This is a genomic window from Oceanicaulis sp., assembly GCF_965284345.1.
Lineage (GTDB): Bacteria > Pseudomonadota > Alphaproteobacteria > Caulobacterales > Maricaulaceae > Oceanicaulis > Oceanicaulis alexandrii_A.
The window spans coordinates 333,124-441,955 of sequence record NZ_OZ260073.1 but is presented as its reverse complement, the minus strand read 5'-3'; the positions used below and the strand labels follow the sequence as shown (position 1 = coordinate 441,955).

Annotated in this window: 112 protein-coding genes and 3 tRNA genes (1 of these 115 cut by a window edge); 66 read left to right on the top strand and 49 right to left on the bottom strand. The window is 62.4% G+C overall.

Translation table 11 applies throughout. The features are described 5' to 3' along the window. The 3 genes in view from purQ to purC are tightly spaced (at most 28 nt apart) and all read right to left on the bottom strand, a layout consistent with a single transcriptional unit that may run on beyond the window. Window positions 1-7: the start of a phosphoribosylformylglycinamidine synthase subunit PurQ gene (gene purQ / locus ACQ66J_RS02290; RefSeq protein WP_430430331.1), read on the bottom strand. 659 nt of this gene lie to the left of the window's left edge; only the first 7 of its 666 coding nucleotides appear in the window; it begins with the start codon at window positions 5-7; its stop codon lies beyond the left edge, outside the window. 28 nt (window positions 8-35) lie between these two features. Beyond that, entirely contained in the window at window positions 36-278 is a 243-nt protein-coding gene (purS, locus tag ACQ66J_RS02285) for a phosphoribosylformylglycinamidine synthase subunit PurS (RefSeq protein WP_107712831.1), read from the bottom strand. Next, a complete protein-coding gene (gene purC / locus ACQ66J_RS02280; protein ID WP_375548688.1) occupies window positions 275-1,036 on the bottom strand; it encodes a phosphoribosylaminoimidazolesuccinocarboxamide synthase in 762 nt (253 codons plus the stop codon). The genes purS and purC overlap by 4 nt, the downstream gene beginning before the upstream one ends. Window positions 1,037-1,326: 290 nt before the next feature. Between purC and ACQ66J_RS02275 the strand changes: the two genes are divergently transcribed. Continuing rightward, window positions 1,327-1,647, top strand: coding sequence for a DUF1476 domain-containing protein (locus ACQ66J_RS02275; RefSeq protein WP_375548689.1), 321 nt, complete (start codon window positions 1,327-1,329; stop codon window positions 1,645-1,647). 63 nt (window positions 1,648-1,710) lie between these two features. Here ACQ66J_RS02275 and ACQ66J_RS02270 read toward each other — a convergent pair whose 3' ends face one another. The 5 genes from ACQ66J_RS02270 to ACQ66J_RS02250 all read right to left on the bottom strand — a co-directional run bounded on the left by ACQ66J_RS02270 (window position 1,711) and on the right by ACQ66J_RS02250 (window position 6,227). Next, the gene (locus tag ACQ66J_RS02270) at window positions 1,711-2,136 is read right to left on the bottom strand and encodes a thioredoxin family protein (protein ID WP_430430330.1); all 426 of its coding nucleotides are present in this window, start codon (window positions 2,134-2,136) and stop codon (window positions 1,711-1,713) included. Between the two features lie 76 nt (window positions 2,137-2,212). Then, window positions 2,213-3,517, bottom strand: a complete 1,305-nt coding sequence (purB, locus tag ACQ66J_RS02265) for an adenylosuccinate lyase (RefSeq protein ID WP_430430329.1) — start codon at window positions 3,515-3,517, stop codon at window positions 2,213-2,215. Window positions 3,518-3,586: 69 nt separating this feature from the next. Then, a complete protein-coding gene (locus tag ACQ66J_RS02260; protein WP_430430328.1) occupies window positions 3,587-3,829 on the bottom strand; it encodes a hypothetical protein in 243 nt (80 codons plus the stop codon). Further along, window positions 3,826-4,872, bottom strand: a complete 1,047-nt coding sequence (locus tag ACQ66J_RS02255) for a spinster family MFS transporter (RefSeq protein WP_430430327.1) — start codon at window positions 4,870-4,872, stop codon at window positions 3,826-3,828. Before ACQ66J_RS02255 ends, ACQ66J_RS02260 begins: the two co-directional genes overlap by 4 nt. Window positions 4,873-4,982: 110 nt before the next feature. Next, on the bottom strand, window positions 4,983-6,227 hold the full coding sequence (locus tag ACQ66J_RS02250) for a threonine synthase (RefSeq protein ID WP_430430326.1): 1,245 nt from the start codon (window positions 6,225-6,227) through the stop codon (window positions 4,983-4,985). A 36-nt stretch (window positions 6,228-6,263) separates the two neighbouring features. Between ACQ66J_RS02250 and ACQ66J_RS02245 the strand changes: the two genes are divergently transcribed. Further along, a complete protein-coding gene (locus ACQ66J_RS02245; protein WP_430430325.1) occupies window positions 6,264-6,653 on the top strand; it encodes a VOC family protein in 390 nt (129 codons plus the stop codon). 22 nt (window positions 6,654-6,675) lie between these two features. Here the strand turns inward: ACQ66J_RS02245 and radC are convergent, their stop codons facing one another. Further along, a complete protein-coding gene (gene radC / locus ACQ66J_RS02240) occupies window positions 6,676-7,380 on the bottom strand; it encodes a RadC family protein (protein WP_430432219.1) in 705 nt (234 codons plus the stop codon). Between the two features lie 98 nt (window positions 7,381-7,478). Between radC and ACQ66J_RS02235 the strand changes: the two genes are divergently transcribed. Continuing rightward, window positions 7,479-7,961, top strand: a complete 483-nt coding sequence (locus ACQ66J_RS02235; RefSeq protein ID WP_430430324.1) for a DUF2059 domain-containing protein — start codon at window positions 7,479-7,481, stop codon at window positions 7,959-7,961. A gap of 98 nt (window positions 7,962-8,059) precedes the next feature. Beyond that, window positions 8,060-9,463 carry a glutathione-disulfide reductase gene (gene gor, locus ACQ66J_RS02230; RefSeq protein ID WP_430430323.1) on the top strand — a complete coding sequence of 468 codons (1,404 nt, stop codon included), beginning with the start codon at window positions 8,060-8,062 and terminating at the stop codon, window positions 9,461-9,463. Between the two features lie 23 nt (window positions 9,464-9,486). Here gor and ACQ66J_RS02225 read toward each other — a convergent pair whose 3' ends face one another. Continuing rightward, window positions 9,487-9,672: a hypothetical protein gene (locus tag ACQ66J_RS02225; protein WP_430430322.1), complete on the bottom strand. Its 186-nt coding sequence runs from the start codon at window positions 9,670-9,672 to the stop codon at window positions 9,487-9,489. Between the two features lie 184 nt (window positions 9,673-9,856). Here ACQ66J_RS02225 and ACQ66J_RS02220 point away from each other — a divergent pair, with 184 nt between their 5' ends. After that, the gene (locus tag ACQ66J_RS02220; protein WP_430430321.1) at window positions 9,857-11,233 is read left to right on the top strand and encodes a class II 3-deoxy-7-phosphoheptulonate synthase; all 1,377 of its coding nucleotides are present in this window, start codon (window positions 9,857-9,859) and stop codon (window positions 11,231-11,233) included. 140 nt (window positions 11,234-11,373) lie between these two features. On the opposite strand, the gene ACQ66J_RS02215 is transcribed toward ACQ66J_RS02220, so the two are convergent. Then, window positions 11,374-11,640 carry an HU family DNA-binding protein gene (locus ACQ66J_RS02215; RefSeq protein ID WP_028284481.1) on the bottom strand — a complete coding sequence of 89 codons (267 nt, stop codon included), beginning with the start codon at window positions 11,638-11,640 and terminating at the stop codon, window positions 11,374-11,376. 208 nt (window positions 11,641-11,848) lie between these two features. On the opposite strand from ACQ66J_RS02215, the gene ACQ66J_RS02210 reads away from it, so the two are divergent. After that, window positions 11,849-12,040, top strand: a complete 192-nt coding sequence (locus ACQ66J_RS02210) for a hypothetical protein (RefSeq protein WP_375548700.1) — start codon at window positions 11,849-11,851, stop codon at window positions 12,038-12,040. Here the strand turns inward: ACQ66J_RS02210 and ACQ66J_RS02205 are convergent. The 4 genes from ACQ66J_RS02205 to ACQ66J_RS02190 form a co-directional block, all read right to left on the bottom strand. Next, on the bottom strand, window positions 12,025-12,165 hold the full coding sequence (locus ACQ66J_RS02205) for a hypothetical protein (protein WP_430430320.1): 141 nt from the start codon (window positions 12,163-12,165) through the stop codon (window positions 12,025-12,027). The genes ACQ66J_RS02210 and ACQ66J_RS02205 overlap by 16 nt on opposite strands. 45 nt (window positions 12,166-12,210) lie before the next feature. Further along, window positions 12,211-12,642 carry a PaaI family thioesterase gene (locus ACQ66J_RS02200; RefSeq protein ID WP_375548702.1) on the bottom strand — a complete coding sequence of 144 codons (432 nt, stop codon included), beginning with the start codon at window positions 12,640-12,642 and terminating at the stop codon, window positions 12,211-12,213. Between the two features lie 202 nt (window positions 12,643-12,844). Continuing rightward, the gene (locus tag ACQ66J_RS02195; protein ID WP_430430319.1) at window positions 12,845-13,846 is read right to left on the bottom strand and encodes an NADP-dependent oxidoreductase; all 1,002 of its coding nucleotides are present in this window, start codon (window positions 13,844-13,846) and stop codon (window positions 12,845-12,847) included. Beyond that, complete coding sequence (locus ACQ66J_RS02190) at window positions 13,843-14,634, bottom strand: hypothetical protein (protein ID WP_375548704.1); 792 nt, start codon at window positions 14,632-14,634, stop codon at window positions 13,843-13,845. The genes ACQ66J_RS02195 and ACQ66J_RS02190 overlap by 4 nt, the downstream gene beginning before the upstream one ends. A 162-nt stretch (window positions 14,635-14,796) precedes the next feature. On the opposite strand from ACQ66J_RS02190, the gene gltX reads away from it, so the two are divergent. After that, complete coding sequence (gene gltX, locus ACQ66J_RS02185) at window positions 14,797-16,149, top strand: glutamate--tRNA ligase (RefSeq protein WP_430430318.1); 1,353 nt, start codon at window positions 14,797-14,799, stop codon at window positions 16,147-16,149. A gap of 548 nt (window positions 16,150-16,697) precedes the next feature. Here gltX and ACQ66J_RS02180 read toward each other — a convergent pair. From ACQ66J_RS02180 to sfsA, 5 genes are all read right to left on the bottom strand, one after another. Beyond that, a complete protein-coding gene (locus ACQ66J_RS02180; protein WP_430430317.1) occupies window positions 16,698-17,951 on the bottom strand; it encodes a hypothetical protein in 1,254 nt (417 codons plus the stop codon). 117 nt (window positions 17,952-18,068) lie between these two features. After that, window positions 18,069-18,893, bottom strand: a complete 825-nt coding sequence (map, locus tag ACQ66J_RS02175; protein ID WP_430430316.1) for a type I methionyl aminopeptidase — start codon at window positions 18,891-18,893, stop codon at window positions 18,069-18,071. A 96-nt stretch (window positions 18,894-18,989) separates the two neighbouring features. Then, window positions 18,990-20,594 carry a M28 family metallopeptidase gene (locus tag ACQ66J_RS02170; RefSeq protein WP_430430315.1) on the bottom strand — a complete coding sequence of 535 codons (1,605 nt, stop codon included), beginning with the start codon at window positions 20,592-20,594 and terminating at the stop codon, window positions 18,990-18,992. A 93-nt stretch (window positions 20,595-20,687) separates the two neighbouring features. Next, window positions 20,688-21,197, bottom strand: coding sequence for an acyl-CoA thioesterase (locus tag ACQ66J_RS02165; protein WP_430430314.1), 510 nt, complete (start codon window positions 21,195-21,197; stop codon window positions 20,688-20,690). Beyond that, window positions 21,194-21,895, bottom strand: a complete 702-nt coding sequence (gene sfsA / locus ACQ66J_RS02160; RefSeq protein ID WP_430430313.1) for a DNA/RNA nuclease SfsA — start codon at window positions 21,893-21,895, stop codon at window positions 21,194-21,196. Before sfsA ends, ACQ66J_RS02165 begins: the two co-directional genes overlap by 4 nt. 71 nt (window positions 21,896-21,966) lie before the next feature. Between sfsA and ACQ66J_RS02155 the strand changes: the two genes are divergently transcribed. The 3 genes from ACQ66J_RS02155 (at window position 21,967) to ACQ66J_RS02145 (ending at window position 23,721) form a co-directional block, all read left to right on the top strand. Beyond that, a complete protein-coding gene (locus ACQ66J_RS02155; protein WP_430430312.1) occupies window positions 21,967-22,728 on the top strand; it encodes a competence/damage-inducible protein A in 762 nt (253 codons plus the stop codon). A gap of 129 nt (window positions 22,729-22,857) precedes the next feature. Next, window positions 22,858-23,478 carry an ATP-dependent Clp protease proteolytic subunit gene (locus ACQ66J_RS02150; protein WP_430430311.1) on the top strand — a complete coding sequence of 207 codons (621 nt, stop codon included), beginning with the start codon at window positions 22,858-22,860 and terminating at the stop codon, window positions 23,476-23,478. A gap of 154 nt (window positions 23,479-23,632) precedes the next feature. Next, window positions 23,633-23,721, top strand: a tRNA-Leu gene (locus ACQ66J_RS02145). Between the two features lie 169 nt (window positions 23,722-23,890). Here ACQ66J_RS02145 and ACQ66J_RS02140 read toward each other — a convergent pair. Continuing rightward, complete coding sequence (locus tag ACQ66J_RS02140; protein ID WP_430430310.1) at window positions 23,891-24,439, bottom strand: PepSY domain-containing protein; 549 nt, start codon at window positions 24,437-24,439, stop codon at window positions 23,891-23,893. Window positions 24,440-24,571: 132 nt separating this feature from the next. Between ACQ66J_RS02140 and ACQ66J_RS02135 the strand changes: the two genes are divergently transcribed. Further along, on the top strand, window positions 24,572-27,850 hold the full coding sequence (locus tag ACQ66J_RS02135) for a VPS10 domain-containing protein (RefSeq protein ID WP_430430309.1): 3,279 nt from the start codon (window positions 24,572-24,574) through the stop codon (window positions 27,848-27,850). 229 nt (window positions 27,851-28,079) lie between these two features. On the opposite strand, the gene ACQ66J_RS02130 is transcribed toward ACQ66J_RS02135, so the two are convergent. The 4 genes from ACQ66J_RS02130 to ACQ66J_RS02115 all read right to left on the bottom strand — a co-directional run bounded on the left by ACQ66J_RS02130 (window position 28,080) and on the right by ACQ66J_RS02115 (window position 33,952). Further along, the gene (locus tag ACQ66J_RS02130; RefSeq protein WP_430430308.1) at window positions 28,080-29,501 is read right to left on the bottom strand and encodes a hypothetical protein; all 1,422 of its coding nucleotides are present in this window, start codon (window positions 29,499-29,501) and stop codon (window positions 28,080-28,082) included. A gap of 235 nt (window positions 29,502-29,736) precedes the next feature. Continuing rightward, on the bottom strand, window positions 29,737-31,269 hold the full coding sequence (locus ACQ66J_RS02125) for a PepSY-associated TM helix domain-containing protein (protein WP_430430307.1): 1,533 nt from the start codon (window positions 31,267-31,269) through the stop codon (window positions 29,737-29,739). A gap of 11 nt (window positions 31,270-31,280) precedes the next feature. Further along, window positions 31,281-31,871 carry a hypothetical protein gene (locus ACQ66J_RS02120; protein ID WP_430430306.1) on the bottom strand — a complete coding sequence of 197 codons (591 nt, stop codon included), beginning with the start codon at window positions 31,869-31,871 and terminating at the stop codon, window positions 31,281-31,283. 17 nt (window positions 31,872-31,888) lie between these two features. Further along, entirely contained in the window at window positions 31,889-33,952 is a 2,064-nt protein-coding gene (locus ACQ66J_RS02115; protein ID WP_430430305.1) for a TonB-dependent siderophore receptor, read from the bottom strand. A gap of 127 nt (window positions 33,953-34,079) precedes the next feature. On the opposite strand from ACQ66J_RS02115, the gene ACQ66J_RS02110 reads away from it, so the two are divergent. Next, window positions 34,080-34,688: a DNA-3-methyladenine glycosylase family protein gene (locus ACQ66J_RS02110; protein ID WP_430430304.1), complete on the top strand. Its 609-nt coding sequence runs from the start codon at window positions 34,080-34,082 to the stop codon at window positions 34,686-34,688. A 20-nt stretch (window positions 34,689-34,708) separates the two neighbouring features. Here ACQ66J_RS02110 and ACQ66J_RS02105 read toward each other — a convergent pair whose 3' ends face one another. Beyond that, the gene (locus tag ACQ66J_RS02105; protein ID WP_430430303.1) at window positions 34,709-35,755 is read right to left on the bottom strand and encodes a serine hydrolase domain-containing protein; all 1,047 of its coding nucleotides are present in this window, start codon (window positions 35,753-35,755) and stop codon (window positions 34,709-34,711) included. 109 nt (window positions 35,756-35,864) lie between these two features. On the opposite strand from ACQ66J_RS02105, the gene ACQ66J_RS02100 reads away from it, so the two are divergent. Genes ACQ66J_RS02100 through ACQ66J_RS02090 form a run of 3 tightly spaced genes read left to right on the top strand, consistent with a single transcriptional unit; the run spans window position 35,865 to window position 39,579 of the window. Beyond that, complete coding sequence (locus tag ACQ66J_RS02100) at window positions 35,865-37,352, top strand: LytTR family DNA-binding domain-containing protein (protein WP_430430302.1); 1,488 nt, start codon at window positions 35,865-35,867, stop codon at window positions 37,350-37,352. A 59-nt stretch (window positions 37,353-37,411) separates the two neighbouring features. Beyond that, on the top strand, window positions 37,412-38,185 hold the full coding sequence (locus ACQ66J_RS02095; protein WP_430430301.1) for a putative hydro-lyase: 774 nt from the start codon (window positions 37,412-37,414) through the stop codon (window positions 38,183-38,185). A 50-nt stretch (window positions 38,186-38,235) separates the two neighbouring features. After that, on the top strand, window positions 38,236-39,579 hold the full coding sequence (locus ACQ66J_RS02090; protein ID WP_430430300.1) for a hypothetical protein: 1,344 nt from the start codon (window positions 38,236-38,238) through the stop codon (window positions 39,577-39,579). Window positions 39,580-39,640: 61 nt separating this feature from the next. On the opposite strand, the gene murD is transcribed toward ACQ66J_RS02090, so the two are convergent. From murD to ACQ66J_RS02070, 4 genes are all read right to left on the bottom strand, one after another. Next, window positions 39,641-40,960: a UDP-N-acetylmuramoyl-L-alanine--D-glutamate ligase gene (murD, locus tag ACQ66J_RS02085; RefSeq protein ID WP_430430299.1), complete on the bottom strand. Its 1,320-nt coding sequence runs from the start codon at window positions 40,958-40,960 to the stop codon at window positions 39,641-39,643. Between the two features lie 3 nt (window positions 40,961-40,963). Continuing rightward, entirely contained in the window at window positions 40,964-42,253 is a 1,290-nt protein-coding gene (tyrS, locus tag ACQ66J_RS02080; RefSeq protein WP_430430298.1) for a tyrosine--tRNA ligase, read from the bottom strand. An 87-nt stretch (window positions 42,254-42,340) separates the two neighbouring features. Continuing rightward, the gene (locus tag ACQ66J_RS02075) at window positions 42,341-43,213 is read right to left on the bottom strand and encodes a crotonase/enoyl-CoA hydratase family protein (RefSeq protein ID WP_430430297.1); all 873 of its coding nucleotides are present in this window, start codon (window positions 43,211-43,213) and stop codon (window positions 42,341-42,343) included. A gap of 1 nt (window position 43,214) precedes the next feature. After that, window positions 43,215-44,384 (bottom strand): CaiB/BaiF CoA transferase family protein, encoded by a 1,170-nt coding sequence (locus ACQ66J_RS02070; protein ID WP_430430296.1) that lies wholly within the window; start codon window positions 44,382-44,384, stop codon window positions 43,215-43,217. 118 nt (window positions 44,385-44,502) lie between these two features. On the opposite strand from ACQ66J_RS02070, the gene ACQ66J_RS02065 reads away from it, so the two are divergent. From ACQ66J_RS02065 to ACQ66J_RS02045, 5 genes are all read left to right on the top strand, one after another. Further along, complete coding sequence (locus ACQ66J_RS02065; protein WP_430432218.1) at window positions 44,503-45,336, top strand: sulfurtransferase; 834 nt, start codon at window positions 44,503-44,505, stop codon at window positions 45,334-45,336. Then, window positions 45,333-45,878, top strand: a complete 546-nt coding sequence (locus ACQ66J_RS02060) for an N-acetyltransferase family protein (RefSeq protein WP_430430295.1) — start codon at window positions 45,333-45,335, stop codon at window positions 45,876-45,878. The genes ACQ66J_RS02065 and ACQ66J_RS02060 overlap by 4 nt, the downstream gene beginning before the upstream one ends. Window positions 45,879-45,956: 78 nt before the next feature. Further along, entirely contained in the window at window positions 45,957-46,922 is a 966-nt protein-coding gene (locus ACQ66J_RS02055) for an NAD(P)H-dependent flavin oxidoreductase (protein ID WP_375548730.1), read from the top strand. A gap of 323 nt (window positions 46,923-47,245) precedes the next feature. Then, complete coding sequence (locus tag ACQ66J_RS02050; RefSeq protein WP_430430294.1) at window positions 47,246-48,505, top strand: hypothetical protein; 1,260 nt, start codon at window positions 47,246-47,248, stop codon at window positions 48,503-48,505. Further along, window positions 48,502-48,993 (top strand): hypothetical protein, encoded by a 492-nt coding sequence (locus tag ACQ66J_RS02045; protein WP_375548732.1) that lies wholly within the window; start codon window positions 48,502-48,504, stop codon window positions 48,991-48,993. The genes ACQ66J_RS02050 and ACQ66J_RS02045 overlap by 4 nt, the downstream gene beginning before the upstream one ends. A gap of 59 nt (window positions 48,994-49,052) precedes the next feature. Here ACQ66J_RS02045 and ald read toward each other — a convergent pair whose 3' ends face one another. After that, complete coding sequence (gene ald / locus ACQ66J_RS02040) at window positions 49,053-50,171, bottom strand: alanine dehydrogenase (RefSeq protein WP_375548733.1); 1,119 nt, start codon at window positions 50,169-50,171, stop codon at window positions 49,053-49,055. A gap of 211 nt (window positions 50,172-50,382) precedes the next feature. Here ald and ACQ66J_RS02035 point away from each other — a divergent pair, with 211 nt between their 5' ends. From ACQ66J_RS02035 to ACQ66J_RS02005, 7 genes are all read left to right on the top strand, one after another. Then, on the top strand, window positions 50,383-50,844 hold the full coding sequence (locus tag ACQ66J_RS02035; RefSeq protein ID WP_375548734.1) for an Lrp/AsnC family transcriptional regulator: 462 nt from the start codon (window positions 50,383-50,385) through the stop codon (window positions 50,842-50,844). A 45-nt stretch (window positions 50,845-50,889) separates the two neighbouring features. Next, window positions 50,890-51,354, top strand: coding sequence for a preQ(1) synthase (queF, locus tag ACQ66J_RS02030; RefSeq protein WP_430430293.1), 465 nt, complete (start codon window positions 50,890-50,892; stop codon window positions 51,352-51,354). Window positions 51,355-51,550: 196 nt separating this feature from the next. Continuing rightward, the gene (locus ACQ66J_RS02025) at window positions 51,551-52,456 is read left to right on the top strand and encodes an alpha/beta fold hydrolase (RefSeq protein ID WP_430430292.1); all 906 of its coding nucleotides are present in this window, start codon (window positions 51,551-51,553) and stop codon (window positions 52,454-52,456) included. Between the two features lie 2 nt (window positions 52,457-52,458). Further along, window positions 52,459-52,851, top strand: coding sequence for a hypothetical protein (locus tag ACQ66J_RS02020; RefSeq protein ID WP_430430291.1), 393 nt, complete (start codon window positions 52,459-52,461; stop codon window positions 52,849-52,851). Then, a complete protein-coding gene (locus ACQ66J_RS02015; RefSeq protein WP_375548738.1) occupies window positions 52,848-53,051 on the top strand; it encodes a helix-turn-helix transcriptional regulator in 204 nt (67 codons plus the stop codon). The genes ACQ66J_RS02020 and ACQ66J_RS02015 overlap by 4 nt, the downstream gene beginning before the upstream one ends. A gap of 259 nt (window positions 53,052-53,310) precedes the next feature. Then, complete coding sequence (locus tag ACQ66J_RS02010; RefSeq protein WP_430430290.1) at window positions 53,311-53,820, top strand: curlin-associated protein; 510 nt, start codon at window positions 53,311-53,313, stop codon at window positions 53,818-53,820. 74 nt (window positions 53,821-53,894) lie between these two features. Next, complete coding sequence (locus ACQ66J_RS02005) at window positions 53,895-54,341, top strand: hypothetical protein (protein WP_430430289.1); 447 nt, start codon at window positions 53,895-53,897, stop codon at window positions 54,339-54,341. A 17-nt stretch (window positions 54,342-54,358) separates the two neighbouring features. Here the strand turns inward: ACQ66J_RS02005 and ACQ66J_RS02000 are convergent, their stop codons facing one another. After that, window positions 54,359-54,910: a TIGR00730 family Rossman fold protein gene (locus ACQ66J_RS02000; protein WP_375548741.1), complete on the bottom strand. Its 552-nt coding sequence runs from the start codon at window positions 54,908-54,910 to the stop codon at window positions 54,359-54,361. A gap of 139 nt (window positions 54,911-55,049) precedes the next feature. Between ACQ66J_RS02000 and ACQ66J_RS01995 the strand changes: the two genes are divergently transcribed. The 4 genes from ACQ66J_RS01995 to ACQ66J_RS01980 all read left to right on the top strand — a co-directional run bounded on the left by ACQ66J_RS01995 (window position 55,050) and on the right by ACQ66J_RS01980 (window position 61,666). Continuing rightward, complete coding sequence (locus tag ACQ66J_RS01995; protein ID WP_430430288.1) at window positions 55,050-56,057, top strand: LysM peptidoglycan-binding domain-containing protein; 1,008 nt, start codon at window positions 55,050-55,052, stop codon at window positions 56,055-56,057. A 54-nt stretch (window positions 56,058-56,111) separates the two neighbouring features. Further along, window positions 56,112-57,944: an ABCB family ABC transporter ATP-binding protein/permease gene (locus ACQ66J_RS01990; RefSeq protein ID WP_430430287.1), complete on the top strand. Its 1,833-nt coding sequence runs from the start codon at window positions 56,112-56,114 to the stop codon at window positions 57,942-57,944. Window positions 57,945-58,037: 93 nt separating this feature from the next. Beyond that, a complete protein-coding gene (locus ACQ66J_RS01985) occupies window positions 58,038-60,242 on the top strand; it encodes a patatin-like phospholipase family protein (RefSeq protein ID WP_430430286.1) in 2,205 nt (734 codons plus the stop codon). Between the two features lie 140 nt (window positions 60,243-60,382). Next, a complete protein-coding gene (locus ACQ66J_RS01980) occupies window positions 60,383-61,666 on the top strand; it encodes an NAD(P)/FAD-dependent oxidoreductase (RefSeq protein ID WP_430430285.1) in 1,284 nt (427 codons plus the stop codon). A gap of 80 nt (window positions 61,667-61,746) precedes the next feature. Here ACQ66J_RS01980 and ACQ66J_RS01975 read toward each other — a convergent pair whose 3' ends face one another. From ACQ66J_RS01975 to ACQ66J_RS01960, 4 genes are all read right to left on the bottom strand, one after another. Beyond that, window positions 61,747-61,950: a YgaP family membrane protein gene (locus tag ACQ66J_RS01975; RefSeq protein WP_022699851.1), complete on the bottom strand. Its 204-nt coding sequence runs from the start codon at window positions 61,948-61,950 to the stop codon at window positions 61,747-61,749. A gap of 167 nt (window positions 61,951-62,117) precedes the next feature. Next, window positions 62,118-63,653, bottom strand: a complete 1,536-nt coding sequence (gene putP / locus ACQ66J_RS01970; RefSeq protein WP_430430284.1) for a sodium/proline symporter PutP — start codon at window positions 63,651-63,653, stop codon at window positions 62,118-62,120. Between the two features lie 52 nt (window positions 63,654-63,705). Further along, window positions 63,706-64,998, bottom strand: coding sequence for a glutamate-5-semialdehyde dehydrogenase (locus ACQ66J_RS01965; RefSeq protein ID WP_430430283.1), 1,293 nt, complete (start codon window positions 64,996-64,998; stop codon window positions 63,706-63,708). 54 nt (window positions 64,999-65,052) lie between these two features. Then, on the bottom strand, window positions 65,053-65,826 hold the full coding sequence (locus ACQ66J_RS01960) for a pyrroline-5-carboxylate reductase family protein (protein ID WP_430432217.1): 774 nt from the start codon (window positions 65,824-65,826) through the stop codon (window positions 65,053-65,055). 271 nt (window positions 65,827-66,097) lie between these two features. Here ACQ66J_RS01960 and proB point away from each other — a divergent pair, with 271 nt between their 5' ends. Then, window positions 66,098-67,252 (top strand): glutamate 5-kinase, encoded by a 1,155-nt coding sequence (gene proB, locus ACQ66J_RS01955; RefSeq protein WP_430430282.1) that lies wholly within the window; start codon window positions 66,098-66,100, stop codon window positions 67,250-67,252. A gap of 173 nt (window positions 67,253-67,425) precedes the next feature. Here proB and ACQ66J_RS01950 read toward each other — a convergent pair. Then, a tRNA-Asn gene (locus ACQ66J_RS01950) sits at window positions 67,426-67,501 on the bottom strand. Between the two features lie 320 nt (window positions 67,502-67,821). Here ACQ66J_RS01950 and ACQ66J_RS01945 point away from each other — a divergent pair. Then, window positions 67,822-68,178, top strand: coding sequence for a DUF962 domain-containing protein (locus ACQ66J_RS01945; RefSeq protein WP_022699846.1), 357 nt, complete (start codon window positions 67,822-67,824; stop codon window positions 68,176-68,178). 57 nt (window positions 68,179-68,235) lie between these two features. Here the strand turns inward: ACQ66J_RS01945 and ACQ66J_RS01940 are convergent. After that, a tRNA-Cys gene (locus ACQ66J_RS01940) sits at window positions 68,236-68,309 on the bottom strand. A gap of 190 nt (window positions 68,310-68,499) precedes the next feature. Between ACQ66J_RS01940 and ACQ66J_RS01935 the strand changes: the two genes are divergently transcribed. The 4 genes from ACQ66J_RS01935 (at window position 68,500) to ACQ66J_RS01920 (ending at window position 72,405) form a co-directional block, all read left to right on the top strand. Next, window positions 68,500-69,156 carry a protein-L-isoaspartate O-methyltransferase family protein gene (locus ACQ66J_RS01935; RefSeq protein WP_430430281.1) on the top strand — a complete coding sequence of 219 codons (657 nt, stop codon included), beginning with the start codon at window positions 68,500-68,502 and terminating at the stop codon, window positions 69,154-69,156. 126 nt (window positions 69,157-69,282) lie between these two features. Continuing rightward, window positions 69,283-70,632, top strand: a complete 1,350-nt coding sequence (locus ACQ66J_RS01930; protein WP_375548751.1) for a TolC family outer membrane protein — start codon at window positions 69,283-69,285, stop codon at window positions 70,630-70,632. A gap of 95 nt (window positions 70,633-70,727) precedes the next feature. After that, on the top strand, window positions 70,728-71,342 hold the full coding sequence (locus tag ACQ66J_RS01925; RefSeq protein WP_430430280.1) for a DUF2497 domain-containing protein: 615 nt from the start codon (window positions 70,728-70,730) through the stop codon (window positions 71,340-71,342). A 94-nt stretch (window positions 71,343-71,436) separates the two neighbouring features. Continuing rightward, the gene (locus tag ACQ66J_RS01920) at window positions 71,437-72,405 is read left to right on the top strand and encodes a DUF3137 domain-containing protein (RefSeq protein ID WP_430430279.1); all 969 of its coding nucleotides are present in this window, start codon (window positions 71,437-71,439) and stop codon (window positions 72,403-72,405) included. Here ACQ66J_RS01920 and ACQ66J_RS01915 read toward each other — a convergent pair. After that, on the bottom strand, window positions 72,402-72,800 hold the full coding sequence (locus tag ACQ66J_RS01915) for a VOC family protein (protein WP_430430278.1): 399 nt from the start codon (window positions 72,798-72,800) through the stop codon (window positions 72,402-72,404). The genes ACQ66J_RS01920 and ACQ66J_RS01915 overlap by 4 nt on opposite strands. Next, complete coding sequence (xth, locus tag ACQ66J_RS01910; RefSeq protein WP_430430277.1) at window positions 72,797-73,588, bottom strand: exodeoxyribonuclease III; 792 nt, start codon at window positions 73,586-73,588, stop codon at window positions 72,797-72,799. The genes ACQ66J_RS01915 and xth overlap by 4 nt, the downstream gene beginning before the upstream one ends. A gap of 30 nt (window positions 73,589-73,618) precedes the next feature. On the opposite strand from xth, the gene ACQ66J_RS01905 reads away from it, so the two are divergent. Beyond that, window positions 73,619-74,005 carry a hypothetical protein gene (locus ACQ66J_RS01905; protein WP_430430276.1) on the top strand — a complete coding sequence of 129 codons (387 nt, stop codon included), beginning with the start codon at window positions 73,619-73,621 and terminating at the stop codon, window positions 74,003-74,005. Here ACQ66J_RS01905 and ACQ66J_RS01900 read toward each other — a convergent pair whose 3' ends face one another. Together ACQ66J_RS01900 and erpA are read right to left on the bottom strand one after the other, a co-directional pair. Continuing rightward, on the bottom strand, window positions 74,006-74,683 hold the full coding sequence (locus ACQ66J_RS01900; RefSeq protein WP_430430275.1) for a nitroreductase: 678 nt from the start codon (window positions 74,681-74,683) through the stop codon (window positions 74,006-74,008). It abuts the gene before it with no gap. Window positions 74,684-74,759: 76 nt separating this feature from the next. Further along, a complete protein-coding gene (erpA, locus tag ACQ66J_RS01895) occupies window positions 74,760-75,104 on the bottom strand; it encodes an iron-sulfur cluster insertion protein ErpA (protein ID WP_430430274.1) in 345 nt (114 codons plus the stop codon). A 99-nt stretch (window positions 75,105-75,203) separates the two neighbouring features. Between erpA and ACQ66J_RS01890 the strand changes: the two genes are divergently transcribed. The 19 genes from ACQ66J_RS01890 to ACQ66J_RS01800 all read left to right on the top strand — a co-directional run bounded on the left by ACQ66J_RS01890 (window position 75,204) and on the right by ACQ66J_RS01800 (window position 89,956). Beyond that, window positions 75,204-76,379, top strand: a complete 1,176-nt coding sequence (locus ACQ66J_RS01890) for a deoxyguanosinetriphosphate triphosphohydrolase (protein ID WP_430430273.1) — start codon at window positions 75,204-75,206, stop codon at window positions 76,377-76,379. A gap of 120 nt (window positions 76,380-76,499) precedes the next feature. Beyond that, window positions 76,500-77,318 carry an SPOR domain-containing protein gene (locus tag ACQ66J_RS01885; RefSeq protein ID WP_430430272.1) on the top strand — a complete coding sequence of 273 codons (819 nt, stop codon included), beginning with the start codon at window positions 76,500-76,502 and terminating at the stop codon, window positions 77,316-77,318. After that, window positions 77,315-78,343: a beta-N-acetylhexosaminidase gene (gene nagZ, locus ACQ66J_RS01880; protein ID WP_430430271.1), complete on the top strand. Its 1,029-nt coding sequence runs from the start codon at window positions 77,315-77,317 to the stop codon at window positions 78,341-78,343. The genes ACQ66J_RS01885 and nagZ overlap by 4 nt, the downstream gene beginning before the upstream one ends. Continuing rightward, complete coding sequence (locus ACQ66J_RS01875) at window positions 78,340-79,188, top strand: segregation and condensation protein A (RefSeq protein ID WP_430430270.1); 849 nt, start codon at window positions 78,340-78,342, stop codon at window positions 79,186-79,188. The genes nagZ and ACQ66J_RS01875 overlap by 4 nt, the downstream gene beginning before the upstream one ends. Next, window positions 79,181-79,945 carry an SMC-Scp complex subunit ScpB gene (gene scpB / locus ACQ66J_RS01870; protein ID WP_430430269.1) on the top strand — a complete coding sequence of 255 codons (765 nt, stop codon included), beginning with the start codon at window positions 79,181-79,183 and terminating at the stop codon, window positions 79,943-79,945. Before ACQ66J_RS01875 ends, scpB begins: the two co-directional genes overlap by 8 nt. Before the next feature lie 145 nt (window positions 79,946-80,090). Further along, window positions 80,091-80,339 carry a Sec-independent protein translocase TatA gene (locus ACQ66J_RS01865; protein WP_375548764.1) on the top strand — a complete coding sequence of 83 codons (249 nt, stop codon included), beginning with the start codon at window positions 80,091-80,093 and terminating at the stop codon, window positions 80,337-80,339. Window positions 80,340-80,342: 3 nt separating this feature from the next. Further along, on the top strand, window positions 80,343-80,774 hold the full coding sequence (gene tatB / locus ACQ66J_RS01860; protein WP_430430268.1) for a Sec-independent protein translocase protein TatB: 432 nt from the start codon (window positions 80,343-80,345) through the stop codon (window positions 80,772-80,774). Continuing rightward, window positions 80,774-81,577, top strand: a complete 804-nt coding sequence (gene tatC, locus ACQ66J_RS01855; protein WP_375548766.1) for a twin-arginine translocase subunit TatC — start codon at window positions 80,774-80,776, stop codon at window positions 81,575-81,577. Before tatB ends, tatC begins: the two co-directional genes overlap by 1 nt. Before the next feature lie 117 nt (window positions 81,578-81,694). Further along, the gene (gene serS, locus ACQ66J_RS01850; RefSeq protein WP_430430267.1) at window positions 81,695-82,969 is read left to right on the top strand and encodes a serine--tRNA ligase; all 1,275 of its coding nucleotides are present in this window, start codon (window positions 81,695-81,697) and stop codon (window positions 82,967-82,969) included. Continuing rightward, window positions 82,966-83,751, top strand: a complete 786-nt coding sequence (surE, locus tag ACQ66J_RS01845) for a 5'/3'-nucleotidase SurE (RefSeq protein ID WP_430430266.1) — start codon at window positions 82,966-82,968, stop codon at window positions 83,749-83,751. The genes serS and surE overlap by 4 nt, the downstream gene beginning before the upstream one ends. Continuing rightward, window positions 83,748-84,395, top strand: a complete 648-nt coding sequence (locus ACQ66J_RS01840; RefSeq protein ID WP_375548769.1) for a protein-L-isoaspartate(D-aspartate) O-methyltransferase — start codon at window positions 83,748-83,750, stop codon at window positions 84,393-84,395. Before surE ends, ACQ66J_RS01840 begins: the two co-directional genes overlap by 4 nt. 102 nt (window positions 84,396-84,497) lie before the next feature. Then, the gene (locus ACQ66J_RS01835; protein WP_430430265.1) at window positions 84,498-84,908 is read left to right on the top strand and encodes a hypothetical protein; all 411 of its coding nucleotides are present in this window, start codon (window positions 84,498-84,500) and stop codon (window positions 84,906-84,908) included. Between the two features lie 66 nt (window positions 84,909-84,974). Beyond that, a complete protein-coding gene (locus ACQ66J_RS01830) occupies window positions 84,975-85,892 on the top strand; it encodes a LysM peptidoglycan-binding domain-containing protein (protein ID WP_430430264.1) in 918 nt (305 codons plus the stop codon). A gap of 109 nt (window positions 85,893-86,001) precedes the next feature. Further along, a complete protein-coding gene (gene yajC / locus ACQ66J_RS01825; protein ID WP_375548772.1) occupies window positions 86,002-86,370 on the top strand; it encodes a preprotein translocase subunit YajC in 369 nt (122 codons plus the stop codon). 62 nt (window positions 86,371-86,432) lie between these two features. Beyond that, entirely contained in the window at window positions 86,433-88,067 is a 1,635-nt protein-coding gene (gene secD / locus ACQ66J_RS01820) for a protein translocase subunit SecD (RefSeq protein ID WP_375548773.1), read from the top strand. Between the two features lie 12 nt (window positions 88,068-88,079). After that, window positions 88,080-89,063 carry a protein translocase subunit SecF gene (gene secF / locus ACQ66J_RS01815; protein WP_430430263.1) on the top strand — a complete coding sequence of 328 codons (984 nt, stop codon included), beginning with the start codon at window positions 88,080-88,082 and terminating at the stop codon, window positions 89,061-89,063. Next, the gene (locus tag ACQ66J_RS01810) at window positions 89,053-89,370 is read left to right on the top strand and encodes an MTH938/NDUFAF3 family protein (protein WP_430430262.1); all 318 of its coding nucleotides are present in this window, start codon (window positions 89,053-89,055) and stop codon (window positions 89,368-89,370) included. The genes secF and ACQ66J_RS01810 overlap by 11 nt, the downstream gene beginning before the upstream one ends. Then, the gene (locus ACQ66J_RS01805) at window positions 89,339-89,422 is read left to right on the top strand and encodes an MTH938/NDUFAF3 family protein (protein ID WP_430432216.1); all 84 of its coding nucleotides are present in this window, start codon (window positions 89,339-89,341) and stop codon (window positions 89,420-89,422) included. Before ACQ66J_RS01810 ends, ACQ66J_RS01805 begins: the two co-directional genes overlap by 32 nt. A 75-nt stretch (window positions 89,423-89,497) precedes the next feature. After that, window positions 89,498-89,956, top strand: coding sequence for a hypothetical protein (locus ACQ66J_RS01800; protein ID WP_430430261.1), 459 nt, complete (start codon window positions 89,498-89,500; stop codon window positions 89,954-89,956). Here ACQ66J_RS01800 and ACQ66J_RS01795 read toward each other — a convergent pair. Next, a complete protein-coding gene (locus ACQ66J_RS01795; RefSeq protein ID WP_430430260.1) occupies window positions 89,929-91,278 on the bottom strand; it encodes a serine hydrolase domain-containing protein in 1,350 nt (449 codons plus the stop codon). The genes ACQ66J_RS01800 and ACQ66J_RS01795 overlap by 28 nt on opposite strands. An 80-nt stretch (window positions 91,279-91,358) precedes the next feature. Next, a complete protein-coding gene (locus ACQ66J_RS01790) occupies window positions 91,359-91,955 on the bottom strand; it encodes a superoxide dismutase (RefSeq protein WP_375548778.1) in 597 nt (198 codons plus the stop codon). Window positions 91,956-92,094: 139 nt separating this feature from the next. On the opposite strand from ACQ66J_RS01790, the gene ACQ66J_RS01785 reads away from it, so the two are divergent. Continuing rightward, window positions 92,095-92,940 carry a squalene/phytoene synthase family protein gene (locus ACQ66J_RS01785; protein WP_430430259.1) on the top strand — a complete coding sequence of 282 codons (846 nt, stop codon included), beginning with the start codon at window positions 92,095-92,097 and terminating at the stop codon, window positions 92,938-92,940. On the opposite strand, the gene ACQ66J_RS01780 is transcribed toward ACQ66J_RS01785, so the two are convergent. Next, window positions 92,937-94,871 (bottom strand): alpha/beta hydrolase family protein, encoded by a 1,935-nt coding sequence (locus ACQ66J_RS01780; RefSeq protein ID WP_430430258.1) that lies wholly within the window; start codon window positions 94,869-94,871, stop codon window positions 92,937-92,939. The genes ACQ66J_RS01785 and ACQ66J_RS01780 overlap by 4 nt on opposite strands. A 77-nt stretch (window positions 94,872-94,948) precedes the next feature. Then, the gene (trmFO, locus tag ACQ66J_RS01775) at window positions 94,949-96,352 is read right to left on the bottom strand and encodes a methylenetetrahydrofolate--tRNA-(uracil(54)-C(5))-methyltransferase (FADH(2)-oxidizing) TrmFO (protein WP_430430257.1); all 1,404 of its coding nucleotides are present in this window, start codon (window positions 96,350-96,352) and stop codon (window positions 94,949-94,951) included. A gap of 108 nt (window positions 96,353-96,460) precedes the next feature. On the opposite strand from trmFO, the gene ACQ66J_RS01770 reads away from it, so the two are divergent. The 7 genes from ACQ66J_RS01770 to ACQ66J_RS01740 all read left to right on the top strand — a co-directional run bounded on the left by ACQ66J_RS01770 (window position 96,461) and on the right by ACQ66J_RS01740 (window position 103,302). Next, window positions 96,461-97,594: an energy transducer TonB gene (locus ACQ66J_RS01770; protein ID WP_430430256.1), complete on the top strand. Its 1,134-nt coding sequence runs from the start codon at window positions 96,461-96,463 to the stop codon at window positions 97,592-97,594. 8 nt (window positions 97,595-97,602) lie between these two features. Continuing rightward, complete coding sequence (locus tag ACQ66J_RS01765) at window positions 97,603-98,316, top strand: hypothetical protein (protein ID WP_430430255.1); 714 nt, start codon at window positions 97,603-97,605, stop codon at window positions 98,314-98,316. A gap of 55 nt (window positions 98,317-98,371) precedes the next feature. Beyond that, window positions 98,372-99,250, top strand: a complete 879-nt coding sequence (locus tag ACQ66J_RS01760; RefSeq protein ID WP_430430254.1) for a hypothetical protein — start codon at window positions 98,372-98,374, stop codon at window positions 99,248-99,250. Between the two features lie 70 nt (window positions 99,251-99,320). After that, window positions 99,321-100,322 (top strand): hypothetical protein, encoded by a 1,002-nt coding sequence (locus ACQ66J_RS01755; RefSeq protein WP_430430253.1) that lies wholly within the window; start codon window positions 99,321-99,323, stop codon window positions 100,320-100,322. Beyond that, window positions 100,322-101,272 (top strand): hypothetical protein, encoded by a 951-nt coding sequence (locus ACQ66J_RS01750; RefSeq protein WP_430430252.1) that lies wholly within the window; start codon window positions 100,322-100,324, stop codon window positions 101,270-101,272. The genes ACQ66J_RS01755 and ACQ66J_RS01750 overlap by 1 nt, the downstream gene beginning before the upstream one ends. Window position 101,273: 1 nt before the next feature. Next, window positions 101,274-102,257, top strand: coding sequence for a CPBP family intramembrane glutamic endopeptidase (locus ACQ66J_RS01745; RefSeq protein ID WP_430430251.1), 984 nt, complete (start codon window positions 101,274-101,276; stop codon window positions 102,255-102,257). A 61-nt stretch (window positions 102,258-102,318) separates the two neighbouring features. Continuing rightward, the gene (locus ACQ66J_RS01740) at window positions 102,319-103,302 is read left to right on the top strand and encodes a hypothetical protein (protein ID WP_430430250.1); all 984 of its coding nucleotides are present in this window, start codon (window positions 102,319-102,321) and stop codon (window positions 103,300-103,302) included. On the opposite strand, the gene uvrA is transcribed toward ACQ66J_RS01740, so the two are convergent. After that, window positions 103,250-106,132, bottom strand: a complete 2,883-nt coding sequence (gene uvrA, locus ACQ66J_RS01735) for an excinuclease ABC subunit UvrA (protein ID WP_430430249.1) — start codon at window positions 106,130-106,132, stop codon at window positions 103,250-103,252. The two genes, ACQ66J_RS01740 and uvrA, sit on opposite strands and share 53 nt — an antisense overlap. A 217-nt stretch (window positions 106,133-106,349) precedes the next feature. On the opposite strand from uvrA, the gene ssb reads away from it, so the two are divergent. Beyond that, entirely contained in the window at window positions 106,350-106,877 is a 528-nt protein-coding gene (ssb, locus tag ACQ66J_RS01730) for a single-stranded DNA-binding protein (RefSeq protein WP_375548789.1), read from the top strand. 74 nt (window positions 106,878-106,951) lie between these two features. Here the strand turns inward: ssb and ACQ66J_RS01725 are convergent, their stop codons facing one another. Further along, the gene (locus tag ACQ66J_RS01725) at window positions 106,952-107,992 is read right to left on the bottom strand and encodes a Kelch repeat-containing protein (protein ID WP_430430248.1); all 1,041 of its coding nucleotides are present in this window, start codon (window positions 107,990-107,992) and stop codon (window positions 106,952-106,954) included. Then, a complete protein-coding gene (locus ACQ66J_RS01720) occupies window positions 107,992-108,567 on the bottom strand; it encodes a superoxide dismutase family protein (RefSeq protein ID WP_430430247.1) in 576 nt (191 codons plus the stop codon). Before ACQ66J_RS01720 ends, ACQ66J_RS01725 begins: the two co-directional genes overlap by 1 nt. Window positions 108,568-108,832 lie beyond the last annotated feature (265 nt).

The following is a 108,832-nucleotide window of genomic DNA, read 5'->3' as shown; positions in this document are numbered from 1 at the left end:
TTTTCATGTCAGGTCCGCTTCTTGCACGCCAGCGCCTAAGCGCTCAGCTCGATGTCGTAATTTTCGATGACCGGATTTGCGAGCAGCTTGTCGCACATCTCAGAAACGCGTTGCTGGGCTTCCTCGGCGTCGGCGGTGTTGAGATCAATCTCGATCAGCTTGCCCTGACGCACGCCCGTAACCTCGTCAAACCCCAGATGGTTCAGCGAGTTGGAGACAGCCTGGCCTTGCGGGTCCAGAACGCCGGGTTTGAGATAGACGTGAATGCGCGCTTTCATTCCGGAGACCCCTCTTCGGTGACGGAACCGTTTTCTTTCATGATGCCCAGACGGCGGGCGACTTCGGCATAGGCTTCGGTCACATTGCCCAGATCGCGGCGGAACCGGTCCTTGTCGAGCTTCTCATTGGTGTTGGCGTCCCACAGACGGCAGCTGTCAGGGCTGATCTCGTCGGCGAGAATCACCCGCGGCATGTCGTTCTGATCGTAGACGCGGCCAAATTCGAGCTTGAAGTCCACTAGGCGGATGCCGACGGCGGCGAACATGCCCGACATGAAGTCGTTCACCCGCAGCGCCATGGCGATCATCTCGTCCATGTCCTGGGTGGTGGCCCAGTTGAACGCGGTGACGTGTTCCTCGGCGACCATCGGATCTTCCAGATCGTCGTTCTTGTAATAGAACTCGACGATGGAGCGCGGCAGCGCGTCGCCTTCGGTCAGGCCGAAGCGCTTGGCGATGGAGCCGGCGGCCACATTGCGCACCACCACTTCCAGCGGAATGATCTCGACTTCGCGCAGCAATTGCTCACGCATATTCAAGCGCTTGATGAAGTGGGTGGGGATGCCCATCCGGCCCAAATGCTCCATGATGTATTCGGAGATCCGGTTGTTGAGCACGCCCTTGCCTTCGAGCACGGCTTTTTTCTGGGCGTTGAAGGCGGTGGCGTCATCCTTGAAATAGGCCACGACGGTGCCCGGCTCGGGACCCTCGTAGAGGATTTTCGCTTTGCCTTCGTACAGCATCTTGCGGCGGGACATCGTGGCCTCGCTCCGGCTTGGGCGCGCTTTGCGGCGCGCGAGTGGGGCGTGAGCCCGCTTTGATGTCGCTGGGAACAGAGACGTCGCGCCTGGGCCATGCCATGAGAAACGCGAAACGGCCCGTCGCCGCGGGCCGCTATCGAGGCGCCTACATACGCGAGGGGCGCGCTGACATCAATATCTGTGCTGAAGCCTGTTTGCGCTCAGGCTTACACGATTGATAATCCGCCCCGCTACGGCTAACTCTTCGGTCAGTCGTTTTTGATGTCTGGGGTTGAAGGACCACCGCCATGTCAGGTTTTGATGATCGCGAAAACGCGTTCGAAAACAAATTCGCTCACGATCAGGAGCTTGAGTTCAAAGCGGTTGCGCGCCGCAACAAACTTCTGGGACTGTGGGCCGCCGAGCTGATGGGCCTGACCGGCGACGACGCCGAAGCCTATGGCAAAGAGGTCGTCAAAGCTGATTTCGAAGAAGCCGGTCATGAAGACGTCTTCCGCAAGGTGCGCGGCGATTTTGACGCCCGCGGCATTGAGCAGACCGATCACCAGATTCGTCACAAGATGGAGCAGCTGCTTGATGAAGCCCGCGAGCAGGTTCGCCAGGGCTAATCGCTTTTGCTTTGAAATGAGCAACGGCGGCGCACACCCTGCGCCGCCGTTTTCATGTCCGGCTTACAGTCCGAAGGCTTCGCGGTCGGCGATCACCTGCAGGGCATGATCGAGCGCGCCGCGTATGTCTGCGTCTGAATACGCCATGCTGATGCGCGCCAGAACGTCTCCGGTGTCGCGGTCGATCAGCAGCACAAAGCCTGTCGACCCGGCGGTCGCCTCGTACGCCTGGCTGACGCCTTCCTCTCGCGCCCGCTGAGCCAGAGCGCCGCGTCGCCCGAAAGAGCTGTCAAAGCGTACGCGTTCCAGCGGCGCCGCAGCGTAATCAGCCATCACCGCCTCATAGCGCGGCTCCAGCACCTTGCAGGGGCCGCACCAGTTGGACCGGAACAGCGCGGCGACGAGACGCGGTTCGTCTATCCGGATCCCGGCCTCAGCGGAGGCGGGCAGCAGAATGAGGAAAAGAGCGGCAAGAAGACGGCGTCCCATTCGATCTCCTAAACCAAAAGGCCGCGCCAGTTTAGGCGCGGCCTCAAGATCCGTCATTCACAACACAGCGAGCAGATCAGGACGCGCCGAACACGCGGTCGAAGATCGTGTCCACATGCTTGAAGTGATACGTTTCGTCAAAGCAGGCTTCGATCTGGTCATCAGACAAGAGCGCGGTTACGCCTTCGTCCGCTTTGAGGTGTTCGACCAGCTTGCCGCCTTCATCCCAGGTTTTCATGCCATTGCGCTGGACGAGGCGATAGGAATCCTCACGCGAGGCGCCGGCCTGGGTCAGGGCGAGCAGAACGCGCTGGGAGTTGTGAATGCCGCCATAGGTCTCAAGGTTCTCCCGGCAGCGATCCTCATGCACGATCAGGCCTTCAATCATCGAGGCGGTGCGGTGCAGGGCGAAATCCAGATGCGCGGTGGCGTCCGGGCCGATGCCGCGTTCCACGGACGAGTGTGAGATGTCGCGTTCATGCCAGAGCGCGACGTTCTCCATGGCCGGAACCACCGCCGAGCGCACCAGACGCGCGAGACCGGTGAGGTTTTCGGTCAGGATCGGATTGCGCTTGTGCGGCATGGCCGACGAGCCTTTCTGACCCTTGGAGAAGAACTCCTGCGCCTCGCGCACTTCCGAGCGCTGCAAATGGCGCACTTCCACGGCCACATTCTCAATCGCGGAGGCGATCAGGCCGAGCGTGGCGAAGAACGCTGCATGACGGTCGCGCGGGATGACCTGGGTGGAGATCGGCTCCACGTTCAGATCCATTGCGTCGGCCACATGAGCTTCCACCGCCGGGTTCACGTTGGCGTAGGTGCCGATGGCGCCGGAAATGGCGCAAGTGGCGATCTCTTCGCGCGCCTGCACCAGACGGGCGCGATTGCGGTCAAACTCGGCGTAGAAGCGCGCGAATTTCAGCCCCATCGTGGTGGGTTCGGCGTGGATGCCATGGCTGCGGCCGATACAGGCGGTCATCTTGTGCTCGAAAGCGCGCTTTTTCAGCGCCGCCAGCACCCGGTCCATGCCCGCAAGCAGCAGATCAGAGGCGCGCTTGAGCTGCACGGCGAGGCAGGTGTCCAGAACGTCCGAGCTGGTCAGCCCCTGGTGGACGAAGCGGGCGTCTTCGCCCACAAGCTCGGCCAGATGGGTGAGGAAAGCGATGACGTCGTGCTTCACTTCACGTTCGATCTCGTCGATGCGGTCGACGTCGAACGACATATCCTTGGCTTTCCAGACCGCTTGGGCGGCGTCAGCAGGCACCACGCCCAGCTCGGCCAGCTTGTCGGTGGCGTGAGCCTCGATCTCGAACCAGATGCGGTATTTTGATTGCGGGGACCAGATATCGGCCATTTCCGGCCGGGTATAGCGAGGGATCATGGGGCGCGGCTCTCACGTCTGACGAAAGGGGCGGGTTTGCGCGCAAACAGCGCCAACCGGCCCGCCACGTCAAGTGCGCCGCTTCAGATCGCGCTTGAGCGCATAGCCCGCCGCCACGAACAAAACCGCCGCCAGAGCAAAGGCCGAGCTGCCCGCCATCAGGGCCAGACGCAGCGCTTCGCCCTCGCCGTAATGCGGGCGCAGCGCGTCTGACAGGGCGCCGACGGCCAGCGGACCGAGGCCGATCCCGATCAAATTGTTGAAGAAGCCGATGATCGCCGCCACCGCCGCGCGAGAGGCGGGCGGGGTCATTGTCTGTGTGGCGGCGAGGCCTGGCCCGATCCAGGCATAGCTGAGCAGCAAGGGGATGGCGAAAACAGCAAGGTGGTCTGGCCGTCTTGCGCCATCAGCCCGCCAAGAAAAAACGGCACGGTCAGAAGCAAGGTGACGCCTGGAATGACCCCATAGGCTTCCGGGCGTCCCGGTCCGACCCGGTCCGCCATCCAGCCGCCCGCCACCGAGCCGATCAGTCCCAGAGCGAACAGAGGCGACAGGCCGGCGCCCACTTCTTCCAATGTCATGCCTTGGGAGCGGATCAGAAAAGAGGGCGCCCATTGATACAGGCTATAGCCCGCAAACGAGGTCACCGCGGCGGCGGCCGTGAACAGGCGCAGAGACGGCGTGGCGAACACGAGTTTCAAGGCGCCAAGGGCATTGGCTTTCTGGGCGCGCAAGGCATCGGTGTCGAACACGCCGCGCTTGGGTTCCTTGACCAGAACCAACAGCACCAGCGCCAGCAAGACGCCCGGCAGTCCCACCAGAATGAACGCCCAACGCCAGTTCAAGGCGTCGGCGATAAAGGCGCCCAGCGCTGAACCGGCTGTGAGCCCCAAGGGCGCGCCGATCGAGAACAAGCCGATGGCGAAGGCGCGCTTTGAGGGCGGGAAATAGTCAGAGAGGACGGAATAAGAGGGCGAGACGCCGCCCGCTTCGCCCGAGGCGACGCCGATCCGCGCCAGCAGCATTTGGACGAAATTGCTGGCGAGGCCCGAAAGGGCGGTGAACACGCTCCACACCACACAGGCCGCCGCGATCAAACGGACGCGGTTTGTGCGGTCGGCCAGGATGGCGATGGGGATGCCCAGCGTGGCGTAAAACAGCGCAAAGGCTGTCCCGCCCAGTAGAGCGAGCTGGGAGTCGCTGAGATTGAGATCGACCCGGAACTCTTCCTGGAGCACCGCAAAGATCTGACGGTCCATAAAGTTGACCAGATAGACCACGAGCAAAACACCGAGCGCGGTCCAGGCGTTCCGGGCGGCCGGCCGTTTGGCGGTGAAAGGCGCTGGGGTGCTCATGGCGGTCCCTTAGGCTCGAATCAGAGAGGCCGGGGTTATGCGACAGGCAGATGATGCAGTTAAAGGCTCGTGTGCATTACGATTCAGTGAAGCGGATTCAGTCTTTCAAGTCAGCCCTTAAGCATGTCCGGTGTGATGGGCTTTTTACGATCCAGAGAGCGTTTTGGATCAGGCAGCGTGTATTTCAGGCCCGAGCCGCAATTAAACAGCACTATGTCTGAGTCGCGCTCCACCAGGCCGCGCTCCAGCGCGGATTGGCAAGCCGCCAGTGTCGCGGCGCCTTCAGGACACAGCAACAGGCCATCCTCACCTCCACACAATTGCCGCGCCGCTTCGATCTGGTCTTCGCTGACGGACAGCGCGGCGCCTTCGCTTTCGCGCACCGCGCGCAGGATCAGGAAATCGCCAATGGCTTTCGGCACGCGAATGCCCGCCGCGAAAGTGTGCGCGTCCAGCCATTCCGGCGCATGCTCTTCGCCGGCTTCATAGGCCTTGACGATGGGGGCGCAGCCTTCGGCCTGGACGGCGAACATCTTGGGACGCTCTGAGCCGATCCAGCCCAGCTGTTCCATTTCATCAAAGGCTTTCCACATGCCGATCAGGCCGGTGCCGCCGCCGGTGGGATAGAAGATCGCGTCGGGGAGCTTCCAGCCCAATTGCCAGGCCAGCTCGATCCCCATCGTCTTCTTGCCCTCGATCCGATAGGGCTCTTTCAAGGTGGAGACGTCAAACCAGCCCATCTGCTCTTTGAGCGCGCCGACAATCGCGCCGCACTGATGGATCAAGCCGTTGACGCGAAACACCTTGCCGCCCTGCGCGGCGATCTCGCGCACATTCACGTCCGGGGTGTCTTCCGGGCAGAAGGAATAGGTCGTCATCCCGGCGCGTGCGCCATAGGCGGACAGCGCCGCGCCGGCATTGCCGTTCGTGGGCATGGCCATGGTTTGAACGCCATAGGACTTCGCCATGGACACCGCCAGCGCCAGTCCGCGCGCCTTGAAACTCCCCGTCGGCAGGCGGCCTTCATCCTTGACCCACAGGCGCCCCGACGCGCCGATCTGCGCCGCTATGCCTGTGGCGTCGATCAGGGGCGTGTCCACTTCGCCCAGCGACACGACGTCCTCATCATTGGCGACGGGCAACAGCTCGCGCCATTTCCAGAAACCGGGATGATCCATGGCGGAGCGCGCCGCGATGGCGTCGCGGTCAAGCCGGCCCTTCATCGTTGCGAGATCATAGCGCGCCAGAAGCGGCCAGCCCTCCGGGGAGAGGTTGTGCGGCTGGTCAGACTCGATCCGCGCCCCCGTCATCGAGCACTCAAGATGGGTGAAAAAATTGGACGAGGCGGAAGGCATGGGTCACCGTGAGACAAGGTTAAGAAGGAGACCGACATGCCAGTATTGGGCGTAGGCGGCGTATTCGTTCAGTCGACTGATCCTGACGCGGCTAAGCAATGGTATCAAGAGGTGTTGGGCCTTGAGCTAAATTCTTATGGGGGTTTTGACTTTTCCCATTCCGTCACAGCCGAAACATTTGCCGACGGCGCGCGCACCATCTTCGCCCGCTTTGAAGACGGATCTGACTATTTCGCCCCGTCAAAGCAGGCCTTTATGGTGAATCTGATCGTCGAGGATCTTGACGGCTTGTTGTCGCGGATCAAGGCGGCGGGTGTCGCCTTGATCGGTGAACCGCAAAAGTTCGACTATGGGCGTTTTGCCTGGCTGATGGACCCTGACGGGGTCAAGATCGAACTGTGGGAGCCCGCCAAGCCGCAGGCCTAGCTCGGCGCTAGCGCGTCATCGCTCACAGCAATCCCAAACTTTTAAAGCTCGCGGTCCGTTCGCGTCCGATCACCAGATGGTCATGGACCACGATGTTGAAGGGTTTGGCGGCGCTGATCACCAGCTTGGTCATTTCGATGTCGGCGTGAGACGGCGTCGGGTCGCCGCTGGGATGGTTGTGCACCAGGATCAGGGCGCTGGCGTCCAGCGCCAGGGCGCGCTTGACCACTTCACGCGGATAGACGGGCGCGTGATCCACCGTGCCGCGCGCCTGATGCTCATCGCCGACCAGGCGGTTCTTCTTGTCGAGATACAAAACCCGGAACTGCTCGGTGGAGGCATGCTGGAGCGCCGTGCGTAGGTAATCAAGCAAGGCGGACCAGCTGGAGAGGACCGGACGCCCCACCACCTGTTCACGCGCCATGCGCACGGCCAAGGCTTCGAGCAGTTTGAGGTCGAGCGCGGTCTTTTCCGACACGCCCTTGATATCCTTGAGCTGGTGCAGTTCCGCCGCGCAGACCCCGCCCAAGCTCCCGAAGCGGGCGATCAAAGCCTTCGCCAGCGGTTTGACGTCGCGCCGCGGGATGGAGCGAAACAGCGCCAGCTCTAAAAGTTCGTAATCGGCCAGGCCCTGACCGCCGGCTTCAGAGAACCGTGCGCGCAGCCGGTCGCGATGACCGGCATGAGGTTGAGCAGCTATTTCTGTCACAAGCTGGGGAAACCTTATTCCAAAGTGTCTGACACGAGAGTTATATTCCTTCGCGACACGATGTTAGATGCAAGCGTGTCCGGGTTCGAGTGTGCAATTCTGTCTGAGAGGGAACTATGGTTCGATTTGTTTGTCTCACCGTGTTTATGGTGGCCCTGACGACGCCGGTTTCGGCGCAAGACACTGCCGAGATTGATGAACGCAGCCTGGAGATTGCTCAACAAACGGTCAGGTTGATCAAAGCGGATATGCTGACCGATCAGATCCTGGATTCCATGGTCCAGACCCTTGAGCCTTCGTTCCGGCAGGAATACTCAGCTGCGTCAGATGAACAGATTGAGCAGGCCGTGCAACTCATGACTGATATGTTGAGGTCCAATCGTTCCGCCATCGTCGAAGCGACTGCAGACGCCTATGCGCGGAATTTTACGTATGAAGAGCTTGAGGAGCTCAATGCCTTCTTCGATTCCGAACTGGGCCAGAAATATATGTTCATGTCCGAGCGCATTTCACGGCTTGGCGTGATTGCTGGACAACAATTGGCTCAGTCTGCCTACGACGAGGCTCTGCCGCAGATTGACGCTATCATGGCGGAGTAAGCGGTTTCCCCATCTTCCGCACCCGTGTGATTTGACCTATCCGGTATGCAAGCACACATAGGCATGCAGATCTGAGTGAATCACGAAAAGGGCGCGCAATGGCCGATCACGAGTTTGACTATGACCTGTTCACCATTGGCGCGGGGTCTGGCGGGGTGCGCGCATCCCGCCTGAGCGCCATGAAGGGCAAGAAAGTCGCCGTCGCCGAGGAATATCGTCCCGGCGGCACCTGCGTGATCCGTGGCTGCGTGCCCAAGAAATTCATGGTCTACGCCTCGAGCTTCTCCAAAAGCTTCAAGCAGGCCAAGGCTTATGGCTGGGATGTGGGCGCGCCGAGCTTTAACTGGCCGAAATTCCGTGACACCATGAACGCCGAAGTGGATCGGCTGTCGGGCATTTATTCGCGCAACCTCGCGAACGCCGGCGTTGAGCTGATCGAGGACCGGGCTGTACTTGAAGGCCCCAACACGATCCGCCTGGTCAAACAGGACCGGACGGTGACGGCGAAACACATCCTGATCGCGGTCGGCGGCGCGCCGAACATGGATGACAGCCTGCCTGGCGTCGAGCACGCGATCACTTCAAACGAGCTGTTCCACCTGCCCAAATTGCCCAAGCACATTGTGATTGCCGGCGGCGGGTATATCGCGGTGGAGTTCGCCCAGGTGTTCGCGGGTCTGGGTGTCGAAACCTGCCTTGTGTATCGCGGTGAGACCGTGCTGCGCGGCTTTGACGATGATGTGCGCACCGCTGTGCATGAAGGCCTGAAAGAGGCGGGCGTGCGGGTGATCACTCATACGGTGTTTGACAAGATCGAACTGACCGATGAGAGCGCCGGCACCAAGCGCGTCTCGCTGAAAAATGGCGATGTGATCGAGGATGTGGATCAGGTCGTCTTCGCCATCGGACGCGACCCCTACACCAAAGGGTTGGGGCTTGAGACCGCCGGCGTCGAAGTCGATGATAAGGGCGCGATCAAGGTCGATGCGTATTCCAAGACCAGTGTCGACAACATCTACGCTGTGGGTGATGTGACCGACCGGGTCAATCTGACCCCGGTGGCGATCCGCGAAGGCGCCGCTTTTGTGGATACGGTCTATGGCGACAAACCCAACGCCTATGATCATTCGACCATCGCCAGCGCCGTCTTCACCCAGCCGCCCGTAGGCACGGTGGGGCTGACCGAAGCGGAAGCGCGCAAGCAATATGGCGAAGTGGATATCTACAAATCCCAGTTCCGCCCCATGAAGGGGATCATCACCGATCATCCTGACCGGATGATGATGAAGTTGATCGTGCGCGCCTCCGACCAGGTGGTCATCGGCGTGCATCTTGTGGGCGATGACAGCCCTGAAATCATTCAGGCGGTGGGCATTGCAGTGAAGGCCGGGCTGACCAAATCCCAGTTTGACGAAACCTGCGCCGTCCATCCCAGCGTGGCTGAGGAATTGGTCACCATGAAGGAAAAATGGATCCCGCCTGAATTGCGCGCCGCGCAATAGCCACGCGCAATTCAGTAAGGACTTTAGCTTTGCAAGGCTTTGGTGGCGGCGCTCAAGGCGTCAGCCTGGACGTCTGCGAAGCTTTTGCTGGCGTCCGACTGGAATTCGACTGCCAGTTCTGAATGCGTGAGGCTGCCGCCGGTCACCGTGAATTGTGCGGTGAAAATGGCGCCTGATTGATGAGAGATGCTTGTGATGGTGATGGTCATGAGATCGTCCCGTGGCCTGTTGAAGATGCAGTTCCCCAATAAAGGGCGCCCGAGAAAATAATTCAACTGAGACGATAATTGTGGTGTTTACGATACAGTATGCCCCGCTGGCTTACACTCGGGGCTTACTGCATTGCACAATCGCCGCTAATATGTCCGGCCAAATTCTAGAAAGGCGAAGGCCATGACTGTGTGGAGCCCTGAGAGCTGGAGATCCAAACCCGGTAAGCAATTACCGACTTATCCCGATATGGATAAGCTTTATTGGGTGGAATCCGAGCTCGCCAAGCGCCCGCCGCTGGTCTTTGCCGGCGAGGTGCGTCGGTTGAAAAGCCAGCTCGCCAATGTGTCCGCGGGCCAGGCCTTCTTGCTGCAGGGCGGTGATTGCGCCGAGAGCTTCAAGGAGTTCTCCGCCGAAACCGTGCGCGACACCTTCCGCGTGCTGCTGCAAATGGCGGTGGTGATGACCTTCGCCAGCGCCAAGCCGGTGGTGAAAGTGGGCCGCATCGCCGGCCAGTTCGCCAAGCCGCGTTCGTCGGATTCAGAAACCATCGACGGGGTGACCCTGCCCAGCTATCGCGGCGATTCCGTCAATGACATGGCCTTCACCGAAGAGGCGCGCGTGCCCGATCCCGAACGTCTGGTCCGCGCTTACGACCAGTCTGCGGCGACGCTGAACCTGCTGCGAGCGTTGGCGTCGGGCGGTTATGCCGACCTGCACAATGTGCACCAGTGGACGCTGGATTTCCTGGCGGGCAGCCCGGCGGGCGAGCGCTATCAGGAATATGCCGACCGTATCGGCGAGGCTTTGGCCTTCATGCGCGCTTGCGGCGTGACGCCCGACGGTGCGCCGTCGCTGGAAGGGGTGGATTTCTTTACCTCCCACGAAGCGCTGCACCTGCCGTTTGAGCAGGCGATGACCCGGATGGAGAGCAATTCGGGCCGCTGGTATGACACCAGCGCGCATCTGCTGTGGATCGGCGACCGGACGCGTCAACCTGACCATGCCCATGTGGAATTCATGCGCGGGCTGGAAAACCCGATCGGGCTCAAATGCGGCCCGACGCTTGATCCTGACGAGCTGATCCGTCTGATCGACGTGCTCAATCCGCGTGATGAGGCCGGGCGTTTGATCTTGTATGTGCGAATGGGCGCGGACAAGGTGGCCGACGGCCTGCTGCCTTTGGTGCGCAAGGTCCAGTCTGAAGGGCGCAATGTGATCTGGTCGTGTGACCCGATGCACGGCAACACCCACAAGGCGGCCAATGGCTATAAAACTCGCGATTTCGACAAGGTGCTCTCTGAGTTACGCACCTTCATCGAAGTCTTGCGCGCTGAAGACGCCGAGCCGGGCGGGGTGCATTTCGAGATGACCGGCCAGGACGTGACTGAATGCGTCGGCGGCGCCGGGCATCTGTCTGAAGCGGATCTGTCGAGCCGGTATCACACCCATTGCGATCCGCGCCTGAACGCTGACCAGGCGCTGGAAATGGCGTTCCAGATCTCCGATGCCCTGAAGCCCGCTCAAGACCTCAAGCGCAGCGTGGTCGCGGCGGAGTAGGCCAGCGCGCAATCGTGACGTCAAAAAAGCCCGGCTCGCTGAGCCGGGCTTTTTCTTGCGCTGCGCCGGGGTAAAACAAAACCGCCGCCCGTGAGGGCGGCGGTTTCGCTCAGCTTGATCCGCCCGAGGGCGGAAAACGCTTAGATGTCTTTCAGAGCCGAAGCCGGACGGAAGGCCAGCTGGGTCTTGGCTTTGGACATCATTTTCTCGCCGGTCCGCGGATTGCGCACTTCGCGCGCTTCACGGTGCTTGGCGTGGAAGGTGCCGAAGCCCGCCAGTTGCACGGAGTCATCAGACTTTGCAGCGCCGACGATGGCGTCTGCGAACGCGTCGATGGCGTCGCCGGCTTGGGCTTTGGTGATGCCAGCTTTGTCGGCGATGGCTTTGGCGAGTTCAGATTTATTCATCAGGGTTCCCCCCACTGGTTGGATAAGGCGGCCGCGTGAGAATCGTTAGCCGCCAACATTGGACTGCGCCATGAAGCGCGATTCTGAACCCCGATTGCAAGGCTATACAGGCGTATCAGCTGAATTGGTTTGCAGTCCTAACGCGAAATTGCGCGTTATGGTAAACAAAGGCCTTCAAAACCGGCCCGTTGTTTGCTTTTAGGAAACCATGACCCAAGCACCTGTTTCATGGCTGAACAGAATCAGCGCGACCGGGCTGGCCGTAGCGGCGGCCTGTCTGTCCTATGCAGGGTTCCTGCACATGTTCGGAAATGACACGCTGGCGGCTTTTGTCGCAGCCTGTGTCGGCGGCGGCGTTCTGGGGCGTCTGTATCGCGGTTCGCGTCAGGGCCAGATGTAAGCGCCCAGCATAGCCGTGATCTGCATCACCATGCCGCCAACAAAAATCAGGATGATCAGCAATACCGTCATCAACAGGCGATAGCCCCAGCGCTTGGCGCCTGTTCCGATGACGCTGCCGGGCATGCCTCTGAGCGGGACAGTCTGGCCCGTAACGCGTCGGTGATGAAGCTAGTCTTCCTTCGGTTCGCCCCGGCGCGGCGGGTAGAGCACCATCTGGGTGCAGCGGAACACGGCAAGTTCCTTGTTGTCGCTCTCACGCCAGCAATTGGCCGACCAGATCTGCGTCGTGCTGCCCCGGTGAATAGGAACGGCCTCGCCGATGACGCGGCCTTCGCGCGCGGCGCCGAAAAAGCTCGAGCTGACTTCAATCGTCGTAAAGCCGATGGCTCGGTCAGGGATATTCATGCTGGCGCCATACCCGGCCAGCGTATCGAGCATGGCGATGATGGTGGCGGTGTGCAGGAAGCCTGTGGGCGCTTGCAGTTCAGGACGCACCGTCAGGGCGCCGCGAATGCGGGTGGCGCTGGCTTCAATGACATCCAGTCCGACCAAGCCGGCGAGACGACCTTCAGCACGCGCATTCAAATGTTGTACGTTCATGGGAACCCTCGGACGCCTGACAGGCGACCGTCCTGTCTCAAATAACGGTTGGATAAACCTTTAGGGCCAAATTGTTCACAAGACGTATAACAGGCGCACCGATTGGCGAGGAAATCGACTTTGTAAATCTAGGGTTGAAGGCAGAGTTATCTGTGGTCGCACGAAGGGCCGGACCCGCATCGACGCGCCCGGCCCCAAGCGTTTAGAGTTTGACCAGCATTTTGCCGATATTGGCGCCCGTGAAGAGCCCCATGAAGGCGTCCGGCGTCTGCTCGATGCCGTCATAGACGGTGTCGCGGGTCTTCACCTTGCCCGCCATCATCCAGTCCGACAAATCCTTGATGAATTCTCCCTGCAGATCAAAATGATCAGACAGAATGAAGCCCTGGACCTTCAGCTTCTTGGCGATGATTTGGGTCAGATTGGTGGGGCCGGGCAGGGGGGTGTCGTCGTTATAGCGGGCGATCATGCCGCATACGGCCATGCGGCCATGAGGCTTGATGACGTCCAGCGCGGCCTGGAGGTGGTCGCCGCCGACATTTTCGAAATAGGCGTCCACGCCGCCGAACGGCTCCGCCGCGGCGCGCACCGCGCTCGCCAGATCGTCTGTCGCCTTGTAATCGACCACGGCGTCAGCGCCGATCTCGGTGCAGAAATCGGTTTTCTCCTGTCCGCCTGCCGTGGCGATGACGTTGGCGCCCATGGCTTTGGCGAATTGAACGCCCGCTGAACCCACCGCGCCAGCGGCGGCGCTCATCCACAAGGTCTCGCCCGCTTTCAGCTCGATGATGCGCTTGAGGCCGATATAGGCGGTCATGCCTGTCAGGCCCGCCACGCCCAGATAGGCTTCGGGCGGCAGGACGCTGGCGTCGATCTTGGTCAGGCTGTCGGCGGCGGCCACATAGCCTTCACGCCAGCCCTTCATGCTCATCACCCAGTCGCCTTCAGCGAACCCGTCGGCCTTGGACTGGACGACCTGACCCACGGCGCCGCCTTCCAGAGGCGCGCCGACTTCAAACGGGTCGATATAGGTTTTCACCCCGATCATGCGGCCGCGCATATACGGATCGACCGACAGCCAGGCGTTGCGCACCACGACTTCCCCCTCGGCAGGTTCGGGAAGGTCCGTTTCCGAGAGTTCGAAATAGTCAGACTTCACCGGCCCGGTGAAATGCTGCGTCAGCCGGATTTCGCGAGATTTCATGGCGCGGGCTCTCCTGTAAGCTCAATGATATCTGTCACATTCAGATCAAAACGATGCTCCATCACCTGATCGAATGCGACGATTTGCAGCGCAACCGTGAGCACTAGTGTGACCGGGGTCAACAGCACGAAGGAAAAGACCTTCAGTATCGTCCCGATCAGGCTGCTCGAATAATGCGCCGAGACCACGCGCGCGGTGACGTAAAAATAGATCACAGTGGAGACGAAAAGACTCAGCAGCATGGTTGTCTGGCTGTCTGAAACCAGTACCAGGCCCAGCATCAAGAGGATCAGCGCCGCCGTCATGGTGTTGATCGTGGTCAGATAGACCAGCACCGCGCCGTATAGCGTTCGCTTGGGCGCAAAGGCCTTGAACAGCAGAGCAAACGGGAAGGAGGAGATCACCATGATCGGCCAGACCAGGATATTCAGCCAGAAGCTCCAGACAGAGTTCACTGTCGCAAGATCTGTCCCTTGCTCAACAAACCAGGCCTCCAGAACCTCAGCGGGGGCGGGTGTCACGGTTTCAATGGACTGCAGCTCTCCCCCGACGATGAAGACGGTCAGGGCGGTGTAGATGCCGAACAGGAAGATCAGAAGCCGAAGCGGCGAGGCGTAGGTATCGCGCTCTTGAGTCAGAACCGCATGGGCGACCCGTTCCGGCGCGAGCAAGCCATCGCGAAGAGTTCTCAAGAAGGACTGGTTCCAGCCCATCAGCCCGTCGAGCAATTCATCAAGCTGAGGGCCTTTCGGCCCTTGCTCCATCGGCGGCTCGGATTGTGACGTCATGGCCGGTCCCCACGGTTAAGGCGCAAGCATCGCCGCGCTTGGACAGATCATCAAGTTCTTCCGCGCACTCTGATGTTTGACGCGTCGTTGGCGGCGGTCTAAAGCCGCGCTTTAGGTCGCGCACTTGTGCGGCGCCTTTTTATAGAATCAGAGCCGATATCCATGACCGTGAAAGTCCGTTTCGCCCCCAGTCCCACCGGCCGCCTGCATGTGGGCAATGTGCGCACCGCCTTGCTGAACGTGTTGTTTGCGCGGAGCCAGGGCGGCACGGTTCTGCTGCGCATCGACGATACGGATCTGGAGCGCTCCACCCAGGAGAATGAAGACGCCATCAAGGCGGATCTCACCTGGCTGGGGCTGAGCTGGGACGAAACCTTCAAACAGTCAGAGCGCTTTGATAAATATGAAGCGGCCAAACAGAGCCTGATCGATCAGGGCCTTTTGTATCCGTGCTATGAGACCGAGGATGAGCTGGACCGCAAACGCAAGATCCAGCGCGCCCAGAGCAAGCCGCCGGTCTATGACCGCGCTGCGCTCAGCCTCACCGATGAGGACAAGGCCAAGCTCGACGTCGAAGGCCGCAAGCCGCACTGGCGTTTCAAGCTGTCCGGCGGTCGCATCGAGTGGACCGATCTCGTACGCGGGCCGAGCCATATTGAAACCAGCTCGGTCTCTGACCCGATCCTGATTCGCGCTGACGGCAGCTATCTCTATACCCTGCCGAGCGTGGTGGATGATCTGGACTCAAACGTCACCCACATCATTCGCGGTGAAGACCATGTGACCAATTCGGCGGCGCAGATCGAGATTTTCGAAGCGCTGGGCGGCCAGGGCTCGGCGCCCGCCATGGGCCATACCGCGCTTCTGGTCGGGGCGGACGGCGACAAGCTCTCCAAGCGTCTGGGCTCATTGTCCATTGAAGACCTGCGCGAGATTGACGGCTATGAGCCGATGGCGGTGTGCTCGCTTTTGGCCAAGATCGGCACGTCGGACGCGGTCGATGCGCGCGATGATTTGCAGCAGCTCGCTGTCGAGTTTGAGTTCGGCAAGCTGTCGCGCACCCCGGCGCGGTTTGATCCGGAAGAGCTCAAGCGCCTGAACGCCAAGCTGGTTCACGCCATGAGCTATGCTGACGCTCAGCCGAAACTGGCGGCGCTGGATGCGGATGGCGGCGAGGCGGTCTGGCTGACCGTGCGCCCGAACCTCACCTTTGTGAAAGACGTCATCGAATGGGTGCGCCTGATCGAAGGCCCGGTCACGCCCGCCATCGCGGATGAAGACGCAGACTTCGTCTCCCAGGCTGGCGACATGCTGCCCGCGGGCGCGCTGACCGGCGAAAGCTGGAGCGTCTGGACGGGCGCTTTGAAAGAGGCGACAGGCCGCAAGGGCAAGGCGTTGTTCAAGCCGCTGCGCATGGCCCTGACGGGGCAGGAACGCGGTCCGGAAATGGCCGAAATCCTGCCGCTGATCGGCGCCGAGAAAGCCAAGGCGCGCCTGAAAGGCGTCACGGTTTAAGCCCTGTTGGGTTTGACGATTTGAAAACCCCGGAGCCTGGCTCCGGGGTTTTTTGTTTTGGGCAAGGTTTTTCTCTTTCCCGGCGAAGGCCGGGACCCAGAGCCGGATGCGTGGCGCTTGATGATCACTGGATCCCGGCTGGAGTTTACCCTCAACTTGATTGGGGGCCGGGAAAGAGGGGAGAGGGGAAACACCAATAGCCCCGCGCATAGACGCAGGGGTGAAGCATGACGGGTCGCGCGGGAGCGGGCCGTTAGAGGTGAACGATAAGTCTTGAGAGCCATACCCGGCTCCCGCGCTTGAGACGTTTTGTCGGGACCACCGCACGGAGACTTCTGCGCTGTCGCGCCGCCGGTGCAGTCAACGTCTCCTCAGACGCCGCTACCCTGGACCGCTCGGTGATGGTCCGCCTTTTCGCCTAGAGACAGCGTTCCAGCCTCTATGCTCGGGACATCCCGCCCCTCCCAGCCTGAACGCGCCGGCCGCCCGCCCTGGAAGGAACGAGGCAGAGTATGGCTCAGCTTGGGGAGGGGGCGGATAAGTTGGGTTTAATCCGCGTTCTGGCGGGACTGAATATCGCTGCGAACCCAGTCCAGCACGGGGTCTTCGTCATTGCGCCATTGATCAACGGTCACAGGGATCAAGACGTCCGGCGCCAGTGCATCCTCAACCGGTTCGGCAAAGCAGAACTGACGCTTGGAGTATGTCACGCCGAGGCCGGAATTGGGCAGGCTGAACTGGCCCATATCCTGATAGCCGCAGGGCGTGGCGCCTGTCGGTTCGCCCACCCGCCTCGCATTGAGAATGTCGGAAAACTGAGCGGCGTTGCTCATGGCTGCAGAATAGGTGAGGGGGCTGGTGAGGACATAGACGCCTTCGCGCCAGTCCAGTTCATCAAGCAGGTTCAGCTGATGGGCGAGACGCAGCCCGGTGTAGAAATCGCCGCCATAATTCTCGCGCAGATCAATCACCAGATTCCGCCCTTCCAGGCTGCGCATATGGCTGACAACCTCAGCGGCGAACTGGTCCATCTCCGGAGCTTGTGGGTAGCGGTCAAACCGGATCAGGCCGAGGGCGTGATCGGCGTCATAGACAAAGCTCAGCCCGCGCGCCTGAGCGAGAACGGCGTCTGGGTCCAGGCTTTCTCTGGCGCTGAGAGTGGCTTGCAGGGACGGGCCGTACTCTTCAGCCGGGCGAGCCGGAAGCACCAGCGTGTCCCGCTCTCCGGATGCGGTCTGTACGGTCAGGGTCAGCGTTTCAGATGTATCGCTGGCGCCGATCGCTTCCAGCAGGGGAGCAACGGGGAAGTAAGCGGAGCTGCGAACGCGCAGCGATCCCTCGTTTTCTGCAAAGGGTGCGATCGGGGCGAGCCGGCTTAGAAGCTCGCCGACCGACAGGCCATTCACCTGTTGGACGAGCCCGCCCAGAAACTCACTATCCTGTTCGCGCAGGCCCGTGATGAGAAGCTGGTCGCCGATGAACATTGCGGTGATCGGGAAGCGGTCATAGCCATATCCCCACAGCGGAATGGCCGTATGGCCGTCGCCGAGTTCATGATGCAGAGTCATCAGCTGTGCGATGAGTTGGGGCTCGGTCAGTTCTGGCAGTTCAGCGATGATCGCGTCCAGCCGCGCCTGAAATATCGCTTCTGGCAGGGTGTGGTGAAGATCGATGTGCCGGGCTTCCAGCTCGCTTGCATAGACCGCCAGGTCTTCTTGCCAGGCCTCTTGCGCCTCAGGGGGCAAGGCTTGAACGGGCGCTGTCAAAACGCTGAGCGCAAGACCTGTAAGAAACTGTTTCATGACCTGACCCCAACACCAGTAAGCAGATGCGTTCATCTGTGAGGGGAACGCTTTCTGGCTGAGCGTTGTGAAACACTCACCATAGAAACAACACTTAAACTTCGGTGAGAAAGTTGATCAACCGCAGGGCGGCTGATCCAGTCCGGCGGGGGATTTGGTGAAGAGCTCAGCCCCGTCCTGGGTCACGCCGATGGAATGCTCGAACTGGGCGGACAGGGATTTGTCGCGCGTCACCGCGGTCCAGCCGTCATTGAGGATTTTGACGCCCGGCTTGCCGATATTGAGCATGGGTTCGATGGTGAAGAACATGCCTTCTTCGATCACTGGCCCCGTGCCGTATTCGCCAAAATGCAGAACGTTGGGCGAGTCATGGAACAGTCGGCCCAGACCATGGCCGCAAAAGTCTCTTACGACCGAATAGCGTTGCGCTTCAGCGTATTCCTGGATGGCGGCGCCGATATCACCGAAATGATTGCCCGGCTTGACCTGTTCGATGCCGCGCATCATCGCTTCATAGGTCACTTCAACAAGGCGGGCGGCTTTGCGCTTGACCTCGCCCACGCCAAACATGCGCGAGGTGTCGCCATGCCAGCCATCGAGCATGCAGGTGACGTCGATATTGACGATATCGCCATCGCGCAGCGGTTTGCTGTTGGGGATGCCGTGACAGACGACGTGATTGATCGAGGTGCAGCTCGACTTGGTGTAGCCGCGATAAAAGATCGTCGCCGGGGCCGCGCCATGGTCGAAATAAAATTCGCGCACCAGATCATCGAGGGCCTGGGTGCTGACGCCGGGTTTCACATACTCCACCAGCATATCCAGCGCCCGGGCCGATAACTGGCCCGCCTTGCGCATGCCCTCAAAGTCCTCGGGCGTGTGGCGTTTGATATGCCCGTCGCGCGTCGGCGCGACGTCGAGGTCCAAGCCGGTGTCAGTCACGTCTTATCCTGTCTTTACCTGACCCCTATATAGCGGCGCCCGGACCGTGATGGAACATGTCCTCGGTCCGGGCGCGCATTCAGTCGCAGTTTAAGCTTACTGGGCGAAGAAGCTGTCTTCGTTCCAGCGCGGGGTCTCATCGCTGTTGGCGATCGCCTGGATGATGGCGAGGTTGATGTTGGCGAACTTGGCGCCTTGATCAAACATCACGCCGTTATCCACTTCATCGCCGGGCGCGTGGTAGTCTCCGCCCAGGAAGTTGAGGAAGCCCTGACCCTCGTCATCGTCCGGATTGGGGCTGGAAAAGCCTGTCATCAGGAACAGCGACGGCACGCCCTGGCGCACGAAGTTGTAGTGATCCGAGCGCACGAAGAGCGCCTGCTGCGGCAGCGGGTCTTCTGAGATGCTGGCGCCGACGGTGCGGGCGGCGGCGTCCGCGATGGGGCCAAGGCTCGAATGCTCCGCGCCAAAGCCGATCAGATCATTGAACTCATAACGGATCACCGGCATGTCCAGATTGATGTTGGCCACCATGCCGTCCATGGCCGGCGTGATGTTAGCGGCGATATGAGCTGAGCCCAGTAGGCCTTTTTCCTCGGCGGTCAGGCCGATGAAGACCACCGGGCGGCGCTGGCGTTCACCGTCAGCCAGAGCGCGGGCGGTCTCGATCATGATCGCGGACCCCGACGCGTTGTCGAGCGCGCCATTACAAATCCGGTCCACATCCTCTTCCAGACGGCAGATGCCGATATGATCGAGGTGCGCGGTGATGATCACCGGCTCGTCCGCGAGCATCGGGTCAGAGCCGGGCAGCACGCCCACGACATTGTCGGAATAGACCATGTCGCGCTCGGTCACAGCCGACAGGCTAAGCGTCTGGTTCAGCGCGAAGCCTTCGGGCCTTTCCCCGTTGGCTGCGGTCTCAATGATGGCGGCGAAATCCTGGCCGGCCAGCTCGAACAAACGCGCGGCGGTGGCGTCGGAAATCATCGCCCGCACCTGCAGTTCGGACGCAGCGGAGGCGGCTTCGGTGGTCATGCTCTCACCGGCGGCGAAGGGCGCCATGCGCGCAAAAGTCCGGCGGGTCAGGCCTTCAGGCGCGATCTGAACCATGCCGATGGCGCCATTGTCGGCGGCGAAACGCGCCTTGGTGCGGCTGGAGTTCAGGTGCGCGCTGATGTCAGAGGCCAACTCACCCGGCGTGCCGGCCAGAACCACCACGATCTTGCCGGTCACATCGAGACCTTCGTAATCATCATAGCCCAGCTGCGGGGTATCGAGGCCAAAACCGACGAACACCGCCTCAGCTTCGATGCTGGCGCTATCCAGCGTCGCGTGTGACGCAACGACGAAGTCTTGTCCCGGGGTCAGTGCTTCACCATCCAGAACAAAGCTCGCTTCGTCCTGATTGGCGGACATCACCTGCAGCGGCACTTCGGCGCGATAGCCCTCCATGCCGCCCGGCTCCAGCCCGATCAGGCGGAACTGGCTTTCCATATAGGCGGCGGCGATGTCATAGCCGCGCTCGCCCGCTTCACGGCCTTCCAGAAGGTCATCGGCCAGAAAACGGATATGCGCTTCAATTGACGCCGCATTGACGGCGGGCGCCATGGCTTGCGGTTGAGCAGTTTCGGGCGCCGGAACGCTGGCGCAGGCGGTCAGCACCAGAGCGCTGGCCGCAGCAGCGAGTGTAAATCGCATGATAGTCTCCCCTTAATCACATTGGGGCGGACTATAGGCGCGTGTGACGCCTTGAAAAACTTTCCGGTTGGTAATGCGCAGCCGGGAGGAGCGTCAGCTGCGTTTCAGCCGGGCGTCCAGCGCATCGGCGGCGGCGCTGAGATCGGCGGCCGGTTTGGCGTAATGGCGCGCGAAAGAGCCGCTCATACGGGCGGGGCGACCGGTGCTCAGCTGGAAGCAGACCAGCCGGGTCACAGCACGAAACACCGTCTCGCCGTCCGAGACGCGGCGATACTGATACCAGCGTTCGGCGCGTAATTTGCCGTCAGAGCGGGCGATCCAGACCGCGCAGGCGATCTCGTCGCCCAAGCGGCAATGGCCCAGATAATCGGCTTCTGTGCGCACGATCGCCATGCCGCGATCCTCAACGCGGCAGTCTTCAGGCTGAAACCCGTCTGACGCCCAGTGCGCCCAGGCGTTCTGATCCGCCCAGCGCAGATAGACCGAGTTGTTGGCATGATCGAAGGCGTCGATATCCTCCGCCCGGACCGTGACGGGCAGGATGAAGGGGCGGGGCAGGTCCCAGCCGGCGTCTGCCGGGTTCAACACGCTCTGTTCGCTCACAGCTTCACCTCGATCTCACGCACGATTTCGATGCCCTCGAGCGTGATGTCGCACGCCCAGGCGATGACTTCCACGCCCGCAGTCGAGGCGTCGCGCAAGGCTTGCGCATAGACCGGGTCAAGATCATCGGCCGGGGACAACACATCACAATCATTGCGCTGGACGACAAAGAGCTGCACCGCGCGATGGCCCTGACGCACCATCTCGCTCAGCTCGCCCAGATGCTTGGCGCCGCGACTGGTGACGCTGTCGGGAAATTCGGTCAGGCCCGGCGTGCGCATGAGATGGCAGTTCTTCACTTCCACATAACAGACAGGCCGGTCCGCGCTTTCCAGCAGCAGGTCGATGCGCGAATTGACGCCGTATTTCACCTCGCGCCGCAGGCTGTCATAACCCGATAGGGCAGGAATGGCGCCCGCGCGGATCGCGTCTTCCGCCAGCCGGTTCGGGCGGTTGGTGTTGATGCCCACCAGCGTGTTGTCCGCTTCCAGCACTTCCAGCGTGTATTTGAGCTTGCGCTTGGGATCGTCTGTGTGGCTGAGCCAGCAGCGGCTGCCCGGATCCTTCAGCCCCAGCATCGAGCCGGGATTGGGGCAATGCGCGGTCACCGTTTCACCGGTGTCCAGCTCCACATCGGCCAGGAAGCGCTTATAGCGTTTGATCAGGACGCCGGGATGGAGCGGGGCGGGAAATCGCATCACAAGACCTTGGAGAGCGGGAAGGGCGGGACCATAGTCTCCCCCAACACGCACGCAAGAGAGGGGCGGTCATGAGTGAAGCGAATTCAGAGGCCGTCAGCGCCGGCATTGTGGTGATCGGCGATGAAATCCTGTCGGGCCGCACCCGCGATATCAATGTGCAGCAGATCGCTGAATTCCTGGCGCCCTTGGGCATTGGTCTGAGCGAAGTGCGGATCGTGTCCGATGATCAGGACGCCATCGTGGAGGCGGTGCAGGCATTGTCGGCGCGTTGCACCTATGTGTTCACCACCGGCGGCATCGGCCCGACCCATGACGACATCACCGCCGACGCGGTCGCGGCGGCGTTCGGGCGCTCGATCGATGTGCGCGATGATGCGCGCGAGATTCTTGAGCACTGGTACGCCAAGACGAAAACCGAGATCACGCCCGCGCGCTTGCGCATGGCGCGTATCCCCGAGGGCGCGGTTCTGGTGGAGAACCCTGTGACCGGCGCGCCGGGCTTTCAGATCGAGAATGTGTTCGTGCTGGCAGGCGTGCCGAAAATCGCCCGCGGCATGCTTGAAGACATCGCCCCGCGTCTGACGCGCGGCAAGGTCACCCATTCCGTCACCGTGCGGCATGAAAACGCCCGCGAAGGCGATCTCGCCGAAGCTTTGGGCCAGATGCAGGCGGATTATCCGTCTGTGTCACTGGGCTCTTACCCGTGGTTCAAGGAAGCTGAGGACGGCTCCATCACGCGCGGGGTGGCGCTGGTGGCGCGCGGCACGGATGAAGCCGTGCTCAAGACCATTGAAACCGCGCTGCAAGCGCTTGCCGACAATGCGCGGTAAAGCAACTGCCCCTTAACATGCTGGAGGCCATGCTTGCCGTCCAGCGCGGGCCATCTTACGTTTTGGCCTGAACCCGCCTTACCGGCCCTGAGCGTTCAGGGCCTCAAGCCTTTTTGAGGACCGCCGCCGATGTCTTACGGCTATACCGACCCGATCATCCGCAATGACGACGAAGACGGCGAAGACAAGGACGCGCCGAAAACCCCTGATTATGTGGGCAAGGCGCTCTTTGAAAGCCGCACCATCCTGATCACCGGAGGAATCTCCGACAAGACCGCACGCGAGGTTTGCGCCCAGCTCTTTGCGCTGGCGGCCAAGTCGGACGACCCGATCCTGATGGTCATCTCCTCGCCCGGCGGCCATGTGGAATCCGGCGACATGATCCACGACACGATGAAATTCATCAAACCGCGTGTGATCGTGCTCGGCTCAGGCTGGGTCGCCAGCGCCGGCGCGCTGATCTTTGTCGGCGCCGCCAAAGAAGACCGGTATGCGCTGCCCAACACCCGCTTCTTGCTGCACCAACCCTCCGGCGGCGCCGGCGGCATGGCTTCTGACATCGAGATTCAGGTGCGCGAGATGCGCTCCATGCGGGAACGCCTGAACCAGATTTTCGCCGACGCCACCGGGCAATCCCTCGATCAGATCGAGAAAGACACTGATCGCGATTTCTGGCTCTCGGCCAAAGAGGCCGTCGATTACGGCCTGTGCGGCAAGATCATCACCAGCCAGGACGAGATCAAACGCTAGATCTCTGACGCGCAAGTCTCTCCGAAAACCGGTACCCACTTTTCGGATTGCGCTCTAGGCGTTTCATCCTTCTGCGAAACGACAGCGGGCCGGACTTTTCAAAGTCCGGCCCGTTTCGTATTCAGGAGACACAGTGTCTGAAGAAGGCGCGCATGCGGGCGTGGCGGAATTGGTAGACGCACCGGACTTAAAATCCGTTGGGCGGCAACGCCCGTGCCGGTTCAAGTCCGGCCGCCCGCACCAGGTTTTTTAAAGAGATATCCTCGCTTCGCTGCGGGCGGGCTTTCGCCCTTGCGAGCCCCTACGGGCTCGGTTTTCCTGTTCTCCTTCGCTTCGCTGCGGGCGGCCTTTGGCCTCGCGAGCCCGCAGGGCTCGGGGGGCGCTGCGCGTGATTGCCTGAACGAGGCCGCCTCTAGCCGCGCTGGGCGGCGGCGCGGCGCTTTTTGCGCTGATAGCGTTTGATGTGGGGATCAAAGAACATCCAGATCCCGGTCAGCCAGAGCACCAGCAGCAGCACCCCGGCGGGCAGGAAGATGAAGGTCTTCACCCAGTCGGCGAAGAACGAGCCGTCATGGATCTGCTCGATCAGGTCCGAACGGCGATACTCCAGCGACACCACCTCCAGCGTGGCGATGTCGATCTGCGCTTCCCAGCGATTGGGCGCGACGAATTTCACCACGCCGCGGTCGGCGCGCACATCGATCCGGTCAAACTGGTCCCAGGCGGTGATCTCTAGTACCTCAATGGCGGCGGCGGCTTCGTAAAGCTCGGCCAGGGTGCGGTCGGGCGCGCCCTCACTTGCGACGGCGCTGCGCTGGGTGGGCGGCTGGATCCAGTCGAAGTCCTTTTTCACCATCAAGAACAGCCCGGCGATGATCATGACGCCAAGCGGGAGCATCAGGACCGGCGAGCCCCAATGGTGAATGTCGCGGATAAGCTTGCTGATTTTCATAGAGGTCATGGTCGCGACCGCGCCGTTCAGGTCAAGAGGCGGCGCCGGGACTGCGACAGTTTTGTTTCGTATGCGGTCTTCTCTTTCCTCTCAGAGGGGGTAGGGTCTTCGCCAAACAAATACGCTCGGGGAGACTTTGTCATGAAACGCTGGATCACTGCCGCTGCTGTGTGCGGCTTGCTGTCGCCGGCCGCCTGCGCCCAACCCGCCGAACAGGCGGATGAGGGCGTGATGAACGCGGACACGTTTGCGGGGTTCGAGTTCCGCTCGATCGGTCCCGCTTTCATGGCGGGGAGAATCTCTGACATTGAAATCATGCCTGAAGATCCCGCGACCTGGATTGTCGGCGTAGGCTCGGGCGGGGTCTGGCGCACCGACAACGCTGGCACGACCTGGACGCCGGTCTTTGATGACACCGGCGTGTTTTCAATCGGCACGGTCACGGTCGATCCAAGCAATCCGCACACGATCTGGGTGGGAACCGGAGAGAACACCGGCAGCCGCCATGCCGGCTATGGCGACGGGATCTACCGGTCCCGGGATGGCGGTCAGAGTTGGGAGCATATGGGGCTTGAGGACTCCGAGCGGATTTCTGAAATCCTGGTGCACCCCGATGATCCCGAAACGCTCTGGGTCGCCGCCCAGGGCCCGCTTTGGTCCGCAGGCGGCGAACGCGGCCTTTATAAGACGACGGACGGCGGGCAGACTTGGGACCTTGTGCTGTCGGCGGGCGAATGGACCGGCGTGACCGATATCGTCATGGACCCGCGCAATCCCGACCGGCTGGTCGCGGCGACCTGGCAGCGCCACCGCACGGTAGCGGCTTATATGGGCGCGGGGCCGGAGAGCGGCATTCATGTTTCTGATGACGGCGGGGAGACCTGGCGGGAGGTGACAAGCGGCCTGCCGACCGGAAACATCGGCAAGATCGGCCTGGCCATCTCGCCGCAAAACCCCGACATCCTCTACGCCGCCGTCGAGACCGAGCGGCGTCAGGGCGGGGTGTATCGCTCCAGTGATCGCGGCGAGAGCTGGACCTTGATGTCTGACACCGTCTCGGGCGGCACCGGCCCGCACTATTATCAGGAACTCTACGCCCACCCGCACCATTTCGACCGGATCATCCTGGTGTCCAACACGACCCAGATTTCCGACGATGGCGGGGCGACGTTCACGGGGCTGAACAACGAACACAAGCATGTGGACGATCACGCCATCGGATTTCACCCGACCGATCCGGACTACATGCTGGTCGGGTCTGACGGCGGGCTCTACGAGACGATGGATAATCAGCAGAGCTGGCGGTTCATCGCCAATATGCCGATCACCCAGTTCTATGACATCGCGATCGACGACGCCGAGCCGTTCTACAACGTGTATGGCGGCACCCAGGACAACTCCACCCAGGTGGGCCCGTCCCGCACGGACAGCCGTCACGGCATCCGCAATTCAGACTGGGAGGTGACCTTGTTCGGCGACGGGCATGAACCCGACATCGAACCGGGCAATCCCGACATCGCCTATTCGAGCTGGCAGCAGGGCAATCTGGTGCGGGTGGACCGCAGCACCGGCGAGGTCGTCTATATCCAGCCCCAGGCGCAGCCGGGCGAACCCGCCGAGCGGTTCAACTGGGACGCGCCCATCGTCGTCTCCTCCCATGAGCCGACGCGGCTTTATCACGCCTCCCAGCGGGTCTGGCGGTCCAATGATCGCGGCGACGCCTGGCAGGCGATCTCCGGCGATCTGACCCGCAATGAAGATCGCATGTTGTTGCCCATTATGGGCCGGCAATGGTCCTGGGATGCGGGCTGGGACCTGTACGCCATGTCGATCTACAACACGATCTCGGCGCTGGCGGAATCGCCTGTGGACGAGGACGTGATCTATGCCGGCACCGATGACGGTCTGATCCAGATCACGCGCGATGGCGGGCAGAACTGGGCTGCGACGGAGGCGGGCCGGCTGCGCGGTGTTCCGGACCGCGCCTACATCAATGACTTCGAGCCGTCGCGGTTTGACGCCGGTACGGTGTACATGGCGCTCGATGATCACAAATCCGGTGACTTCACGCCCTATCTGATGCGCTCGGACGATTATGGCCGGACCTGGCGGATGATCACCGATGGGTTGCCGGAGCGCGCGGTAGTCTGGCGCATCGTGCAGGACCATGAGAACCCCGACCTGTTGTTTGTCGGCACCGAATTCGGCGTCTATTTCACGCTTGATGGCGGCGAGAACTGGGTGGAGATGAGCGCGGGCATGCCGCCGATCCCGGCCCGGGATCTGCTGATCCATGAGCGGGAGGACGATCTGGTGGTCGGCACATTCGGTCGCTCGATTTATGTGCTGGACGACATCTCGCCGCTGCGTGCGGTCAGCGAACCCATGCTGGAGAGCGAGACGCAGCTGTTCCCGGTGCGCCGCGCCTGGTGGTATCAGGAGCGCAACGAGCTGGGGTTTGGCCAGTTCGGCTATCAGGGCAATGGCTATTTCTACGCGCCCAATCCCGATTTCGGAGCGACGATCACCTATTATATGGCCGAAGCGCTGCAGACCTCCGAAGAGGTTCGCCAGGAGGCTGAAGAGGCGGCCAATGACGCCTATGAGGACACCCCGTTCCCCGGCTTTGACGTGATCGAGGCCGAGCGCCGCGAAGCGCCGCCGCGCGTCTGGCTGGTGATTCGCGACGAGGCCGACAATGTGGTGCGTCGCCTGTCCGGGCCGACCGGACAGGGCTTTCACCGGGTCAACTGGGATCTCACCTATCCCAGCGCCAGCGCGGTGACCGCCCCGGACACGCCGGAGTCCGAAACCTCGGGCTTCCTGGTGGCGCCGGGCACGTACACGGTGGAACTGGTGCGCCAGCAGAATGGCGAAACCACGGTTCTGGGGGAGCGCCAGACCCTTGAGGTGGAACGCCTGACCGAAGGCGCGCTGCCGGGCTCGCCCGATGATGAGGTCGTGGCCTTCTGGGAGCGGATCGCCGATTTGCAGCGGGAAGTCTCTGCGGCGAGCGCCACGATCGAGCAGACTTCGGTCCGCCTGGCTGTTCTGCAGTCCGCCTTGCATCGCTCGCGCACGGCGCCCGGGGCGCTGGATGATCAGCTCGAAGGATTGCGTCAGACGCTGTTTGACATCGAGGAAGCCCTAGGCGGCAATCAGAGCCATGGCGGCTTCTATGGCGCCCAGCCTGAAACGGTGGGGTCACGCCTGTCCTTCGCGATCCTGGGCACGGCGAACGCCACGTACGGCCCGGCGTCGGCGCATGAGGCCCAGCTTGGCATGGCCGAGACGGAGTTTGTGGCGATCCGGGAGCGTCTTTCGACCCTGACCGGTGAGACGATCCCGGCCTTTGAGGCCGCTATGTCCGAGGTCGATGCGCCCTGGACGCCCGGCGTCGCTCCGTTCGGGCCGAACTAGCGAAACGTGCAGGCGGCGGGGCTCTGAGACTTCAGGCCCGCCGCCTGTATTGTTTGACTTAGATATCCTCGCTGCGCTGCGGGCGCGCGTTCGCGCTTGCGAACCCTTCGGGCTCGGTTTTCCTGTATCCTCGCTGGCGCTGCGGGCGGGCGTTCGCCCTTGCGAGCCTCTGGCTCGGCTTTTTCTGGATTTTCGCTGGAGCTGTAGGCGTGCTCACCCTGAGGGACGCCTAGTTATGGGAGGCGCGTTCGGCCTCTATCGCCAGGATCGCTTCCATGCCGCTATCAACGCCGCGCGCATAGTCTGAGAACAGAAGCGGGGCCTCCAGCTCCACCTCGACAGGGCCGAGCGCGACCCCGAAGAGGGTGTTGATCCAGAAGCATCGCGACCAGTCAGTGCAGCCATTTTCCCAGTCGTGATAGCCGGTAGAGACGTAAATCGCGATATCGGAATTAGGCAGGCGCATGGGCGTGCCGCCGCCTTCAGCCCAAAACTGCATGTCGTCTCCCATGGGGGAACCGGCATAGACGGCCCGCTCACCGGCGCCATGCAGGGCGTAGAACGCCGTCACGATCCCGGCGGAGAAGGTGTCGCCATCGGTCAGAACATAGACATGACCGTCAGGCTGCACGAGTTCACCAATCTTGCTGGCGACCGCCATGGCGCGGGTGTAGTCCCCGCCTTCATTCGCTCTGAGATCAAGCACCAGATAGTTCGCCGGAGCGTCGCGCAGGGTCTGAGCCTGAGCGTCCAGCCAGCCCGGCAAAGGCGTTTCTGCGTTGCCGAACACATTGCGCATGCGCCAGTACACGCCGCCATGGTCCAGAGTGTCCGCCCACAAGACCTGCTCGGGATGACGGCCAAACCAGGTCGCCTCGGTCAGAGCGGGATCAAGAAAGCGCCAGTCATGACCGCTGTCGAGTTCAACCTCAAAAGGGCGAGCGAGCGCATTGCGCTGAACGCCCATAAAGCCAGTCGCCTGATCTTCAACGTCAAGCTCTTCTAAAAACGTCTCGCCATCCAGACCGACCAGCTCCAGCGTTACATGGTCGGGCTGGTCGATCAGCCCCGCCGCGTGAAACGAGGCCGGGGCGGCGAAGAAGGAGGCGGAGTTCTGACGCAGGAAGCTGTCATTGCCGCCGAAAAAGGGATCCATTTGCGGATAGAACGTTTCAGGCGTCTGGCCTTCATAGAGATTTACGCGCGCCCCGATGAGATCGGCGTGTTCGGCGCGTGCGCGGACGATATGCAGGCCGTCAGCAAACCAGGCGAAGCGAACCGGCAAGCTGTTCAGCAAATTCATGGTCCGGCGCATGCTGACGCCGGAATGGCCATTCTCGGTGACAGCGCCCGCCGCAGACACGCCCATGACAAACTCGGCATCGGTCATCGTCTCGGCGCGGCGTTCCAGATCGTCGATCACAGCATTAAAGGCGACCAACTCTTCAGGGGAGAAGCTTTTGTCCGCTTCAGGCATGCGACGCAGATAATCGAAATCCTGCAAGCGCGCTTCTGTCTGGTTTGCGGGCTCGGCATAATCAGCGTCCGGAATTTTCGGAGTAAATTTCCAGATGAAGGCGCCAAAGGCTCCGCCTAAGATCAACATAACGGCGATGATTACGCCAAGCGCGATGAAGAGAAGTCGTTTCACGGATAGGGCCCCCCGGCTGATCAGGTCTCCAAGAATGGCGCCTCACTGAGGCGTCGCCAAGAAAACACTTAGACTTGCAGTAACCGTAAATGGTCAGGGCTCCCTTGCCGCCGCTCAGGGCGCGCGAGTTCGCGGCGCGGGGCTTTCAGCGCTGGGGGCAGGTGACCGCCTGGCTCAATTGTCCGACATCGGTGATGGATCCCATCCCCCGCAGCGCAGACGACGTGGCGTTGGTCTAGGCTTGCACAGGCGTGTCGGCGGTTTCGGTCTTGGCGGCTTTGCGGTCTGTTGGGCTCAGCATGGCATTGGACCCCAGCGCCAGAGCACACGCCAGCATGCCGAGAAACACGCCCCACGCCGCCGGGCTTTGAAAGCCGGACACGCCATAGGCCAGGAAATGCCCGACCGCGCCAATGAGGATCAGCGCTGCGCCGCCTAGTTTCAGACCGCGTGACAGAGCCGCTTTGGAAGGAACGAAAACGCTCAACCCGGTTAGGATCACAAGCCCGAGCCAGAACACGGCGGGCATCAAGGCGTCCGCCAGACCCAGGACCCGGTCGAGCGCCAGCACGAGGCCGATCAGGGCAGGCGGTCCCCAGACCAAAGCGATCCAGCTGCGCTCCAAAAGCGGTTGCGGGCCTTTCTTGCGGGCGCGCTTGTACAGCCAGAGCTGGACGCCGCTGACGCAGACCACGCACAGCGCGAGGCCCAAAGCCACATAGACCAGCTTGACCGGAACCCCGCCCCAATTGCCGAAATGCAGATTATAGACGGAGGCGGTCGCCTGCTGACCAAACGCGCCGTCGTCCAGCCCGGTCTTGCCGATGAAGGCGCCGTCCGGAGAGAATTGCAGGTATTCGCCGAAAATCAGGCGCTGGTTCGCCGCAGTCAGGATTTGCAGGGTCTGGCCATCCTGTCCCGGGTTTTCGATCTGCACGATCCAGGGCGACAGGCCGGCGTCTGCGAAATCGGTCTCCACCACGCGCAGGGCCTGAGCGATATCGGGCAGGGGCCCCGCTTGGGCGGTCTCCTGTGCGCCCGGACCGAAGACCGTGTCGAACATCTCGGTGACGTCCATGCCCGGCTGGGTCTGCGCCAGGGTGAGCGCCACGAGGGTGGCCAGCCCCAAGGCCGAGCCGGTCAGCGGGATCATGATGTGAAAGGGCGCGCCCCAGACCGACAGCCGGTTATGGCGGTCCGCCAGACTCAGTTGGCCATTGCCGGGCTTGTGGCTGCGAAACGCATCCTTGAAGACGCGCGGATGCGCCATGAAGCCGGACACCACCAGCGCCAGCATCATCACGCCCAGAAGCCCCACCACGATCAGGCCCAACGTGGACGGCAGATGCAGATAGTAATGCAGGTCGATCAGGAATTCTGAGAAGCCATGGTCGATCGTCTCGCCCAGAGCCGCGCTCTCATCAATGAACCAGTAGGTGTCGCCATACCCGCCCGCCAGGCGCGGGGAATCGGGGGTGGGCATGAACACCGAGATCCGGTCCGGCGCCTCGCCAGCCGCACTCGCATGATCAAGAAGGGTTTGCGCCGCGCGTGCGGCCAGCTCCGGCGATGCGGCGCTGACTTCGGTGATATGGGGCTGTTCCCAGCGGGCGAATTCAGCGTGAAACACCACCAGAACCCCGCTCAGGGAGACGATGTAGAGCAAGGCGCCCAGAACGACGCCGATCCCGGCATGGGCGGAGAGCATGCGCGCGACCAGCTTGGCGGAGAGGTCGGGCCAGAGTGAGGGGCGAGAGGAGGCGGCCATAAGTCAGGGTCTCACGAAACAGAAGGCGGAAGCAGAAGCGCACAAATCGCGAAGAGAATGGCGAGGCCGACCAGGGCGGCCGTTCGCCAGCGCAAGGGCGCGCCCAGCGCGCAGACGACGGCGAAGCCCGCCCAGGCCAGCGGCGCGAAGACCAAGGCCGCGAAGAGGCTGTCCGCCATGCTCCAACTCAAAGTCTGGGTCAGACGAAACAGCGCAATGCTGGCGATCAGCGTCACGCCCAGAGAGACAGGTCCCGCCAGCGCGGCGACAGACAGGGTGCGCAGGCTCGCCACCCAGCGGGATCGGTCGCCGTCTGAAACGGGGGCGGCCTTGAGGGCGGGGGAAGTCACGCGGTGGCTCATCCCTTGCGCCAAAACGCCCACCGCGCCCAGCATGGGCGCGATGAAGGCTGCCGTGACGCCCAGGTCCGGTCCCAGGGCGATCACGAATGGCCAGACAGACACGAGCATCAGGGTCCACCCCGCTATCATCAGATAGAGGTGCGAACCCTGTCGCCGGATCCAGGATTGCCGAACCAGCGCCAGGCCCAGAAGGCCTAGCGCCAGTCCGGCGATCAGGGCTGCAATCGAAGAGGTCGCCACGATCTCAGCACCTGATCCTAGAAGCGTCGCGCGACGCGCAGATTGACGGTGCGTTCCTCGCCGGGGAAGCAATCGCCCCGCGCCAGGCAGGTGGCGTAGTATTCTTCGTCAAACACGTTGCGCACGTTGAGCATCGCGCTCCAGTTTTCAAAGTCATAGCCCACCATCAGGTCCGCGACCGTGTAGCCGTCGGTTGTGATCGAGCCGCTCTCATTGTCACCCAGATAGCGGACGCCTAGGCCCAGTCGCAGGTCTTGCATGGCTGTGGGCGAGAACTCGCCCCAGATGGACGCCTGTTCTTCAGGAATGGAGGAGAAGGGATCGCCGTCAGGGTCTTCCGCGTCCAGCCAGGACGCTGAAGCATTGAGCTTGAGATCACCGACCGGAAGCTCGACCACGGTGACGCCTTCAATCTCAAAGCCGGTGATGCTGGCTTCGCCCTCTTGCTGGGACGGTGCGTTGGGCAGGCCTTGCGGATTGGGCAGATTGGATTGCGTGATGTCGAAATACGCCAGGGTCACATAGCTGCGCGAGCCGGTCGGCTGGTATTTCACGCCCAGTTCGACCTGTTCGCCTTCTTCTGGCTTCAGCGCATCGCCGGTGACGTTATCGACACCCAGCTGAGGCTCGAAGGATTCAGCATAGCTGACATAAGGCGACAGACCGTTGTCGAAGGCGTACAGCAGTCCTGCAGCGATCGTGGTGGCGTCAACATCCTGGGACACGCCGTTATTGGCGTTAGAGACGTCGTCCACGCGCACGCCAAAATTGGCGATCCAGTTGTTCCAGCTGATCTGATCATGGGCGTAAAAGCCCCAGTATTCGCTTTCGCTCTCGGTCGTGCCGCGCACCGAGTCAAGCTCCGCCATGGACGGGACGCCATTGCCGTACACCGGATTGAAAGCGTTCAGGACGCCCTGACGCAAGAAGGCGCGAGACGAGCTCAGCTCCACATCTTGATAGTTCACGCCCACGAGCACTTCGTGTTCCAGAGCGCCAGTCATGAAATCACCGCGCACGCGTGCATCAAACGCAAGCTGTTCGGACGAGGCCGGATTGTCATACCAGGAGCGCACCCCATTGCCGTTTGCGTCCAGTCGCGGCACGCCCGCGCCAGCGAAGGCCAGCCAGCTCTGGGAATACTCAGATGAGGAATCGCGCCAGCGCGCCGTGCCTTCCAGCGTGAAAATCTCGTTCAGCTGGTGACTGGCGATCACGGTGATGGAGGTCGATTCGGTGTCATAGCGGTTGAAGCCCGGCTCGCCATGATAGACCGAATTGGACATGCGTTCACCGTTCGGCCCCGGGTTCAAAGTCCCGGTCAGGGGCAGGAACTGGTGCGCCGTGTCGCCATCCCGCTCGTCATAATTGACCAGCAGATTGATCTCGGTCTGAGCGTTCGGCGTCCAGGTCAGGGACGGCGCGAGGGACACCGCGTCATCATTAACGTAATCCACCTGGGTGTCAGCGTCGCGATAGACGCCCACAAAGCGCGCATAGAGCGTGTCCTCGATCAAAGTGGCGCTGAAATCTCCAGCGATTTCCAAGCGATCATGGGTTCCGTAACTCAGCACGACTTCCTGACCGAGATCCGGAGCGGCGACCTTGGAAGCGAGGTTCACAATGCCGCCCGGAGAGCCCTGGCCATAGAGCACTGAGGCCGGGCCCTTGAGCACTTCAACCTGATCCACCGTATAGAGGTGCGGGCGGGTGTTGTTGTAGTTGCCAAACAGGGCCTGCAGGTTATCGCGATACTCAGGCACATCCAGACCGCGGACCTGGAAGAAGTCGCCGCGCGTGGAGAAACCGAACGTGTCGCCGACGACGCCGGCTGTGTAGTTCAGCGAGTCATCCAGCGTCAGCGCGCCGCGCGCCAGAAAGTCATCAGCGGTGACCACAGACACAGACCGCGCGGTCTCAAGGATCGGCGCGCTGGATTTCGTCGCGCCAAACGCGCCGAGCGAACCGGTGACGACGATCACATCGTCGGCTTCGGGCTGGGCGGCGTCGGACTGGGCGAGCGCAGCGGGGGTGAGGGCGAGGCAGGCGCAAGCGCCAAGCAAATAGGTACGCATAGACATCGGGGATCCCCATTCTCAAATCTGCGCCTTCACTAATGCGAATCATTTTCACTATCAACAGCAGATGAGAATGAATTGCAGGAATAAGTTATTTGACGGGAAGCGCACGCCGGGGCTGGATGGCGCCATGACGCACCACATCCATGACCATGCTCTGTCCGCAGCGGAAGCGCTGAGCCCTGAGCTTTTTCAGGCGATTGAGCGGCGCGGCGCGCTCGATCCCTGGGCGCCGCCGCAAACACATTTCCCGGTCTCGCTGTGCCGCTCTGTGGCGGGCCAGCAGCTGAGCGTGAAGGCCGCAGCGTCGATCTGGGCGCGTGTGCAGACGCTCAGCGAGGATCCTGAAGGCTTGCTTGACGCTTTTCATACGGATCGACATGAGGATTTGCGGGGCTGCGGCCTGTCCGGGGCGAAGGTGAAAACCCTGATCGCCATCGCGGACGCCCGGCGGGAGGGTTGGCTGGACACAGAGCCCTTGCATGCGATGAGCGCTCAGGCGCGATCTGATCGCCTGGTGGAAATCTGGGGCGTGGGGCGCTGGACGGCGGACATGGCCAATATCTTTTATTTCGGTGAGCCGGATATCTGGCCCGATGGCGATGTGACCGCCCGCAAGACGCTTGAAAAGCTCACCAGCAAACGCCGCAAGACCCTTCGCACCGCCGCGCGGTTTGCGCCCTATCGGTCCTATCTGGCGCGGTATATGTGGCGCCATGCAGATGCGCCGCCTGAGTAAACCAGGCGGCGCACAAACGATTATTGGCTGTAGCCGGCGTACAAATCGGCCAGCGCCAGCGCCAGCGGGTAGTGATTGGCGCCGTCCGCATTCGCCGAGGTGGCGACCACCACTTGCGGCTCCACATACACCATCAGAAAGCTGCGGCCGCCCGGGCTGCCGCCTGAATGCGCGGCGTAGTGCAGGCCGATGCTGGGGTCAAATCCGGCTTCCATGCCGTAGACATAGCTGACGGTTTCGCCTGCGTTCGTCTGGATGGGCGTGAAGGCGGCATGGATCTCTTCAGCACTCAGCACAGAGCCGTCCGCCACGGCTGCGCCCATCTGCGCCATCTCCCGGCTGGAGGCGATCAGGCCGCCGCCGCCGAACTTGCACTCCGCCGACAGCGGCAGGGGCGCCAGTCCTTCGCCAGCGTCGTAATACGCCGTCGCCTTGTCCGCGCCATCTGAGTCTGATTGAGCGGTATAGACCTCGCCCAGCGCCGCGCTCATGGCGGCGTCAAAGCTCGTCGCATTGGTCAGCTCCACCAGAATATGGCTCAGCAGCACAAAGCCATAGGTGGTGTATGCATGCGCGGCGCCCGGTTCAGCGATCAGCGGGTCATGGATGAAATGCCCCAAGGCGTCAGAGGGCAGCGCGCAGCGGCGATCACTGAAGGCGATCCAGTCATCTTCGCCTGTATAGCCGCGCACGCCGGCTGTATGACTGAGCAGCTGGCGCAGGGTCACGTCCTCATAGGCGGCGGGCAGGGACGGATCGATGGCGCGCACCGACTGGTCCAGGTCCAGCCCCTGATGCGCCTCCAGCCGAGCATAGGCGAGCCCGGTCAGAAGCTTGGCGGTGGAGTAGACATTGTAATCGGTCGTCACGCCGTCCTGCGCGCCGCGCATCATCCCGCCTTCCGCTTCAAAGGCGATCTCGCCCTCCACCATGACAGTCACGTTGAGGGCGGGATAGTCTTGCGCGAATTGATCAAAGATCGCCTGCGCGGTTTCGTTTTGGCTTTGCGCCAGGGCAGAGGTTGAAACCAGCGCGGCGGCGCCGAGGGCGGCTATCAGGGTTTGCATTGCACGCATCCTTGTTGTCGTTTGCTTGGGGGAGAGGCGGTGACCGCCAAGGCCTTCCCTGTGCAGGCGGTTTCGCGTGCAGAAAAGCTCAAAAGGACGAACGGCTCATATGCAGGGTGAACAGCTCAAAGCCGCTCTGGCGCGGACGGGACAGCTTTTGCGCCCGTGGGAGGCGGGGCTGGCGGCGCTCCTTTGCGCGCTGGTCTTGTTGGTCCCCTGGCCGGGGTCTGACGCGCCGATCTGGCAGGCGGAGCGCGTGGAGACGCTGATCGCTGACCGGTCTTCCGAGCAAGAGCCGCTGTGGCGGGAGCAAGCGTTCTGGCGCGCCGACCCCGGCGACGGCGTTATGCAGCTGCGCTGGCGTGTGCCGGACGCCGCCCTGACGTCAGACACGCCGATGGCGCTGGCCTTGTCCGGCCCGTTTTCCGCAGACGTCTCTTTCAATGGCCAGCGGATCGGCGCGAAGGGACGCCCCTTCAGCGAGACAGCGCCAGAGCGCGCAGGGCCGATCGACAGCCTTATCGCCTTGCCGCCGGATCTGATCCGCCCCAGCGGCAACGAGGTCTCGCTGGTCATTTCCAGCACGCGCGCCGGCTATCAACCCGCCGTGATCGTGCAAACCCTGGCGGTGACGCCGTTCCGGCCCGACGCCAGACGGTCCTTGCGGGACTATGCCCCGACCTTGGGGCTGGCGGGCGTGCTGGCGGTTCTGGCGATCAGCCTGATCCGGCTGGGCCTCGACCGAGGCGACCGCACACTGTTCTGGCTGGCGGGCGGATTGGCCGCATTGGTCATCGCCGCCCTGGCGGAGATATCACGCGCCTATGTGAATTATCCCTATGACTGGCATCAGCCGCGGCAGGCGGTGATCCTGTTGGGGATGGCCGGGTTCTCGGCAGGTTGTCTGGGCTTTCTGGTCAAGCGCTGGGTGCTGGGCCGGGTCTGGAGCAGGGCGGCGATCGGCATCATCACAGTCTGCGCTCTACTCGGCGTGCTGTTGTATGACGGCTATGACGGCAAGATCATCCTGCTCACCATGTGTACGGTCTTTGGCTGTTTGGTCTGGACGCTGATCGCGGGCGTGCGCACAGACCGGAGCGCCCTGGCCATGACGGGGGTCTTTCTGGCGCTGTTGCTGGTCAATCTGACGGCGCCGGGCCGTTTCATTGATCTGGGCGTTTACGCCATCACCGCCACCGCTTTCGGTCTGTGGATGCTGCGGGCGCCGGACCTGTTGTCGCCCGCGTCTGAGCCCCTGGAGACTTCAAGCCAGACCGCCCTGACCGTGCAGTCGACGGGCAAGATGCACCGCGTGGCGCTTGATGACGTGCTCTATCTGAAGGCGGCGGGCAATTACACCGAGGTGCATCGCTGCTCGGGCGGCTGGCTGCTGGATCAGCGCGGCATGGCGGCGGTGCTGGAGGAGGCGGGCGAGGGCGTGATGCGGGTTCATCGGTCGTATGCGGTCAATATGAGCAAGGTCGACGCCTTGTTGACCCGCCCAGGAAGCCGGTACGGGCTCAGTCTCTTAGGGGGCGCCGAGGCGCCCGTGGGGCGATCGCGGGTTGACGCGGTACGCGATGCATTATCGCGTTAATCATGGCTTGCGTGACGCGCTGATCTGACGTGAACTGTCGCCAGATCAAGGACTTCGCGATGACTGACCCTGCCGACCTACGAAACGCCCATTTGCAAGCCGTGCGTTCTGGCGTGTTCGACACGCCCACGAGCGGCCTGTGCGCGGGCTACGCCCAGGCCAATCTGGTCGTTCTGCCTGCTGCGCTGGCCTATGATTTCCTGCTCTTCACACAGCTCAATCCCAAACCCTGCCCGCTTCTGGGCATGAGCGAGCCGGGCGATCCTTTGATCGCGAAGCTCGATGTGGATGTGCGCACGGACGCGCCGCGATATGAAGTGTTTCGCGATGGCGCTTTCGCTGAGGAGCGCAGCGATCTGACCGATGTCTGGCGTGAGGATCTGGTGGCGTTGCTGCTGGGCTGCTCGTTCACCTTCGAACACGCCTTGCTGGCTGAAGGCCTGCCGGTGCGCCATATTGCGGCGGGCAAGAACGTACCTATGTACCGCACCAGCATCGCCTGTACGCCTGTGGGGCCGTTTTCAGGCGGCATGGTCGTGTCCATGCGCGGCGTCCCGCCAGAGCTGGTGGAGCGGGTCAGCGAGTTGACCGGGCGCTTCCCCGGCAGCCATGGCGGCCCGGTGCATGTGGGCGATCCCGCCGAGATCGGCATCGCTGATATAACTACGCCTGATTTTGGCGATGCGCCGGTGCTGGAAACAGGCGATGTGCCGGTGTTTTGGGCCTGCGGGGTGACGCCTCAGGCCGTGGTGCTGGACGCCAAGCCGGAGCTGGCGATCTTTCACAAGCCGGGCCACATGATCATCACCGCGCAGCGCGACGCGGTGGTGTAAGCGCGCAAGGCCCGCTAGGGTCGGCCCAGCCCTGATTTTCGTGAGCCCTGATGTCTTCTTTCCGCCTCTGTTTCCCGCGACGCCTGGACGGGCAGAACGGGTTCGCCTTCGAATATGATGTTCCGGGCCTCGGCGCCTTTACTGAAACGGTGATTTTCCCCGACGCAGCACGGTTTGACCGGCTGGATCGCTCAGTCCTGGCCGGGCTTGTGCGCATGGCGGCCATTTTGATCGGGACCAGCTATTACAAGGCGGCGCCGGCCAGGGTGATCGAACCTGATTTTGCGCTCAGCGATGCCGAACGGCGCCTGGTCGAGCTGGCCTATGGGCCGGGTCTGGGCGAGTTTTATGTGCGCAATGACCTGCCCTATCCGCCTGATTTCACGGTCAAGGCCGAGCCGCGTATGGCGCAGCTGCGAACCCCTGAGATCAAGACTGAAGATGTGCGCGCCGCGGTGGCGTTTGGCGGCGGCAAGGACAGCCATGTGGCCGCCAGCCTGATCCAGGCGACGGGCGCAGAGGTCGAGCGGGTGTCGCTCATTCTGTCTGAAAGCGTGGGCGAGCGGCTTGTGGCGATGAGCGAGGCGCCTGTCACCCTGATCCGGCGCCGGATTGACCCGCACTTGATTGAGCTGGGCCGTTCGGGCCGGGCGCTGAACGGCCATATCCCGATCACCGGCGTCAATTCGTGCCTGATGGCGCTTTATGCGGCGGCCAAAGGGCTGGATTGGGTGGTGTTCGCCAATGAGCGCGCCGCCAGCGAGCCGACGATGGACAGCAATGGCCATCCGGTGAACCATCAGTTCTCCAAATCTCTTGAGTTTGAAGACGCGTTGCGCGCCGCCTTCACCGCGATCAACGCGCCGGTGACCTATTTCTCGATCCTGCGGCCGGTCAACGAACTCTGGACGGCGCATTATCTCGGGACGGCGGGCGAGGCGGCGCTGGATATTTTCGCGAGCTGTAATCGTAATTTCGTCTTCGCCGGTCCGAACGCCTTGCCCAAGGGCAAGCGCTGGTGCGGCGAATGCGCGAAATGCGTCTACACGGCGGTCCTGCTGGCGCCCTTCCTGTCGGTCGAGCGCCATGAACGGGTGTTCCAGTCCAAGCCGCTGCACAATCCAGCGAACTTTGAGTTCCTGCGCGAGATCGCCGGTCTGACCGACGCCAAGCCCTGGGAGTGCGTCGGGGAGCGACGCGAAGTGGCGGCGGCTCTGGCCCATCTTCTGACCGATGCGGACTGGGCGAAAGCGCCGTTAATCCAAGCGATTGAGCCTGAACTCTTCAGTCAATGGGCGCGCGAAGACCTGCAGCAGGCCTGGGCGGAGGCGCTGGACGCCCGATCCGAGCACCGCATGCCGGCGCCGGTCGCCGAACTTATGGACGCAAGCTGATCTGCTAGGTGAAGGTCGCAGCGCGAAAGCTCAAACCTTGAATTGAATCAGTGAGCGTATTTTATCCCAGCTTCTTCGCGGCTTGCGCGAAGGCGTCGCCGCGAGCGCCGAAATAGGTAAAGGCCGCGCCTCGAGGGGCGGCCGGGCTCATCATCACGATCCCGCCTTCGGGCAAGGCGTCATACGCACGCTTCACGGCCAACTCAAAGTCTGGCTCGTAAGCCGTTATATTTGCATGCGGACCAGATTTCAGGGCGTCGACGATGCTGGGCCCGTTCTCGGGGATGGTGATGATGGCTTTGATGCGGGTCTGATTTCTGAGCCCCTCGGCCAGCGGCGCATAATCCTGTTCGCGATCTTCGCCCCCCAGAATCAGGCTGACCGGGCGGTCGGGAAACGCCTCCAGCGCCAGAAGGCAGGACTGGGGCGTGGTGCACAGCGTGTCGTCGATGAAGTCGACGCCGTTCAGGCTATGCACGGTTTCCAGCCGGTGGGGCAGGCCCTTGAAGCTCGCAAGGCTTTCAAACGCGTCATAGGCATCCAGCCCCAACCCCTCGATCACCGCCAGCGCGGCGCAGGCGTTCGCGGCGTTATGGGCGCCGGGCAAAGCGGGGATGCGGCCCCAGCTCTCCGCCCCGTGATGGATGACGCCGCCGGGGGCGTGAAAGCCTTCGGACTGGTCATACCAGAGGGTGTTGGGGCGATGCACGAACAGCGAGGTCAGCCGCGTATCCTTCGCGCTCATGACGCCGCGCGCATTAGGGTCCAGAATGGCGAGCCGGGCCTTGTCGCGGCGGTATTGCTCCACCCCGCGATGCCAGGGCGCGTGATCATTGAGAAGGTTCAAGAACACGAACCAGTCCGGCGCATGGACCAGGTCGGCGATCTGATAGCTCGACAGCTCCACAACCACGATCTCGGCGTCGTCCGGCGTGTTGATCACCGGCTCGCCGATATTGCCCGCCAGTACGACGTTGACGCCGAGGCTTTTGAGCATGTGATGGAGCAGGCTCGCCGTGGTGGATTTGCCCTTGGTGCCCGTCACCCCGATCACGGTTTGATGGGCGGGCTTGGAGGCGAACCACAGATTGGTCTGGCTGGTCAGCTCGGCGCCCAGCTCCATCGCTTCGGCCAGGCGCGCATCATAGAGCGACACGCCCGGTGATTTCACGATCAGCGACAGCCCCGCCAGCGTGATCGCACGCCCCAGATCGTCCTGAGCCACGTACTCGACGCCCTCTGGCAGGTCTTCGGGCTCTTTGGCGTCAATGACGTAAAGCGCGGCGTCAGGCGCACGCTCGCGCACATGATTGAGCGCAGCGCGCCCCTCCTTGCCAAAGCCCCAGATGAAAATGGCGTCGAACTCTGACAGCGCGGTCATGGATTATCCGGAAAAACGAATGAGGAAGCGCTTGGCCTTGCCCACGCTCATCACCACGGCGCCCGCGCCGGTGCGATGATCGCGCAAATCCGCGGTCTCGTCCTGAACCTTCACGCCGTTCAGCGACACCGAGTTCTGCTTCAGAAGGCGCCGCGCCTCGCTCTTGGAGGCGCTGGCCCCGAGCGTTTCGGCCACAAGCGCGTCAATCAGAGGCAAGGCGTCACCGCCGCTGGCGTCCAGCGTCGGCACGGCGCGCGCGATCATGTCGACCAATTCGGCGCTGAGATTGTCGGACTTGCCCTTGAAGATCACCTGGGAGGCTTCAATCGCCAGATCAGCGGCCTTCTGGCCGTGCACGCGCGCGGTCAGAAGCTCGGCCAGGGCCTTTTGCGGCAGGCGCAGATGCGGTTCGGCCTCGGTCAGCTCTGCAAGCTGACCCAGATCAATATCGGTGAGCCAGCTGAGAAATTTCGGCGCATCGGCATCGGCGCTGTTGAGCCAGAACTGGTAGAACTCGTAAGGGCTGGTCAGCTCAGGATCGATCCAGACCGCGCCTTTTTCCGACTTGCCGTATTTCTTGCCTTCGGAATTGGTGAGAAGCGGATAGGTGACCGCGTGAGCGTGCTGACCCTCGATGCGCCGAACCAGATCCACGCCGCCCACGATATTGCCCCATTGGTCCGATCCGCCCATCTGGATCTGGACGTTATGGGCGCGGTGCAGATGCACGAAGTCATAGCCCTGCAAGAGCTGGTAGGAAAACTCGGTGAAGGAAATGCCCTGATCGCGGTTTTCGATGCGGTTGCGCACCGAATCCTTGGTCAGCATGGCGTTGACCGAGAAATGCTTGCCCACATCACGCAGGAAGCTGATCACATCCATCTGTCGCCACCAGTCGGCGTTGTTGACGTAGATCGGCTCCGGCCCGTCGGTCAGCGCGAACAGGCGTTCAAACTGTTTGCGCTGACCTTCGATATTGGCCTGCACAATGTCTTCGGTTTGCAGATTGCGCTCGGCGTCCTTGCCCGACGGATCGCCGATCAGCCCGGTGGCGCCGCCCAGCAGCACCACCACCTGACCGCCGCGCTGGCGATAGCGATCCATGCCTAAAAGCGGCATCAGATTGCCCGCATGAAGGCTCGGCGCGCTCGGGTCAAAGCCCACATACATCGCCGGTTTGTGCTCGGCGATATAGGCGTCGGTCAGCTCGGGTGTCTTCTGATTGAGAAGGCCGCGGGCTTCCATATCGGCGAGAAAGGGCGTGGCTTTGGGATCGGCGAGACGAACGCTCATGAGGCTCTCTTGGCGGTAGGAACAGTCAAGCCTTCGGCTTAGCCGTCCCCACCCCGTCTTGCAACGCCGTGATGGCGCGCAGCTGCGTCACTCCATGCGGTCATAGGGCGTCTTCTCGACCTCCGCCGCAATGGGATCGCCGCTGTCACGTTCGGCTACGGCTTGTTTGAAACCAACCTCCTGCGCGCGTTGACGGAACCACATGCCTTCTGGCGAATGGCGCGAGACGCCGTCAAACACGGTCGCCAGCATCTGGGTGTTGGACAGGCCCATGGTTTCATAGGCCTGATTGACCACCATTTTCGTCATCATCAGCTGGTTTTTCGGCACGCCCTGCAGCCGCCCGGCCAGGCGCGACACAGCTGCATCAAGATCGGCTTCCGGCACGCATTCCAGCGCCAGCCCGATGCGCTCGGCTTCTTTGCCGTCAATCAGCTCGCCGGTCATCATCATGCGCTTGGCCTGCTGCGGGCCGAGGCGATAGACCCACATGGAGGGCGTCGGCACGCCCCAGACGCGGGCAGGCGGATAACCGATGCGGGCATCCTCGGCCATGATCACGAAGTCACAGCACAGGGCGATGTCGGACCCGCCCGCCGCCGCGGCGCCATGCACGCGGGCGATGGTGGGCTTGTGACAGCGCCAAAGGCTCATGAAGTCGAGCGTGTTCTGATGCATGAAGGCGTAATCGATCATCGGGTCCCAGGGCATGTCCTGGCTTCCGGGCAATTCGCCCTCGCGTTCGGCATAGTCTTTCAGGTCATAGCCGCCGCAAAATCCCTTGCCTGCGCCCTGCACCACGATCACGTGGACGGCGGGATCGCGTTCCGCGGCCTTCACGGCCGCCGCGATATCGCCCGGCATGGCGTCATTGATGGCGTTCAGACGGTCAGGACGGTTCAGGGTGATCGTGCAGACGCGATCCTCGACCTCGTAAAGCAGCGTGGAAAATTCGCTCATCTCAGTCTCCGCAAAGTCGTGTGATCAAGGCGTTCTCGACGCCGGCTTTTTCGAGGATAATCCGCGTGTCTGCGCCCAGCTGGCCTGAACAGGTTGCGCCTTGACCGGGACGCTGCCCGTCAAAGCGCGCCGCGGCGCCGGGCAGGCGCACCGGGCCGGGACCGTCCGCCTCGCCTTCATAGATGAAGCCGCTGGCGGCCAGCTGGGGATGGGTCAGGATATCGTCTGAGCTGTTCACCTTGCCCGCAGGCACGCCCGCTTTGCGCAAGCGCTCCAGCAAGGCGTCCACGGGCTGGTCTTCGGCCAGCGGCGCGCAGACCTCGCGGATGAAATCCCAGTTCTTGAAGCGGCTCGCCATATCCGCGCAGCGCGGATCGTCCAGAAGCTGACGGGCGCCCACAGTGTCACACCAGGCGCTGAACTCTTTCTCTGACAACATCACCACCACAAACCAACCATCCGCCGCTTTCCAGGGGCGGTAGACTTTTGCGATGTTCGGGCCGGGCTGAAGCGGGTCCTTCAGCGTCAGCGGCATGTGCACATCCATCCAGCTAAAGGCGAGGGCGGCTTCCAGCATGGACACCGCCACATGACGGCCCTGGCCGTCGCGTTCGCGTCCCACAAGGGCGCTGGTGATCGCCTGACACAGATAGAGCCCCGCCACCTTGTCGCAGATGTATTGGGGGTAAAGCTCCGGCTCTGGCTTGTCGGGGCGGGCGGCGAGCCCGCTTTCCGCCTGGATCACCGGATCATAGGCGCGCACATCGCTCAAGGGATCCCAAGGGCCGAAGCCGGTGACTTCCGCCACGATCAGATCGGGATGGCTCTCCCTTAGAGTCTTGGCGTCGAGCTTGAGCTTTTGCGCCGCGGCTGGGCGGTAATTGTGCATCACCACATCCGCTTGCCCGATCAGGGTCTGTAGCGCCGCCTGCGCGTCTGCGTCGGTCAGGTCCAGGCTGATCAGGGATTTGCCGCGATTGAGCGTTTGAAACGTCGAGCTCGAGCCGTCCTTGGCGATATAGCCCAGGCGCCGGACCAGATCGCCGCCCGGCGGCTCGACCTTGATGACGTCAGCGCCTTGCTGGGCGAGGGTCAGGCTGGCGATGGGGCCGGCGACGACCGTTGTCAGGTCAAGCACCGTCAGCCCGGCCAGGGGTGTGGCTAGGGTCATGGTTTCCTCCCGTAAGCGCGCGATTTTTCGCGTCGTTTCAGCAAGACTGGCGCAGCCTGCTTCCCCGGACAAGCCAAGCTGGTACGGTGAATACGATTAGTTCTGGAGAATCGCCTTGATGCGGGAAACGGTGACACTCAGCGCGATACAGGCGCTGGCGGAATCAGATCCGGTGTTTGTGGACGCCAGCTGGTTCCTGCCCGGGGCGGGCATGACCGGTGAAGAGGTGTTTGAAGAGCGCCGGCTGCCGCGCGCGGTGTTTTTCGACCTCGATGGCGTCTGCGACGTCAGCTCACCCTTGCCGCACATGGCGCCGGGGGCGGCGGCCTTTGCGCGCTGGCTTAGCTGGCAGGGCTTGAGCGGAGGCGAGAAATTCATCGTCTATGACCAGACCTCGATGGTCGGCGCCGCGCGCGTCTGGTGGACTTTTCGCCGATTTGGTTGCGATGTGCGTATTTTGGATGGCGGGCTGAACGCCTGGCGCAAATCGGGCGGCTCGATTGAGACCGGCGAGATATTCCGCAGGCCCCCCGCCATCGAGCGCGCACCGCGGATGATCTGGGATGATACGGTCAATTGGGAGGATGTCTCCTTCGCCTCACGCTCCGGCGGGGCGCTGGTGGTGGACGCCCGCGCGCCAGGCCGGTTTGAAGGATCAGACCCGGAACCGCGCAAAGGGCTCAAACAGGGCCACATCCCCGGCTCGATCAATCTGCCTTTCCCCACGCTTCTGACCGCGGACGGCAAGCTGAAATCTGAAGACGCGCTGGAGGCGGCCCTGCCGCGGGTCAGCCGCGAGACGCGGATCATCACCACATGCGGATCAGGCGTGACGGCGGCGATCCTGAGCGCGGCCTTCCTCAGCGCCGGCTTTCGCGATGTGCGTCTTTATGACGGCAGCTGGGCGGAGTGGGGCGCCCGCGATTTGCCCGTGGAGACCGGCCCGGCATGAGCGTGACCCTGGCGGTGTATGACACGCTGGCGCAGGCGCCGGGCGATGTGCGCGATCAGATCTATGACCTGATCTGTGAAGCGGATGACGCCTTCTGGCCGCCCCTGCGCGCCCGGACGCCCGAGCAGGGCTTGTCTGTGGGAGAAGGCGCGGTGCTCGACCCCGCGCCGACGGCGTATTGGGCCTCGATCCAGCCGCACGCCCTGATCACCGCCTGCGACGCGGCGGGCCAGGTTCTGGGCATGATGAGCGTGGCGCGGGACAAGCGGCTCGACGCACTGGACATGACCGCCAGCGCCTACCTCTCGACCTTGATCGTGACGCAGTCGGCGCAGGGGCGCGGGCTGGCGCGGATACTGTATGAGCGCCTGTTTGATCTGGCGCGCAGCGGGTCGGAATCAGCCTGTGTGGCGACTCGCACCTGGAGCACGAACAGCGCGCATCTCCCCCTGATCGCCAAGCTGGGCTTTGAAGAAAGATTACGCCTTAAGGATGATCGTGGCGCGGGGATCGACACCGTGTATTTTCTTAAACCGCTCTGAGCGCTTTTCTTGTGCGAAAACCGCGCTAGCCTTGGCTCAAACACTGTTCACAAAATTCCTCCGGGGAGGGTCCTTCGCGTGTCTGAACTCAAATGCCTGAAAGGCAAGCTGCGTCTGCCGGTCATCGGCTCGCCGCTCTTCATCATCTCCAATCCCAAGATGGTCATAGCCCAGTGCAAGGCCGGCATTGTCGGCTCCTTCCCGGCGCTGAACGCGCGTCCGCAAAGCCAGCTCGATGAATGGCTGGATGAGATCAGCTCCGAGCTCGACAGCTATAACAAAGCCAATCCCGACGCCCCGGCCGCGCCGTTCGCGGTGAACCAGATCGTCCACCGCTCCAATGACCGTCTCGAGGCGGATCTGGCGAGCTGTGAGAAATACAAGGTGCCGCTGGTGATCACCTCGCTGGGCGCGCGCGAAGAGCTGAACCAGGCTGTGCACAGCTGGGGCGGCGAGACGATGCACGACATCATCAACATCAAATTCGCCCACAAGGCGCTGGAAAAAGGCGCGGACGGCCTGATCCCGGTGTGCGCGGGCGCGGGCGGCCATGCCGGCACCCTGTCGCCCTTTGGTCTCGTGAGCGAGATCCGCGAATTCTTTGACGGCCCGATCGCGCTGTCAGGTTCGATCTCCACCGGCGCCGGCGTTCTGGGCGCCCAGGCCATGGGCGCGGATTACGCCTATATCGGCTCGGCCTTCATCGCCACCGAAGAAGCCCGCGCCAGCGAGGCCTACAAGCAGTCCATCGTCGACAGCACGGCTGAAGACATCATCTATTCCAACCTCTTCACCGGCGTGCACGGCAATTATCTGCGCAAGTCGGTCGAGGATGCCGGGCTCGACCCCGACAATCTGCCCGAAAGCGATCCGTCGGCGATGAATTTCGGCTCCGGCGGCAACACCGACGCCAAAGCCTGGAAAGATATCTGGGGGTCGGGCCAGGGCGTGGGCGCGGTCAAGAAAGTGCAGACCACGGGCGCCTATGTCTCCGATCTGCAAGCCCAGTACGAAGCCGCCAAACAGCGCATTTGCGGCGGCTAAGCCCCCTCAACCCGTCTGTTGGAAAGGCCCTTCGCTGACTCGAGGGGCCTTTCTTTTGCCTGAGCGTTGGCGCTAGCCCTCCACCTCATGCACTCGTAACAAGATCGCGCGCATTATGGCGTCGCGTTCATCGGGCGTGCGCAATGAGAGCTGGAGCGGGCCTTCGGCGCGGCCTGAGCGGCTCGCCTACGCCGTGTTCGGCGTTTGACAATTCCATCCTTGATTGAAACTTCAGAGCGGCATGCTTACTCTGGCGCACGCTCTACAGGCATGGGAATGGGGCATTGACGGTTATTGCGACGCTCATTGCTGGATGGCTCTCCTTGCAAGCGACCGAGGTCTGGAGCGGGCAGGCCTGTCCCCGTTATGTCCAACTGGAAGATCTCGCCCGTAAAACTGAATTTCAGATCGCCCTGCCGCAAGATCAGGCAGAGGCCTGGATCGAGGCTTACACGGGGCGGGTTCTGGATCTCGCGCAGGCCGAGGAGCTGCTCCTCAGGGCTCCGCGAGAAGCGGCGGGGCAGGCGTGCGAGGTCTATCAGTTCCTCGCCACAGGGTACGATGACGGCTCGCCTCTGTTTGAACTGACGAATGGAGAGGCTGCAGCTGGCTCTCTGAGCGCACTGTATACCGGCACGCTCGAGATATCCGCCCCCAATCTGAACGAGCTGGGACAACAAGCCGTACTGGCCTCTGCGGTGTCCCAGATTGAAGCGGCGAGAACAAACGATGCGGGTTGGGTTTATCTGGCCAGCATTGATAATCCCGGCCCGCGTCAGGCGTCGGATTTGTCGCGTCAATTGTCTGGACGCGTCCTTGCGCCTCAGCAGGCGTCCCGGTCTGACGGCCCTGTCCGGCCGTTGCGCTTGGTGATTCCGGTGCGCGTGCATCTTGAGGTGATGAACCTTGCGGGGCGCGCCTATCCGTATGGCGGCTGGGAGCGGATCGGCCCGACCCAGACGTCGCCCATCACGCGACGCTATGTCTGGGAGCCGGTGAACCCTGTGCAGCCTTATGAGGCCTTGGGACGCAGTTTCGAGGACCCTTTGGATTGCTTTTTCAGGCTCTGGTATCCCGTGCACCCCGATGACCTGATGCAGCATCAACGGCCGCAATGGGGCGCGCACAGAGATGGGCGTTTTTCGGTTCGGGCTATGATTTCCGATTTGCGGGCCGAGTTGCGCTCGGGGCGTGACGAGGAATGGGAGCGGATCACGCTTGAACTCGACCTGTCCGAGCTCAAGGCTCAGCAAGCGACCATGAATTACACCGTGTGGATCGAACGACAATCGGGCGACCATGTGGGCGACGACGTCCCTGTCTTCGGCGCTGTCATCTCTATGCTGAACAAATTCTCTCCCTCTCCAGAACCCGCGCTCTACACCGCCTATGATGAAAGCATGTACGCCAACATCACCACTTATGCCGAAGCGCTGACCATGTGCTTGAACACTTTCCTGGCGCAGGGATTCTTTGCTTCAGGGTGTCCGATGGGGACCGAAGACAGCGCGCGATATCGCGAACGCGAAACGCTTTTGAACCAGGACTATGATCTGCAACGGTGCCGGAGGCGGTCGCCATGAAACCGTTGGCCTGGATCCGGGTCAGAAAGCATCTGGCGATCATGGTCGGACTCATGACGCTACTGGCGCACCTTGTCGTTTATGGATGCATTTGGGCGGGGCTTGAGCTGGATGGCGGCGTCGGGCGAGGGGAGCTCGCTGAAATCCTCATTCCCTTGAGTTCGGGATATGCGGTGGCTGTGATCACCTACGTCATCATGGATGGTTCGCGACCTGCGACGCCTGAGGACCGCAAGGATGTTCGCAGCGGGATGTTCGTACTGCTGGCGCTTGCCGGGCCCTTGATGCTGATCTTCGGCATTCTGGGATATACCGTGCTGATCAATTCGGGGGCGATTTATACCGGGCCTCCAAGCGATGACCGGTCGCCGGAGGGCGCGCGCAACGTGCTGGCTGGGCTGGCGGCGGCCACGGCAGCGCTCCAGGGGCTGTTTGTGCCTGCGCTCTTCGGAACACAGCCGCAACAGTCTGGCCTCAAAGACGGATAAGACCCGTAAATCCCCGGCTCAATCTGAGCCGGGGTTTGAGTGTCGCGCTGTAAGAAGCGTTACAGCACGGTCAGCCAATCGGGTTTGTTGAACGGCACGCCCAGATCCTCGGCGGCGTCCTTGTAGGTGACTTCGCCTTCCGCCACATTCAGGCCGCGCGCCAGATGGATGTCGTCATTGAGCGCCTGCTTTGCGCCCTTGTCTGCGATCGCGATCGTGAAGGGCAGGGTGGCGTTGGTCAGCGCCAGGGTTGATGTGCGCGCCACGGCGCCGGGCATGTTCGCCACGCAATAGTGCACGATGCCGTCCACGATATAGGTCGGGTCCTGGTGGGTGGTGGCTTTGGAGGTTTCAAAGCACCCGCCCTGATCGATGGCGATGTCCACGAGAACCGCGCCCTCTTTCATGGTGGAGAGCATGTCGCGGGTGACCAGCTTGGGCGCCGCGGCGCCCGGCACCAGAACCGCGCCGATCACCAGATCGGCTTCGGCGATCTCTTCCGCGATGGCGCCTTGGGTGGAATAGCGCGTCTTCACCTGACCGCGGAAGAACTGGTCGGTTTCCGCCAGCTTCGGCAAAGACCGGTCAAGCACGGTGACGTCCGCACGCAGGCCCAGCGCCATCTCGGCGGCGTGGCTGCCGGACACGCCGGCGCCCAGGATCACGACTTTCGCCGGGGTCACGCCCGGCACCCCGCCCATCAGCACGCCGCGGCCGCCGGCCGCCTTGTGCAGGGCGTTGGCGCCCACATGCACGCTCATCCGGCCCGCGACTTCCGACATCGGACGCAGCAACGGCAAGCGGCCATTGATGTCGGTCACGGTCTCATAGGCGATGGCGATGCAGCCTGATTTGCGCAGGCCTTCGGTCTGAACCGGATCGGGCGCCAGATGCAGATAGGTGAACAGGGTGTGGCGTGCGGTCAGCATCGCGGTTTCAGAGGGCTGGGGCTCCTTGACCTTCACGATGAGCTCGCCGGCCTCAAACACCGCGGGGGCGTCGGCCAGGATTTCCGCGCCCGCCTCGACATATTCCTCGTTGGAGAAACCTGCGCCATTGCCCGCGCCATCCTGCACGAACACCTCATGGCCGTGCGCGACCAGTTCGCGGGCGCCGTTCGGCGTCAGGCCCACACGGTATTCGTGGTTCTTGATCTCGGTTGGAACGCCAATGCGCATGGTTCTGCCTCCCGGCTGGCCAAGCTCAAAGGAAGAACTTGGTCGGTGTGATTTTGCGCGGAAAATAGGGATTATGTGCAGCATCGTGCAAGTAAATTTGTGAAATTAGAATAATTGTGCGCAACTGGATCAAAATACGCGATGATGCGCTGCGGCATTCGGCAAGTTTGAAGCCCGGACGCGAGAAATTTCGACGCGATGGGAGCGGGCGATGAAGCTGGATGAGATCGACGCAGCCATTTTAGGCGCGCTTCAGGATGACGGACGGCTGACCAACGCCGATCTTGCGGATCGGGTGGGCCTGTCACCGTCCGCTTGTCACCGAAGGGTGAAGGCGCTGGAGGCGGAAGGCGTGATCGCAGGATATGCCGCCGTACTGAACGCGAAACGGGTGGGACGCGGGCTGACCGTGATCGTTCTTGTGACCTTGGAGAACCAGAAGCGCGAAACCATGGAAGCGTTTGAGCGCGCCGTGGCCGAGATCGAACATGTCAGTGATTGCTCTTTGACCACGGGAGCGGAGGATTATTTTCTCCAGCTTCAGGTACGCGACGCCAGTGATTATGAGCGGGTGCACCGCGAGCGCCTGTCCGGCCTGCCGGGCGTTGCACGTCTGGTCTCCAACATCGCCATGCGCACCGTCTTTTCGCGCCGGGCGATGAGCGTGCAATAGCGCCCCCCATTGCCGAGTCCGCTTATCAGCGCTAAATGCGCGCCCATGACCGATGAACGCTATTCCAAGCTGGACATGCTGGGCGCCGACGCGAGAGCGGCGGATCGCCCCGAAGACGCGCGTCTTGAGCGGGTGGAGAACCCGTCTCAGGACGCCGACTACATGATCCGTTTCGCCTGCCCGGAATTCACCTCGATCTGTCCGGTGACCGGCCAGCCTGACTTCGCCCATCTGGTGATCGACTATGCGCCCGCGCAATGGATCGTGGAGAGCAAATCGCTCAAGCTCTATCTGCAGAGCTTCCGCAATCATGGCGCTTTCCATGAAGCGTGCACCATGATGATCGGCCAGCGCCTGTTGGACGAGATCCAGCCCAAATGGCTGCGCATAGGCGGCTATTGGTATCCGCGCGGCGGCATTCCGATCGACGTGTTCGGCCAATGGGGCGAGGCGCCAAAGGGCTTGTGGATTCCTGATCAGGGCGTGCCGTCTTATCGCGGTCGCGGCTAACAACCACTATAGTATTGAACTTAAAGCCCTTCCGGCGAGCGCTGGGAGGGCTTTTTTACGCCTGGACCCGAGCGATGGTTCAGCGTGAACCCGACATTTAGGCAGGCTAGCATGAAAAAATGTCAGGTTCTGTTGACATGCGAGCAAGGTGTCAGGTAAACACGACACAACGTCAATTTAACCTGATGGTGTGAACATGAAACCTGTCACTGCCTGCCGCTTCGCCGCCTTCGTTCTGGGCGTTTTCTCAATCTTCCTGTCCTTACAGGCCTTCGGCGTGTTTCGCGCTGACGGCGCCGAGTCCTGGAGTTCGGATCGTATTGTGGTTTCCCAAACGGGCGATCAGAGCGGTCCGACGGTCATCTATGTGCCCGGGCTGGCGTCTCCGTCCGAGGTGTTCGAGCCCTTCGCCCGGTCTGATTGGGACAATCACCTGGTGACCCTGGCGGGGTTCGGCGCGATTGAGCCGCCTGCGGAGCTCGAGCCTTTTGTGGGTCCGGCCAGTCAGGCGATTGCGGATTATCTCGTGGCGCACGCTTTGGAAGACGTGGTGCTGGTCGGCCACTCCATGGGCGCGCAGGTGGCGCTTCTGGTCGCCGGTTCTGCGCCCGACCGGATCTCTGATGTGATCGTTGTGGATTCGGCGCCCTTCTTTTCAGGCCTGATGCAGCCGGGCGTGACGCCGGAGATGATGGCGCCCCAGGCCGCCGCGATCCGCCAGCAGATGAGCGCCATGCCGCGCGACGCCTATCTGGGCATGATGGCCCAGGGGCTGCGGGTTCAGTCGATGACCGAGCAAGGCCAGGCCCAGGTCATGGCCTGGATCGAACAAGCTGATCAGCGCGCTGTCGCAGCGGCCACGGCTGAGTTGATGGGGACGGATTTCGCCCCGCGTCTGTCCGCGGTCCAGGCGCCGGTGACCTTGCTCTACGCCGAGTTTCCTGAAATGGCGCCGAGCGTCATCCGCCAGATGTTCGTCAGCCAGTATGAAGGCCGGGTGGATCTTGAGGCGCGCGGCGTCGCCGACTCGCGTCATTTTATCATGCTGGACCAGCCCGAGCGCTTCGCAGATGAGATCGCGCGTGTGGTGGAAGGAGAGTAATCATGGCCATGACCCCAGCCGCCAAGACCTATTTGCGACGCATGCTGGTGATTTTCACCCTCTATACAGTGCTGTTGTTCGGCGCTGTCTGGACGGACAACCATTTCGAACTCGCACAGCCTGTCCGCATTATTCTCAGCCTGCTGCCTGTCCTGCCGGTGATCGCCTGCATCGGAACCATCATGGCCTTCGTGCGCGCCATGGATGAAGTGCAGGCCCGCATCGTTCTGGAATCCGCTCTGATCGGAGCCATCGTGGTGGCGGTGGCGAGCTTCACCTACGGCATGCTGCGCGGGGTGACCGATTGGCCCGGCATATACGAGTTCTGGTATCTGCCCGCCTTTATCGGGGTCAGCGGCATCGCCCAGATCTTCGTGAAGAGGCGCTACCAGTGAAGAACCGGATTCGAGTGCTGCGCGCGGAACGGCGCTGGTCGCAAGCGGAGCTGGGCGATCGGGTCGGCGTGTCGCGCCAGGCGATCAACGCGGTGGAGACCTCCAAGCACGACCCGTCCCTGTCGCTGGCCTTCAAGATCGCCGAAGCCTTCGACGCGAAGATCGAGGATGTCTTCGATCCTCATGGCGAGCCCGATTGAGGCGCTCGGTCTTGCCGGTCTCCTTCGCCTCCGCTCAGTCGATCCTCGTTGACCCTGCGGGCGGCCTTTGGCCTTGCGAACCCTGTGGGGTCGACGCTTAGCGTCAGGACCTGCCATGAAACCGCCTTGGTGATGAAAAGCGTGTTCAGCTTAATCAATTGAAGCTGAACACGTTTTTCCGCATCGGTTCATGCGCGGTGCGCCAGTCTTTGTGTCGACGCGGACGATGATGTCCGTGGATGCACACTGGAGACTGTCTATGATTACTCGCACCCTTCTGGCCGCCGGTCTCAGCCTGGCCTGCCTCACCTTCGCACCGGGCGCAGAAGCGCAATCGCGCAATTCCATCGAGATCAGCCAGTCCGGCCACGCCAACGAGCTGGCGGCGCGGGTGGATGGCTATCGCAACCGGCTAAATCTCGAACAACGCGGCGTGCGCCAGTTCATCTCGACCCTGCAAGAGGGCGCCCGTAATGGCGCGCAAGTGTCCCAATATGGCGCAGGCAACCAGGCAGGCCTTAACCAGCAAGGGCGCCGGAACCGCATCGTGATGGGCCAGGAAGGCCGGTTCAACGAAGCTTTCAGCTCTCAATCCGGCCTCGGCAATGTGGTGGGCGTCGCCCAGATCGGGTCGGACCATCAGGCGGTCACTCATCAAGAAGGCTCCAACAACGCGCTGGGCGTGATCCAGATCGGTCACGGCCAGTTCACCGACATCCATCAAACCGGTTCGGGCAATGTGACTTTGGTTATCCAGGGCGGCTTTTAGACCGGCATGCAGAGGGCTTACAGGGCGGTCGGCGTCTGGCGCCGGCCGCTTATCCCGAACACAGGAGATAAGTTATGCGTATTCTGGCGGTCATGATGGCCACAACAGCCTGCATCGGATCAGCGGCGGCGTGCGCGCATGCGCAGTCGCAGACCTCAAGCGTCAGGACGGAGCCTCGCTCCCCGGCTCTGTGCGCTCTGACAAGCATGGAGAGCTTGGCGGGGCGCGAACTGGTGGCGGAAGCCGCCTCTGAACGGGCCGGACGCTGGCAGCTGCAACTGGGCGGTCCGGCGCTCTCGCTTCAGCAATCAGGCGTTCTGGACGCAGGGTCGGGCGGGTCTGAAACCCTGGCGCGCATCCAGCTGAGCAGCCCCGCGTCTGAGCCCGTTTCCCTTGCTGATCTTCAGCCGGGTCAGACCGTCACGAGCGCTGACTCCGCGCCGCTCTTCGGCGCTCTGACGATCGTTGATTCTGAAGGACGGATTGTGTGTTCAGCGCAGTGGGAAGAGTCGCAGCGCTAGAGCGCTTGAGGAGCGGTCTAGGCGTGCTCACGCGCGCACAGCTCGCGCAGACGCTCGATCCCGGCTTCGGGCGTGGGGTGAAAGCTGATCGTCTTGATCACATCATCTTGAGCGAAGCCAGCGTCGACGACGCGCAACAGCAAGGTTTCCAGCGGTTGCCAGAACTCCGCATCCACAAATGCGGCGGGTTTGTCGTGCCGGCCCAGCTGGCGCAGCATGATCATGTCGAAGATCTCCTCAAGCGTGCCCGCGCCGCCGGGCAGCACCAGAAAGGCGTCCGCCTCTTCAACCATGATGGCTTTGCGGGCGGCGAGGGTGGCCGTAATACGAGGCTCCACGCCCTCTTGCAGGCCTTCCGTCGGGATCAGGAATTCAGGAATGACGCCGAGGACTTCACCCCCTTCCGCCATGGCGGCGCGGGCCATGCGTCCCATCAGCCCCGCTTCGGCGCCGCCATAAACCAGTCGCAGTCCGGCGCGCGCAATGGCGCGTCCTGTGGCTTCGGCCATGTCCGAAAAGCGCGGATCCGCACCGTCATTGGATCCGCAAAATACGCATATGCTCCGCATTTTCGCCTCACATCGAATACACATTGTCTGCAAACGCGGATTGAAACGTTCAGACGAGACGTCCAGCATTACCAAGACGGCGCATCCGGCGCGAGGCTTGCATAGCAGTGACGGATGTCAGTACGCGAGGAGTACGCTCATGGCCGCAACGCGGTCCTTTCTGATTGCAACAGCTCTGCTGATCGTTGCGGTTGCGGCGGCGGCGATCTTCATCGTGATGCGTCCCGGTCCCGGCGCCATAAGCGCCCCGGAAACGGCGGCCGTGTCCGGAGAGGAAGAAAGGCTTGCGCAATCCAGTCAGGAATCGGCTGCGCTCATTCCGCCGACCTTTGACATCGTGCGCGTGGATCCGCGCGGCACCGCCGTGGTCGCGGGGCGCGGCGCCCCCGGCGCCAGCGTCGTGTTGATGGTGGGTGAGGAAGAAATCTCCCGCGTTGAAATCGATAGCGCCGGTGAATGGGTGATGATCGTGGATCGCCCTCTGCCCGCGGGCTCGGTCGAGCTCTCGCTGGTGATGGAAACCCCTGCGGGTCAGGAAATCCGCTCGGACCAGGTGGTGGTCGTCTCCGTACCTGAGGGCCGCGACGAAACCCCGCTGGTGGTGCTGGGCCGGCCGGGCGAAGCCAGCCGCGTCTTGCAGGGGCCGTTTGACGGCGTCTCCGTGGGACCGCTCTCGCTCTCCACTGTGGATTATGATGATAGCGGCGCCGTGATCTTCTCCGGTCGCGCCATACCGGGCACGGATGTGCGGGTGCTGGCGGACGGCGAGGAAGTGGGCCGCGTCACCACTGATGACGCCGGGCGCTGGGTGATCCGCGCCGGAACCGCCTTTGAGCCGGGCGTTTATGATCTGCAGGTGGATCAGCTGGATGAAGACGGTCGGGTCACCGCCGTGATCGTGCTGCCGTTTGAGCGCGCGGCGCCTGAAGCGGCGCGCGCCGCCCAACAGGCGGGCCGGGTGATCGTCCAACCGGGCAATTCGCTCTGGCGGATCGCCCGTCGTCTGTATGGCGAAGGGCTGCAATACACGGTCATCTATGAAGCCAATCGCGACCAGATCCGCGATCCCAATCTGATCTATCCGGGCCAGGTGTTCTCAGCGCCTGATGAGGATGGTGAGACCGGGTCCGGCGACGGGCCAGAGTAATTCAGCGCCGCGCCGCCATGGCGCCCGGCGGGGCTTCGCCCTAAATAGGGCGTCATGCATCATCATGACCCTGCCAATCCCACCGAAGGCCCCGCACCCGAAGGCCGTCTGGGCGAGGCGATCTCGCGACTTCTCACCATTCTGGCGTCCGACGACATGCGGCGCTGGCGCCCGCGCATGGCGTTCGCTTTTCTGATCACGCTGATCGCCAAGGGATTCGCGGTCGCGTCTCCCATTGCGTTCGGTGAAGGCGTGAACGTGCTGACCCGCGGCGCCGCGGACGGCGCGCTGGCGACAGGATTGTTCGGCGCGGCGGCGTTGATGTTTGTCGCCTATGGCCTGTTGCGTTTCGCCGCCAGCGGAACCCCGCAATTGCGTGATGCGATCTTCGCCCCGGTCAGCCAGGACGCCCAGCGTCTGACTGCGGTGCAGGGCTTTGCGCATGTGCAGACCTTGTCTCTGAGCTTTCACCAGACCAAGCGCACCGGCGCCATGAACCGCATCATTGATCGCGGGGCCAACGCCGTGGATTTCCTGCTGCGCTTTCTGGTCTTCAATATCCTGCCGGCGCTGGCCGAGCTCATGCTCGCCGCCATCGTGGCGGCGGTGCTCTATGGCTGGATCTTCTCGGTGATCATCGTCATCGCGGTCATCGCCTATGCGGTGACCACCGGGCTGATGACGGAATGGCGCGTCAAACTGCGCCGCCAGATGAATGAGGCGGACACCGAGGTGAACGCCCGCGCCGTGGATACGCTGACAAACTTTGAAACCGTGAAAGCCTTCGCCGCTGAGCAGCGCGAGGCGGATCGCTATGACGACGCCAAGAAGCGCTATGCCGACGCGGCGTCGAAATCCCAGCAAAGCCTGGCCGGGTTGAACGCAGCGCAGGCTGCCATCATGAATGGCGGTTTGCTCGCGGTGGCGCTGACCGGCGGCTGGATGGCGCTCAACGGAGAGCTCGAGCCGGGTGATGTGGCGGCTTTGACCTTGATGCTGATGAATGTCTATCAGCCGCTGAACATTCTGGGCTGGGCGTATCGGGAGATCAAACAGGCGAGCGTGGATCTCGAACGCCTGTTCCAGACGCTGCGGCTCAAGCCCGAAGTGGCGGACAAGCCCGGCGCCGCGACGCTGGGGCTGAAGGGCGGCGGCGTGCGCTTTGACCATGTCAGCTTCGCCCATGAGGGGCGCGATCGCTCGGTCTCGGATATGAGTTTTGAGATCGCGCCGGGCAGCTTTGTCGGGCTCGCCGGGCCGTCAGGCGCGGGCAAATCCACGCTGCTGCGCCTTCTGTTCCGGTTTTATGACCCTGATGAAGGCCGGGTGCTGATTGATGGCCAGGATATCGCCGGTCTGAGCCAGTCCAGCCTGCGCAATGCGCTGGGGCTGGTGCCGCAGGATGTGGTCCTGTTCAACGACACTCTGCGTGAGAACATTTTGTATGGCGACCCGCAGGCGGATGAAGACGCTTTGTGGGATTCCGTCGAACGGGCGCGATTGAAAGACTTCGTGCTGTCCTTGCCCAAAGGCCTGGAGACGCGGGTGGGCGAGCGGGGCCTGAAGCTCTCTGGCGGTGAGAAACAGCGTGTGGGCGTCGCCCGCGCGATCTTGAAAAACCCGCCCATCTTGATCTTGGACGAGGCCACCTCGGCGCTGGATTCTGAAACCGAGAGCGAGGTTCAGGCCGCTTTGGCCGAGGCGGCGCGCGGTCGCACGACCATTGCTGTGGCCCACCGTCTGTCCACAATCGCCAAGGCCGACCAGATCATTGTCCTGGAAGACGGGCATGTGACCGAACAGGGCGATCACGCCGCTCTGCTGGCGGCGGAGGGGCGCTACGCCGCCATGTGGCGTCGTCAGGCGGAGGCCGGCGAGCTGGCGTGATGTGCGTTCTTTTCGGCAGGCCGTGTTTTCGCCGAATTCATGCATAAGAACCCCTCTGGCCTGTCGGGACGCAGGCTGACAGGGGACGCACAGATGAACACCACCGCATTGTTGAGCGCAGCGATCAGCGCGCTGTCGCTCGTGTTTTCAGCGGCTCCTGTCGCTCATGCTTGCGATCATGAGGATGCGGACGGCCCGGATGTGGCGCTTGTGCTGAGCGGCGGCGGAGCGCTGGCCAGCACGCATATCGGGGCCCTGAAAGTCATCGAGGAGATGGGCGTTCCCATCCATTGCGTCGTCGGCACATCCATGGGCGCGGTCGTGGGCGGCTTGTACGCCGCCGGGTATTCCGCCCAGGAACTCGAAGACATCTTTGTCTATACCGACTGGCCAGAGGTGTTCAGCGGCCGCCCTCCGCGCGAAGACCAGTCCTATCTTCAGTCTGAACGCGCCTCCGAGTATCTGACCGGCGCCTTGATCGGCTTGGGAGAAAACGGGGCGAGGTTGCCCGGCGGCATGCGCTCCATGCGCGGCCTGCGCCAGCATTTTCGCAGCCTGACCTTTCATGTGCCCCTGGATGCGGAGTTTGACGCGCTCAGCACGCCGTATCGCGCCGTGGTGACAGATTTTTCGACCGGTGCGGCGGTCGCTTTATCGTCCGGCGATCTGGTGCAATCCATGCTGGCCAGCATGGCGGTGCCGGGTGCGTTTCGCCCTCGCGAGATTGACGGCGTCCTGTATGTGGACGGCGGCATGGCGGCGCAATTGCCGGTGCGGCAGGCGCGCGAGATGGGCGCGGACATCATCATCGCCATCGACACCAGCGTGGAGCCGCCTGCGCCCGGCGAGGCGCCGTCCATGTCCGAGACCTTGCAGCAATTGATCCGGGTGACGGTCTGGCGCAATCGGCAAGCGGACGTGGCCCGACTGAAAGCGCGCGATATTCTGATCGCCCCGTCGCTGGAAGGCTTGTCGACCACGGCGTTCGATCAGGCCGCTCATGGCGTCGCCAATGGCGCACGCGCGGCTCAAGACCATCTTGAGGCGCTGCGCCAGATCGCGCAGATCGCCGCGCCGTCGCGGCGACAGATCACGCCGCGCCCGGATCTGTCCCGCTATGCGGACGCTGACATTCGGGTGGTCAATAACACCACCATTGACGACGAGGTGCTCAGCGCGCGGGCCAATCTGGAACGCGCGCTGCAAGGCGATGAAGACCTGTTGCCGCGACGCCTGAACGCGCTGACGGCGTTCGGCGCTTTGGGAGAGGCGGATCTGGCGCGGGATGAGAGCGGTCTGGTTTTGATGGTGGATGAGCGCGATATCGGGCGCAGCCAGCTTCAGGGCGGGGTGCGCATGTCCAACACGTTCGCAGGGGATTCCACCTTCTCGGTGCTGGCGCGGTATTCGCGTCGACCGTTTTCTCATCGCGGCGGGGATTTCAGCCTGTCAGTAGAGCTGGGCACCACGAACGGGCTGGAAGCGGTGCTCCAGCAGCCCTTCGGTGAGGCGGGCCGATATTTTTACGAGCCAAGCCTGTTTTATGAGGGCGAGGAGACGCCTCTGAGGATTGGGGATGTGCGCCTGGGCGAGTTCTGGGACCAGAAAGCCGGGGGCCGATTGCGGCTGGGACGCGAGCTCGGCGATTGGGGCGTGGCCTTTGTGGGCGGTGAAGTGCGCCGCGGGCGAAGCGAAGCCAAGGTGACCTTGCTGTCTGATCTTCAGCCCGTGGTCTATACGCTGGCGGGGTTTGGCGGTGGGGTCCGGGTGGATACGCTTGACCAACTCAGCTGGCCCAGCCGCGGCATGGCGCTCAGCGCTGAAGTCTATCAGCTCTTCAACGTCGGCGACGACGCCTCTAACACAGTTCAGCTCTCCGTCTCCGGGCTTCAGGCATTTGAGTTCGGAGGGGCGACTTTGCTCACTTCCTTCCACTCCGGCATGGTTCAAAATGAAAATGATGATCCGATCGATCTGATCTCCCTGGGCGGGTTTCGCTCCATCTCCGCCTACGCGCAAAACGCCATTCCGACCAATGCCTATGTCTATGGGTCTTTGGAAGCGTATCAACGACTGGACCGCACCGGCGCCGTCTTCAACGTGCCGGTCTATGCGGGCGTGCTGCTGGAAGCGGCCCATGTGGAGCTGGATTTCCTGGCCGCCGGTGAGGCGGGCGCCACCTATTCCGGCGCGCTCTATCTGGGCGTGGACACCGTGCTGGGGCCGGTCATTCTGGGCGGGGCGATCGGGGAGGAAGGCGCGGGCGGCGTGTTCTTGCATGTGGGCAGTTCGTTTTAACGCTCGTTAACGCCTAACACTTTCGATAATTGATATGCGACGATCTGCCTAATAGTCCGCCTGACGCTGGGGCGCGACACTCTTGCGATAAAACAAAGCCTGCAACCCCAACGGCAGCGGGCTCTAGCGGGAGGTTTTGTATGGCTGACATCGTCATTCTCGGCGCGGGTCTGGGCGGGTTGCCCATGGCGTTCGAAGCGCGCGAACAGATGCGCAAGACTGACACCATCACGGTGATCAGCGATTCCCCGACATTTCATTTCACCCCGTCCAACCCTTGGGTGGCGGTGGGCTGGCGCGAGGCCGAGCAGATCAAGATCGAGCTGGCGCCGCTGTTGAAAAAGCGCGGCATCGAGTTCATCCATGCCGCCGCCACCAAGGTTCATCCCGATCGCGACCAGGTGGAGCTGAGCAATGGCGAGACCCTCAGCTATGATTATCTGGTCATCGCCACGGGACCCAAGCTCGACTTTGACGCCATCGAAGGGCTGGGACCGCATGGCGGCCATACCCAGTCGGTCTGTCATGTGAACCATGCAGAACTCGCCGGGGAGGACTGGGAGAAACTGGTCGCGGATCCGGGGCCGGTGATTGTCGGCGCGGTGCAGGGCGCGTCCTGTTTCGGTCCGGCCTATGAGCACGTTTTCACGCTGGAAACCGATCTGCGGCGCAAGAAGATCCGCGATCAGGTGCCCATGACCTTCGTGACCTCAGAGCCTTATATCGGCCATCTGGGCCTGGACGGCGTTGGGGACACCAAGGGCCTGCTCGAGCATGAGCTGCGCCAGCGCTCGATCAAATTCATCACCTCCGCCCGCATCACGAAAGTCGAAGCGGGCCTGATGCATGTGGAGGAAGTGGGGCGCCAGGGCGAAGTGGTGGAAACCCATGAACTGCCCTTCAAGCACTCCATGGTGCTGCCGGCCTTCAAGGGCGTGGACGCGGTGTTTGGCGTGGATGGTCTCGTCAATGAAAAGGGCTTCGTGCTGGTGGACCGCCATCAGCAAAATCCCAACTGGCCGAAAATCTTTTCCGTCGGCGTCTGTGTCGCCATTCCGCCCGTCGCATCCTATCCGGTGCCAGTAGGGGTGCCGAAAACCGGGTTCATGATCGAATCCATGGTGCGCGCCGCCGCCAAGAACATCCGCGCCCTGATCGACGGGCAGGAGATGAAGCATGAATCCACCTGGAACGCGGTCTGCATCGCGGACTTCGGCGATGGCGGGGTGGCGTTCGTGGCCATGCCGCAAATCCCGCCTCGCAATGTGAACTGGGCCGTGGAGGGGGGCTGGGTCCATATGGCGAAGGCGGCGTTTGAGGGCTATTTCCTGGGCAAGATGCGCCGCGGGGTGAGCGAGCCCTTTTATGAGCGCATGATGCTGGACCTGCTGGGCATCACCAAGGTGCGTGACAGCAAAGCGTGATCTAGGCCTGAGATCAGGACGCAAAAAACCCCGGCGTGGGGGACGCCGGGGTTTCTCGCCTGACGACTGGGGCGAACCTTCTAGGAAAAGGCGCCGCCAGGCTTCACCCCCAGGACCTTGAAGATCATGGCGGCGGGACAAAACCCGGTGAAACTGGACTGAACCAGGTTCAATCCCACAAAAGCGGTCAGCCACAGCCAGTAGGGACTGTGAAGCTGTGACAGGAGTAGGGAAACCAGAACCATGGTTCCTGCCAGCAAGGTGACTGCGCGTCCGATTGTCATGGTGCCCTCATTTGTTATCAGTTTTGATAATTGATAAAAGATATGCCGTCTAGCGGGCGGGCTCACCATGTGGCGGACTGACGCGGCGGCGGTCGTGACAGAAGCCAAACAGCAAAACGCCGGCCTCAATGAGGCCGGCGTTGTACCGATCAGGCTGAGCGCTGGGCTTAGCCGTGTTCTTCGATATGCGCTTCCATCGCATCGTATTGGTCTTTCACCTTGCCGCGCGGGGCTTTGGTGATGGCGTCCGTGATCACGATGGCGAGCGTTGACGCCAGGAAGCCCGGGATCATCTCGTAGATGAAGGCGGACAGTGACCCGCCATTGATCGAGAGGGGCGCATACAGCCAGAACAGCACCACGACCGCGCCGGTCACCATGCCGGCGATGGCGGCGGACCGGCTCATATCTCTGCGATACAGGCTGAACAGGATCAGCGGGCCGAAGGCGGCGCCGAAACCGGCCCAGGCGTTGGACACCAGATCCAGGATCGAGCTTGAGCGGTCAAAGGCGAGGAAGATCGCCACCAGCGACACCACCAGCACCGACAAACGTCCGATCAGCACCAGTTCTTTCTGGCTGGCGCCGCGGCGCAGGAAGGTCTTGTAGAAGTCCTCGGTCAAAGAGCTGGAGGACACCAGAAGCTGGCTGGAGATGGTGGACATGATCGCCGCCAGGATCGCGGCCAGCAAGAAGCCGCCCACCAGCGGGTGGAACAGGATCTGGCTCATCAGGATGAAGATGGTTTCAGAATCCGTGAACTCGAGGCCGCTTTGTTCGATCATCGCGCCGTTCTGGGTGACGAAGGCGAGACCGAAAATGCCGGTGAGCACGGCGCCGATGACCGTGACGATCATCCAGGTCATGCCGATCAGACGCGCGGTGGCCACCTCCCTGAGCGTACGGATCGCCATGAAGCGCACGATGATGTGCGGCTGTCCGAAATAGCCCAGACCCCAGCTCATCGCCGAAATGATGCCGATAATGCTCATGGAGGTGAGCGGGTCGGGGATCATGGACAGATAGTTCGGCGTGTCGGCTACGGCGCGGGTGGTCTGCGCGATTTCGCCCAGACCGCCCAGCTGCGTGAAGGCCACGATAGGCACCATGATCAGGGCCACGAACATGATCACGCCCTGCACGAAGTCTGTCAGGCTGACCGCCAGGAAGCCGCCGAAAAGCGTGTAGGCGATCACCACGCCGGCCGTCAGAAACAGGCCCAGCCGGTAATCAAGGCCGAAGCTGGCTTCAAACAGCTTGCCGCCCGCTACAACGCCGGAGGAGGTGTAAAGCGTGAAGAAGATCACGATCACCACCGATGACAGGATCCGCAGGATGCGGGTGTCATCACTGAAGCGCTTCTCGAAATAGTCGGGGATGGTGATCGCGTCGTCTGCGATCTCGGTGTAGACGCGCAAGCGCGGCGCCACCAGCAGATAGTTGAAATACGCCCCGATCACGAGGCCCACCGCGATCCAGGCGGCGCCCAGACCCGACACATAAACCGCGCCGGGCAAGCCCATCAGCATCCAGCCCGACATGTCGGACGCGCCCGCAGAGAGCGCGCCGACGGCGGGGTGAAGTTTGCGACCGCCCAGCATGTAGCCGGAGACGTCGTCAGTGGATTTCTTGTAGGCGTATAGCCCGATGCCGAGCATCAGGACGAAGTACGCCCCAAGCGACACAAGCGCTTCAACTTGCATGATGGCCCCCGAATGAACGCGTAAAGAGTTCGATTAAGTTATGGTTTTGAGCTTACGGCCGGGTCTGGCCATTGCCGCGGACACGGTATTTGAAGCTGGTCAGCTGCTCCAGCCCCACCGGACCACGCGCGTGCATTTTGCCCGTCGCGATGCCGATTTCCGCGCCCATGCCGAACTCGCCGCCATCAGAGAACTGAGTGGAGGCGTTATGCATGACCACGGCGGAGTCGATCTCATTGAGGAAACGCTCGGCGATCGCCGCGTCCTCGGTGACGATGGCGTCTGTATGCGCGGACGAATGCTCGGAGATGAAAGGAATAGCCGCGTCGGGGCCGTCCACCAGCTTCACTGACACGATAGCGTCGAGATACTCGGTATAGAAATCCTCGTCGGTCGCCGGTTTGATCCGCGCCTCGATCTCGCGGGCGTCCGCTTCGCCGCGCACTTCGCAATCTCCCAACGCGTCGAGGGCCATGGGCAGGAAGTCTTTGGCGATCGAGCGATCCACCACAAGGCTTTCGGTCGCGCCGCAAACGCCGGTGCGGCGCAATTTGGCGTTTTTCACGATCGCCGCCGCTTTGGTCAGGTCCGCCGCCGCGTTCACATAGGTGTGGCAATTGCCGTCCAGATGCAAAAGCGTCGGCACGCGCGCCTGGTCACGCACCAGCGACACCAGCCCTTTGCCGCCGCGCGGGATCACCAGATCCACATACTCCGCGCAGGTCAGAAGCGCCTGCACCGCGTTACGGTCGGTCGTGTCGATCATCTGAATGCATTCAAGCGGCAGCTCCGCCGCTTTCAGGCCTTCGGCCAGGCATTCCACGATCACGCGGGTGGAGTTCAGGCTTTCAGACCCGCCGCGTAAGATCACGGCATTGCCGGATTTCAAGCATAGCGCACCGGCGTCCGCGCCCACATTCGGGCGGCTTTCATAGATCATGCCGATGACGCCCAGCGGCGTGGCGACGCGCTCGATGGTCAGGCCGTTCGGGCGCTCGGTGGTGTGCAGCACCCGGCCCACCGGGTCCGGCAGCGCAGCGATCTGGTCCAGCGCATCGGCGATCGCGTTCACCCGGTCTTCGTCCAGGATCAGCCGGTCGATGAAGGCGGCGGGCTTGCCTGCGGCCTTGACGCTGTCGACATCCTTGGCGTTCGCCTCCAGAAGCCGTGCGCGGTTGTCGCGCAGGGCTTGGGCGGCGGCGGTCAACGCCTTGTTCTTGCGTTCGGTTGAGGCGGACGCAAGCGAACGGGCGGCGGTCGCGGCGCGACGCCCCAATTCGTTCACATAGGCGGTAACATCAGAAGTGTCTGGCATGTCGTTCATCCGGCTGAGAACAGCGGTCATACGGTGGCTGGCTCCTTTATAGCGTCTGTTATCGGGGGCGGGCGAGTGAAAGTCCTAGTCGCGTAGCTCGACGGCGCGCGAATAGGCGGCGGTGAGCGCGGCGTTCAGGCGGTCATCAAGCACGCCATCATGATTGAGGGCGTTGACCCCGGCGGCGGTGGTGCCGCCCTTGCTCATGATGGAATTGCGCAGGTCTTCAAACCCGGCTTCATCTTCAAGCGCGAGGGCCATACAGCCCGCTATGGTTTCAATCACCAGGCGTCGCGCATCCTTGGGGCCGAAGCCTTGGGCCTCGACGGCCTTTTGATAGGTGCGGGCGAATTCGAAAACATAGCCAGGGCCGCTGCCTGCGGCAGCGGTGATGCGGTCGATCTGGTCTTCGTCCTCGAGCCAGATCGCTTCGCCCACAGCTTCGCCAAGCACGGTCCCAAGCTCGCGATGGTCTTTGGTGGCGGCAGCGTCAGCATAAAGACCGCTGACGCCGCGACCCACACGGGCGGGCATGTTGGGCATGAGACGCAAGGCGCTGACGTCGCCTGCGGCGGCGGACACCTTGGCGGCAGACGCGCCAGCGGCGATCGAAACCACGCAACCGCCATCCTTGACAAATTTGGCGGCCGGCGGAATGGCGACATCGATCAGCTGGGGTTTGACGGCCAGGATCAGTGCATCAAAGCGTTCGGATGCGTCCAGATCGTCCACGGACTTCACCCATTTCACGCCCGCAGGCAGTTTGGGTTCGCCCGGATCGACCACGGTCACACCGACGCCGCCAAGTTTGATCCATCGCGAAAGCAGGGCGCCGCCCATATTTCCGCATCCAACCATAATCAAATTCCAGCGCACGAAACCTCCGTCACCGCTTTTGGTTCAAAGAGCGTCAATCCAGTCTGACGCGTCGCCGCACCATTTAGATGACGAAGTAAGATTTTTCAACTCGATGCAGAGTTCAGATGCTGCAACCGTTCGTAAACTACGCTGTCATATGATTTTGAACGCTGAAGAAAGATTGGGGGGCTCCCCTTGAATTGTTTCGAACAAAAAGTATCTTCCGCGCATGTTTGCGGCATGCTGCGCCGCGTCACTGGAGAGTATTGTTTTGTCTGATCGCCAACGCGTCGTTGTGAAAATTGGCTCATCCCTCCTCGCCAATGAGGAGCACCTCACTCTGCGCTACGCCTTCATGCACGGGGTGATGGAAGATGTCGCCCGTCTGCGCGACGAGGGCATTGACGTGGTTCTGACCTCGTCCGGGGCCGTGGCGATTGGATTGTCCACTATCGGCGTGGCGCCGGAAGAAGCGGGGCTTTTGGACAAGCAGGCCGCCGCCGCTTGTGGCCAGCCGCTCCTGATGAACGCTTACAAGCAGATCGCGCTCGAATACGGGTTCGATATCGCGCAGGTGCTGGTGACGCTGGATGATCTGGAAGATCGCCGTCGTTTCCTGAACACCAAGAACACCATTACGCGCCTGATCGAGCGCGGCGTGATGCCGATCGTCAATGAGAACGACTCCGTGACTACGGCTGAGCTGAAGGTGGGCGATAATGACCGCCTCGCCGCCAAGGTCGCGCAGATGGTTCAGGCCGACAAGTTGGTGATCCTGACGAGTGTTGACGGTCTTTATGACCGCAACCCGGAAGACGAGGGCGCCCAGCACGTGCCGGTGGTCGAGGATGTGTCTGAATATCTGGAAGTGACCAGCTCAGTCAGCGCTTTGGGCACGGGCGGCATGCTGACCAAGATGCGCGCCGCGAACATGGCCCAGAATGCCGGTGTTGAAACCATCATTGGCCAAGGTGAGGTTGACCGTCCGGTCTCGGCGCTTTTGAAAGACGAACGCCGCCATACCAAATGTGTTGCGCTGGGTGACCCCGACAGCTCTTGGGCGATCTGGCTCACAGACCGTCTGCAGCAAGCGGGCGGCCTGGTGGTGGACGAGGCGATGGCTGAAAAGCTGCGCAAGGACCGGGCCGACATCGGCCGCTGCGACATCGTTTCCGTACAGGGCGAATTCAGCAAGGGCGACGTGCTGCATATCTATGACGAGGACGGCGAGGAGCTGGCCCGCGGCATGTCCAATTTCACATCAGCTGAAATCCTGCTGCTGGCCCGGAACACGGATTCCACGCCGTCTGAGCTGCTGGGATACGAATCAAAGCCGAGAATCATCGCCGCCGACAACATGGCCGTGATTCAGGATCACCACCTGACTTGGGAAGCGCCGACGGAATCTGTGACTTTGGTCGGCTGACTTCGGCGCATGCGCCAATTGTGGAACGAGGAGAGGGGCGCTCATAGCGCCCCTTTTTCTTTGGCCGGAAGGCGGCGACGCGTCAGCTCGGGCTGTCCCAGATGCGAGCAGCCCCGCCTTGCGGGGCAAGGCGGGGCTGGTGCTCACACTGTGTGGGGTGTCATCGCCGCTGATGGCTCCTCGGGACGGGCTCGAACCGCCGACCCAGCGATTAACAGTCGCTTGCTCTACCAACTGAGCTACCGAGGAACACTCATCAGCGATGAGGGGGTGTGTATATCCAGAGCCTTGGACGCGATCAAGCGGCTGTGTGCAGCCCGATGCAGTTTCGTTTCAGTCCGGCCTGTTCCACGCAAAAAAATCGGGAGCCCGAGAGCTCCCGAAAAGGCATTGGGTGGATGGTGGGGTGTCTTCGAAGGAAGACGAGTAAACAAATACTGAGTCGGGAGTTAACAAGCGCCTAACGTTAATGAAAATTCTCCACATTCCGTCGGGGCTTCGCCGATGGTCGCAGACCGGGGCGGACTATGCTAGTTTACCCGTTAAACAAAGCAGACGGGGAGGTTTGCATGGCTGAACGCAGCGCCACTTATCAACAATTCTGGCCCTTTTACCTTCGTGAACACGCCGAGGCGGGAACGCGATACATGCATTATGCGGGCACGCTTATCGGCACCACGATTCTGCTGGCTGCGCTACTGACGCAAACCTGGTGGGCGGTGCTGTTATGGCCGTTGACCGGATATGGCTTCGCCTGGGTCAGTCACGCCTTTATCGAGCGCAACAAACCGGCGACCTTTATCCATCCGTTCTGGTCTTTCATCAGCGATTATCGAATGACGGCGCTGGCTTTCACGGGTCGGCTCAAGCCCGAGCTGGTCAAGGCGGGCGTGCTGGATCACCCGCACGCACACGCGGCGGAGTAATCCACTTTAACCGGACGGTCCGAAAGGACCGTCCGCAAACGCTTGTCTGGAAAAGGGTGGAGGCGCCACCCGGAATCGAACCGGGGTACACGGATTTGCAATCCGCTGCGTCACCACTCCGCCATAGCGCCGTCCTGTGGTGGTCGTCCTCTATACAAAAGCCGGAGGACGCCCGCAACGCGCTTTCAGCGGGCTTTAACAGCTGAATATGTGGAAATATGCAGTGGCTTGGCGTCGCAGGGGCGCGGCTTGGCCTTGCGGCTCGGAAAGCGAGCACGATATAAGCGGCGAAAGACTCATTCAAAGGGACGCTGTCGCGCCATGTCCGAATTCGAGACCGCCCGCCTCGCCATGGTCAACAGCCAGATCCGTCCGAACGACGTGACGGATCATCGTATCCAGGATGCGATGGCTGACATTCCGCGTGAGCGGTTCTTGCCCAAATCCCAGGCCGCCAAGGCATACGCAGACACCGAAGCGCGTGTGGCCGAGGGCCGCTACATGCTGACGCCGCGCGATCTGGCCAAGCTCATTCAGGCCGCTGACATCCTGCCCAGCGACGTGGTGCTGGATGTGGCGTGCGGTCGAGGCTACTCCACCGCCGTGCTGGCTCGCCTCGCCGAGACTGTGGTCGGGTTGGAGCAAAAAGATCTCGGCCTCGCTGAAAAGGCGACCGATGCGCTCAACGCCATTGAGACCGATAACGCCGCTGTGGTGGAAGGCGAGCTGTCAAAAGGCGTGCCGGGGCAAGGTCCGTTCAATGTGATCATCGTCAACGGCGCCGTGGCCGAGCCGGCCCAGGCCTGGCTGGATCAGCTCAGCGTCGGCGGCCGTCTGGCTGTCATTGTCCGCGACGGAACTGTGGGCCGCGCGCGTATCTACACCAAGGCTCAGAATACGGTGGGCGATCGCGATGTCTTTGACACCAGCGCGCCCTATCTGCCGGGCTTTGAACCGGAGGCGAAATTCGCTTTTTAGGCAGGCTGTCATCGGATTGTCCGCCAAGGGTGACATTTTGCACCGTACACCGTGTCTTACCCGTCCTATATAGAGGCGGATAAGTTTTGCGCGACTTGCGCAAGGGATGGTCAAGAGGGACGCCCCATGAAACGTTTGCTTTGCGCCGCCGCATTGTCGGTTTTCTCGTTCAGCCTGGCGCCCATGGGGATGGCGCATGCGCAATCTCTTCAGGAGACGCTGGTCGCGGCCTATGAATCCAATCCCACGCTCGGCGCTCAGCGCGCCAGCTTGCGGCAGTCCGAAGAGGGCTATTTCCAGGCCCGCGCCAGTGCGCTGCCCAGCCTGTCCGCCAACGGATCGGTGGGTGAGACGCTGGACACCTGGGGCGGTGCGCAAGAGAGCGACTCCTCCAGCTATGGCCTGACGCTGAACCAGTCCATTTATCGCGGCGGGCGCACCCGTGGCTCCATCGACGCCGCCCTGGCGCGAATCGAAGCGGCGCGCCAGCAGCTACGCTCAACCGAGCAATCGGTTTTGCTGGACGCTGTCAGCGCGCACATGAACGTGGTGCGCGACCAGCAGATCATCGCCATCCGCAGCAATAACGTGGAAGTGCTCGCCGAACAGCTGCGCGCTGCGCGCGACCGGTTTGAAGTGGGTGAAATCACCCGCACCGACGTCGCTCAGGCTGAAGCGCGCCTGTCGGGCGCCCGGGCCCAGTTGTCTGCAGCGCAAGCCGCGCTGGCCGCTTCGCGCGCCGGTTACGCCCGTGTGGCGGGCGTCGACCCTATCCAGCCCGTCAGCGCCGGCCCCGCCGAACAGGCGCCGGATGAATTCGCCGACGCTGCGGAAGTCGCCATCAGCCGCAATCCTGATCTGTTGGCCGCCCAGTTTTCAGAACTGGCTGCTGAGCATTCTGTGCGCGTCGCGCGCGGCGCTCAATTGCCTGAAGTGAGCCTGCGGGGGAGCATATCCGAAGGCCGCGAGAGCGATTTCTCCGGCCAGGGCCGCGGGTCCGCCTCGGTGACGGCTTCGGTGTCGATGCCGATTTTCACTGGCGGACTGAACCGCTCGAACGTGCGCCAGGCGCGCGCGACCGCGGATCAGGCGCGCCTGTCGGGGCTGACAGTGCGCCGTCAGGTGATCGAGGGCGCAACGAATGCGTGGAACAATTATCTCGCAGCGCTCGCCGTGATCGAATCAAGTCGTCAGGCGGTCCGGGCGAATGAAATCGCCTTTGAAGGCGTCGAGCAGGAGGCCCTTGTGGGGCTGCGGACTACGCTGGACGTGCTTAACGCCGAGCAGGAATTGCTGAACTCCCGGCTTGAGCTGGTGCGTGCTGAACGCGATCTGACCGTGGCCAGCTATGCGCTCCTGCAAGCCATGGGGCAGTTGGACGCCGCCAGCCTGGCTCTGCCGGTCGACGCCATGGATGTCGAGTCGCGTTTTGAAGACTCCCGTCGGGCTAACTTCGACTTAACGCCCTGGAATTAGACCTAGGAAATCAAGGAAGGGCGCTGGACAGCTGAGGCTTGCCGCGCCTAACCTGTGCGCCGCCGTTTACCCCTCGACGGACGAAGGACGTCTCTATGGCTCAGGATAGTGCTGAACAAGAACCGACGATGGAGGAAATTCTCGCCTCCATTCGCCGTATCATTAACGAAGACGAAGAAGAGCCCAAGGCTGAAGAAGCCGAGGCCGAAGCCGAACCCGCCCCTGAACCGGAGCCCGAGCTTGAGGCGGAACCTGAGCCGGAACCCGAACCCGAGCCGGAGCCTGAGTTCGAGGCCGAACCCGAGCCGGAGCCGGAACCCGAGCCTGACATGGACATGGACGACGCGCTTGAGCTGACTGAGCGCGTTGAAGAGGACGAGCCGGTCGATCTCGCCGATGATCTGATGATCATGGACCGCGAGCCGGAACCTGAGCCGGAACCCGAGCCTGAGTTTGAGGCTGAACCGGAGCCTGAGCCCGTCGAAGAAGACGCTCTGATCGACGCCGCGCCGGCCTCTGCGGCTGCGGGCATGTTCGCCGCCCTGTCTGAAAACCTTCGGGTCTCCTCCCAGCAAGGTCAGACCCTTGAAGCCATGGTGCGTGAAATGATGCGCCCGATGCTCAAGCAATGGCTGGATGAAAACCTGCCCTCCATCGTTGAGGAAAAAGTGCAGGCTGAAATCGAGCGCATTGCGCGCCGCGGCCGCTAGTCTGGCCCAAGTCGAACACGATCAAACGGGCGCCGCTGGACGGCGCCCGTTTTGTTTCAGCCTTCTGTTTTCATAACCCTCCCCGAGACCGACCATGCGTGACCTGACCCAAGCCATTGAAGAGCTGACTCCGTGGCTGGAGAGCCTCGAGGCGGAGCGCAAAGCCGCCGTCTCCCAGTGCTATAAAGGGGTCGGAATCGCCTTTGGCGGTGTGGCCGTGTTCTTGATCATATCGGGACTCGCCGGCTTTCCCGCGCCGGTCATGCTGGTCGGCTCTGGACTGATCGTTCTGGGGGCCATGATCTGGGGCAATAGCGCGCTCAATGCGCTGCGAAAGACCGTGAAGTCCGGCCTTAATGACCGCTTCGCCTCCGCTTTTGGCATGCGTTACAGCGCCGAGGTTCATAACCCGGTGCGCTTTGACGCGTTTCGTGAGCATGGCCTGCTGCCGGGCTCGGATCGCAAGAGTTTCGAGGACATGTTCTCGGGCGACTCCTATGGCGCGGATTTCGATATCTATGAGGCGCATCTGGAAGAGCGCCGCCGCACCAAGAACCGCACCTATTACGTCACCGTGTTTCGCGGCGTGCTGATCCGGATCAACTTCCCGCGCACGGTCGAGGGCGTCACCCTGGTGACCCGCGACAAGGGCGTTTTCAACGGCCTTGAAGGTTGGGGAAAGAAGCTCTTCAGCGGCCGAAAGCTGGAGCGGGTCGGCCTGGTGGATCCGACGTTTGAGAAAGCGTTTGAGGTGTATGGCACCGACCAGGTGATGGCGCGCTATCTGTTGACGCCGTCCTTCATGGAGCGCTTGCTAAAGCTCGAAACCGAGCTCAAGGGCAAGAATGTGCGTTGCGTGTTTGATGATGCGCTGGGGGATGGCGACGGCCGTGGCGAATTGCTGATCGTCGCTGAGACCGGCAACAAGTTTGAAGCGGGCTCCATGTTCAAGCCGCTCACCGATCATGCCCGCGTGGAGACCCTGCACGGCGAGTTCTCGATGATCGATGACATCATCAACACCGTGCTGGAGCCCGCTCGCGAAGGCGGCGGCGTCAGCTAGGCCTTCGGCTCCAGCAAATCCCAGCGATTGCCGTAAAGATCGCGAAACACCGCCACCTTTCCATAGGGTTCGTGCCGCGTGTCTTCTTCAAACGGCACGCCATTGATTTCCATGGCCTGACGCTTGGCGTCAAAGTCTGAAGTGTGCAGGAAAAAGCCCACCCGGTCGCCGGCGAACGCGCCGATGGCGGCCACTTGTTCGACGCCCTTGGCTTTGGCGAGCAACAGTTTCACCCCGCCATCGCCAGCGCCGATCTCGACCCAACGCTTGCCGTCCCCAAGATCGTCATCGGTCAGCACGTCAAAGCCGAGCGCGGTTTTGAACCAGGCGATGGCCTCGTCATAATCGGCGACCAGATACGTCACCGCGGCGAGGGTTTGAGACGGCGCGCTCACAGGTCAAACACTCCGATGAAGGGCACGTGGTCAGAGGCTTTTTCCTTGCCGCGCACATCCTTGGCGATTTCGACGGATTTGAGCGTATCGGCCGCTTGGGGGCTGAGCAGGAGATGATCGATGCGAATGCCGTTATTTCTCTGCCAGGCGCCCGCCTGATAGTCCCAGAAAGTATATTGATGCGCCCGGCCATCGGCCTGCAGATAGGCTTCTGAATAGCCCAGCCACAAGATTTCTGCGAAGGCGTCCCGGCTGTCAGGGCGGATCAGCGCATCGCCCTCCCAGGCGGCGGCGTCATGCACATCGCTGTCGCGCGGGATGAGATTGTAATCGCCCGCCAGAATGACCGGCTCTTCCAAGGCCAGCAGTGATTTGGCGTGCGCTTTCAGGCGCTTCATCCAGGCGAGTTTATAGTCGTATTTGGGGCCGGGCGCCGGATTGCCATTGGGCAGATAGATCGACGCGACCCGCACCGGGCCATCATCCGCGCTGATCACGGCTTCGATATAACGCGCCTGCTCGTCCTCATCATCGCCGGGCAGGGCGCGCTGGCTGATCTCTTCGATCGGGCGCTTTGAGAGCAGGGCGACGCCGTTATAGGTCTTCTGGCCGACCGTCTCGACATTATAGCCCAGGTCTTCGATCTCGAGCCGGGGGAAGCCCTCGTCCACCGTCTTGATCTCCTGAAGGCACGCCACGTCAGGCTGCGCCTCCTTGAGCCAGTCGAGCACATTGGGCAGGCGCGCCTTGATCGAGTTGACGTTCCATGTGGCGACGGACAAGGTCATGAGGCAAATCCCGGTTGAGGACGAACGATAATGCGTGACATGGCGGATGACGCCTTTGAGACGGACGCGCCGCCGCGCAAGGTGACGTTTCTAGCAGTGTTCGGTTTGCTTGTGGCCAGTGTGGTTGCAGCCTGGATCGGGTTTTTCGGCTACGGCCTGTGGATTCCGCGCAGCGTCACCTTCGGCGACCGGGCGGGAGAACCGCTCGCCCAATGGATTTATTACGCCCTGAGCGCCGGCCCGGCGCTGGCGTCCGGCGCTTTGATCATGGGCTGGCTGGTGTTCTGGATCGGACGCCGCCCGGGCCTCGGGGTCCGGCTGGTGTTCTTTATTCCCGTGACCTGGTTGTGCCTGTTGCTGGCCTATTCCGCCGTTGTGGCGACTGTGTGCGGCGGCGATTTCCTGTGCCAGAGGTGATCAAAACCCTTCAAACCGGGCGATTTCGTCGACCGCGGCGCGTTTGGCGCGCAACTGATTGACGGGCGCGTCAGGGTCGGCATGGCCCAGCGCCATGCCGCAATAGACCTGATCGGGACTTTCAACGCCCAGCGCCTGGCCGACGGTTTTGCAATGAGGCGTCCAGGCTTCCTGAAAACAGCTGGCGAGGCCGCGTTCTTGCGCGGCGAGGGCGAGGCTCATCATGAACATGCCCAGATGCGCCCATTGATTGGGGTTCATCCGCTCGTCAATGACGAAAAAGAGGCCGACGGGCGCGCCAAAGAACTGATAATTCTGCATCAGCCAGTTCAGCCGCGCCGCCTTGTCTTCGCGCGGCACGCCCATGAGCGCATACATGTCCTCGCCCAGCTCGTAACGGCGGCTGCGATAGGGCTCCCACAGTTTTTCGGGATAGACGGGGAAGGCCGCTTCATCGTCGAACGGATTTTCTGCGAGTTTCTTGGAGACGGCGTCGATGACGCGTTGGCGGGCTTCGCCAGCCACGACAACCACTTTCCAGGGCTGAAGATTGCCGCCGGACGCGGCCCGACGCGCATCCTCCAGAACAGCGCGCAATTCATCCTCTGACACCGGGGTGTCGAGAAAGGCGCGGGTGGATATGCGAGTGTTGAGGGCGCCGGAAACGGACTGGCTCATGAAGTCTCCCCTGATTTTGTTTTTCACAAAGGAGCGCGAAACCTGTCGGCCTGTCCAGTCAGATTAAACGTCGCGATCAGATCGAGAAACTCGTGCCGCAGCCGCAGGCGGCGGTGGCGTTAGGGTTCCTGATTTGAAAGCTCGCGCCGATCAGCTCGTCCACATAATCAATGATCGAGCCGTCCAGAAACTCCACGCTCATCGGGTCGATCAGCACGGTCGCGCCGTTGCGTTCGATGCGCAGATCTTCGTCATTCGCGGTGTCGGTCAGATCATATTTGTAGGAAAAGCCCGAACAGCCACCGCCCTCTACGGACAGGCGCAGATAGCGGGCGTCCGATTGCGCCTTGATGATCTGGTTGATCTGGGCGGCGGCGGAGTCCGATAGCGAGATATCGGCGATGCTTGCGGCTGTGGTCATGATCGGTCTGACTTTCAACGTCTGGCGTTAAGGCGTCGCTTTAGTATATGGACGTTCCTGACGCCTGAAAAAAGACCTCAACCGACAACGGAGCTGGAAATGGCCCAGATGCGCGCTTCTTATGCCTGTGATCCGGCGAACAGCCGCGGCCGCCATCACCCCCAGCCTGAAAGCGCCATGCGCAGCGCGTTTCAGCGCGACCGTGACCGGATCATCCATTCCAGCGCCTTTCGCCGGCTGAAGGAAAAGACTCAAGTCTTCGTCGCCCATGAAGGCGACGCCTATCGCACGCGCCTGACCCATTCGCTGGAAGTGGCGCAGATCGCGCGGACGCTGGCGCGGGCGCTGAACGTGGATGAGGATCTGGCGGAAGCCAGCGCCCTGGCCCACGATCTGGGGCACCCGCCGTTTGGCCATTCGGGCGAGGACGCCTTGTCTGAAGCCATGACAGAGTTCGGCGGCTTTGATCACAACGCCCAGACTCTGCGCGTGGTGACCAAGCTTGAAACACGCTACCCCGAGTTTGAAGGCCTGAACCTCGCCTGGGAGACGCTGGAAGGCGTCGTGAAACATAACGGCCCGCTGATGCGCGCGGGCGATGACCCCACAGTGCTGCCCTGGGGCTTCAGGGCCTATCCGGGCTGGCAAGCGCTTGAGCTTCACACCCATGCCGGTGTGGAAGGCCAGATCGCGGCGCTGTCAGATGATATCGCCTACAATAATCACGATATTGATGACGGATTGCGCTCAGGCATTCTCAAGATCGAGCAATTGATGGATCTGCCGCTGGTGGGACAGGTCTTCCGCCGTTGCCGCGAACGCTATCCTGATATTTCAGAGAACATCCTGATCCATGAAGCCGTGCGTGAGCTGATCGGCCTGATGGTGGCGGACGTTCTGGAAGAGAGCCGACGGCGCCTTCAAGAGAGCGGCGCACACAGCCCCGACGCTGTGCGCGGCCTGGATCAGCCCGTGGTGGCGTTTTCAGACGGCATGACGGAAAGCCTCGCGGCGGTGCGACGGTTTCTCTATGCCAACATGTATCTGCACTACAAGGTCAAGCGCATGAAGGAGAAAGGGAAAATGGTCGTCCGAGATCTGTTCTCCGCCTTTCTGTCTGATCCCATGCTATTGCCGACAGAGCTTCAGAGGGACGCCAGGGGAGCGGGCGAGGAAGCGACAGCGCGTGTGGTGTGCGATTACATCGCCGGGATGACGGATCGCTATGCGATTGAAGAGCACCGCAAGCTCTTCCACGTGGAGGGGTGGGGTTAAGCCCCGTCTGACTGTGGAAAATCTCTAAGGACAGGGCGACTCTGCGTCAAAGCTGTTGTTATGCTTTGCGCTGCTGTACGTCGCCGAATCACGGCGGCGCTGACCGGTGTGGAACGTGAGATGACCGACGACGACACCCGTTACGGGGCCTACGCCCCGCCGCCTGACGACTATGACACCTATGATGCGCGTGAAGATGAACAGGACCGCCGCGGCTGGCTGTTCCTGGGCGCCTCGGCCGTGGTGTTCATCCTGTTCGTGGCGGTGGTGTACAACACCTTCCAGCTGGGCGTGCGCGAGCGCGGCGAAAACCCGGTGATCACCGCCGACGCCGAACCCTATCGCGTGGCGCCTGAAGATCCCGGCGGCTATGAAGCGCCGGATCAGGACCTCTCGGCCTATGAGCTGCGCGAAGGCGAAAGCGATTCGGCTGAAACCGAAACGCCGCCTGCGCGGACCGTCTCGGAAGAGCCTGTGACTCAGCAGCCCGCGGCGTCAGAGACCGAAATGCCCGCCCTTCAGGTGGAGACCGCCAGCGCGGATGCGCTGGACCCGCCGGCGGATCGTGCGCCAGAGCCAGAGCAAGAGCCTGAACCCGTCCGCACAGAACCTGCGCGCCCCGACCCCGCGCCGGCTCAACCTGCCCCGGCGCGGGCAGAGCCGCAGACCCAATCCGTCATGCAGACTGACGGCGCCTATGTGGCCCAGATCGGCGCGTTCCGGTCCCGCGAAGACGCGGAAGCGGGCTGGGTGGCGTTCACCAGCCGGTTCTCCGATCTCGCGATCGGGCATGCGCCTGATATCCAGCGCGCAGATCTGGGCGATCGCGGCGTATTCCATCGCTTGCGGGTCGCCGCCTTCACCAGCCGCGAAGACGCGGCGCAATTCTGCGCCTCGCTGGACGCCCGCGGCCAGGCCTGTCTGGTGGCGCGCCGATGAGCGTGAGCGCGGCGCTTTACGGGCTTGAGGGGGAGACCCTGACGCCCGATGAGAAAGCTTTCTTCCGCGACAGCGATCCGTGGGGCTTCATCCTGTTCGCGCGCAATGTGGACACGCCCAAACAGGTGCGGCGGCTGACCGGCGCCCTGCGCGATTGTGTGGGCCGTGAGGCGCCTGTCTTTATCGATCAGGAGGGCGGCCGGGTGCAGCGCCTGCGACCGCCGCACTGGCGCGCTGCGCCGCCGGCGCGGGTTTTCGGGGAGCTTTATGACCGCGAGCCCGAGCTGGCGCTTGAAGCGGTTCGGCTGAACCATCAGCTTCTGGGCGCCGAACTGATCGCGCTGGGCATAGACGTGGATTTCGCCCCCTGCGCCGACCTGTCGGTGCCGGGCGCCCATGACGTGATCGGGGATCGCGCCTTTCATACCGAGCCCGAGCCTATCGCGCAGATGAGCACGGCGGCGCTGGACGGCTTGCTCGATCAGGGCGTGCTGGGCGTCATCAAGCATTTGCCCGGTCATGGCCGGGCCGCGGCGGACAGTCATCTTGAATTGCCGGTGGTGACGACCGACGCTGAAACCCTGTCCACGCGCGATTTCTCGGCCTTTAAGGGCATTGAAGGCGCGCTGATGGCGATGACGGCCCATGTGGTCTACGCCGCCATCGACAGCGAACATACCGCCACTCAGTCACGCGATGTGGTGGACGGCGTCATTCGCGGCGCCATCGGGTTTGACGGCTTGTTGATGACCGATGATCTTTCCATGCAAGCGCTTGAGGGCTCTTTGAAGCAACGCGGCGAGCGGGCTCTCGCGGCGGGGTGTGAGCTGTTGATGCACTGTAATGGCCAAATGGCGGAGATGGTCGAAGTGGCGCACGCGGCGCCGGCGCTGGGCGGTCAGGCCGCCAAGCGTGCTGCGACAGCCCTCGAGGCGCGCCACAGACCGAACGTCTTTGACGCCGAGGATGGGGTGAAACGGCTCAAAGCCCTGTTTGACCAAGGGAGCGTGCCGCTGACGCCATGACCGACCTGTTTGACGGTTTCGAGGGTGATGAAGACTTCTCCGCCGCCAAGGAGGCCGGAGCGACCGAAGCGCTGATTCTCGATATCGGCGGCTGGGAAGGCCCGCTGCACCTGCTGCTGGCGCTGGCGCGCAAGAACAAGGTCGATCTCGCCGTCATCTCCATGGTGGAGCTGGCGGACCAGTATCTGGTCTTCATCAACAAGGCGCGCACCTACAGGCTCGACATTGCGGCGGAATACCTCGTGATGGCGGCCTGGCTGACCTATCTCAAATCCCGGCTATTGCTGCCCAAACCGCGTCCGGCGGATGACGAGCCTGAGCCTGAAGTCATGGCGGCGGCGCTGGCCTTTCGCCTCAGCCGGCTTGAGGCCATGCGCGCGGCCGGCGATGCACTCTTCGTAAGGCCTTTGAAGGGGCGGGACGTCTTCACCCGCGGCGCGCCCGAGGGCGTGCGCTCGATCCGCACCCCGCTCTATGAGGCCGAGCTTTATGATCTTCTGAAGGCGTACGCCACGCGGCGCGAGCGCGAAGCCTTCGCCACCTATCAGCCCAAATCACCCAATGTTTACGGGCTGGAGCAGGCGCGCAAACGCCTCAGCCATGTGGCGCGGGGGCTGACGGGCTGGGCGCGGCTGGATGAGCTGCTGCCGGATGACGACGAGCTTGGGTATGACGCGCCCAGTTCAGATTCGGTGCTGGCCTCTTCGCTTCTGGCGGCGCTTGAAATCACCAAGCATGGCGAGCTGCGGCTTCGGCAGGACGCGACCTATGCCCCGATCTGGATGCGCCAGGTCGCGGAGGCGACCGGGCTGTCTTTAGGCGAGGAGGGCTCTGAGCATGGCTGAAGAGGATAACGACCCCATCGCCGAAGCGATCAAGGCGCTGCGCGCTCAGGCCCAGGCGATACCGGCCGGAGACGCCGGACCGCCTGGCGTCAGGCTGGCGATCGACAATGAGCCTGAATTGCTGCGCATCGTTGAGGCCTTGTTGTTCGCCGCGTCAGAACCGCTTGATCTCGACACCTTGCGCGCGCGCCTGCCTGACGACACCGATGTGCGCGGCCTGATCAATGCGCTTCAGACCAAATATGCCGAAGCGGGGGTGAACCTTGTGGAGGTGGGCGGGCGCTGGCGGTTCCAGACCGCCGAAGATCTCGGCTGGCTCTTGCGCACCGAGCGTGAAGAGCCGCGCAAGCTATCCCAGGCCGCGCTCGAAACCCTCGCCATCATCGCCTACCACCAGCCGGTGACACGTGCCGAAATCGAGGAAATTCGCGGCGTTGCGGTGTCGCGCGGCACGCTCGATCAATTATTGGAAATGAAATGGATTCGCCTGCGCGGACGCCGGCGCACGCCGGGGCGCCCCGTCACCTATGGCGTGACGGATGTCTTTATGGATTATTTTGGTTTGGCGAACCTGTCGGACCTGCCCGGTGTCTCGGATCTCAAAGCGGCGGGGCTCTTATCCAGCCGCCTGCCGCCGGACTTTTCCATCCCGTCGGCGGGCCATGTGCTGCCTGATGCGGACGAGGATCTGTTCAGCGAGGATGAAGCCGCCCAGTTCCATATGGATTTCCTGGAAGGCGATGAGCTTGAGGACTGAACGCGCGTGTCACTGAAATGTCGGGCTGGAGCTGACGGGGTTATTGGACCCCGGCGCTTATATCCTCTAGTGAAGTGAGAACTGAGCGCCCTGCGCGGCTTGCCGCGTTCAGCGCATCGGACAGTGTTTGCAAGGAGAGCGTCTCATGGGTGCGCATTGGACCGGCATTCTGATCGTCGTCGTGCTCCTGGTGCTGCTGTTTGGCGGCCGGGGCAAGATTTCGGGCCTGATGGGCGATCTGGCCAAGGGCGTGACTGAATTCCGCAAAGGCTTGCGTGATGACGGCGACAAGGATGACGAGAAATCCTCGTCCACCTCCGCCTCTGCAGCCCTTGAGGAGGGCGGCGCGCAGGATAGCCAGTCCACCCGCGAGGACGAGCGCACCGGAGGCTAGGCCATGAACCCGGCCTTTGGTTTTCAGGAGCTGATCGTCATCGTCATTCTGGCGCTTGTGGTGGTGGGTCCCAAGGATCTGCCGCTCATGGTGCGCCGGGTCGGCAAGATGATCGGCCAGATCCGCGCGACGGCGCGTGAGTTTCAACGCAGTTTTGACGAGCTGGGCCGCGAGGCGGAGCTCGCTGAATTGCGCAAGGAAATCAGCTCCCTCAAATCCAATAATCCGATCAAGGATATGGAGCGCGAATTCCTGGAAACCGATGCGGAGATGATGCGCGATATGGAAGACCGTCCCCATCCGCGCACGGCCCGCCCGATGGCGGACCCCAAGCCGCTGCCAGGTGAAGCGCTGACTCCGGATCCCGAAGCGCCTGACGCTTCTGATGGTGCTGCTCAGTCTGACGCCAAATCCACCAAGACCGGAGAGGGGTGATGGATTCGCCCCGGCTTGAGCCTGACGACGAGGTGGAGTCCTCGCGCGCGCCCCTGATGGCGCATCTGGAAGAGCTGCGCGACCGGCTAATCTGGTCTTTGGCCGCGATTGTCGTGGGGTTTGTGATCTGTTTCGTCTTCGCCGAATGGATCTACAATGTGCTTCTGGTGCCGTTTGAAGATGCGGCGCGCCAGGTGCGCGGCGACGCGCTGGACCTGCAGCTGATTTTCACTGCGCCGCTCGAGTTTTTCTTCGTCAAACTCAAGCTCGCTCTGTTCGGCGCCATCGTGCTGGCTTTTCCGGTGCTCGCCTATCAGGTCTGGGCGTTTGTGCGGCCGGGCCTATACAAGAATGAACGCCTCGCTTTTGCGCCGTTTCTGCTGGCGTCGCCCCTGCTGTTCGCGGCGGGGATGGCGTTCGTTTATTACGTCATCCTGCCCTTCGTGATGAGCTTTGCGCTGGGCCAGGAGCAGATCGGGCAGGAGGGGCGCGCCAGCATCCAGCTTCTGACCCGGGTGTCGGAATACCTCAATCTGGTGACGACTTTGGCGCTGGCCTTCGGGATCAGCTTCCAGCTGCCCGTGCTGTTGTCGCTTCTGGGCAAGGCCGGGATCATCACCTCGGGTGATCTGATCCGGTTCTGGAAATTCGCTCTGGTGGGCATCGCCGCCTTCGCCGCCTTCGTGACGCCGCCGGACCCGATCAGCCAGCTCTTCCTGGCGGCGGCCATGTTCGGGCTGTACGGCCTGTCGATCCTGGCGGTGAAGCTGGTCGAGCGCAAACCGGACGAAGATGACGCCTGACGACGGCTTGTTCGCGGTGTAAACGGCGCAGGCACATCCATTTGAAGTGTGGACGCTGAGAGCCTGCGCGAGTATCACGCGGGTTCCAATTCACCGTTCGACCTTTGAGTTTTTATCATGCATGACATCCGTCTGATCCGCGATGAGCCGGCGGCTTTCGACGCCGCCATGGCCCAGCGCGGCGTGGAGCCGCAAGCCCAGCGCCTGATTGATCTGGACGCGCGCCGCCGTGAAGCGACCTCGCGCCTTCAGGAGATCGAGACCGAGCGCAACTCAAAGTCCAAGGAGATCGGCAAGGCGAAAGCCCAGGGCGATGAAGATCGCTTCAATGCGCTGCGCTCCGAGGTGGAGAGCCTCAAATCGGAAATGGAGCGTCTGACCGAAGAGGCCCGCACCGCCGAGGAAGTGCTCAACCAGCACCTCGCCGCGCTGCCCAACCGCCCCGCTGACGACGTGCCCGAGGGCAAAGACGAGAGCGAGAACGAGGAAGTGCGCGGCTGGGGCGAGCCTCGCGAATTTGAGTTTGAACCTGCCGACCATGTGACCGTGGGCGAGCGTCTGGGCCTCGATTTTGAGCGCGCCGCCGCCATGTCCGGCGCGCGCTTTGCGGTGCTGCAAGGCCCGCTGGCGCGGCTGGAGCGGGCGCTGGGTCAGTTCATGCTCGACCTTCAGACGACCGAGAACGGCTATCGCGAAACGTCCGTGCCCTACATGGTGCGCGACGAGGCGTTGTTCGGCACGGGCCAGCTGCCCAAATTCGCCGAAGACCTGTTTCGCACCACCGATGACCGCTGGCTGATCCCGACCGCGGAAGTGCCGCTGACCAATCTGGTGCGCGATTCCATTCACGCGGAAGCCAGCTTCCCGATCCGCATGACGGCGCTGACGCCATGCTTCCGCTCGGAAGCGGGCTCGGCGGGGCGCGACACGCGCGGCCTGATCCGCATGCACCAGTTCCTGAAAGTCGAGCTGGTGTCGATCGCCACGCCTGAGCAGTCAGAAGACGAGCTCGAGCGCATGACCCAGTGCGCCGAAATGGTGCTGCGCCGCCTGGAATTGCCCTATCGGGTGATGAAGCTGTGCACCGGCGATATGGGCTTCTCGGCGCGCCGCACCTACGACCTTGAGGTCTGGATGCCCAGCCAGGACACCTATCGCGAGATCAGCTCGTGCTCGACCTGCGGCGATTTCCAGGCGCGCCGCATGAATGCGCGCTACCGCAAGGAGGGCGAGAAAAAGCCTGACTTCCTGCATACGCTCAATGGCTCGGGCCTGGCGGTGGGCCGGGCGCTGGTCGCGATCCTTGAAAACCACCAGCAGGCCGACGGCTCCGTGCGCATCCCCGAGGCGCTTCAGCCCTATATGGGCGGCGTTGAGGCGATCCAGCCATGAGCGGCCCCCGCATCCTGCTCGTCAATGATGACGGCATTCATGCCCCTGGCCTGAAAGTGCTTGAAGAGATCGCGCGCACAGTCTCTGACGATGTGTGGGTGGTGGCGCCGGCGGATGAGCAATCGGGCATGGGCCGCGCTCTCACGCTGAACGCGCCGCTGCGGGTCGAACACTTTGACGATCAGCGCTTTTCCGTCTCCGGCACGCCGACCGATTGCGTGCATATGGCGATGGACATCCTGATGAATGATGCGCGTCCGGACTTGCTTTTGTCCGGCGTCAATTCAGGCCAGAATATCGCCGACGACGTGACCATGTCCGGCACCGTCGCGGCGGCCATGCATGGTATTCAGATGGGCGTGCGTTCCATCGCCCTGTCGCAAGCCTATGGCTTTGAAGGGCGCGACAAGATCCGCTGGGAGACAGCGCGCGAGCATGGCCCGCGCATCCTCAAGGCCCTGCTGGACACGCCCTGGAGCCAGAACACGCTGCTCAATGTGAACTTTCCTGACCGGGCGCCCGATCAGGTGGCCGGCTCTGAAGTCACCGTCCAGGGCAAGCGTGACCAGGTCGTCCTGCGCGCTGATGAGCGCACGGATCTGCGCGGACGGGCCTATTACTGGCTCGGCTTTAACGGCAAGCTGTCCGACCCGGCCGTGGGAACGGATTTGCGCGCGGTCTATGAAGGGCGGATCTCGATCACGCCGCTACATCTGGACCTGACCAATTACGACGCCCGCACCCGCCTGAAAGACGCGCTCGGAGAGACGCTGAACCCATGACCGGCACGCCCGACACCCGCATGATCCAGCTTGTGATGGCGCTGCGACGGGCGGGCGTCTCCGACAAGCAGGTGCTGATGGCGATCGAGCGCACGCCGCGCGAGCTGTTCGTGCCCGAAGGGTTCGTGGATCAGGCGTTCGAGAACCGGCCTTTGCCGATTGATTGCGGCCAGACCATCTCCCAGCCCTTCGTGGTGGCGGCGATGACCGAAGCGCTCAAGCTTGATGATCGGTGCAAGGTGCTCGAGATCGGCACAGGGTCTGGCTATCAGGCTGCGGTGCTCGCGCGTCTCTCCCGACGCGTCTACACGGTCGAACGCTATCGGACCCTCGCCAAGGAAGCCGAGGCGCGGTTTCACGCCTTGCGCCTGTCCAATATCGTCACCCGCATCGGGGATGGCTCTCTGGGCTGGCCTGAACAGGCGCCGTTTGACCGGATCATCGTCACCGCGGCTGCGGCGTCGCGTCCCGACACGCTGCTCGATCAGCTCAAGCCGGGCGGGATCTGCGTCGCGCCGGTGCAGAACGGTCCTGTGCAGACGCTGATGCGCTACGACAAGTCCGATGAGGGCGAGGTGACGGAAACCGCGCTGTTTGACGTGCGTTTCGTACCCTTGGTGCCGGGCGAGGCCAGGGCGCTCTAGGCTTTGCTCGAGAACCGGCTGCGATTTCGTCCTCTGGCGTGATAAGATCTCTTTGCAGGGACCGCTACTGACGGGGTCCCGTGGTTACACAAGGAGCTCCCCATGAAACTTTTCGCAGCATTGACGGCTCTGAGCGCTTCGCTGGTCATGACGGGCGCCGCGCTGTCGCAATCTGACGATACGGATGAAGCGCCGTTCGTCCCAGAAGGCTATGAGCTGACGGGCGAGACCCGCTCCTGCCTGTCCCTGACGCGTATCGACAGCATTGATACGGTCGATGAGAACGCCTGGCTGGTGACGATGAGAAACCGCGACGCCTATGTGACCCGTGTCGGTAGCGGCTGCCGGTCTGCAGCGCGTTCGTTCACCTATATCAGCTATAGCGTTCCAGGCTCCCAGCTCTGCCGGGGCGAAATCGTGCGCGTGATGGATCAAGGCACAAACACGGTTGTGGGCAGCTGCGGCATTGGCGAATTCGAAGAATTGAGCCCGTTGCCGGAAGACGCCAGCTAAAGTCAACACACGGTTAACGCTCATCCGCCATTCTGCCAGAACAGAGTTCAAGGCAGGACAGGGTGTATGCGCCCTATGATGCGCACAAGTTTGCTGGGGCTGAGCGTCGCGGCGGTGTTATCCGCTTGCGCTGCGCCGTTGCGTGCGCCTGCGCCTATCGAGCATGGATCAGGCGCGTCGGCCCGCTCGACAGCCAGCTGCGGGCGCAGCGTTTCGGTTCGCCCTGGGGATACGCTGTTTGCGATTGCTCAGCGTTGCGGCGCCTCGGTGAGGGATCTGGCGGCTGAAAACAATTTGCGCGAACCCTACACCCTGCGCACCGGGCAAAGCCTGCGCTTGCCAGGGCCGTCCGTCTACACGGTGCGGCGGGGCGATAATCTGTATCGGATCGCACTTGCGCACGGCATGAGCACGGATCAGCTGGCGCAGCTGAACGGCCTGCGCCGCCCCTACACCATTTATCCCGGTCAGGATTTGTCCGTGAACGGCCCGGCGCGGTCCGTGGCGCAGGCGCGCCCTCCCGTCGCCAGCGGCGGCGGTTCAACCGCGCGCTCAGATCCGCCGCCGCGCCGCGCCAGCCCGCCGCCCCAGGCCTCCACGGCCAATGCGCCCAGCTTCCAATGGCCGTTGCAAGGTCAAGTCATCACGCCTTATGGCGGCGCGGAAGGCAGCCGGATTGACGGCATCCGCATCGCCGCGCGTCTGGGCGATCCGGTGCGCGCCGCCGCAGATGGCGAAGTCGTTTACGCCGGCAATGAGCTTCAGGGGTATGGCGAGCTGGTCCTTGTGCGGCACGCCAATAACTGGGTGACGGCCTATGGCCTCAACTCGATCTTGCGGGTGAATGTCGGCGACCAGGTCACGACCGGGCAGCACATCGCTGATGCAGGCGCATCCGGCTCTGAGACCCGAACAGCGCTTCATTTCGAAGTGCGGCGGGGCGTCAGTCCGGTCGATCCCATGCAGGTTTTGCCCGCCCGATAGAGCCCGACTGAGTAAATCAGGTGACGACATACCGCCGGGTCTTGTTGCATGCGGCGCGGACACCGATATATTCCGGCAACCTTAATCGCTCGTTTTTACCGGAGCCGCCATGTTTTCCGCGACTGACTCTGTCTTCCTCGCCACCGCCGCCGCTTCTGGCGCACAAGGCGGACTCGTCCCCATGCTGATGCAATTCGCCCCGTTCATCCTGATCTTCGTGGTCTTCTACTTCCTGCTGATCCGTCCGCAGCAGCAGAAAGCCAAGGCGCACCGTGAAATGGTTGAAGGCCTTCGCAAGGGCGATGAAGTCGTCACCTCCGGCGGCATGATCGGCAAGGTCACGCGTGTGGCTGACGCCGAAGCGACGGTCGAACTCGCCGAAGGCGTCCGGGTGAAAGTGCTCAAGCACACCATTATGGAAGTGCGTACGCGCACCGAGCCGGCCAATGACGCCTCCGACGCCAAGTCTTCCGACTAAGGCCTGACTGACATTCCGGCGTCGGGCTCTCGGCCCGGCGCCGCCGGACGCTTGAGAGCCCCATGCTGTATTTCGCTCCCTGGAAGACGACGGTCGTCACCCTCGTCATCCTGATCGGCCTTCTGTTCACTCTGCCCAATTTCGTACCGGAAAGCGTTCGTCTGGACGCCAATGGCGAACCCAAGGGCGTCTTTACGGTTCTGCCGCACAAGACGATCAATCTGGGGCTCGATTTGCGCGGAGGCTCGCACCTGGTGTTCCAGGTGGACATGGACGAAGTGCGCCAGGAGCGTCTTGAGAACCTGCAAGATGATGCGCGCAGCGCCCTGCGCGAAGACCCGCCCATCCTGATCGCGGGCTCGCCTGCGGTCGTGGAAGGCCAGGTCATCGTTCGATTGTCGCGACCTGACGACATGGATCGCGCCCTGGAGCGTCTGGAAGAGCTCAACGAGCCGATCACCACCGCCGCCGGCGGGCAGGGCATGACCCAGACCCTGACGATCAATCAGGGCGATGACGACCGGACCATTCGACTGGGCATCACCGAGGCGGCGCTGGACGCCGTGCGTCAGCGCACGGTCACCCAATCCATTGAAGTCATTCGCCGCCGTGTGGACTCCACCGGCACGACCGAGCCCAATATCGCCCGTCAGGGCGAGGATCGGGTGCTGGTCCAGGTGCCCGGCGAAAGCGATCCTCAGCGCATCATTGATCTGGTGGGCACCACGGCGCGCCTGACCTTCCACATGGTGGAAGAGGGGATCACCATTAATCCCGACGGCACAGGCCGGACGCCGCCCGGCGTCATGATCTTGCCGTCTGAACGCTCGAGCGAGCCTTATCTCGCCGTCCAGCGCCGGGCGCTTGTGACCGGTGAGCAGCTGGTGAACGCCGGTCAGGCGTTCGACCAGAACGGCCAGCCCGCCGTGAGCTTCCGCTTCAACACCTCCGGCGCACGCTCGTTTGCAGAAGCGACCACCCAGAATCGTGGTCGCCGCTTCGCCATCGTGCTTGATGACACCATCATCTCCGCGCCTGTGATCCGCAGCGCCATTACCGGCGGGTCGGGCATCATTGAAGGCGGCTTTACGCTGCAATCAGCCACAGACCTCTCCAACATGCTCAACGCGGGCGCCCTGCCGGCGCGCCTGACCCCGGTGGAGCAGCGCACCGTCACCGCCAGCCTGGGCGCAGATTCGGTGGCGCGCGGCGAGACTGCGGTGCTGATCGGCTTCGGGCTGGTGATCGTGTTCATGGCGCTCGCCTATGGCTTCTTCGGGATTGTCTCGACCCTGGCGCTGCTGGCGAACATCTTGTTGTTGCTGGGCGCCCTGTCGGGGCTGCAGGCGACGTTGACCCTGCCGGGTATCGCCGGGATCGTGTTGACCATCGGCATGGCGGTGGACGCCAATGTGCTGATCTTTGAACGGGTCAGGGAGGAGTACCGATTGGGACGAACGGTCACCACGGCCTTCGAAGCCGGGTATTCACGCGCCCTGTCCGCCATTCTGGACGCCAACATCACCACCCTGATCGCAGCGTCGGTTCTGTACATGCTGGGCGCGGGCCCCGTGCGCGGGTTCGCGGTGACGCTGGGCATTGGCATCCTGACCTCGGTCTTCACCGCTTTTGTGTTCTCACGTCTTCTGATTTCGACCTGGCTGCGTATGGCCCGTCCGAAATCGCTGGCCATGTAAGGGGAGGCGATCATGTCGCTTGCACTCGTCCGCCTCATTCCCACAGGCACCGCCATTCCCTTCATCAAGGCGCGACTGGTCGCGTTTTTCATGTCAGTGGCGCTGATCCTGGGATCTGGCGCCGCTTTCATGACGCTGGGGCTCAATTTCGGCATTGATTTTCGTGGCGGCACCGCGATCGAAGTGAAAACACAAGGGCCTGCCGATACGGGCGCCTTGCGCGACGTGCTGACGGGCCTCGATCTGGGCGATGTCCAGGTGCAGGGCTTTGGCGCTGAAGATGAAGCGCTGGTGCGTGTGGGTCTGGTCTCGGCTGAACGCGTCAATGAGATCGAGGGGTATGCCGTCGAGAATGATGCGGAAGCCCAGCAGGCTGTTCGCCAGATGGTGTCCATCGCGCTTGAAGAGGCTTTCCCGGGCATCGTGTTTCAGAAAACCGAATCCCTGAGCCCGCAAGTCTCCGGCGAACTGGTGGTCGCCGGCGCCAGCTCCATCGGCGTGGCTCTGCTCTTGATGCTGATCTACATCTGGTTCCGATTCGAGTGGCAGTATTCTGTGGGCGCCGTGCTGGCGTTGATCCACGACGTGATCGCCACCATCGGCTTTTTCGCCATCACCCAGCTGGAATTCAACCTGTCCACCATCGCCGCGATCCTGACCATCGTGGGCTATTCGATGAACGACACCGTGATCGTCTATGACCGGATCCGCGAAGACTTCCGCAAGTTCAAGACACGCCCCACCGTGGACGTGCTCAACGGCGCCATCAACTCCACGCTGTCGCGCACCATTCTGACCTCTGGCACCACGCTGGTGGCCATCATCGCCATGGCGGTGATCGGCGGGCCTGCGCTGGAAGGCTTCGCATTGGCGCTGATCTGGGGCGTGGGCGTGGGAACGTATTCGTCAATCTTCGTGGCGGCGCCGCTTCTGACCCTGACCGGTGTGAAGCGCGAAGCCAATGAAGACGGCACGGGGGGCGCTCTTGCCCCGTAATGCGTCCGGATCCGCCTTGCCTCCGATTGACGCGTTCGGCGATGGCGGCTTTCGCATCGCCGGGGTGCGCAAGGATGGCGCGACCTTGATCGTGGACGGCGCCGCGCGCGCCTGGTCCAGAACCGGAGACACGCTGGAGCTTGCCGATCTGCAGGTCTTCCTCAACGCCTCAACGCGGCCGGACATGCTGATTCTGGGCGTGGGGGAGCGCCTGGTGCACCCCCCCCGCCAGTATTCGCAAAGCGTTTCGCGACGCTGGCGTCGGGCTGGAAGTCATGGACACGGCGACCGCCTGCCGCACCTATAATCTGCTGGCGGGCGAAGGACGCAATGTGGCGGCGGCCCTGTTAGCAGTTTAAGCGTTCTTAAGCATATGTAGGGTTCCATCCGTCACACTTATGCCGCAGGCGTATGTCGCTTTTGAAGGCCTTAAGATGACGATTGAAATGAGCCCCGCTGGTCCAGAATTTCAAATAATTGAAAAAACAATCAATAATACGGTCAGTTACACAGGGCTGGTTGGAGCGAGCCTGAAGCCTCTATTGGGCAAGGCCATCGCCGATTACAAACGCAAGATCAACGAACATTCCATCTTGATTGTCGACTACCGCAAGGGAGACCCGGTCGTGCTGCCGCAAGACCTGAATAGTCTGCTTGATGAGGTCGGTGACGCTTGGTCGATCCCTGAACGCATTGTGTATCTGTACAATGAGAACAATCGGATGCGGACGGCGCATTTCAGCAAGCTGGTCCTCAAGCGCGGCGGCGACGTCGTTGCGGTTTCATGCTGGCGGGACGCTAGCGAAGCCTTGGGCATGGACCTGGGACGCGACCCGCTGGATGAACGTGATGCTGTCGCCGACAGTCAGGATTCTGACGAAATCGCGTCATAAACCAGCTGGTCGAAGACGGCGCGCGCGCTAATGGTATCCGGCGTGGTCGGTCCGGGCTGTTCCTGGCTCATAATAACGGCGACAATGCCCGTGGCCGGGCTGACGAAGAATTCCGTGTCAAAATATCCAGACCAGCCGAAATCACCCTGGGCCCGTACCGGGTGCGCGCCAGGCCCGTCATAGATGACGCCGACGCCGTAGCCATAGCCCAGATCAACTGAATCCATGCGGTCCGGCATGCGATCCGCCTGAACATGCGCCGTGCTCATGGCGGCGACGGTCTCGGCGGACAGCAAGCGGGCGCCGTCCAGCGCGCCGCCATTCGCCAGCATTTGCCCGAACCGGATATAATCATTGGCGGTTGAGAACAGCCCGGCGCCGCCCGCTTCAAAGGCCGCGACGCTTACGGCGTCCTCTGCGCTGGGCACACGCGTCAACTGACCGTCCTCGCCATGGGTGTAAACGGCGGCCAGACGGTCGCGTTGATCATCGCGCAGGAAAAACGTGGTGTCGTCCATGCCCAGAGGCTGGAAAATGCGCGCTTGGGTGAAGTCTTCAAGGCTTTCGCCGGACGCCACAGCCACAAGATGGCCCAGAACATCGCTGGCGTAAGAATAAAACCAGGCGGAGCCGGGCTGGAAATACAGCGGCAAACCCGCCAGCGTCTCCATCCGGCTGTCCATGTCGCCCTCAGCGGCGTAAATGTCGTTGCCGATATAAAGCGCGCCCAAATTGGACTGGTAATCAAACAGATAGCCCAGCCCTGACGTGTGGGTGAGCAGGTCTTCCACGGTGATGGGGCGCTCGGCGTCCGTCGTGGGGATTTCATAGCTCTCGTCTCTTTGCACAGAGGTGGCGACGCGCACATTTGCAAAGGCGGGGATGTACTCGCTGACCGGATCGTCGAGCGCGATGACGCCGTCTTCAATCAGCATGAGGGCCGCGACGGCCGTCACCGGTTTGGTCATGGACGCGATGCGCACGACCGTGTCCGCCGTCATGGGGCGGTCCGCTTCCAGATCGGCGTAACCGGCGCTGGCGGTGTGCATCACTTCGCCATTGCGCGCGAGCACGGCGACATAGCCGGCGCGTTGGCCAGCGCTGGCGAGTTCGGCCAGGCGGCTGTCGAGCTGGGCGAGACCGGCTTGAGTAAAGCCGGGCGTCTGCAGCGGGGCCGGGGCTGGAGCACTCTGCGACGCGGCTTCCGTGGCGGCTTCCGGGGCGGGCGAGGCGGCAGGGCCGTCACAAGCGCCGAGCGCGAGCAAGAGCGAGAGAGCGCCAAGCGACGCGCCTTTGCGCAGTTGTGGCAGATTGATCCGCATGAGAGGCCCCCTGAAATCTCAAAAAAAACGGCTGCGGTGAACCTCACCGCAGCCGCCGTTTTCGTCAATGCAAAATCAGATCAGGCGCTGGCCAGATTCTGGTTTGCAAAGTCCCAGTTCACGAGCTTGTCCAGGAAGGCGCCGATATAGTCCGGGCGACGGTTCTGGAAGTCGAGATAATAGGCGTGCTCCCACACATCCATGGTCAGAAGCGGGGTGACGCCGTCGGTGATCGGGTTTTCAGCGTTGAGCGTCTTGCGCACCTCCAGCGTGTCGCCATTCTTCACCAGCCAGGCCCAGCCCGAGCCGAACTGGCCGGCGCCGGCGGCTTTGAATTCCTCGACGAATTTGTCATAGGAGCCGAAAGAGGCGTCGATGGCGTCCGCGATGGCGCCCGTCGGCTTGCCGCCGCCATTGGGCTTCATGGAGTGCCAGTAAAAGGTGTGGTTCCAGATCTGGGCGGCGTTGTTGAACACGCCCATATTCTTGTCAGCCCAGCTTTTCTTGATCAGCTCTTCCAGGTTCAGGCTTTCAAGGTCGGTGCCTTTGACAGCGTCATTGGCCTTGTCCACATAGGCTTTATGGTGCTTGCCATGGTGGAAGCTCAGGGTTTCCGCAGAGATATGCGGCGCCAGAGCGTCTTGGGCATAGGGCAGGTCGGGAAGAGTGAACGCCATGTCGGCCTCCTTTGGGAGTGTGAGCGAGAGGGTGCTCAAAGGGTGCGGCGGCCGGTTGGACAACCGCCATACTCAGGTATTACGCACGAGCTAGATATGGGTTCCAACCCGTACGTGTCTACCGGCCAGAGAGAATAGCGTGACTGATTTCGACAGCTTGTTAGCGGCAAATGACCCTGAACGCCGGGCTGCAGCCCTGTTTGCGCCCGCTGAATTGCGCGCGCGGCTTTATGCGCTCTATGCCTTTTATCATGAGATCGCGCAGATTCCCGACAAGGTGTCTGAGCCCGTCATCGGTGAAATGCGCCTCGCCTGGGCGCGAGAGGCGGTCAGCGACCTGTTCACCGATCCGCCGAAAGTGCGTCGCCACGATATCTATGAAGCGCTGTCTGAAGTGCGTGAAGCGCCCGGCGCTCCGGATCAGGCGGGCCTGGCCAGGTTGGTGGAGGCGCGGGCGGCGGATTTGGGCGAGGGGCCGTTCCCCACCCGTGAGGACCGCCGTGACTATGTAGACCGCACCTCGGGCGCGTTGATCCAGATCACCGCGCGGCTGCTCAAGCCTGATCTTGATCTCGGAGGAGAGCCGGGGGTGGCGATCACGGCGGCCGGGCGGCTCTGGGGATTTGTCGGTCTGTTGCGCGCCTTCGCGCCATTGGTGCAGGCCGGACGTCCGCCCTTCAGCGCCGACGAGCTGGCCGGCGCCGATCTGAGCGAAGCGGACCTGTCGGCGGGCCGCAAACCGGACGCAGCAAAAGCGGCGCTTTCGGGCTTGCTCGCCGAAGCGCAGGACGCCGCCGGTATGCTGACCCGCACCCGCAGCGCCCTGCCGGCCGAGGTGTTTCCGGCGCTCGGCTATGTCAGCCTGGCGCGCGGATATCTGCAAAGCGCTCAAGGCCTCAAGGACCCTTATCGCGAACAGATCGAGCGCGCGCCCTTCGGGCAGAATGCGCGCCTGACCTGGGCGTCGCTCACCGGGCGGGTCTAGTCGCCGACCTGCTCGTCGAGAAACGCGCCTATGGCGGAATACGCTTCCAGCCGCGTTTCATATTCGAGCAGCCAATGGTCGCCGCCCTCAAGGGGTATGAAGGAGACGGGAGCGCCCGCGCGCTGCAGGGCGCGATGCATGGCGCGGCTCTGGCGAAACGGGACGACGCTGTCATCTTCGCCATGCAGCAGCAGAACAGGAATGCGGGCCTGGTCCGCGTAATTGACCGGTGAAATCGAGCGCAAAAGATCGCCGGAGATGCGGTCCTGGACCTCGCCGCTGAAAGATCGGTTCCAATACCGCACGGTTTCTGAATCGCGGCCATAGCGTTCACCGGCATAGCGCTGGAAGTCCTCAGCATCGGTCATGGGGTTTAAGGCGATGGCGCAGTCAAAGACATCCGGCGTGAAGACGGTTGCGGCGAGGGCTGCGTAGCCGCCATAGCTGCCGCCTGCGATGCAGATCTGTTCGCTCAGGCCGGCGTGCTGCAGATAGGCGGCGGCGTCTGTCACGTCTTGCTGCATGACGCCCGCTCCCCACTGTCCCCAGCCCTGGGCTTCCCATTCGACGCCGTAACCGCCCGAGCCGCGAAATTGCGGCTGCAGGACGCCATAGCCTCGACTGGCCAACATGTGAGCCAGGGTGTCAAAGCCGCCATAATCACGGGAGGCCGGGCCACCATGCACCAAGACTACAAAGGGGTGCGGCCCTTCCGAGTTAGGCAGTGTGAGGTAGGCTGGAATGGAAGCGCCGTCACGCGCCGAGTAGCTGATCGACTGGCGCTGCGGCAATTCTGCTCGGAAAAGCTCTGGATAGGTTACACGCACCGGATCCGCCGACCGCGCCGACAGGTCAACCAGATAATATACCGGCGCCTGATCCTCGCTGCCGACCCACACGATGAAACGGGTGCGATCCGGCGTCCAGTCGATCAGGGCGACGCTCTTTCCGGCGAATGAGGCTTCGAGGCTGGCCTGAATCTGAGCCAGTTCGGCGTCAAACCAGATGCGTTCGCGGCGCTCACGTTCAATGACGACGCCAGCGACGTAGCCGCGATAGGGGTCTATTCGAACACTATCAAAATCATAGCGGCCATCAGAGAAAATGATGTCGCCCAAGGCGCCGTCCGATAACTCCACTCGCTGCAGGATGTTGGCGTAAGGGGCCTCATCTGCGGTGCGCGAAATGATGACCGCCTCGCCATCCTGAGAAAACCCGACCACGCCCAGGTCGATAATGCCCTGACGCTCCTCTATCAGAGTGCGCCATTGATCGTTTTCCTCGATGGCCACACGTAAGCGCTCTGTGTCTTGAGAATAGCTGACGCGGACATGGCGCTCTCCCTGGGCGTCGGAGACCCAATAGCGCGTATTCACAGCGCCACGGGCGACCACGCTGCGGCGGTTGCCGTCTTCAGGGTCAACGGCATAGAGGTTTTTATGCTGGTTCCCGTCGCGCAAGGGCAATAAGAGGCGCGACCGGTCATTCTGCCAGCCCGCGACTTGCGCGGTGTTCTGGTTGAAGCCGGTGTCGCGCCCCTCACGGATCAGCTGCTCGGCGTCCATGGTGTCGGTGTTGACGGTCAACAGCGCCTGAAAGTCGAGATCGCCGCTGATGTAAAACAAATCGGCGGCGCGCCCCACGCGGGCCATCAGCGTATTCTCATCGACCCAGAAGGTTTCAAAGGCGCGCATATTGCTGATGTTGAGCGCGTCCTGCTCGCCTGTCTGCAGCGATTGAACGACCAGATAGCGGTCGCTGCCTGAGTGCGCGATATACGCAATCCGGTCGCCGTTCGGAGACAGCGACAGTCCTTGGCCAGCCGGCAGCCGGGCAAAGTGTTCAACCGGTATGACATCAGGCGCCTGAGCCAGCGATGACGCTGAAACACACGCCCAGGCGATGGCGGCGCCGAGCATAGTTTTGAGCATAAAGTTCCCCCCCCTGTGAGAGGGGAGCTTAACCTGCAAAAAACGCCCAAAACAAGATAATGTTCTGTAACGGCTTATTATTCAGCTGCTTGAGAAATTCCATTGAGCCAGGCGTCGCAGTCTGACAGCGCCCGCGCGCTCATGGCGCGTTTCTTGGCGACGGACTTGTCCTTGCCCTTCAGGCGCTTGCCCTCGGCATCCTTGGTGGGCGCCTCGATGTCGGGGAAGAGGCCGAAATTGACGTTCATCGGCTGGAACGCGCCTTTCTTGCCCGGCACATGTCCTGTGGTGATGTGGGTGAGCAGCGCGCCGAGCGCCGTAGTGGGCGGCGGCGGTGTGACGGCCTGACCCAATTTCTCCGCCGCTGCAAAGCGGCCAGCAAGAAGTCCCATGGATGCGCTTTCCACATAGCCTTCAACGCCCGTGATCTGGCCGGCGAAGCGCAGGGCGGGACGCGCCTTCAGGCGCATCAGGTCGTCGAGCAATTTGGGCGAATGCAGGAAGGTGTTGCGGTGAATGCCGCCCAGGCGCGCAAAGCTGGCGTTCTCAAGGCCCGGGATCATCTTGAAGACGTCCGCTTGTGCGCCGTATTTCATCTTGGTCTGGAAGCCGACCATGTTGAACAGCGTGCCCAGCGTGTTGTCCTGACGCAGCTGCACCACCGCATAGGGCTTGGTCTCGGGATCGTGGGCGTTGGTCAGACCACGCGGCTTCATCGGGCCGTGGCGCAGCGTCTCACGCCCGCGTTCTGCCATGACTTCGATGGGCAGGCACGCATCAAAATAGGGCGTGTCCTTTTCCCACTCCTTGAACTCGGTCTTTTCCGCCGCCAGCAGGGCGTCGACGAACGCCTCGTACTGGTCCTTGTCCATCGGGCAGTTGATATAGGCGGCCTTGTCTTCCTCGGTCTCGCCCTTGTCATAGCGCGACTGTTTCCACGCCACGTCCATATTGATGGAGTCGGCATAAAGGATCGGCGCGATGGCGTCGAAGAACGCCAGCTCGCCCTCTTCGGTCGCCGCGTGAACCGCTTCGGCCAAAGCCTGGGAGGTGAGGGGGCCGGTGGCGACGATCACGCTGTCCCAGTCCTCGGGCGGCAGGCCTGTGATCTCTTCGCGGACAATCTCGATATTGGGATGGTTTTCCAGCGCCGCCGTCACCGCCTGGGAGAAGGCCTCGCGGTCCACCGCCAGCGCGCCGCCGGCGGGCACCTGGTGTGTGTCCCCCATCGCCATGATCAGGGATCCGGCGCGGCGCATCTCTTCATGCAGCAGGCCCACCGCGTTCGTCTCCGCATCATCGGAGCGGAACGAGTTTGAGCACACAAGCTCAGCCAGGCCTTCGGTCTGGTGAGCGAACGTGCCGCGCACCGGGCGCATCTCGTGAAGCACGACGCGCACGCCGGCGTTCGCAGCCTGCCAGGCCGCTTCAGAGCCGGCCATGCCGCCGCCAATGATGTGGATCGGGGTCATATCTGTCATGGCGCGTCATATAGGCGGGAAGGGCGGAGGGCTCAATCGCTGGAGGCTGTCTCTCGCTTGACGAATGTGAAGATGTCTTTCACTTTTCAGGGGAAGTGGGGGGCGAATATGCGATTTTTCAGTGTTTTGATCGTGTGGCTAAGCGTGACGGCCATGGCGATTGGTCAGGATGACTCTTTACCGGAGAGCGTCACCACGCCTTATCTCGCTTATGAAGCGGCCGTTGAAGCCGGCGATGAGCCGGCCGCGGCTGAGGCGGCCGAACAGGCCTGGCGGGCGGCGCTAGAGGCCAGTGTTGACCCGGCCGTCCTGACTATCCTGGCTGAGAATGCGGGATTTGCGAGTTTTCGCACGGCGGATTTTGAGACAGCGGAGGACGCGTTTCTGAACGCTGTCGAAATGAACCAGCAAAGCGCCGGAGATCCATTGTTGCGCGCCCGTTCGCTCAGATATGTCAGCGATGTTCAGCTGCGCCAAGGCAAGAGTCGACAGTCATTCATCTCTGCCGAGGCTGCTTTGGAAATCCTTGAGCCGCTTACGCCTTCTGAGGCTGTTCATATGGAAATCGCGCTCTCCAACGCCTTCATGTCCAGCTCACGCTGGGCTCGTGGGCAATACCGCTCGGCGGGGCGGCATGGGGAGCGGGCGGTGCGGGCGGCTCGGAGCGCAGGCATCGTTCAGGCTCCGGTGTTTGGTGTCGCCGCGTTTCAAGCCGGCGCGTATTATTCAGATGACGATCAGCCGATGGAAGCGGCCTATTGGTTTGCTGTGGCGAACTCCTTGTTGTCGCAAGCGGGTACAGGCCGCGATCTATTGGCCGCCACACGCGCCTGGGGCAGCATGGAGCGCGAGGAGCTGGATAGCGAAGACCGGATCGCACTGTTGGACCGGTTGAGAGCGGACAATGTTTATCAGCCAGGGTATGAAGAGGCCTTGCAAGAGGCGTTCTCCGAGCGGGGCGAAGGCTGGGTAGATGCTGTCGCACGTGATCGGCGCGCGCCCCAATATCCGACCGACGCCGCAAGGGTTGGAGCCGAAGGGTTCGCCCTCATGCGCTTTGACGTGAATGCGGACGGGCGGACCGAGAATGTCGAAGTCGTCTACTCCATTCCCTATCGAGAGTTTGGCGAAGCCGGGGAGCGCGCTGTGCGCGAATGGCGTTACCAACCGGCTACTCGGGACGGTGTTCCCGTCGCCCGCCCCGGAATCGTGACAAATCTTCAATTTGAGATGGCGGATTAGCGGCTCTAATGTTGATGCTTCTGTTTTCCGCTTTGGCCCTGCAGTTCACACCGTCTGTAGGTGAGGTTCGCGCGGAGATCGCGTTTGCGGAATTGGCGCAGGCTTGGGCGAGTGGAGATGCGGGCAAGGCAAGAGCTGTTTTTCATACCGCGTTCGGCGAGCAGTCAGAAGGCCCTTGCGCCATCAGTCCATACACTGCGGAGCTGGCGTACCGCACAGGTCTGCTTTGGCGCTCAGGCTATCATTTCAACATGGCCTTGCTGATTGATGAGCATGTCGATGCGCTGACGCGCGCTCAGCGTGAACTGGCGCAGGAGATGCAGACCGAGCCCGGTGAGCTGCTGTCTGAGGACCGGCAGTACCTGTCTTCTCCCTATCTGAACCCTGGCCTTGAGTTGGGCGTGTGCCCGGACCACCGCATGCCGACTCTGCCTGAGCCTCAGGCGGGCGGGGGTGAAGAAGCCGTCGTCTATCTGAGGACTGAATGGCGCGGGCCTCGGTTCCGCCGGGAAGTGTCCGACGCGGTCTTTCTGGATGGCTACCCCTCAGCGGAAGGGCCAGAGCTTGCGGCGCTTCTGATCGGGCTGAGAACCTATGGAGAGGAGCGAGGGTGGCGCGTTGCATTTTTTAGTTTTGGTCCTTGCTATTCCTATTCGTACCGTCGCGAGGTCATCTCGATCTGCCGCCCCGGTTTTGAACGCGATGGCGTACCCGAGGACTGAACATCCTGAAGCGATGTCCTTGGCCTGACCCTCATTTCGGGCTAACTGCAGCGTCATGAAACTGATCGATCTTCGCGCCGTGGGCGCCGCTTACCGTTTTGTTCTGGAAAACCCGGCACCCGTTCTGGCGGCGAGCGCGCTTTATGGCGTCGTGTTCGCCGTGCAATCGCTGCTGACGGCCTATGCGGGCGCCTATGCGCCGGGCGCGGCGCCAGCGGCGATCGCCTTCATGGTGGTTGCTTTCGGCGCTTTCGTCATCGGCTGGGCCAGCCTTGGACGTTTGGCGCTGGGCATTCCGAAGACAGGCTTTTTCGGCCTGACGCTGGGCGGTGATGAAGGACGGTTGCTCTGGGCGCTGGCGCTGGTCGTGCTTCTGCTGGTGATCATCTTGATGACGGCGGGCGTGGCCATGGCTTTCATGATCGCCGGTCTCGCCTTCACCGAAATGGATCCCGGCGCGCCGCAGCCCGACGGATACGTCAATCTGTTCGAGCTGATGGGACCGGTCGCGTTGGCGGTGTCCTTCGCCTTGATTGCGGTTTTCCTGGTGTTCAGCCTGTGGCTGATCACGCGGCTCGCGCTGACGGCGCCGGCGACATTGGAAGCGAGCGCCATCCGGGTGCTGTCCATCTGGCCGGCGTCTCGCGGGCGCAGCGTCGAGATCGCGCTGACGGGGCTGGCGAGTTTGGCGCCCGGCATCATTGTGCTGGTTGTTTTGAATACGGTTTGTGTCGCACTGCTGGGCGCAGGGCCGGCCATTGCACAATCAGCCTCTGGAGAGGCAGGCGCCTTGATCGTGAATCCTGCACTTTTCTTTGTGGTCAGCGCAATCTACGGCGTTGCAAAGATTGCGCTTCTGGCGGCGCCTCTCATCGCCGCCCTGTGCGCGCTCTATAGCGTCTACAAGGTGGAAGGCGAGATTTCTCCCGATTAAAGCGGGACCTTCGCGCCAGTCTGAGCTATCTTCTCACGCGAATGCTTCGTTCGGACACGCGGGGGGAAGAATGTCCAAGCCCAGCTATAACTTCATCGACGCCACCTTCTATTTCCTGAAGGTGTTTGGCCAACGCCCACTCAGCGTGGCCTGGATCGGTCTGTGGCAAGTCCTGTTGTATGCAGGCTTTGGCGCGCTGATAGTCTACGGTTTCTGGCCCTTGCTCGAACTTGCGCTCGAGTATGGCGACAAAGGGGAGCCGAGTGACGCAGAAATGGCGCAGGCCGCTTTGCAAGGCTTGGGCTTTTACATGCTGGGCATTCTCGGCATCCTGATATCCGCACTCATGATCCAGGGCGCCTGGCTTCGTCTTCTGGCGCGTGATCAGGTGGTGGGCGGGCTACCGATCCGCCTGGGCGCGGACGAGTTGCGCCTGCTGGTCGTCAATATCGTGCTTTGGCTGGTGATCATGGCGGCTGGCGTGCTGACCTTCGTGCTCTACGCCGTCGTCAACGCCGGTTTCGCTATGGGCGGCCAGCCGGGCGGGGTCGCCCTTCAGGCCCTGGTGAACACGCTTCTGACGGTGATTGTCATCGTCGGCTGGATCATTTTCCTCTTGGGGCTGGCGCCTGCGACGGCTCTGACCGTGCGTCAGCGCGGCATCAAGATTTTTGACGGCTTTGCCGCCGCCGGCGGCGTGATGTTCTGGATGTTCCTGTCCTATGTGGTGCTCTTCTTCGCCATCATCATTGCTTACGTGGTGCTGAGCGTCATGCAGCAGGCGTTCATGATGATCGGGTCGTCAGAATTGGTGGGCGCGCTGATCAGCTTTGAACAGACGAGTGATCCGGACCTCATGATGGAGGTTTTGCTGGACGCACTGAAGTCGCCGCTATTCTGGGTGATGGCCGCGATCGCTCTGGTCCTGCAGCTGATCTTCGACATTTTTGTTCAAGGCAGCTGGCAAGGCGTCGGCGCGTATGTGGCGGTCCGCCATGATGGCGGTTTCGCCCCCGATACGCCGCTTGAAGCGCCTGCGGACTCCGTGGGGCAGGCGCCCAGCGAGGGATAATGGCTGACATGACGACACGGCCCGAGCACCGGTTCACAGTGCTCGGGGCGCTGGGATTTGGGCTTGAGGTCTGGCGTTCGCGTCCAGCGCCGACGACTTTTCTGGTCGTGCTGCAGGCGCTGTTCTACCTGGCCATGACGGGTCTGCAGATGGGCCTGCTGGGCGCGTCCGCCCGGCAGGGCGTTCAGGCGCTGGAGGCTGGGGATACAGCCGGACTCTTCATGGCCAGCCTGAACAGCTCGGGCTACAGCTCGCTTTTAATGCTGGTGAGTTATCCGCTCATCTTGTGGCTGGAGACGGTGGCTCTGGTGCTGTTCATGAGCGGGCGGTTCTCTCTCTGGCCGGGCTGGGCGAGTCTGGGCCGGCTGACACTGAGCGCATTGATCATTTTCGCGGTCTACATGGCGGCTATAATCGTTCTCTCAATTTTTGGCGTGATCATAGCGATCACCTTGATCGTGATGGCTGAAAGCACAGGGGATTCAGGGCTTGCGATCGGCATGGGCGCGGGATTGGGCGCCGTCGGATTTCTGGGGCTGGTCGCACTGGTCTCGTTGTTCACGGCCTTGCCCGGTCGCGCGGTCACTGGCGCGCTTGATATGTCCGGCTCAATCTCGATCGCCAGAGCGCACTGGCTCAGGCTGATCCTGGTCTGGGTCCTGGCGATGGGGCTCTATCTGGTCGTCATGATCGTTGGCTATGGTCTGGTCTGGGCGGTTCATTCTGAGTTGATCCGCGCGGCCTGGGAGTCGCTTCTGGCCGCCCCCCAGGACCCTTATGTGAGCCTTTACATGTACGAAGCGCTTTTACCGCGCGCTGAAACGGCGCTCTGGCTCGTGCTCTCCATGGCGCCGGTCATGGTGATGATGTGCGTGGTCATGATGGTCTGGCGCGGAATTGTCGCCAAACTGGCGCTCAGCATGCCCAATCCTTCTGAGAAAGCTCCGTAAAATGACCCAAGCGCTGTACGCGCCCTGGCCGGAAACCGCGCGTCGCACCTGGGGGTGGGGCGCGGTCGGTTTGATGGCGGCGGGCTATCTTGTCTCGTCCATTCCTGTGCTGGTCGGAACGATCATCTACACCATCGTCCTGACGGTCTCATCGGGCGAGACCGATCCTCTGGCCGCTCAACGGGCGCTGAACGAGAACACGCTGACCGTGCTGTTGCCGCTGATGCTGTTGCAGTTCATCGCCTGGGCGGCGATGACGCTGTTATGGGTGAAACTGTTTGAACGCCGCTCGCTCGCCACACTCGGGATTGAGGGGCGCGGGTTTTTCGGACGCTATATGCTGGGCTTGCCGCTGGGGGTGTTTCTGGTGGTGCTGGTCAGCGCCGTCGCGGCTTTGCTCGGCCTGGGCGCCAGTTCAGGCGCCGCTGACAGTCTGGGCGCGATGGACGTCAGCCGGGCAATCACACAGGCGGCGCTCATCGGCTATGCCGGGTTGTTTTTGGGCTTTCTCATTCAGGGCGGGGTGGAAGAGCTGGTCTTTCGCGGCTGGTTGATGAGCGCGCTGACCGCACGCTGGGGCAAGCGCTGGGGCGTCTTCGTCGCCAGCTTCGCCTTCGCGCTGTTGCACGCTCATGTCTTCATCTCGGGGCTGATGTTTGGCGTACTGGCGCTGTCAGGCATCGGGCTGACCGGGCTCGTCTTTTCGCTGACGGCGTTGTGGCGGCGCTCCATCATCGAGGCCGCCGCCGCCCATGGCGCGTTCAACGCTGTCGCCGTCATCGCGCCCACCTTCGCGCTTCTGGCGTCTGATCCCGATCAGACGATCAAGACCGCCGTCGCCCAGGTCTTCAGCTCCGCCACCGGCCTGGCCGGTGCGGACTCCGTCAGCCTCGGCCCGGAAACCTACGCCCAGCTCATCGCAATGGGCGGGTTGAGCGCTCTGATGCTGGCGGGTTTGGTGCTGCGTGGGCGAAAATCGGAATAGGTCTTGTCTTCCCTCAAATGGCGAATAGTCTTGCGAAATTCGTGAAGCAGGGGGGGGAATCGTGGCGCAATCATTTTATGAACCCGAACGGTTTTCCGTCCGCTCGTCGGTCGTTCGGTGGTTTCGGTGTTTCAAATATCGGCCGGTAGCCAGTTGGACGCAGCTGGTTTGTGACTGGGTTTTGCTCGGGGTGATCGCGGTTGGCTGTGGAATGCTTGTCGTCGCGCCCTTTACGGAAGAGCTTGGGTCAGACACCGAGCAAACCCTGAATGTCGGGCTGTTTATGCTTGGCTATCTGGGATTTGTGCTTCTCTTCATGGTCTACATATGGGTTGTGGATGCGGCTTGGAATCGTCTTCTGACCGGTCGCCCGATGAAACTGGCGATTCCCTACCGGATCGGCGCCGATGAGTGGCGAAGCCTTGCCGTGTATGGGGTCAGCCACGCCATCATCCTTTGCGTGAGCATGGGGTTCTATCTCGTTTTCGCCATCGCCACGATGATCGCCTTGCTGGCCGTCAACGGGGAAGAGGCTCTAGGCGCCACAGCCGGCGATCCGATGTCTCCGCAGTTTTGGATGCTTCAGCTCCTGCCGTTCGTCATTCTGCTCTTTCTGATGATCATCACAAATTACATCGGTTTCCGCCTGAACGCGGGCGCGCCTTTGGCCATCAAGCGGCAGAAACTCGATGTGTTGGGGGGCTGGAACGCGACGAAACCATTTGCCGGGCGTCTCCTCGTCGCCGGGGTCAGCATCATAGTACTTACTTACGCGCTGATTATTGCCCTGCAGCTCGGGTTCGTCGGAGCAGTAACGAGCGTGGTGCCTGACCTCGCGCATGACGCCCCGTCCATGCCTTCTGCTCTGTCTCTAGCCGGGTTCTTGGGTTTCGGTTTGCTAATCTATTACACGACGTTTCAGATGCTGCGTGGCGTGGTTGCCGAAGCCGCCATGGTTGCTACAGCCCGGGAGGCAGCCTCTCAGGACAAGCCTACCCCGCCAGCTTCTTCTGACGCGCCACATCCCGCTCCAGAAGCGGTTTGAGATAGCGGCCGGTCCAGCTCGCTTCCACTTCGGCGACCTGTTCAGGCGTGCCGCAGGCGACGATCTCGCCGCCGCCCGAGCCGCCTTCAGGGCCCAGATCCAAGAGCCAGTCGGCGGTCTTGATGACATCGAGATTGTGCTCGATGACGATCACCGTATTGCCCTGATCCACCAGCTCATGGAGCACTTCGAGGAGCTTGCGCACGTCCTCGAAATGCAGGCCTGTGGTCGGTTCATCCAGGATGTAGAGCGTCTTGCCGGTGGAACGCTTGGCGAGCTCTTTGGAGAGCTTCACCCGCTGGGCCTCGCCGCCTGACAGCTGGGTGGCGGGCTGGCCGACTTTCAGATAGCTCAGCCCCACCTGTTTGAGCGTCTCCATCTTGTCGCGCACAGAGGGGACGGCCTTGAAGAAGTCGGCGGCTTCCTCGACGGTCATGTCCAGCACGTCGGCGATGGATTTGCCCTTGAAGGTCACTTCCAGCGTTTCGCGGTTGAAGCGCGCGCCATGGCACACATCGCACTCCACATAGACGTCGGGCAGAAAGTGCATCTCGATCTTCACCACGCCATCGCCCTGGCACGCTTCGCAGCGCCCGCCTTTGACGTTGAAGGAGAAGCGGCCCGGCTTATAGCCGCGGGTCTTGGCCTCGGGCAGGGAGGCGAACCAGTCGCGGATCGGGGTGAAGGCGCCGGTATAGGTGGCGGGGTTTGAGCGCGGGGTGCGCCCGATCGGGCTCTGGTCGATATCGATGATCTTGTCGACCTGGTCGAGGCCTTCCACCGTGTCATGGGGAAGGGGCACGGCGGAGGCCTTGTTCAGCCGACGCGCCGCCGCCTTGTAGAGCGTCTCGATGGTCAGGGTGGATTTGCCGCCGCCTGACACGCCGGTGACGCAGGTCATCACGCCCAGCGGATAGGCCGCGTCAATGTTCTGAAGATTGTTGCCGGTGGCGCCCTTCACGGTGACGGCGCGCTTGAGATCCACTTCGCGGCGTTGTTCAGGTACCGGCACCATGCGCTTGCCCGACATATACTGCCCGGTCAGAGATTTGGGATTGGCGGCGATGTCCTTGGGCGTGCCCGCCGCAATCACTTCGCCGCCATGAACGCCGGCGGCGGGGCCCAGATCGACCACATAATCGGCCGTCTCGATGGCTTCTTCATCATGCTCGACCACCAGCACGGTGTTCCCGAGATCGCGCAAGCCGCGCAGGGAATCCAGCAGCCGCGTATTGTCGCGCTGATGCAGGCCGATGGACGGCTCATCCAGCACATAGAGCACGCCCGTCAGCCCTGAGCCGATCTGGCTGGCCAGACGAATGCGCTGGCTTTCCCCGCCAGACAGCGTGCCCGAGGCGCGCGACAGGGTCAGGTAATCAAGCCCCACATCGACGAGGAATTTCAGACGGTCGCGGATTTCCTTGAGGATGCGCCGGGCGATTTCCTGCTCCTTGGCCGACAGCGTGTCTTCCACCGCTTCAAACCAGTCGCGCGCTGCGCGGATGGATTTCTCGCCCGCGATGGAGATGTCTGCGCCGTCGATCTTCACCGCCAGCGCTTCAGGCTTCAGGCGCTTGCCCTCGCACACATCACACGGCTGGGCGGATTGAAAGCGCGCCAGATCCTCGCGCACCCAGGTGGAATCCGTCTCGCGCCAGCGCCGCTGCAGATTGGGCATCACCCCTTCAAACGCCTTGGAGGTGGTGAACTGGCGCAGCCCGTCCTCATAGGTAAACTTGATCTTGTCCTTGGTGCCGTGCAGCACGATCTTGCGGAAGCTGGGGTCGAGATCGCGCCAGGGCGTGTACATGCTGGCGCCGTAATGGTCAGCAATGGCCTGCAAGGTCTGCTGGTAGAGCTTGGAGGTCGCCCGGCTCCACGGCGCCACGGCGCCGTCATAGAGCGACTTATCGCGGTCGGGGACCACCATATCCTCGTCAAACTCGAGACTCTGCCCCAGACCGTCACAGGCCGGGCAGGCGCCGAACGGATTGTTGAACGAGAACAGACGCGGCTCGATCTCTTCAATGGTGAAGCCGCTGACCGGGCAAGCGAATTTTTGGGAGAAGATGATCCGCTCGCCGGTTTTGTGCTCGCCATGATCAGAGGCGAATTCCGCCATGGCGATGCCGTCGGCGAGCCTCAGCGCGGTCTCCAGGCTGTCGGCGAGGCGCTGTTCGAGCCCCTCCTTGGTGACCACCCGGTCCACCACCACGTCGATATCGTGCTTGAATTTCTTGTCGAGCTCGGGCGCCTCTTCCAGCGCATAGAATTCGCCATCCACCTTGACGCGCTGAAAGCCCTGTTTGAGCAGCTCGGCGAATTCCTTGCGGTATTCGCCCTTGCGGCCGCGCACGATGGGCGCCAGCAGGTAAAGCCGCGCGCCTTCGTCGAGCGCGGTGATCTTGTCCACCATTTGCGACACGGTCTGCGCCGAGATCGGCTCGCCGGTGGCGGGCGAATAGGGCACGCCCACCCGCGCCCATAAAAGGCGCATATAGTCATAGATCTCGGTCACCGTGCCCACGGTGGAGCGCGGGTTTTTAGAGGTGGTCTTCTGCTCGATCGAGATGGCGGGCGACAGGCCTTCAATGGAGTCCACATCCGGCTTGCTCATCAGCTCCAGGAACTGGCGCGCATAGGCGGACAGGCTCTCCACATAGCGGCGCTGACCCTCGGCGTAGATCGTGTCAAAGGCGAGCGAGGACTTGCCCGATCCCGACAGCCCCGTGAACACGATCAGCTCGTCACGCGGCAGGTCGACCGACACGCCCTTGAGATTGTGTTCGCGCGCGCCGCGCACGGAAATGGTTTTGAGCTTGTCAGTCATGGATGACGCAAAGTCCTTAGCTGGCGGTCGGGCAGGCGTATCGGGCGTTACTTAGGGCTCAACAGCGCCCCTATCCACCGTGAAGGCGCCGACAGCGGCGCCCGGCGATGGACTCGGGCAGCGGGATAGGCTTCGTTAACACCCGACTCGCGCCTTAATTGACGCGCGGAACGGAATGTGAACAAATACGACGCGAAAGACAAGCGGGAGACGCGGTATGGCTGGTTCTGTAAACAAGGTGATCCTGGTGGGCAATCTGGGCGCCGACCCCGAAGTGCGGCGCCTGAATTCCGGCGATCCGGTCGTGAACCTGCGCATCGCCACGTCGGAAAACTGGCGCGACAAGTCCACCGGCGAACGCCGCGAGAAGACCGAATGGCATAATGTCGTGATCTTCAACGACAACCTCGCCAAGGTCGCGGAGAATTATCTGAAAAAAGGCTCGAAAATTTATGTCGAGGGCCAGCTTCAGACCCGCAAATGGCAAGACCGCGACGGGAATGACAAATACACCACCGAAGTGGTGCTGCAGCGCTATCGCGGCGAGCTGACCATGCTGGACGGCCGCGGCGAAGGCGGCGGCGACCGCATGGGCGGCGGCTATAACAACAACCAGATGGATGACCGCTCCGGCGGCGGCCAGGGCGGCTATAATCAGGGCGGCGGACAAGGCGGCGGTCAGCGCAGCAACGCCCCGCGCGAGGACTTCACCTCCGACACCCTCGACGACGACATCCCGTTCTAGGATCTGTATAGAGACCAGACGAAAAAGCCCGGCGCAGTGCGCCGGGCTTTCTTGTTGTTGGGGAGGCTCACAGCCTAGGGCGTGAACCAGCTCAGCGTGGGGGTGGTCTGGCTGCCGCTGGGCTGGGCGGCGCCGCCGATGGTGGCGATCTCCGAGCCGACTGTGACCGCGCCCAGACCATGTCGGGGCGTGGGCATGCGGACCATCTCGGTCCAGCTGTCAGACGCCGGATCATAGCGCCAGACTTGGGCGTAGACGCCGCCGCCTGAATTATCAAACCACTCGCCGCCAAACACATAGAGCGCGCCATCCACGCTCGCGGCGGCGAGGCCGCCGGCGCCGCGCGGCCCGGCTTCAGGGGCGGGCAGGGGCGCACGGGTCTCCCAGCTATCGTTTTGCGGGTCATAGGCTTCGTGGACGGGCGTGTTGCCGCCGGTCACCGTGCGTCCGCCCACCACATGCAGGCGTCCGTCCAGCGCTGCGCCCGCTGCGGAATTGCGCGCGGTGGGGGCGGGGGCTGCGACCGACCAGGTCTGGGTGGCGGGATCGAGAACAATATGGGCGTTAGTGTCGGCGTGGTCTGACCAGGCTTTATTGGACAGCCCCGCCGGGCGGCGCCCGGTGACTACATGCAGGCGTCCGTTAAGCGTGACGCAGACTGTCTCCGCATAGGGTTCGGCCATGGGCGCGCCATTGCGCCATGCATTGCGGCCCGGGTCATAGACCCGCACGCCATTGCTCATCGCCCACATCCCGCCGGTCTGGGCGGTGAAGCCGCCCACAGCGTAAATCAGGCCCTCAAGCCCCACGAGATTGGGGTGGTGCAGCGGCACGGGCAGGCGCGCCCGCTCTCGCCAGCGATCTGCGCCGGGCGCCAGGGAGAAGACGCGATCCGAGACGCCGATCCGGCCGCGTCCCACATCCGGGCTCAATCCGCCCGCCACATAAAGCACGCCTTCAAGGACAGCCGGATAGATTTCCTGCACCCGCAGCGGCAGGTCGGGGCCAGCGCGCCAGGACGACGCGCCGGCGGCCTGGCCGAAAGCGCGGCCGGGCAAAGTCAGGGACAGGCCGGCAGCGCCGAAACCGGTCAAAGCCGTACGCCGGGTCAGCATCAGTGCGCCGCCTCAATCACGCCGCACACATGGCGGGCGCCGGCGCCGCCAATGGGCTGGGTCGTGTGATCGTCTTCATTGTCATGGATGACGAGGGCGGAGCCGTTCCCGTCCAGCAAGGCCGGGGCGTCATACTCGCCGTTCAGGCTGACGCGGTCAGTGAAGAGCTGGGCGCGCAGCACGCCGTCCTCATGCACATAGATATTGGGCAGGTCGGCATTGTCCGGCCCTTCCGGGTTCAAGAGGCCGTGGCTGCGCCCTGATGGATTGATATGACCGCCCGAACTGGTGAAGTCCGCGTTGGAGCAATCCCCGATCTGGTGCAGGTGCACGCCATGCCAGCCAGCAGCGCTGTCGGGGGCGCCATCAAGTTCGATGGTGATCAGAACGCCTTTGGAGCCTTGCTGGAGGCGGGCCTGGCCGATCTCGTTGCGCGCCCGGTCGATCAGCGTTGCATGCGCTTCTGTGGCGCCGGACATAGCCTCGGAATGGTGGTCAGCGGCGAGCGCGATTGCGCTTACACTGCTGGCGGCGAGGGCTGTGGTCAGGGCGAGGGTGCGAAGGGCGCGGGTCATGAGGCGTCTCCTTTGAAAGCTACGTCATCAACGTAGGCGGCGTCGCGCATGATGCGACCCCAAGAGAGGAAGTCTGCGCTGTTTTACAACAAAAAACAGGCGGAGCCGCAAATCTGTCAGGAAACCGTGGAGACAGCCGCGCACCGTGTTTGCCGCCTGTCTCTGGCCTTGCTAGACATAACATCTAACCGTGCGCAGGTGATTCACGCCCTCAGAGGGTGATCTGCGTCCGACCGCCGTCTCTTTACGCGCGCTGTCCCGCTTG

What these genes read in the sequence shown, in the direction of transcription:
- ACQ66J_RS02155 (WP_430430312.1), top strand. Translation starts at nt 21,967, where the DNA reads ATGAGTGAAGCGAATTCAGAGGCCGTCAGCGCCGGCATTGTGGTGATC.
- ACQ66J_RS02065 (WP_430432218.1), top strand. Translation starts at nt 44,503, where the DNA reads ATGCGGGAAACGGTGACACTCAGCGCGATACAGGCGCTGGCGGAATCA.
- ACQ66J_RS02090 (WP_430430300.1), top strand. Translation starts at nt 38,236, where the DNA reads ATGTCTTCTTTCCGCCTCTGTTTCCCGCGACGCCTGGACGGGCAGAAC.
- ACQ66J_RS02220 (WP_430430321.1), top strand. Translation starts at nt 9,857, where the DNA reads ATGACTGTGTGGAGCCCTGAGAGCTGGAGATCCAAACCCGGTAAGCAA.
- ACQ66J_RS01800 (WP_430430261.1), top strand. Translation starts at nt 89,498, where the DNA reads ATGACGATTGAAATGAGCCCCGCTGGTCCAGAATTTCAAATAATTGAA.
- ACQ66J_RS02025 (WP_430430292.1), top strand. Translation starts at nt 51,551, where the DNA reads ATGAAACCTGTCACTGCCTGCCGCTTCGCCGCCTTCGTTCTGGGCGTT.
- ACQ66J_RS01750 (WP_430430252.1), top strand. Translation starts at nt 100,322, where the DNA reads ATGGCTGACATGACGACACGGCCCGAGCACCGGTTCACAGTGCTCGGG.
- secD (WP_375548773.1), top strand. Translation starts at nt 86,433, where the DNA reads ATGCTGTATTTCGCTCCCTGGAAGACGACGGTCGTCACCCTCGTCATC.
- gltX (WP_430430318.1), top strand. Translation starts at nt 14,797, where the DNA reads ATGACCGTGAAAGTCCGTTTCGCCCCCAGTCCCACCGGCCGCCTGCAT.
- ACQ66J_RS02180 (WP_430430317.1), bottom strand. Translation starts at nt 17,951, where the DNA reads ATGAAACAGTTTCTTACAGGTCTTGCGCTCAGCGTTTTGACAGCGCCC.
- ACQ66J_RS01840 (WP_375548769.1), top strand. Translation starts at nt 83,748, where the DNA reads ATGACCGGCACGCCCGACACCCGCATGATCCAGCTTGTGATGGCGCTG.
- trmFO (WP_430430257.1), bottom strand. Translation starts at nt 96,352, where the DNA reads ATGACAGATATGACCCCGATCCACATCATTGGCGGCGGCATGGCCGGC.
- gor (WP_430430323.1), top strand. Translation starts at nt 8,060, where the DNA reads ATGGCCGATCACGAGTTTGACTATGACCTGTTCACCATTGGCGCGGGG.
- erpA (WP_430430274.1), bottom strand. Translation starts at nt 75,104, where the DNA reads ATGACCACAGCCGCAAGCATCGCCGATATCTCGCTATCGGACTCCGCC.
- tyrS (WP_430430298.1), bottom strand. Translation starts at nt 42,253, where the DNA reads ATGAGCGTTCGTCTCGCCGATCCCAAAGCCACGCCCTTTCTCGCCGAT.
- nagZ (WP_430430271.1), top strand. Translation starts at nt 77,315, where the DNA reads ATGAGCGTGAGCGCGGCGCTTTACGGGCTTGAGGGGGAGACCCTGACG.
- ACQ66J_RS02270 (WP_430430330.1), bottom strand. Translation starts at nt 2,136, where the DNA reads ATGGGACGCCGTCTTCTTGCCGCTCTTTTCCTCATTCTGCTGCCCGCC.
- ACQ66J_RS02075 (WP_430430297.1), bottom strand. Translation starts at nt 43,213, where the DNA reads ATGAGCGAATTTTCCACGCTGCTTTACGAGGTCGAGGATCGCGTCTGC.
- ACQ66J_RS02135 (WP_430430309.1), top strand. Translation starts at nt 24,572, where the DNA reads ATGAAACGCTGGATCACTGCCGCTGCTGTGTGCGGCTTGCTGTCGCCG.
- ACQ66J_RS02250 (WP_430430326.1), bottom strand. Translation starts at nt 6,227, where the DNA reads ATGCCTTCCGCCTCGTCCAATTTTTTCACCCATCTTGAGTGCTCGATG.
- ACQ66J_RS02000 (WP_375548741.1), bottom strand. Translation starts at nt 54,910, where the DNA reads ATGCGGAGCATATGCGTATTTTGCGGATCCAATGACGGTGCGGATCCG.
- ACQ66J_RS02275 (WP_375548689.1), top strand. Translation starts at nt 1,327, where the DNA reads ATGTCAGGTTTTGATGATCGCGAAAACGCGTTCGAAAACAAATTCGCT.
- ACQ66J_RS02235 (WP_430430324.1), top strand. Translation starts at nt 7,479, where the DNA reads ATGGTTCGATTTGTTTGTCTCACCGTGTTTATGGTGGCCCTGACGACG.
- ACQ66J_RS02045 (WP_375548732.1), top strand. Translation starts at nt 48,502, where the DNA reads ATGAAACCGTTGGCCTGGATCCGGGTCAGAAAGCATCTGGCGATCATG.
- serS (WP_430430267.1), top strand. Translation starts at nt 81,695, where the DNA reads ATGCATGACATCCGTCTGATCCGCGATGAGCCGGCGGCTTTCGACGCC.
- tatC (WP_375548766.1), top strand. Translation starts at nt 80,774, where the DNA reads ATGGATTCGCCCCGGCTTGAGCCTGACGACGAGGTGGAGTCCTCGCGC.
- xth (WP_430430277.1), bottom strand. Translation starts at nt 73,588, where the DNA reads ATGACCTTGTCCGTCGCCACATGGAACGTCAACTCGATCAAGGCGCGC.
- ACQ66J_RS01960 (WP_430432217.1), bottom strand. Translation starts at nt 65,826, where the DNA reads ATGGTTGGATGCGGAAATATGGGCGGCGCCCTGCTTTCGCGATGGATC.
- tatB (WP_430430268.1), top strand. Translation starts at nt 80,343, where the DNA reads ATGAACCCGGCCTTTGGTTTTCAGGAGCTGATCGTCATCGTCATTCTG.
- ACQ66J_RS02070 (WP_430430296.1), bottom strand. Translation starts at nt 44,384, where the DNA reads ATGACCCTAGCCACACCCCTGGCCGGGCTGACGGTGCTTGACCTGACA.
- ACQ66J_RS02215 (WP_028284481.1), bottom strand. Translation starts at nt 11,640, where the DNA reads ATGAATAAATCTGAACTCGCCAAAGCCATCGCCGACAAAGCTGGCATC.
- secF (WP_430430263.1), top strand. Translation starts at nt 88,080, where the DNA reads ATGTCGCTTGCACTCGTCCGCCTCATTCCCACAGGCACCGCCATTCCC.
- ACQ66J_RS01965 (WP_430430283.1), bottom strand. Translation starts at nt 64,998, where the DNA reads ATGACCGCTGTTCTCAGCCGGATGAACGACATGCCAGACACTTCTGAT.
- ACQ66J_RS01945 (WP_022699846.1), top strand. Translation starts at nt 67,822, where the DNA reads ATGGCTGAACGCAGCGCCACTTATCAACAATTCTGGCCCTTTTACCTT.
- ACQ66J_RS02210 (WP_375548700.1), top strand. Translation starts at nt 11,849, where the DNA reads ATGACCCAAGCACCTGTTTCATGGCTGAACAGAATCAGCGCGACCGGG.
- ACQ66J_RS01720 (WP_430430247.1), bottom strand. Translation starts at nt 108,567, where the DNA reads ATGACCCGCGCCCTTCGCACCCTCGCCCTGACCACAGCCCTCGCCGCC.
- ACQ66J_RS02005 (WP_430430289.1), top strand. Translation starts at nt 53,895, where the DNA reads ATGCGTATTCTGGCGGTCATGATGGCCACAACAGCCTGCATCGGATCA.
- ACQ66J_RS02095 (WP_430430301.1), top strand. Translation starts at nt 37,412, where the DNA reads ATGACTGACCCTGCCGACCTACGAAACGCCCATTTGCAAGCCGTGCGT.
- ACQ66J_RS02170 (WP_430430315.1), bottom strand. Translation starts at nt 20,594, where the DNA reads ATGCGATTTACACTCGCTGCTGCGGCCAGCGCTCTGGTGCTGACCGCC.
- ACQ66J_RS01985 (WP_430430286.1), top strand. Translation starts at nt 58,038, where the DNA reads ATGAACACCACCGCATTGTTGAGCGCAGCGATCAGCGCGCTGTCGCTC.
- ACQ66J_RS02115 (WP_430430305.1), bottom strand. Translation starts at nt 33,952, where the DNA reads ATGTCTATGCGTACCTATTTGCTTGGCGCTTGCGCCTGCCTCGCCCTC.
- ACQ66J_RS01765 (WP_430430255.1), top strand. Translation starts at nt 97,603, where the DNA reads ATGTTGATGCTTCTGTTTTCCGCTTTGGCCCTGCAGTTCACACCGTCT.
- ACQ66J_RS02105 (WP_430430303.1), bottom strand. Translation starts at nt 35,755, where the DNA reads ATGCAAACCCTGATAGCCGCCCTCGGCGCCGCCGCGCTGGTTTCAACC.
- ACQ66J_RS01980 (WP_430430285.1), top strand. Translation starts at nt 60,383, where the DNA reads ATGGCTGACATCGTCATTCTCGGCGCGGGTCTGGGCGGGTTGCCCATG.
- ssb (WP_375548789.1), top strand. Translation starts at nt 106,350, where the DNA reads ATGGCTGGTTCTGTAAACAAGGTGATCCTGGTGGGCAATCTGGGCGCC.
- ACQ66J_RS01925 (WP_430430280.1), top strand. Translation starts at nt 70,728, where the DNA reads ATGGCTCAGGATAGTGCTGAACAAGAACCGACGATGGAGGAAATTCTC.
- ACQ66J_RS01755 (WP_430430253.1), top strand. Translation starts at nt 99,321, where the DNA reads ATGTCCAAGCCCAGCTATAACTTCATCGACGCCACCTTCTATTTCCTG.
- ACQ66J_RS01805 (WP_430432216.1), top strand. Translation starts at nt 89,339, where the DNA reads ATGGACACGGCGACCGCCTGCCGCACCTATAATCTGCTGGCGGGCGAA.
- ACQ66J_RS01930 (WP_375548751.1), top strand. Translation starts at nt 69,283, where the DNA reads ATGAAACGTTTGCTTTGCGCCGCCGCATTGTCGGTTTTCTCGTTCAGC.
- ACQ66J_RS02110 (WP_430430304.1), top strand. Translation starts at nt 34,080, where the DNA reads ATGACGCACCACATCCATGACCATGCTCTGTCCGCAGCGGAAGCGCTG.
- ACQ66J_RS02100 (WP_430430302.1), top strand. Translation starts at nt 35,865, where the DNA reads ATGCAGGGTGAACAGCTCAAAGCCGCTCTGGCGCGGACGGGACAGCTT.
- queF (WP_430430293.1), top strand. Translation starts at nt 50,890, where the DNA reads ATGACCGATGAACGCTATTCCAAGCTGGACATGCTGGGCGCCGACGCG.
- ACQ66J_RS02020 (WP_430430291.1), top strand. Translation starts at nt 52,459, where the DNA reads ATGGCCATGACCCCAGCCGCCAAGACCTATTTGCGACGCATGCTGGTG.
- ACQ66J_RS02200 (WP_375548702.1), bottom strand. Translation starts at nt 12,642, where the DNA reads ATGAACGTACAACATTTGAATGCGCGTGCTGAAGGTCGTCTCGCCGGC.
- ACQ66J_RS01990 (WP_430430287.1), top strand. Translation starts at nt 56,112, where the DNA reads ATGCATCATCATGACCCTGCCAATCCCACCGAAGGCCCCGCACCCGAA.
- ACQ66J_RS01920 (WP_430430279.1), top strand. Translation starts at nt 71,437, where the DNA reads ATGCGTGACCTGACCCAAGCCATTGAAGAGCTGACTCCGTGGCTGGAG.
- ACQ66J_RS01830 (WP_430430264.1), top strand. Translation starts at nt 84,975, where the DNA reads ATGCGCCCTATGATGCGCACAAGTTTGCTGGGGCTGAGCGTCGCGGCG.
- ACQ66J_RS02245 (WP_430430325.1), top strand. Translation starts at nt 6,264, where the DNA reads ATGCCAGTATTGGGCGTAGGCGGCGTATTCGTTCAGTCGACTGATCCT.
- ACQ66J_RS01745 (WP_430430251.1), top strand. Translation starts at nt 101,274, where the DNA reads ATGACCCAAGCGCTGTACGCGCCCTGGCCGGAAACCGCGCGTCGCACC.
- ACQ66J_RS01780 (WP_430430258.1), bottom strand. Translation starts at nt 94,871, where the DNA reads ATGCTCAAAACTATGCTCGGCGCCGCCATCGCCTGGGCGTGTGTTTCA.
- ACQ66J_RS02260 (WP_430430328.1), bottom strand. Translation starts at nt 3,829, where the DNA reads ATGACCCCGCCCGCCTCTCGCGCGGCGGTGGCGGCGATCATCGGCTTC.
- ACQ66J_RS01900 (WP_430430275.1), bottom strand. Translation starts at nt 74,683, where the DNA reads ATGAGCCAGTCCGTTTCCGGCGCCCTCAACACTCGCATATCCACCCGC.
- purS (WP_107712831.1), bottom strand. Translation starts at nt 278, where the DNA reads ATGAAAGCGCGCATTCACGTCTATCTCAAACCCGGCGTTCTGGACCCG.
- purC (WP_375548688.1), bottom strand. Translation starts at nt 1,036, where the DNA reads ATGTCCCGCCGCAAGATGCTGTACGAAGGCAAAGCGAAAATCCTCTAC.
- ald (WP_375548733.1), bottom strand. Translation starts at nt 50,171, where the DNA reads ATGCGCATTGGCGTTCCAACCGAGATCAAGAACCACGAATACCGTGTG.
- ACQ66J_RS01975 (WP_022699851.1), bottom strand. Translation starts at nt 61,950, where the DNA reads ATGACAATCGGACGCGCAGTCACCTTGCTGGCAGGAACCATGGTTCTG.
- ACQ66J_RS01935 (WP_430430281.1), top strand. Translation starts at nt 68,500, where the DNA reads ATGTCCGAATTCGAGACCGCCCGCCTCGCCATGGTCAACAGCCAGATC.
- ACQ66J_RS01905 (WP_430430276.1), top strand. Translation starts at nt 73,619, where the DNA reads ATGCGTGACATGGCGGATGACGCCTTTGAGACGGACGCGCCGCCGCGC.
- ACQ66J_RS02190 (WP_375548704.1), bottom strand. Translation starts at nt 14,634, where the DNA reads ATGACGTCACAATCCGAGCCGCCGATGGAGCAAGGGCCGAAAGGCCCT.
- ACQ66J_RS02035 (WP_375548734.1), top strand. Translation starts at nt 50,383, where the DNA reads ATGAAGCTGGATGAGATCGACGCAGCCATTTTAGGCGCGCTTCAGGAT.
- ACQ66J_RS01890 (WP_430430273.1), top strand. Translation starts at nt 75,204, where the DNA reads ATGGCCCAGATGCGCGCTTCTTATGCCTGTGATCCGGCGAACAGCCGC.
- ACQ66J_RS02125 (WP_430430307.1), bottom strand. Translation starts at nt 31,269, where the DNA reads ATGGCCGCCTCCTCTCGCCCCTCACTCTGGCCCGACCTCTCCGCCAAG.
- purB (WP_430430329.1), bottom strand. Translation starts at nt 3,517, where the DNA reads ATGATCCCTCGCTATACCCGGCCGGAAATGGCCGATATCTGGTCCCCG.
- ACQ66J_RS01995 (WP_430430288.1), top strand. Translation starts at nt 55,050, where the DNA reads ATGGCCGCAACGCGGTCCTTTCTGATTGCAACAGCTCTGCTGATCGTT.
- ACQ66J_RS02255 (WP_430430327.1), bottom strand. Translation starts at nt 4,872, where the DNA reads ATGAGCACCCCAGCGCCTTTCACCGCCAAACGGCCGGCCGCCCGGAAC.
- ACQ66J_RS01875 (WP_430430270.1), top strand. Translation starts at nt 78,340, where the DNA reads ATGACCGACCTGTTTGACGGTTTCGAGGGTGATGAAGACTTCTCCGCC.
- ACQ66J_RS01795 (WP_430430260.1), bottom strand. Translation starts at nt 91,278, where the DNA reads ATGCGGATCAATCTGCCACAACTGCGCAAAGGCGCGTCGCTTGGCGCT.
- surE (WP_430430266.1), top strand. Translation starts at nt 82,966, where the DNA reads ATGAGCGGCCCCCGCATCCTGCTCGTCAATGATGACGGCATTCATGCC.
- ACQ66J_RS02140 (WP_430430310.1), bottom strand. Translation starts at nt 24,439, where the DNA reads ATGACCTCTATGAAAATCAGCAAGCTTATCCGCGACATTCACCATTGG.
- ACQ66J_RS02205 (WP_430430320.1), bottom strand. Translation starts at nt 12,165, where the DNA reads ATGCCCGGCAGCGTCATCGGAACAGGCGCCAAGCGCTGGGGCTATCGC.
- scpB (WP_430430269.1), top strand. Translation starts at nt 79,181, where the DNA reads ATGGCTGAAGAGGATAACGACCCCATCGCCGAAGCGATCAAGGCGCTG.
- murD (WP_430430299.1), bottom strand. Translation starts at nt 40,960, where the DNA reads ATGACCGCGCTGTCAGAGTTCGACGCCATTTTCATCTGGGGCTTTGGC.
- sfsA (WP_430430313.1), bottom strand. Translation starts at nt 21,895, where the DNA reads ATGCGATTTCCCGCCCCGCTCCATCCCGGCGTCCTGATCAAACGCTAT.
- yajC (WP_375548772.1), top strand. Translation starts at nt 86,002, where the DNA reads ATGTTTTCCGCGACTGACTCTGTCTTCCTCGCCACCGCCGCCGCTTCT.
- putP (WP_430430284.1), bottom strand. Translation starts at nt 63,653, where the DNA reads ATGCAAGTTGAAGCGCTTGTGTCGCTTGGGGCGTACTTCGTCCTGATG.
- ACQ66J_RS02010 (WP_430430290.1), top strand. Translation starts at nt 53,311, where the DNA reads ATGATTACTCGCACCCTTCTGGCCGCCGGTCTCAGCCTGGCCTGCCTC.
- ACQ66J_RS01835 (WP_430430265.1), top strand. Translation starts at nt 84,498, where the DNA reads ATGAAACTTTTCGCAGCATTGACGGCTCTGAGCGCTTCGCTGGTCATG.
- ACQ66J_RS01760 (WP_430430254.1), top strand. Translation starts at nt 98,372, where the DNA reads ATGAAACTGATCGATCTTCGCGCCGTGGGCGCCGCTTACCGTTTTGTT.
- ACQ66J_RS01770 (WP_430430256.1), top strand. Translation starts at nt 96,461, where the DNA reads ATGCGATTTTTCAGTGTTTTGATCGTGTGGCTAAGCGTGACGGCCATG.
- ACQ66J_RS01790 (WP_375548778.1), bottom strand. Translation starts at nt 91,955, where the DNA reads ATGGCGTTCACTCTTCCCGACCTGCCCTATGCCCAAGACGCTCTGGCG.
- ACQ66J_RS02150 (WP_430430311.1), top strand. Translation starts at nt 22,858, where the DNA reads ATGTCTTACGGCTATACCGACCCGATCATCCGCAATGACGACGAAGAC.
- ACQ66J_RS01885 (WP_430430272.1), top strand. Translation starts at nt 76,500, where the DNA reads ATGACCGACGACGACACCCGTTACGGGGCCTACGCCCCGCCGCCTGAC.
- ACQ66J_RS02195 (WP_430430319.1), bottom strand. Translation starts at nt 13,846, where the DNA reads ATGAAATCTCGCGAAATCCGGCTGACGCAGCATTTCACCGGGCCGGTG.
- ACQ66J_RS02225 (WP_430430322.1), bottom strand. Translation starts at nt 9,672, where the DNA reads ATGACCATCACCATCACAAGCATCTCTCATCAATCAGGCGCCATTTTC.
- ACQ66J_RS01865 (WP_375548764.1), top strand. Translation starts at nt 80,091, where the DNA reads ATGGGTGCGCATTGGACCGGCATTCTGATCGTCGTCGTGCTCCTGGTG.
- uvrA (WP_430430249.1), bottom strand. Translation starts at nt 106,132, where the DNA reads ATGACTGACAAGCTCAAAACCATTTCCGTGCGCGGCGCGCGCGAACAC.
- ACQ66J_RS01725 (WP_430430248.1), bottom strand. Translation starts at nt 107,992, where the DNA reads ATGCTGACCCGGCGTACGGCTTTGACCGGTTTCGGCGCTGCCGGCCTG.
- ACQ66J_RS02060 (WP_430430295.1), top strand. Translation starts at nt 45,333, where the DNA reads ATGAGCGTGACCCTGGCGGTGTATGACACGCTGGCGCAGGCGCCGGGC.